This is a genomic window from Amycolatopsis sp. lyj-23, from assembly GCF_046549135.1.
Lineage (GTDB): Bacteria > Actinomycetota > Actinomycetes > Mycobacteriales > Pseudonocardiaceae > Amycolatopsis.
Map to the genome: position 1 here is coordinate 279,752 of NZ_JAJPWN010000011.1, position 109,805 is coordinate 389,556.

Here is a 109,805-nt window from a genome sequence, read left to right on the forward strand (position 1 = left end):
CTGCACCGACTCCGCGGACAAGCCCACCGGCCAGGTCATGGTGGGCATCAGCTTCTGGGTGAACGGCATCGTCGCGGCCCGCAACGAGAGCTACTTCGACGCGCTCAAAGCCTGGTGGTCCGCCCACGGCTGGGCCGCCGGCACCGACAGCCGCCCCGGCGACCTGTTCATCAACGCCAGCCGCGACGGCTACCTCATGAGCCTCCAGGCCGGCCTCGAAAACCGCCTCACCCTCGGCAACACGACCCCGTGCGCCTGGCGCACCGGCCCCTCGTCCTGACGGCGGCGGTCACCACGCGACCGGCAGCTCCCGGACGCCTGCACCAGGCGGCCGGCCGATTACCCGACGTCTTCCGCCGGCCCGGCCGGGTGCAGCTGCCGGAGCCGCCGGACCAGCGTCCCGCGAGCCGGTCCCGCGCGGCGGCGACGTCGGCCGCCGCGGCGCGGGAGGAACGCGGGTCGGCGAGGATGATTTCGTTTGCTCGCACCGAGTCACCAGCGGCGCCGGGGTTCAGCGGATCAGCGCACCCGGGCCGTGCCGCGGGTCACTGTTCGGTGGACCCGCCTTCGGGGTAACCGAAGGACGTGAACGAGAACTCCACCGCCACCATGGTCGCCAACCCGAACCGCACCCGGATCCGGACCGAAGCGGACCTCCGCCGCAGCGCGCCGCCCGCCAACCCGGAACCCGCGCAGGCGACCGAAGAACACTAGGCCTCGACCACCGGTACGTCACTCAGGCGCCGGACGGCGTCCGCGATCTGCTCCGGCGTCGCGTCGACGGTCTGCGTGAGCACCAGGAACGGGCTGCCGTAGGGCTTCGTGCGCAACCGCGTCATGCGGCTCGAAGACTTCTTGCTGTTCCAGAACGGATCGAAGACGACGGTCGCGGGCACGGCGCCCGGTTCGCGTGGTACGAACGCGATCACCCGGAGCCGCGTCGGCTGCAGGACGAACAACCACCGCGGCCGCGGCCGGGAGATCCGCACCTCCGCCAGCGCGGACCACGGCACCGGCGCGAACCCGCGCGCTTCGACGCCGTCCACCCCGAGCCGCACGTGCCACGGCTCGCCGCGGGACCGCAGCACCGAGACGACCGCCATGCCCAGCGCCACGACGAACACGGCGGGGCAGGCGATCGCCAGCCAGGTCGGAAACAGCCCCGCGCGGCGACGACCACCTCGAGCACCAGGAACCCGGCCAGCAGCAGCAGGTTCGGCAGCTGCGCGCGGACCGAAGGCTTGACCAGCAAGGCTTCCGAAGACGTCATCCCCATGGCCGGAGTCTTCCACGCGCAGCCGGGGCTCATCCGTCGGCCAGGCGCTGGATGGTCGCGGCCAGCCACGCCTCCAGCTCGGCCGGGTCGCCGAGCTCGGACCGCAGGACCCGGCGACGGGTCGAGACGCCGAGCACGAACGCGTCGATCGCCTCCGCCCGGCGGCGGGCCTCCGCGTCGGACAGCCCGCTGTCGCTCAGGTAGCGGTGCAACGGCTCCAGTGAGTTCGCGTCGAGGAAGGCGGCCAGCGCTTCGGCCGCCTCCGGGCGTTCGCCGCACGCGCGTTGCAGGACGAGCAGCGGATCCTCGCCCGCGCCGCCGGACCAGCGCCGGACGATGCCGGCCGCGAGCCGCGCACCCAGGGTCGCGCGGTCGCCGTCGAAGGAGTCCGAGACCGGGATTTCCACCTGCGTCGCCGCGAGGAACAGGCCGTCCTTGCCCCCGAAGTACCGCGTGATGAGGTTGGGTGACACGCCGGCCGCGTCGGCGACGCCCTTGACCGTGCACGCGGTGAACCCGTGCCGGGCGAACTGCCGCCGCGCCTCCGCCAAGATCCGGGACCGCGTGGCGGCGGCGTTGCGCGAAGTCATGTGTACCAGCATACACATCATGTGTACGGTGATACACATGACCAGCGACCTCAGCGAACGGCTCCACCACACCCGGCGCGTCCCGACTCCGTGGCGCGACGATCCGGCCCGCGGGATCGACGGCACCGCCCTCGACGCACTGCTCGGCCACTGGGCGAACGGCTACGACTGGGCGGTGCACGAACGCCGCATCGGCGAGCTGCCGTGGGAGACGGTGCCGGCGGGCGGCACGCAGCTGCGGGTGGTCCACCGGCGGGCCGCCGATCCCGGCGCCCCGGTCGTCGTGCTGCTGCACGGCTGGCCGGACTCGGTGCTGCGGTTCGAGCGCGTCCTGCCCCTGCTCGACGACGTGCACGTGGTGGTCCCGGCCCTGCCCGGCTTCCCGTTCGCACCCCCGCTGACCGCCCCCGGCATGTCGGCCGGACGGATGGCGGAGCTCCTCGCGGACGCCTTGGAGGCGCTCGGCCACACCCGCTACACGCTGTCCGGCGGGGACGTCGGCGGCGTCGTCGCCGAAATCCTCGCGGCCGCCCACCCGGAGCGCGTGGCCGCCCTGCACCTGACGAACGTGGCCCCGCAGCACGCCTTCACCGCAGACCCGGCGAAGCTGCCGCCCGACGCGGCGGCCTACCTCGCCCGGGCCGCGCAGTGGTTCCGCACCGACGGCGGGTACATCGCCGAGCAGTCGACGCGGCCGAACACCCTCGCCGTCGCCCTCGGCGACTCCCCCGCCGGGCTCGCCGCGTGGATCACCGAGAAACTCCTGTCGTGGTCCGGCGAGGACGCCTTCACGACGGACGAGCTGCTCACGTGGGTGAGCGCCTACTGGGTCACCGGCACGATCGGCACGTCCTTCGCCACCTACACCGAACCGGCCGCCGTGCCCCCGTGGATCGGGACGCCGACGGTGCTGTCGGTGTTCGCCCAGGACACGAAACCCGAACCCCGCAGCTACGCCGAGGCGTTCCTGAACGTCGTCGACTACGTCGAGCACCCGGTGGGTGGCCACTTCGCGGCCTGGGAGCAGCCCGAGGCCTACGCCCGCGACCTGCGGCGGGCGATCGAGCTGGGCGAGCGGCTCAGCCGACCGGGAACTTCACCGCGGTGAGCTCCTCCGAGACCGCCCAGAGCCGCTGCTGGACCGCCACGTCGTAGGACTGCGGGCTGGAGGCCACCACCTGCGGGCGGCCGCGGTACCCGCCCGGGCCCGCCGGGCCGTAGTACTGGCCGCCGAGCGCGGCGGGATCGGTGGCCGCACGCAGGACCGGCAGCGCGCCGCGTTCGGAGCTCTGGGTGAACAGCGGGGCCACCACCGGGAAGAGCGCGCGCAGCACGGCCGGCGAGTTGCGCATCAGTTCCGTGCGGGCCACGCCGGGGTGCGCCGCGAGCGACGTCGTCGTGCCGTGCGGGGCGAGGCGGCGCTGCAGCTCGTAGGCGAACATCAGGTTGGCCAGCTTCGCCTGCCCGTAGGCGGCGACGCGGTCGTAGGAGTTCTCCCACTGCAGGTCGTCGAAGTGGATCCCCGCGCGGATGCGGTGGGCGATGCTGGCGACCGTCACCACGCGCGAGCCCTCGACCGGCAGCAGCAGGTCGAGCAGCAACCCGGTCAGGGCGAAGTGCCCGAGGTGGTTCGTGCCGAACTGCAGCTCGAACCCGTCCCGGGTGGTCTGCCGGGGCGGGTACATGACGCCGGCGTTGTTGATCAGCAGGTCGATCTTCGGCAGCGTGGTGTGCAGGTCGGCCGCGGCGGCGCGGACGGATTCCAGCGACGCCAGGTCGAGTTCCTGCACCGTGACGTCGGCCTGCGCGCCGAGCCGCGCGGCCGCCTGCTTGCCCTTCCCGACGTCGCGGACGGCCAGCACCACGGTCGCGCCGCGCGCGGCGAGCACCTTCGCCGTGTCGAAGCCGAGGCCGGTGTTGGCGCCGGTGATCACGGCCACCCGGCCGCGCTGGCTCGGCACGGCCCGCTCGGTCCAGTTCTCGCTCATGGCAGTCCTCCTCGGTCGCGGCCCTTGCGGACCGACGGTCTGTTATGACTCCGACGCTAAGGAACCGCCGGTCTGCTGTCAAGAGACCGTCGGTCTCCAATTCTCCGGCGGGGGCGTTAGGCTGGTCGCATGACGTTCCAGCGGGCGCGCAGCGCGGAGCAGCGGGAGGAGCGGCGCCGCACGATCCTCGACACGGCGCTGACGATGCTCGACGAGATGCCGGTGGCCGAGATCAGCCTCAACGAGCTCAGCCGCCGGGTCGGCCTGGCGAAGTCGAACGTCCTGCGCTACTTCGAATCCCGCGAAGCCGTGCTGCTCGAACTGCTCGACCGCGCGCTGCGGGACTGGCTGGCCGAGGTGGCCGACGAGGTGGCGGCGGGCGTCGACCCGGACCGCCCGCCGCGCGAGCGGGCCGAGGCGTTCGCGGCGGTGGTCGCGCACTCGCTGGCCCGCCGCACGGTGTTGTGCGACCTCATCGGCGCGCAGGCGGGCGTCCTGGAGCACAACGTCTCGACCGACGTCGTGGTGCGGTTCAAGCGCTCCGCGCTCGGCGGGCTGGAGACGATGGCCGGGCTGCTCGAGCGGTCGGTGCCCGAGGTCGGCGGCGAAGCGGGCTCGGTGTGCCTGCTGGCGATGATCCTGGCCGGCGGGCTGTGGACCCACTGCCGCCCGTCCCCCAGCGCCCTCGCCGCGTACGAGGCGGACCCGGCGCTGGCCGCGCTCCGCCTGGACCTGGCACCGGCACTGGAGAACGGGCTGGCGCTGCTGATCGCGGGCGCCATGGCGCGCAACGGCTGAGCCACGGCGCCCTCGCGGGATTCGGTCAGAATCCGGGGAACACCCGGCGCAGCTCTTCGAGCGTCACGCCACCCTCGACGCGCACACCGTGGTCGTACGGCGCCTTGAGCCGGCCGCTGAGCAGCCGGACGAACGCTTCCGCCGGTCCGGTGAAGGTCGCCGACGGCGCCTCGAGGTCCTCGACCAGGGTGACCGCGTCGTCGATCACCAGGGCACCACCGGGCACCGCGACCGACACCGGCTTCGCGAGCTCGGCCGGCTTCGCCAGGAAGCTCAGCATGAACCCGACCGGCCCGGCCAGGAGGTCGACGAGCACGGCGGCCGACTCCGCGTCCACCCCGGCAGCGGAGTCGAAGGCGACGCGCACGTCCCACGAGTGGTTGGCGACTTCGCTGAGCCGCATGCCCAGCGCGGTCACCAGCGGCACCGGCTCCGGCAGGAAGCCGAGGTCGACGGTGAGCGACGAACGCTGCTCGGGCGTGAACGCCTCGACGGTTTCGAGCCAGCGGGCGTTGTGCTCCAGGAAGCCCTCGGCCTGCGCGCGCGGCGCGGACGCGTCCCAACGGGCCCAAATGGTCTGGTTGTCTTCGGCAGGCACGGTCTCGCCGGCGGCGCGCGCGATGGGCGCGCGGCCGATCTCGGCACCGCTGCCGAGGTGGGACAGGACCTGGGCGACGGTCCATTCCGCGGCACCGCTGGATGCGGCCAGCTGGTCGTCGGTGAGGGTCCGGACGAGGCCGGCGAGCGTGTCGTGCTCGGAGCGGAGGGCGGCGAGCGTGCGATCCACGAGTTGACTCATGCCACGCACAACTCGCGCGCGAGCGCGGGTGTTCCGGCGCGGTGGACCCCGCGGCACGCGCCGTGGTAAAAGTAGAACACGTTTCAGTTATGGCCGCCGGTGCCGGGAGGTGCGGATGGGTGTCCCGACGGTCACCGAGCTGTTGCTGGCGCGGGCCGGCGACGAGCGCCCGGGCCTGCGGTTCGAGGACGGGACGTGGTCGTGGGCCGAGCACGTCCGGGCCTCGGCGCGCTGCGCGGCCGGGCTGCGGGCGGCGTTGCGCCCCGGCGAACCGCCGCACGTCGGCATCCTGGCCGACAACGTCCCGGCGTTTTCGATCCTCCTGGGCGGCTGCGCGTTCGCCGGCGCCGTCCTGGTCGGGCTGAACCCCACCCGGCGCGGGGCCGCGCTGGCGCGGGACGTCCGGCTCGCCGACTGCCAGTTCGTGCTCGCCGAGCGGAAGTACCGGCCGCTGCTGGCCGGACTGGACCTCGGCGGGACCGGCGTGCGGGACCTGGCGTCGCAGCTACCGGCGGGCGAGCCGATCGACCCGGTGCCCGCGGCGCCGGACGACCTGCTCATGCTGATCTTCACCTCCGGCACCAGCGGCGACCCGAAGGCCGTGCGCTGCACCCACGGCAAGATCGCCTTCCCGGGCGCGATGCTCGCCGAGCGCTTCGGACTGTCCTCATCGGACACCGTGTACGTGACGATGCCGATGTTCCACTCCAACGCCGTGATGGCCGGCTGGGCGGTCGGGCTCGCGGCCGGCGCGGGCATCGCCCTGCGCCGCCGGTTCTCCGCGTCCGGTTTCCTGCCCGACGTCCGCAGGTTCGGCGCGACCTACGCCAGCTACGTGGGCAAGCCGCTGTCCTACGTCCTCGCCACTCCCCCGCGCCCGGACGACGCGGACAACCCGCTGCGAGTGGTCTACGGGAACGAAGGAGCGAGCGCCGACCTGGAGGCGTTCGGAAAGCGCTTCGGCTGCCGGGTGGTCGACGCGTTCGGCTCGACCGAGGGCGGCGTGGGGTTCGCCCGCACCGACGGCACCCCGCCGGGTTCGCTGGGCCGCCCGGCCGGGGACGTGGCGATCCTGCACCCGGACACCGGCCGGCCGTGCCCGCCGGCCGAGTTCGGTCCCGACGGCCGGCTCCGCAACGCCGGGGAGGCCGTCGGGGAACTGGTCAACACGGCCGGCGCCGGCTGGTTCGCCGGGTACTACCGCGATCCCGAAGCCGACGCGGAACGGCTGCGGGACGGCCGGTTCCACACCGGCGACCTCGCCTACGCCGACGCCGACGGGTTCTGCTACTTCGCCGGGCGGCTCGGCGACTGGCTCCGCATCGACGGCGAGAACCTCGGCACGGCCCCGATCGAGCGCATCCTGCTGCGGCACCCGGCGATCACCGACACCGCCGTCTACGCGGTACCCGACCCGGTGACCGGGGACCAGGTGATGGCCGCCGTCGTCACCGGCGGCAGCCCGCTGGACCCCGCCGAGTTCGGCCGCTTCCTCGCCGCCCAGCCGGACCTGGGTCCCAAACAGGTGCCCAGGTACGTGCGCACGGTCCGGGAACTGCCGCGGACCTCGACGTTCAAGGTCCTCAAACGCCGGCTCGCCGCCGAGGGCCTGACCGGCCCGGACGTGCTCTGGGAGCGCGCCGGGCCGGCCATCGCCTACACCGTGGCCGAACGTCAGACCAGCGACGCGGTCAAGCCGCCGTCGAGGACGTAGTGGCTGCCGGTGACCCAGCTCGCCCGGTCGGACGCCAGGAACGCCGTCACCTCCGCGATGTCCTGCGGGGTGCCGAGCCGGCCCTGCTTGGCCGCGACCAGGTCGCCGAAAGGCACCTGGGTCGCCGCTTCGAAGTCCGGCACCAGGCGCTCGACCATGGCCGTGTCGGCGAAGCCCGGGCAGACCGCGTTGACCCGGACACCCGTCGGCCGCATCTCCACCGCCGCCACCCGGGTCAGCTGGATCACCGCGGCCTTCGTCGCGCAGTAGGAGCCGAGCAGCGGGCTGCCGCCGATGCCCGCGATCGAGGCGATGTTGACGATGTTGCCCTTGGACTCCACCAGGTGCGGGATCGCCGCCTTCATCGTCACGAACGTGCCGCGCACGTTGACCGCGAAGATCTTGTCGAAGCTCTCCGTCGGCTGCTGCAGCAGCGGCGACGACACCTCGATGCCGGCGTTGTTGACCAGGACGTCGAGGCCACCGAGGAGGTCGACCGCCTGCTGGATCGCCGACTGGACCTGGATTTCGTCGGTGACGTCGCAGTTGGCGACACCGGCCGCGCCGATCTCGTCGGCGGCCTGCTTGGCCGAAAGGGAGTCGAGGTCGCTCACGACGACCCGGGCGCCGCGTTCGGTGAACAGCGCCGCGATCGCCTTGCCGATGCCGGCACCGGAGCCGGTGACGAAGACGCGCTTTCCTTCGAGTTCGGACATGCTGGTCCCTTTCACATCGCGTCGATCTTGGGGAGGATCTCTTCCTTGAGCCGCTTCATGTCGTCGAGCGTCTTCGCCACCGGGACGTCCTGGAAGGGCGGCCACAGGAACGGCATCGTCAGCCCGGCTTCCCGGTAGCGCTTGAGCTGGTCGGTGATCTGCGCCTGCGAACCGGCGAGCAGGTTGGTGCCCTTGCCCAGCGGGCTCTGGTCGGTGTCCTCGTCGGTGATGACGAACCAGATCATGCTGGCGATCTCGAGGTCGTCGACCGACCGCGGGGTGTCGAGCGCCTCGAGCTCGCGCTGGATCTCGGTGCGCCAGCGCCGGATGTCCTCGGGCGAGTCCTGGATGCCGATCCAGCCGGACAGGCCGTACTTCGCGATGCGCGCGGCCGAGCGCTTGGCGTCCTTGAGACCGCTGAAGAAGATCGGCGGGTGCGGTTTCTGCACCGGCTTGGCGCCGAACCCGCTGCGCCCGAAGTCGGCGAATTCGCCGTGGTATTCGAACAGGTCGTTGGTCCAGATGCCCTGCATGATCTCCAGGGTCTCCCGGACGTGCTTGTGCCGCTTGGGAAACAGGTGCGACGCGCTCGCGGCGGCGAACTCCTCGGGCATCCAGCCGGAGCCGACGGCGACGTTGAGCCGGCCGCCCGAAAGGTGGTCGATGGTCGCCAGTTCGGCGGCCAGGACGCCGGGTGCGCGGTAGGGCGTGTCGATGATGCTCATCCCGATCCGCACCTTCGACGTCTTCGCCGCCAGCCAGGGGATGAGCGGCATGCCCTGCAGGAACTCGCCGCGCGAGCTGACCGGCAGGCCCTTGGGGAAGCCCTCGATCATGCCGAAGGCGTACTCCATCTCCTGGGTGTCCGACGTCTCCGGGACGATGATCCGGTCGAGCGTCCAGACCGAGTCGAAGTCGAGGTCCTCGGCCAGCGCGGTGAGGTCTTCGAGCTCCCGCACGGTCACCTCGTCGCGAAAGTTGGGCAGGTAGAGCGCCAGTTTCATGGTGGTTCCCTTCAGCGGGCGGTGAGGGTCGTGCGGATGTCGGCCTTGAGGACCTTGCCGACGGTCGAGCGGGGCAGGTCGGGCCAGACCTCGATCTGCTTGGGTGCTTTGACGCTGCCGATGCGGTCCTTGACGAACGCGATCAGCTCGCCGGTGTCCAGTTCGGCGCCGGGCCGCAGCTGCACGACGGCGGTGACGCGCTCACCCCACTTGTCGTCGGGCAGGCCGATCACCGCGCAGTCGCGGACGGCGTCGTGGGCCAGCACCGCCTGTTCGACTTCGGCGGAATAGACGTTGAACCCGCCGGTGATGACCATGTCCTTGGCGCGGTCGACGATGTGGAGGAAGCCTTCGCCGTCGAGGAAACCGATGTCGCCGGTGTGGTGCCAGCCGTGGGCCGACGCCTCCGCGGTGGCCTCGGGGTTGCGGTAGTAGCCGGCCATCACCAGCGACCCGCGGACGCAGATCTCGCCGCGTTCTCCCCGCGGGACGGCGTTTCCAGCGTCGTCGAGGATCGCCACGGTGACCAGCGGAGACGGCCGCCCCGCCGACGCCAGCCGTCCGGTGTGGACGGTGCCGTCGGGCCGCCGGTGCTCGGCGGGCGACATCGTCGAGATCATCATCGGGGCTTCGGACTGGCCGAACAGCTGCGCCATCGGGCCGATCCGGTCGAGGGCTTCGGTCAGCCGGGCCGTCGACATCGGCGCGGCGCCGTACCAGAAGCACTGCAGCGACGACAGGTCCGTGCCGTCCAGGGCCTCGTGGCCGAGCACGAGGTAGATGAGCGTCGGCGGCAGGAACGTGTGGGTGACGCGGTGGCGTTCGATCAGCTCCAGGAACCGGCCGACGTCGGGCTGAGGCATGATCACGACCTCGCCGCCGCGGGCCAGGACGGGGAAGCAGAGGACGCCGGCGGCGTGGGTCAGCGGGGCCAGCGCGAGGTAGACCGGGCGCCCCTCGAAGGGGTAGCTCATCAGCGTGATCGCCGACATGACCTCGAGGTTGCGGCCGGTGAGCATGACCCCCTTGGGCCGGCCGGTGGTCCCGCCGGTGCCGACGAGGGCGACGACGTCGTCCGGCGGCGCGGCCGCGGCGGCGGGGTCATCGCGGGCGGCGTCGAGCCAGGCGTCGAAGCCGGGCGCGAAGCCGTCATCGTCGTTTTCGCCGTCGCTTGCGCCGCCGCTCTCGCCGAGGCGGACGAGCGTGGTGAGCTTCGGCAGGTCCGGGGCGATCTTGCGGACCAGGTCCTCGAAGGCGGGCTGGAAGAGCAGGGTGGTGCAGTCGAAGAGGTCCAGGAGCTCGGCGTTCTCGCTCGCGGCGTTGCGCGGGTTGATCGGGCACCAGACGGCGCCGGCCCGGGAGATGCCGAAGACGCAGGTGAAGGCGGTCGGGTCGTTCGCCGAAAGGATGCCGACCTTGTCCCCGGGGGCGACGCCGGAGCGCCGCAGCGCGCGGGCGACGGCCTCGGCGAGCTCCACGACCTCGCCGTAGGACCGGGAGGTCCCGTCGAGGGTCAAGCAGGGCGCCCCGGGGTCCAGGGAGGCGCCTTTCTCCAGGTAGAAGAACAGAGACATCGTCGTCCCTCCCGAACTTCGCCGGTGGCTGGTGAAGACCATGACCGCCGTTTGGACGAATGTCAAGATTTTCTTGGACGATTGGTCAGACAACCGCGCGGTGGTATCTTCGGCCGGTGAGCGCACCCGCCGTGAGGCGCCGGACCCCGGCCGACAAGTTCGAGGACCGCCGCCGCGAGCTGGCCGACGCGGCGCTCGTGGCGCTGGCCGACCTCGGCTACGCCCGCACGAGCCTGCGCACGATCGCGGAGCACACGAAGTTCTCCCACGGTCTGCTGCACTACTACTTCGCCGACAAGGTCGAGCTGATCACCTACTGCGTCCGCCGCTACAAGGCGGCTTGCGTGCAGCGCTACGAAGGCGGCGTCGGCTCGGCGGAAACCGCACAGGAGCTGGCGGCGGCGTGCGCGGACGGCCTGGCGGCCGCACTCGGCGAGGCCCCCCTGATGCACCGGATGTGGTACGACCTGCGCACGCAGTCCCTGTTCGAGCCGGCGTTCCGCGACGACGTCGCCGAGATCGACGCCAGCCTGCAGGACATGATCTGGCGGAACGTCAGCGCCTACGCCGGTCTCGCAGGCACCGAGCCGACGTGCTCCGCAGCGGACGCGTACGCGCTGTTCGACGGGCTGTTCCAGCAGGCCCTGCTGCGCCACCTGGCGGGCGAAGACACGGCGCTGGCCGATCTGCGGCGGGGTGTGCGGGAGCTGTTCCCCCGTCTGGTCGCCTGACCGCGGGCGAGGAGTGACCGACGGATTCGTGCGGCTGTACCGGCGGGGCTGGTCACCGCAGCAGGTGCGGCGGCGGGTGGACTCGCTGGCGGCGGCCGGGATGGTCCTCGAGCACCCCCGCACCGGCCGGATCACCGCGCTCAGCGGGGTCTGGGAGACGATGGGCGAGCAGGTCGAGCTGGATCGCGACGAGCTGCTCGCCGCCATGGCCGGGCTGACGGACGCGCAGTTCACCTTCCAGTACTGGATGCGCGACGACGAGGACGCCGACGTCGTCTGCACCCTGAGCCGGGTGGGCCCCGACGTGGTCGTCGAGGACTACGACCTCGACGGCTTCGGCGGCCCCATCGCGCGCACCGGGCAGAACACGGTGATCCGCCCGCTGCTGGCCGAGTTCCGGGCCACCGGGCTGTCCGCCGTCGGGCTGGTCGTCGACCGGTGGGGACCCTCGCGCGAAACCGACCTCGACGACATCGTGACCGGCGGCCCCAGCCGGGTGACGGTGACGCCGGAGCTGCTGGTGCTGCGGCCCGACGTCGCCCAGCGGCACCCCGAGCTGCCACCGCCGGTGCCGTTCGCCGGCTTCCGCGCCTTCGACACCGACGGGATCCTCGTCCTGGCACCGCGAAGACCGCACCGTGCCCCGCAGTGACGACACCGCCGTCCCCGCTGGGCCGCCCGGGCGGATTCCGCCCCGACCGGGACTCGCCCACCACGGACCGTGACCAAAACCGGCGGATTTCCCCGCCGGAGCGTCCGGCCGTGCCGATGCACGCCCATTCGCAGACGCCGCCGAAACCGCCACAATCGTTGAGGCACAACGGAGTTCGTTCATCCGTCAGGTGACGGATGTCTGCGGTGGGCCCGTCCGAGAAACATTGCTCTACGGAGTTTGCCGCTCCGGCCTCGCCGACGAGGAGGAGCGATGTCGCGTGCCACCACCACCGTCTCGACCCTGGTGATCTTCGTTCTCGCCTTGAACCTGCGTCCGGCCGTCACGAGCCTGGGGGCGGCCCTGCCGGACATCTCCGTCGCCGGTGGTCTCGTCGCCGCGGTGCTCGTCGCCCTGCCCCTGTGGGCGATCGGGCTCGGCGGCTGGGCGACGCCGTGGCTGTGCAGCCGGATAGGGACGCACCGGACCGTCACCGTGGCCCTCGTCGGGCTGGTGCTGTCGCTGGCCGGGCGCGTTCTCGGGGGTTCGGTGCTGCTGCTGGTCGGGACGGCGCTCGCGTGCCTGTCCATCGCCGTCCTCGGCACCATGCTGCCGCTGCTGGCCCAGGGGTCCGCCGCCTTCACCTTCGGGCTCGGGGTCGGCAGCACGGCGGGCGCGCTGGTCACGCCGACGGCGGTCATGTCCTCGTCGTGGCGGGTCGCCCTCGGCGTGTGGGCGACCACGGCGCTGGTGGCGCAGCAGGTGTGGCAGCGGACGCCGGGCGAGTTCTTGTCGCCGCGGGCCGCGCCCGGGACCGTCCGGGCGTCCGCGCTGACCATCCACTTCGGACTGATTTCGACGGTGACGTTCCTGGTCATGGGCTGGCTGCCCGGCATCCTGCGCAGCGCCGGGGTCCCCTCGACGACGGCGGGGATCTGCCTGGCGTTGTCGATGGCCATGGGGCTGCCGATGATGTGGCTGGTGCCGGGCTGGACCCGCCGCTGGCGCAACCAGACCCTGCTCGTCGTCCTGCTCGCCACCCCCAACGTCATCGGCGTCACCGGGCTGCTCTTCGCGCCCGCGGCGGCGCCCTGGCTGTGGGCGGCGGCCACCGGCATGGGCATGGGCGCGCTCGCGTTCGCCCTGACGACGATCTCCCTGCGCAGCAAGGACAGTTCGGTGTCGCTGTCCGCGGTGGTCCAGGGCGTGGGGTACGTCATCGCCGGCTTCGGGGTGCTGGTCTGCGGCTGGCTGCACACGGGCACCGGGACCTGGCGGGTGCCGCTGCTGCTCGTGCTCGTGGTGCTGCTCGGGCAGATCGGCAGCGGGCACATCGTGGTGGCGCGCCCGGCCAAGGCACCGCGAGCGCCGGTGACCGTGCGGCCCCACGGCGAAGTGCCGGAGCTGGGGGTGTGACGCGCGGCGGGCGCGAACCGCCCGGGACGGCGTCAGCCCGAAGCCGACTGGTGGCGCGCCGCTTCCCGGGCGATGTCGATGCGCGAGTGCACGCCCAGCTTGGTCAGGATGTGCGAGACGTGCGTGCCCACCGTGCGTGGCGACAGGTAGAGGCGCCCCGCGATCTGCGGGTTCGACAGGCCTTCCACCACGAGACCGGCGATCTTGGTCTCCGTCGGCGTCAGGCTCTCCCAGCCGTGGGTGGCCTGGCGGTGCTTCACCGTCGGACCGCGCCGGATGCCGAACGTCCGGAACAGGGCGCGCAGCCTCGCCACGTCCCACTGCGCGTCCAGCGCCGCGTAGAGGTCGATCGCGTGGGTGAACGCGGCCCGCGCCGAGCCGCGGTCATCCGGCTGCGCCTCGGCGAAGGCGACCGCGGCCGCTTCCAGGGCCTTGGCCCGGGACAGGGGCCGGCCCGCGTCGCGGTAGCCGTCGGCGGCACGCAGCAGCACCTCCGCGTCCCGCTCGAGCAGGCCCCGGCAGTACAGGGCCAGCGCGCGGCGGTGCGGCACGGCGGATTCGGCGGCGATCCCGCGCGCCCGCGCCTCGATTTCGGCCGCGGTCGACACGGCTCCGATCGCCATCGCGAGCCGGACGGCGTCGCCCAGCAGCTCCTCCCCCGCGTCTTCGCCGGCCGGCACGGCCGTCAGCACGGCGAGCGCCTGGTCCGGTGCCCCGGCGTGCTCGAACGCGAGACTCCGCGCGCGGACCAGCGATTCCACGACCTCGTCGCCGGCGCGTTCGGAATGCCGGGCGGCGACGTCGAGGTGGCGGTGGGCGGCGGCCGTCTCGTCGCGGTGGAAGTGGATGATCGCCGCGACGCCGTGGTCGCAGCACACCACGCTCGGGTCCTTGCGGTCGTCCGCGACGACGTCGACTTCGGCGAGCGCGTCGTCCCACCGCCCGGCGCCCAGCATCAGCTGCCCGATCGCGCTCTGGACCTGGGTCAGGCGGGCCACGCTGCCGGTGCGCTCGGCCAGTTCGCGCGCCTGCCCGGCGGCGGTCAGCGCGTCGGCGTAGCGGTCGAGCGCGCCGTAGGTGACCGACTGGTTGATGCGCAGCAGCAGGGTGAGGTCGATCAGCGTCGGGTCGCCCCGCACGACGGCCATCGCGCGCTCGAACAGCGGCAGCGCGGCGGCCCACTCGCCACGGGCCATCGCGCCCTGGCTCAGCACGTGCAACGCCCAGCCGGTCGCCCAGCGGTCTTCATTCGAGCCCAGCTCGGCCAGCGCCGCGGAAGCGGCCCGGCCCGCGGAGTCGACTTCGCCGAGGAAACGCCGGATCCGCGCGATCAGCACCAGCAACCTCGCCCGGTGCCGGGCGTGCAGGCCCGGCTGGTTCAGCGCTTCGTTGAGCGCCGGCAAGGACTCCGCGGCGCGGCCGGTCGCCCCGCGGCTCTGGACGATCGTGGTGTGCAGGTCGACGCGCACGTCGGGGTCGCGGACGCGGTCGAGGGCGCGGCAGGCGATCCGCTCGGCCTGGCCCACGTTGCCCACCCGGTAGTACGCGTCGGCCAGCCGGCAGGCCAGCGCCCCGGTCACCGCGTCGTCGAGCGGCGCGTCCCGCACCGCCCGTCTCAGCAGCGCGACGGCGACCACCGGTGCCTGGCCGATCAACGGCATGGCCACGTCGAGCAGCCACCGCACGGCCCAGGGCGGCACCGGCACGCGACTGTCCGTTGTGGACACCATGGGCAGCAGCTGCCGCGCCACCCGCTCGACCGGGGCGTTCGCCTCGGCCAGCGCCAGCGCGGCGGACTGGTGCCAGGCGATCCGGACCGCCGTCGGCATTTCGTCGTACAACGCCGTGCGGATCAACGGGTGCCGGAACTCGAGGTCGTCGCCCGCCGCCACCAGCACGCCGGCGGCGCGGGCCTCGTCGAGGGCGGGCAGCAGCTCGGCGAACGAAGAGTTCGTCACGGTCACCAGGTCCGCGACCGAGAAGCCGACACCGAGCAGCGCCGCCGTGCGCAGCACACCCCGCGCCGGTTCGGTGAGGAAACCCAGCCGGTCCGCGATCGCCTCCGGCAGGGAATCCGGCGTGGCCGCACCGGTCAGCTCCGCGATGCCCGCGGGATCGACCTCCAGGCAGGAACTGCGGGTCAGCGCGTCGACCAGCTCCGTGAGGTACAGCGGGTTCCCGGCCGCGCCGGCGGCCAGCTCCTCCAGCCGCGCCCCGGGTTTGCCGCCGGCCAGCGCGGCCACCAGCTCCAGCACCGCCGGTTCGGCGAGCCGGCCCAGCCGCAGCCGTTCGGCCGGGCGGACGATCCGGAAGAGCGAGCGCAGGTCGTCGCGGCGCGGCACCGGCCGCAGCACGCCGATCAGCAGCAACGGCAGCTGCCGGACCGAACGCGCGAGCCTGCTCCACACCGCCACCGTCGTGCTGTCGGCCCATTGCAGCTCGTCGACGACCAGCACGACCGGGCCGTCCAGGCAGAGCTGGTCCACCAGGGCGATCAGCTGTTCGGCGGCCGCGGCGGCGAGGTCGGCGCCCTTGCCCGCGACGGCACCGCCGCCCAGCAGCTGCGAAACGGCGTCACGGCGCGGGTCTTCGGTGACCGGCGTGATCTCCAGTGCGTCCAGGAGCGGCAGCAGCGGCAGCGCCTGCCCGAGTTCGTCGCCCGCTCCCCAGAACACCTGGCAGCCGGCGTCGGTGGCGGCCGCGCAGGCCGACCGGACCAGTGCGGACTTGCCGATCCCCGGCTCGCCGTCCACCAGCACGGCGCGGCCCCGGCCCGCGGCGACGTCACGGATCCACGCGACCAGCCGGGACAGCTCGCCGTCCCGGCCGACCAGCAGCTCAGTACCGTCCGTAAGCGGTCGCACACGACGATTTTAAGAGTAAAACCTGTTGCCCAACAAGAGGTGCACTTCGACAGAGCGGAACGCGCGGCCGCGACCAGCAGTTCGCTTCGTTGAAACCTCCCCTTCCGCAAAAGCGCCGATTTGTGATCCGAACGTGATTTCCCCGGCCGGCTCCGGTGGATCAACGGCCGCCTTTGCGCCGGTCAGCAGAGGTCCGGACAACCCGGGCCCGGCCGGGCCGCGGCCCGGCGAATGCCTTGCCACACAGGCCATCGGCCCCGCATCCCCGGCTGCAGCGCCGCTCCGACGGCGATTACGCTGCGTAGCCCCACTGGGGGCATCGACGATTTCGACGCGCCGCGGGCAATACCTGCGGTCGCAGACAATATGCGCGTCACCTGCGGCGGAGGCGAATTCACGACCGCGAACACGCCGGTTAGCCGCCACCGCATTTTTCCGCCGATCCACGGTTTTCCGCCTCGCCGGGTGCCCGGGCGCCACGTTTTTCGCACCACGTCCGCACCGCCGGGGAGCATCACGCCGAGTGGCGTGGCCACCGGCCACGGGCAAGAGCGTAGATCAAGTATTCGTGCGGCCATTCTGGTGAAATCCCGGATCGGACGCCATCACGCATTGTCAATGCCCCGGCGCGGTCCCTACAGTGGCCCGCCTGACGCCGGGAAGTGAATCACCCACCTTCCGCGGAGCCGGTACATCAACTGTCATCTCCTTCGAGGAGCAGACCTTGTTCGGAATAGTCAGAGGCAGTGCCCGTGTTCGCGCCGCGCTCGCGCTCGCGGTCGTCACGGTCGTAACCGGTTGCGGCGCACTCGGCGCCACCGGCACCCACGCCGCACCGGGCGGCGGACTGGAGAAGACCACGCTCAAAGTTTCGATCCTGCCCACCACGGACCTGGCGCCGTTCTGGCTGGCCCAGGACGAAGGCTACTTCCAGGCCGAGGGCCTGACCGTCGAGTCCGTCATCGCCGCCAGCGGCCAGGCCTCGCTGGCGAAGTCGATCTCGGGCGACGCCGACATCGCGTTCTCGACCTACCCGCCGTTCTTCACCGCGCGGAGCACCGGCGCCGCCGATATGCAGCTGGTCGCCGACGCGACCTCGGTCAACGCGAAGTCCAATGCGATCGTCACGGTCCCGAATTCGCCGGTGAAAACAATCTACGACCTGGCCACCGCGAAGATCGCCATCACGGCCAAGAACACCGCTTCGGATCTTCTCACCCGTTCGGTCATGCAGGACCACAACGTCGATTTCGGCAAGGTGAAATGGGTGCTGATCCCGCTGCCCGACATCGCCGCGGCGCTGCAGCAGGGCCAAGCCGACGCCGCCTACCTGCCGGAACCGTACATCACGCAGGCCGCGAAGACGGCCGGCGCGATCCCGGTGATCGACATCAACACCGGCGCGACCCAGGACTTCCCGCTGACCGGCTACGGCGCGACGCGCAAGTGGGTGCAGGAGAACCCGAAGACCCTGGCCGCGTTCCAGCGCGCGATGCAGAAGGCCACCCACGACGCCACGTTCGACCGCGCCAAGGTCGAGCCGCTGCTGGTGCGCTTCGCGAAGATCGACGAGGACACCGCCAAGCTGCTCACCCTGCCGGGCTACGGCTCGATCCTGGATTCCCGCCGCCTGCAACGGGTTCCGGACCTGCTGCTGCAGCTCGGCGCTATCCCGAAGCCGATCGACGTGAACTCGATGATCGGGCCGCAGGCGGGCCGGTGACCGCGGGCGCTCCTAGCCGAGGCTTTCGTAGGGGTCGGCCGGCGGCGCCACGGGCCGGGCCCGGGCGACTTCCAAGAACGGGATCGTGCCGCCGTTGACCGGATCCGTGGCCCGCTCGGTGCGGTAGCCGCCGGTGACCTCGAGCCACGAATCCGGCGGCAGCACCGCCGGGACGCGGCCGGTCAGGCCGACCTTCACCGGCTGGGCGTCGGCCGCGCAGCAGTTCAGGAGCATGCGGACCAGGTAGGGCGCGCCGGCGTGGTCGAACGCCACGAAGCCGGTGAGCGTGACGGTCCGGCCGGCCAGCGACCGGCCGTGGTCGTACACCGCGCGGTCGGCGTAGTCGATGACCGTCAGCCGGACGGGGTTTCCGTCCGGGAGCGGGGTGAGGATCCGCGGCGCCGTCACGGCCGTGCCGGCCCGCATCGCGCTGTAGGAACCCAAGGCCGGTGGTGCGGCGAGGACCAGCGCGAACACCGGCAGCACCAGCAGCCACGACACCCGCGGGGCGGGGTGCCCGTCCGGCGGGCGCCGCGCGTACCGGACCGTCGCGACGGCCGCGAGCACCAGCACCACGCCGGCCGCCAGCACCAGCGGACGCAGGCCCGCCTTGACGTACCGCAGGTACAGGCCGGTCACGCCGGCGTGGAGGAGGACACCGCCGACGAGGAACAGCAGGATTGCCTGCGCGGTCCGGTTCACCGCAGCACCGCCCCGGTCACCACCGCGGCCGCCACGGCCACGGCGAACGTCACCGGCGCGAACCGCAGCGCGAACCCGCGGCCGAACGTGGCGGCCTGCATGCCGAACAGCTTCAGGTCGATCATCGGGCCGACGACCAGGAACGCCAGCCGGGCCGTCGCCGAGAACTGCGTCAGCGACGAGGCGACGAACGCGTCGGCCTCCGAGCAGATCGACAACAGCACCGCGAGGACCGACAGCGCCAGGACGGCCGGCACCGGGTGCCCGGCCGCGGCCTGCAGCCAGGACGCGGGCACCAGGGCCTTGAGGGTCGCGGCCGCCATCGCGCCGCCGACGAGGAACCCGCCCGCGTGCAGGACGTCGTGGCGCACCGAACCCCAGAACGCCGCTCCCCCGGTGCCGCCGTCGCCGTGCCCGTGTGCCCGCGGCCGCAGCCAACCGGGACGGCCGAGCCGCTGCCACAGCCAGCCCATCGCGCACGCCGCCGCCAGGCTCGCGGTGAACCGGGCGACGACCATCCCCGGCTGCCCCGGGAACGCCACCGCCGTCGCCGTCAGCACCACCGGGTTGATCGCCGGCGCCGACAGCAGGAACGCCACCGCGGCCGAGGGGGCCACGCCGCCGCGCACCAGGGCGCCGGCCACGGGCACCGACGCGCATTCGCAGCCGGGCAGGACCGCCCCGGCCAGCCCGGCGACCGGCACCGCCAGCGACGGCCGGTCCGGCAGCACCCTGGCGAAGAACGCCGGCGGCACGAAGACCGCGAGCGCGGCCGAGAGCAGGACGCCGATGACCAGGAACGGCAGGGCCTGCACGACCACCGCCACGAACACCGTCATCCAGCTCTGCATGACCGGAGCGGACAACAGCCGCCGAACCGGGCCTTGGACCAGGAACCCGGCCAACAGGACCAAGGTCAGCACGAGGACGGGATCGACGTTCCAGCCCGCTCGTCCGTCCCGATCGCGGCGGCTTTCCTCGACAGCAGTCATTCGGATGACCTCCCGTGCTTCCGCTCCGCACCCGTCGGTCCACACGGGTCGCGGGCCCGTCCGGTTCACCGCCGCCGGGGGCGGGCGCGGCCGGCCCGACGAAAGTCGCGGCCGGTTCCCGACGAAAGTCGGACGGCCCGGCGCGCCGATTCGTCCCGATCGGGGGTGAACGGGACGCCCTGGCCGGTTGGTCCGCGGGCCATTCGGCGCAACCGACCGACGCGTGCCCGGCACCAATTGCTTTGCCCGTCCCGAAAACGGGCCGACGGCCGAAGACGGATTGTATAAACAGGACACCCATGGGACCCGCCACTTCGCAGCAGCTTCTCCCCAGGAGTGATCCATGCGCCGAAGAGTTCTCGCCGTAGCCGGTTTCGCGGCCTTGGCCTTGACCGCCCCCGCCCTGCCCGCCGCCGCCCTCCCCGCCGGCCCGGCCGCGCTCCACCCGACCGCGCGCGTCTGCGCCCCGACCGCAAAGCCCGGCATGGCCACGTGTTTCGCCGAGCGCCAGACCGACACCATGCGCGCCGCGCTCGCCCCGAACGCCCTGCCGAGCGGGTTCGGGCCCTCCGGGCTGCGCTCCGCGTACAACCTCACCGGCAGCGGCAGCGCGTCGGCGACCGTGGCCATTGTGGACTCCAACGACGACCCGAACGCCGAGGCCGACCTCGCCACCTACCGGTCGACCTACGGGCTGCCCGCGTGCACCACGGCGAACGGCTGCTTCAAGAAGGTGAACGAGAACGGGCAGGCCAGCCCGCTCCCGGCCGCGGACAGCGGGTGGGCCGGCGAAATCTCCCTCGACGTGGACATGGTCTCGGCGATCTGCCCCAACTGCCGCATCCTGCTCGTCGAGGCGAACCAGGCGAGCATGGCCGACCTCGGGACCGCGGTGAACACCGCCGTTTCGCTGGGCGCCAAGTACGTCTCCAACAGCTACGGCGGCAGCGAAGACGGGAGCGAGGTCAGCTCCGACTCGGCGTACTTCCACCACCCCGGCGTCGCGATCACGGCGAGCACCGGCGACAACGGCTACGGCATCAGCTACCCGGCGTCTTCGCAGTACGTCACCGCGGTCGGCGGCACCTCGCTGACCCAGGGCGGCGGCACCCGCGGCTGGACCGAAACGGCGTGGAGCGGGGCCGGCAGCGGCTGCTCGGCCGGCGTGGCCAAGCCGGCGTTCCAGAACGTGACGACCGGGTGCGCCAAGCGCGCCAACGCCGATGTCTCCGCGGTCGCCGACCCGCAGACCGGCGTGGCCGTCTACCAGACCTACGGCGGCAGCGGCTGGGCCGTCTACGGCGGCACCAGTGCGTCGTCGCCGATCATCGCCTCGGTCTACGCGCTCGCCGGCACCCCCGGCGCTTCCGATACACCCGCCGCCTACCCGTACGCCCACGCCGCGAACCTCAACGACGTCACCTCCGGCAGCAACGGCAGCTGCTCGACGTCGGTGCAGTGCCGGGCGGGCGCCGGCTGGGACGGCCCGACCGGGCTCGGCACCCCGAACGGCACCGCCGCGTTCACCGCGGGCACGACGTCCGGCGGGGTCACCGCGGCCAACCCGGGCAGCCAGAGCGGCGTCACGGGCACGGCGGTGAGCCTGCAGCTGTCCGCGTCCGGCGGCAGCGGCGGGTACACCTGGACCGCCACCGGCCTGCCCGCCGGCCTCGCGATCAGCGCGTCCGGCCTGATCTCGGGCACGCCGTCCACGGCGGGGACGTACTCGGTGACCGCCACCGCGAAGGATTCGTCCGGCGCCACCGGCAGCACGACGTTCTCGTGGACCATCACCTCCCCCGGTGGCGGTTGCGCGGGCCAGAAGCTGGCCAACCCCGGCTTCGAGAGCGGCTCGGCGGCCTGGACGGCGACCAGCGGCGTGCTCACCACGGCGACCGGCGGCGAGACCCCGCACTCCGGCAGCTACCTCGCCTACCTCGACGGCTACGGGTCCACGCACACCGACACGCTGTCGCAGGCGGTGACGATCCCGGCCGGGTGCCACGCGACGCTCAGCTACTACCTGCACGTCGACACGGCCGAGACCACGACCACGACGCAGTACGACAAGCTGACGGTCAAGGCCGGCTCGACGACGCTGGCGACGTACTCCAACCTCGACCACGTCACCGGCTACCAGCAGCGCACAGTCGACGTATCGGCGTTCGCCGGCCAGACGGTGACGCTGACCTTCACCGGCACCGAGGACTCGTCGCTGCAGACGTCCTTCTGCCTGGACGACACCGCGCTGACGGTGAGCTGACCGCTGGGTGGGGGAAGGCCGTCCGCGAGGCGGCCTTCCCCCACCCGGAGCGGACCCGACGAAGGTCGGGACGTTCCGGACGGCGGGGCGGAAACCGTTGCCCGCCAACGGTTCAGCCGTGGCCCCGCCATCTCGTGGCTTCTTCACCGTCACCGTGCGGCCGCCTTGCGCGCGCAAGGTGGTGGCCGCATTCCGGTCCCCCCACGTGAAGGAAATCCGATGCGCCGTCCCGTTTTCCGTGCCTGTGCCACGGTGGCCGTCTTGACCGCTTCCCTCGGCCTGCTCGACACCCCCGCCCACGCCGCGACGACCACCGCCGTGACGACCACCGCGGTGTGCTCGCAGGCCGACCTGCCGCTGCCCGACCCCGCCTGCACGCCGGGCGCGAAGAACCCGGACGTCACCCAGGCGACCATCGGCTCGACGATCTGCGTCTCGGGCTGGACCGCGACGATCCGCCCGTCCACCAGCTACACCAACGGCCTGAAGAAGCAGGGCATCGTCGACTACGGCTACGCGGACACGAGCCTGTCCGACTACGAGGAGGACCACTTCCTCCCGCTCGAGCTCGGTGGCGCCCCGAAGGACCCGCGCAACCTCTGGCCGGAGCCGCACGCCGGTGCCGAGAACTCCGCCAGCAAGGACTCCGTCGAGAACGCGGTCAAGCGGGCCGTCTGCGCCGGGCAAGTCACCCTGGCCGCCGCACAGGGCGCCATGCTCGAGGACTGGACCACCGCCGAGTCCGTGCTCGGGATCGGCTGAGCCCGCAGCCCGCCTCGGGCGGGGCCGGTCCCCGCCCGAGGCGTGACCCACGCGAGCCGGTGCGCCGTCAAGTCGTTCCGCGAACCGGGCGGATTTCTCTTCGCGGCCGCCGGGCGCCCAGAATCACGGCCATGACGTTCCTGCCGAACCGATACCCGACCGCCGAGGTGCACCTCCGGATCGACCTGACCGGTCGCCACGGTGACGCCGCGCTCGTCGCCGCCCGGCTGACCGCCGCGCTGGACGGGCTGGCGGCGGTCGAGGTCGTGCCCCCGCCCGCCCGGCTCCCCGCCGCCGAACCGGGACCGCACCTGAGGCTCGTCTCGGATCCGCTCGTGCGCATCGAGACGCAGTCGCGGCGCGTGCTGCTGCTGGGCCGCCCGCTCACGCTGACCCGGCTGGAGTTCGACCTGCTGCACTTCCTCCGGCGCCACCCCGACCGGGTCTTCACCCGCGCTCACCTTAAGCGGGCACTCTGGCCGCGGCCCGACGGGACCGACCGCACGGTCGACGTCCACGTCCGGAAGCTGCGGGCCAAGCTCGAGCCGCACCTGGACCCGATCACCACCGTCCGCGGCGTCGGGTACCGCTTCGAGAGCTCCGCCCCGGTCGTCCTCGCCTGAGCCCCGTCCGTCCACATCGGACATCCGGAAGGACCGCCATGCCCGAAGTCCCGCTCTCGGTGCTCGACCTCGTTCCGGTCGGCTCGGGCTCCGGCGTGGCCGAAGCCGTGCGCAACACCGTCGACCTCGCCCGGCACGCCGAACGGTTCGGCTACCACCGCTACTGGTTCGCCGAGCACCACCTCAACCCCGGCGTCGCGGGCGCGTCCCCGCCGGTGCTCATCGCCCTCGTGGCCGGCGCCACCGAACGCATCCGGCTCGGCTCCGCGGGTGTCCAGCTCGCCCACCGCACCCCGCTGGCCACCGTCGAAGAGTTCGGCCTCATCGACGCCCTCCACCCCGGGCGGCTCGACCTGGGGCTCGGTCGCAGCGGCAAACAGCTCGTCCGCGAGTACGCCGCCGCGGCTCCGCGGGCCGCGGCCGCCCAAGCCACCAACGGGCTGCTCATCCCGCCGAAACCGGACTTCAGCAGCCTCGCGCGCTCGCCCCGCCTCGGCCTGACCTTCGGCCTGCTGCAGCAACCCGGTGCCGAGCCGCCCGGCTACGCCGAGCAGGTCGACGACATCCTCGCCCTCCTGCGCGGCACCTACCGCTCCGCCGACGGGCTCGACGCCCACGCCGTGCCCGGCGAGGGGGCCCGGCCGCAGGTGTGGATCCTGGGCAGCAGCGGCGGGCAGAGCGCGTCGGTCGCCGGACGCAACTCACTGCGCTTCGCCGCCAACTACCACGTCAGCCCGGCCACCGTCCTCGAAGCCGTCGACGCCTACCGGGCGGCTTTCCACCCCTCGGACGAGCTACCCCGGCCGTACGTCGCGGTGTCGGCCGACGTGGTCGTCGCCGAAGACGACGCCACCGCGCGGCGGCTGGCGGCGGGCTACGCCCTGTGGGTCCGCAGCATCCGCCGCGCCGAGGGCGCGATCCCGTTCCCCACCCCGGAAGAGGCCGCCGCCCACCGGTGGAGCGACGAGGACCGCGCTCTGGTCGCCGACCGCGTCGACACGCAGTTCACCGGCTCTCCCGCCACGGTGGCCGCCCGGCTGCGGCAGCTGCGGGAAGCGACCGGCGCGGACGAGCTGGTCGTCACGACCATCACCCACGACCACGCCGACCGCGTGCGGTCCTACGAGCTCCTCGCCGGGCACTGGTTCCGCTGAGCCGCGCCAGGATCAAGCCGACGCACCCGGCCGCGCTCACCACGGCGGTGTCGATGACCAGGTGGTCGCGATCCCACGGCTCGTACACCCGCTCGACGACCTCCCGCCACGTCGGCAGCACCAGGCCGGGGATGTCGGCCGCCCGGCCCTCGACGCGGGCCCGGTGGGCTTCCGGATCCGAGCAGACGAGCTCGACCTCGAGGACCCGGGGGCCGGTCGCGCGCCAGGCGTCCCGGGTGAGCTTCAGCGGGTTGACGCACTCGGCGACGACGTCGACGCCGTTGGCGAGCTGGTCGCGGGCCAGCGCGTAGCCGGCAACGTACCCGGCGGCTCGCGGCGGCGCGGAGAGCTCGCCCGAGCCGGCGAGGGCCTGCTCGATCGTGTCGATCCGCAGCCAGGCCGCCCCGAGCGCGCGGGCGAGCGGGCGGCCCACGGTGGTCTTGCCGGTGCCCGGCAGGCCGCCGAGCACGACCAGGGCGCCGGAGTGGGGTTTCACCCCAGTATCGAGCGGCCGAGGCCGGTGAGCACGGCGTCGTCCTGCGGGGTGTGCACCCGGCTGCACAGGACGTCCCGGTAGTGCCGCTGCAGCGGGTTGGCCCGGGTCAGTCCCGGGTTGCCGGCGAGCGCGACGGCCTGCTCGACCGCCTCGATGAGCAGCCGCGTCGCGAGCACCTTCGCCACCCCCGCGCGCGCCGCCGCGGCCGGGTCGCCCTCGTCGGCCCGGCGGGCGATCCCGAACAGGATCTCCTCCGCTCCGGTGATCCGCGCGGCGATCTCGCCGACCCCGGTCCGGAACCGCGGCAGGGTGGCCAGTGGCTTGCCGAGCCCGCTCGGGACGCGGTCGCGGAGGAACCCGGTGAGCCAGTCGAGCGCGTTGCGCGCGACGCCGAGGTAGATCGCGGGCAGCGCCAACGGGAAGGTCAGGACCGGCGCCCGCTGGGTGTCCGGTGTGGACAGTCCGGTGGTCGCTTCCGCCGGCACGTCGGTGAACACGACGTCGTGGCTGGCACTGGCCCGCAGGCCGAGGTGGTCCCAGGTCGGCTCGATCGCGATGCCGGGCGCGTCGGCGCGGACGAGGAAGCCGCCCACGCGCGGCCCGGGTTCGTCGGTGCGGGCCCAGACGATCATCCAGCGCAACCCCACCGACCCGGTCGAGTAGAGCTTGCGGCCGGACAGGCGCCAGCCCTCGGCGCTGCGGCGGGCGACGGTGGCGGGCAGGCCGCCCCGGGTCGGCGAGCCGAGCTCCGGCTCGACGCGCAGGGCGTTGATCAGCACCGGCCGCTCGGCGGACTCCGCGAGCACCGCCCGGTAGAGCTCGTCCGGCCAGGACGGCTCGGCGCCCTGGGCGGCGTGGACGAACAGCGTCATCGCGGTGACCAGCGCGACCGACGGATCGCCGCGCCCCAGCTCGGAAAGCAGGCGCGCGGTGTCGAGCACCCCGGCGCCCGGGCCGCCGTAACGCGGGTGCACGGTCGTGGTCAGCAGCCCGGCGCCGTGCAGGAGTTCGACGCCCTCGTGCGGGAACGTCGCTTCGCGGTCGTGCTCTTCGGCCCGCGCGGCCAGCCCGGCGACGATCGACGGCAACGCGGTCAGGTCCGGCTGCGGCACGGTGGCGACGCTCGCGGTCACGAATTCCTCCGGAGGGGGTCGGTTGCGGCGAGACCATAAGCCGCCCGGATCGCCGGGAGCCAGCCGCGTCCACCAAATGGACACCCGCGGCTGCCCAATTGACAGGCCCGCCCCGGGTGCCGTTCCCTGGCGAGGCGATCTTCTTGCGGCGAAAGGAAAGCAGATGCCCGTCGAGTTCGTCGGCATGATCGGCACCCGGGACGCGAGCGAAACCCGGCCCGCCCGGGGACCGGTCGTCGACCCCGCCTACGTCCGCCGGTTCGCCCGGGCGCACGAAGACGGCGGCTTCGACCGCGTGCTCATCGGCTACGGCGCCGGGTGGCCGGAGGGCCAGCAGGTCGCCGCCTACGCGGCCGCCCACACCGAGCGCCTCGGCCTGCTCGTCGCCCACCGCCCCGGGTTCGTCGCCCCGACGCTGGCGGCCCGGGCGTTCGCCACCCTCGACCACTTCAGCGGCGGGCGCGTCGCGGTGCACACCATCACCGGCGGCAGCGACGTCGAGCAGGCCCGCGACGGCGACTACCTGCCCAAGGACGAACGCTACGAGCGCACCGACGAGTACCTGGACATCCTCAAGCGCGCCTGGACGTCCGGGTCCGCGTTTTCCCACCACGGCAAGCACTACCGGCTCGACGACTACACGCCGCAGGTGCGGCCGCTGCAGAACCCGCGGATCCCGCTGTACTTCGGCGGTTCTTCGGAAGCGGCCTACCGGGTCGGCGGCAAGCACGCCGACGTGTTCGCGCTCTGGGGCGAACCGCTGAAGGAGACCGCGGAGCAGATCGCGTCCGTCCGGGCGGCGGCCCGCGCGGCCGGACGGCTCACCCCGCCCCGCATCAGCGTGTCCTTCCGGCCGATCCTGGGCGCCACCGAGGAACTGGCCTGGGAACGGGCCGGGCGGATCCTCGACACGATCACCGCGTCCGGCGCCGCGAAGGCGGCACGCGAATGGCGTGACGGCGGGCCGCCCACCAACGCAGGCAGCGTCCGGCTGCTGGCCGCGGCGGCGAAGGCCGACCGCCACGACCGTGCACTGTGGACACCGCTGGCCACGGCGACCGGTGCCGCGGGCAACTCCACCGCGCTGGTCGGCACCCCCGAAACGGTGGCCGAGGCGCTGCTGGACTACGTCGACATCGGCGTCACCACGCTGCTGATCCGCGGCTACGACCCGCTCGACGACGCGATCGACTACGGCAGGCACCTGCTGCCGCTGGTCCGGTCCGAGCTGGCCCGCCGCGAGCGGCAGCCGGCCACGGCGGCCGCCGTATGACCCGCGCCCGCTGGGCCCCGGCCGGCGGCGTGCCCGTGCGGGGCACGGTCGTGCTGCTGCCGGGCCGGGGTGAGCACCCCGCGCTCTACGCGCGGCTCGGCACCCGGCTGGCCTTCGACGGCTACCGGGTCGTCGCCGTGGCCTCGGCGGACGAGGTCGCCGGTGAACTGCGGGGCGGCCACGTCCCCGTGGTGCTGGCCGGCAGCGACACCGGTGCCGTCAGCGCGCTCACCCTCGCCGCGGAACTGCCGGTGCACGCCGTCGTCGCGGCCGGCCTGCCCCTGTCGGCCGACCACTCCGCCGACCGCTCCTGGGCCGGGGAACTCGACGCGCGGACGGCGTGCCCGGTGCACCGCGAGCTGCTCGAGGGCGACCCCCGGCTGCGGCGCGGCGCCCTGCTCGCCGAGCCCGCCGACATCCCGGCGGTGCTGCCGGCCGCGCCAGTGCTCGTGCTGCACGGCAGCGCCGACCCGATCGCCGACCCGAAAGCCGCGCGCGCCTTCGCCGAAATGCTCCCGGCGGGTGAGTTCGTGCTGGTCGACGGCGGCCGGCACGACGTGCTCAACGACGTCACCCACCGCAGCGTCGCCGCCGAGGTCGTCCAGTTCCTGGAGTGGCTGCGGGCCGGGACGCGCGGGCCGCTCCTGGTCCGGGGATGATGGCGGGCATGCGCATCTCGGCCAGGGCGGACTACGCGATCAGGGTGCTGCTGGAGCTCGCCGCGGACACCTCGCGGCCGATCACCTGCGAAGCCGTCGCCTCCACCCAGGACATCCCGGCCCGGTTCATCAAGGCGGTCATCCGGGACCTGCGCCAGGCCGGGCTGGTCCGCAGCCAGCGCGGCTGCGAAGGCGGCTACTGGCTGGCCAGAGCGGCGGGCGAGGTGACCGTGCGGGACGCGGTGGCCGCGGTCGACGGCGAGTTCCTCTCCGTCCGCGGCGAGCCCCGCCCGGCGCTGTCCTACCACGGCACGGCCGCCGGGATGGCCCCCTTCTGGTCCGGCGTCGAAGCCGGGCTGGACGCGCTGCTGCGCGCCACGACCATCGCCGACCTGCTCGCCGGCGCGGCGCCCGCCCGCGTCGCCACCTGAAAGGACTCCCCGTGAGCGACCTCTGGCACCAGCCCCTGCGGCACATCCGCGGCGCCGACCTCACCGGCGACACCAACCAGACGACCGGGATGACGCGGCTGGAGGCGATCTCCGGCAAGACCGTCGGGTCGTCGAAGGTCTGGATGGGCGAGACGCACGTCGCACCGGTGACCAACTCGGGCGACCACCACCACGGGGAGGCCGAGACGGCGATCTACGTCAAGTCCGGCCACCCGGTGTTCGTCTTCGCCGACGGCGAGGAAGAAGTCCGGATCGAAACCGGGCCGGGCGACTACATCTTCGTGCCGCCGTACGTGCCGCACCGCGAAGAGAACCCGACCGACGAAGAAGCGGTCGTGATCATCGCCCGCAGCAGCCAGGAAGGCATCGTCGTCAACCTGCCGAGTCTCTGGTCCCCGGTCGACGTGCCCGAGGACTGAGGCGTGCCGCTCGAAGTCGTCGAGTACACCGATCCCGCCTGCCCGTGGGCGTGGGGGTCGGAGCCGAAGTTCCGCCGGCTGCGTGCGGAACTTCCCGACGCCCGGTGGCGCCGGGTGTTCGGCATCCTCTTCGACGACGACGAGGACCCGGCGCCGGACCCCGCCGCCGAAGCGGCCTGGTACGCGAAGTTCATCGACGGCGTCACCGAGCACACCGGCGCCCCGAAACCGCCGCACCTGGCCTGGGTGGCGAAGTCGAGCTGGCCGGCGTCGCTGGCGGCGAAAGCCGCCGAGGCCCAAGGGGAAGCCGTAGCCGACCTCGTCCTGACGCGCCTGCGGGAGACGACGTTCGTGCACGGCACCCCGGCCGACGACACCGAGCGCGTGCTCGCCGCCGTCGAGGACGTGCCGGGCCTCGACGTCGCCGCCTTGCGGACGGCGATGGCGAGCGACGAGGTCCGCCGAGCCGTCCGCGACGACTGGCGCGAGACGCGCAACCCGTGTCCGGAAGTCCTCGACATCACCGCGCCCGGACCGCACAGCGGCCGCGCGAAACACCTCGAACACCACGTCCGCTACGCCCTGCCGACGGTGACCTTCACCGGTCCCGGCGGCCGGTTCGTCGTGCCCGGCTGGCGGCCGCTGCGCGAATACCTCGACGCCGCGCGGGCCGCGACGGTCCACTGTGGAGCCGTTCCCGGCTCGTGGGAACCCGGCCGCGAGCGTTGACTCTCCCGGGTCACCGGGGAAAATAGACACATGCCGGTGACTGATTGGCCCGGCCCCGCAACCCGAATCTCCGCGGCCCGACACCGCATTGGGGAGTTCCGCATGCCCTCGAAACCCCGGCTCGCCCTGCTCGTGGCCGCCCTGCTCGGCCTCACCACGCTCACCGCGTGCGGAACGTCCACATCGGACGCTTCCGGCGAAGTGGTGCTGCGCGTGGGTGACCAGACCGGTGCCACGCAGTCCCGGCTCAAGGCCGCCGGGCTGCTGGACAACCTGCCGTACCGGATCGAGTGGTCGCAGTTCGCCGCGGCGGTCAACCTGCACGAGGCCCTGCGCGCGGACGCGGTCGACATCGGCGGCGCCAACGACTCCCCGACCGTCACCGCGATCGCCGGCGGTTCCAAGATCAAGGTCGCCGCGGCCTGGACCAACGGCGGCAAGGGCACCTACCTCCTCGTGCCGAAGGACAGTCCCGCCCGGACGGTCGCCGACCTCAAGGGCAAGCGCATCTCCCCCACCACGCGCGGCAGCGTCGCGCACTTCCTGGTGATCGGCGCGCTCAAGCAGGCCGGGCTGACCGACAAGGACGTCACGCTGAACTTCCTCGCCCCCGCCGAAGCGAACGGTGCCTTCTCGACCGGCAACATCGACGCCTGGGCCACCTGGAGCGTCTACGCCGCCCGCGCCCGCGGCGAACTGGGTGCACGGGTGCTGTCCGACGGTGCGGGCATCAACTCCGGCCTCAACGTCCTCTCGGCCACCGACAAGGCACTGGGCGACCCGCGCAAGCGGACGGCGATCCAGGACTTCGCGAGCCGCGTCGACAAGAGCTACGCCTGGTCGAAGGCCAACCCCGACGCCTTCGACAAGTGGTACGCGGGGTTCGCCCACCAGTCACTCGCCATCGCCGCGCAGGTCCGCCCGGACGAGACGAACTACCAGCGCATCCCGGTCGACGCCGCGCTGGCCGCCCAGCTGCAGAAGACCTACGACACGTGGGTGCAGCAGGGCCTGTTCCCCGGCGGGAAGAAGCTGACCGAATACATCGACTCCGGGCTCGATCCCCGATGACGCGCGTCCTCGACCGGCCCGCCGCCACCGCGGTCCGGTTCCCCCACCGGGCCGTGTCCTGGCTGACGCCGCTCGCCGTGCTGGCGCTGTGGGAACTGCTCGCGCGGACCGGGCTCCTGCCGAAACAGGTGCTGCCGGCCCCGAGCAGCGTGCTGGCCAAGGCCGGCGACCTGATCGCCGACGGCGAGCTGCCCGCGAACCTGGTGGCCAGCGTCCAGCGCTCGGCCACCGGGTTCGCCATCGGCGCGAGCCTCGGCCTCGCGCTCGGCCTGCTCGTCGGACTGTCCAAAGTGGCCGAAGCGCTGCTGGACCGCAGCATCCAGATGGTCCGCGCGGTGCCGTTCCTGGCCATCCTGCCGCTGGTCATCGTCTGGTTCGGGATCGGCGAGGCCGGGAAGATCTTCCTGATCGCGCTCGGCACCGCCGTCCCGCTCTACCTGACCACCGTGCTCGGCATCCGCCAGATCGACCCGAAGCTGCTGGAGATGACCGACGTCGCCGGCCTCGGCCGGGCCGCGCAGATCCGCTGGGTCGTGCTGCCGGGTGCGCTGCCCTCGATCCTCGGCGGCCTGCGGCTGTCCCTGACGGCGGCCTGGCTCGCCCTGGTCATCGCCGAGACCCTCGGCGCCGACGCGGGACTCGGGTTCATGGCCACCAACGCCCGCGAATTCCTGCAGACCGACGTGATCGTGCTCGTCGTGCTCATCTACGCCGTGATCGGGATCCTCTGCGACCTCGTCACCCGCCTGCTCGAACGCCGCCTGCTGCGCTGGCACCCCACCTACGCCCGCCTGACCGCCTGACCCCCGAGGACCCGCCATGACGCTCTCCCGCCGCACGTTCCTGACCGCAGCCGGGCTCACCGCCCTCGCCGCCCCGCTCGCCGCGTGCGCGACCGGTTCGGCCGGCGGTGCCACGCAGGGCAAGGTCCGGCTGACCTACAGCACCATCTCCGTCCCGAAGGCCCGCGGTGTGCTCGAAAGAACGCTGAAGGACCAGGGCATCACCGTCGAGTGGGTGGGCCCGTTCCCGAACCACGCACCGACGCTGCAGGCCGTCGTCGGCGGCACCGCCGACTTCAGCTTCGGCGGCAGCACCACCCCGGCCGACCAGGCCATCCTGTCGGGCGCCGACCTCGTCTACGTCGCCTGGGCGGCGTCGACCCCGCGCACCACCGCGATCGTCGCCGGCGCGCACACCGGCATCGAGAAGGTCACCGACCTCGTGGGCAAGACGGTCGCGGTCAACAAGGCCGGGCTCGGCGAGTTCCTGCTGGTCGCCGCGCTGGAGAAGTACCACGTCCCCCGGGAATCGGTGAAGGTCACCTACCTCAACCCGCCCGAGGCGTCCGCCGCGTTCGGCGCCGGGAAGATCGACGCCTGGGCCATCTGGCAGGGCTTCCGGGAGATCGCCGAGGTCCAGTACGGCGCCAAGCCGATCTTCGTCGACGGCGACGAGCTGGACTTCCAGATCGACTTCACCAGCTACCTCGTCCGCCGCGACTACGCCCGGCAGAACGCCGACACGATCCGCAAGGTGATCGCCGCGTTCCGGGCCGACTACGACTGGCAGAACCAGCACTACAAGGAGTCCCTGGACATCGGCAACGCCGTCTCGCACTACCCGCAGGCGGTCCTGGACAAGATGGCCGCCAAGAACGTCCAGACGAAGCTGGCGCTGATCGACGACAACGGGATCGCGCAACTGCAGCGCGGGGCCGACTGGCTCACGAAGCGGAAGGTGCTCAGCGGCCCGATCACCGTCGCCGACCACGCGGTGAAGCTGTGAGCACCGCCGTGCGCGTGCGCGCGCTGAGCAAGAGCTTCGGGCCGCGGACCGTCCTCGACGGACTCGACCTCGACATCGCGCCCGGCGAGTTCGTCGCGCTGATCGGCGAAAGCGGCTGCGGCAAGACGACGTTGCTGCGGCTGCTGGCCGGGCTCGACGCGTCCGACGGCGGCGAGCTGGCCGCGCCGGCCGAGCGGATGGTCGTGTTCCAGGAGCACCGGTTGCTGCCGTGGCGGCGGGTGTGGCAGAACGTCGCCCTCGGCCTGCCCCGCGAGGCCGCCGCCCGCGCGCTGACCGAGGTCGGCCTGGCCGGGCACCTCGACGCCTGGCCGGTCACGCTCTCGGGCGGCGAGGCCCAGCGCGTGGCGCTGGCCAGGGCGCTGGTGCGCGAGCCGCGGCTGCTGCTGCTCGACGAGCCGTTCGCCGCCCTCGACGCGCTCACCCGGATCAAGATGCACGCCCTGGTCCGGGACCTGGTGGCCGCGCACCGCCCGGCGGTCCTGCTCGTCACCCACGACGTCGACGAGGCCATCCTCCTCGCCGACCGCGTGGTGGCGATGCGGTCCGGGCGGCTGGCGGCCGAGCACCGCGTCACCTTCGACGGCGAGCGCAGCCGCCGCAACCCCGAGTTCGAACAGCTGCGGCACCGGCTGCTCGCCGAGCTGGGAGTCGCCGAACTGGCGGAATCCCGGTGAAGGCCGACGTGCTGGTCGTCGGCGGCGGCCTCGCCGCGACGTGGACCGCCTTGGCCGCGGCCCAGGCGGGCGGGGACGTCGTGCTCGTGGACAAGGGCTACTGCGGCACCAGCGGCGTCACCGCGACCGCCGGGGTCACGCACTGGTTCGTCGAGCCCGAGCACCACGAGCGCGCGGTCGCCGAGCGGCACGCGCACGCCGGCGGGATAGCCGACGCCGAGCAGGCGCTGCGGGTCCTGCGCACGACGTGGGAGCGGTTGCCCACCCTGGACCGCTACTACCCCTTCCCGGTGCGGGACGGGAAACCCGACCGGACGAACAACGTGCGCGGGCCGGAGTACCTGCGCGCGATGCGCGGGCTCGTGCACCGCGCCGGCGTCCGGATCCTCGACCACCACCCGGCGCTGGAACTGCTCGTGCGCCCGGACGGTTCCGTGGGCGGCGCGGCCGGGATCCGGCGGCAGGCGGGCGGGCACTGGCAGGTGCACGCGGGCGCGGTCGTGCTGGCCACCGGCGGCACCGCGTTCCGCTCGCACCTGCTCGGCTCGCGCGGCAACACCGGCGACGGCCACCTCATGGCCGTCGAGGCCGGAGCGCGGCTGTCGGGCATGGAGTTCTCGAACTACTACACCCTCGCCCCGGCGTTCTCGACGATGGCGCGGTCGATGACGTACCTGTTCGGGACGTACACCGACGCCGACGGGCGGGTCATCGAGTTGCCGTCCGGGCCCGACCGCAACCGCGTCCTCGGCGCGGCCATGCTGCGCGGCCCGGTGTTCACCACGCTCGACCGCACGCCGGAGTGGGTGCGGCGGAAGATGCCCGTGGTGCAGCCCAACTTCCTGCTGCCGTTCACCCGCCGCGGCATCGACCCCTACACCCAGCCGTTCGAGGTCACCCTGCTCGGCGAGGGCACCATCCGCGGCGTCGGCGGCCTGGCCGTCGCGGCCCCGGACTGCGCCACCGGCGTGCCGGGCCTGTTCGCCGCGGGCGACGTCGCCAGCCGGGTCCCGGTCGTGGGCGCGATCTCCGGCGGCGGGTCGCCCAACTCGGCGTGGGCGGTTTCGTCGGGCACGTGGGCCGGACGCGCGGCGGTCCGGTACGCCCGCAGCACCACGCCTTCGCCGGTGCGGCCGATCGGACGCGCCGGGATCCGGCCGAGCGGCCCTCCGTCCGAAGTGGACACGGCCGCGGTGATCGACGTCGTCCGGGCGGAACTGAACGCCTACGACAAGAACATGTTCCGCGACGAGCCCGGCCTCCGGCGCTCACTGTCCACTCTGGATTGCCTGTGGACGGAGGTCGAGTCGGCGTTGACCGGCGAAGGCCGTGACGCGGTGACCGCGCGCGAAACCGCGTCGCTGGTCGCCGTGGGCCGCTGGGTCAAGGAAGCCGCGCTGCGGCGGCGCGAAACCCTCGGCACGCACTGGCGCACGGACCGGCAGGAGGCCGCCGCGTGATCGAACTCGTCCTCGCCGACCGCTGCATCGCCTGCGACAAGTGCGTCCGGGTGTGCCCCAGCGACGTCTTCGACGCCGTTCCGGAGGCCCCGCCCGTCATCGCGCGGCAGAGCGACTGCCAGACCTGCTTCCTGTGCGAGCTGTACTGCCCGGTCGACGCGCTGTTCGTCGACCCCGACTGCCACACGCCGGTGGCTGTCGACGAAGCCGCCGTCCGGGCCTCGGACTGGCCCGAGCAGTACCGGCGCGACTCCGGCTGGGGCCGGGCGCGCCGCACCCACGCCAACGAAAGCTGGCGGATGAGCGACATCTTCGCCGCCGCCCGCGCCCTGGGACAGGAGACCCCGTGACACTCGAATTCATCGGTTACGCCGCCGGCCGCCAGGCCAGCGAGATCATCGCGCCCGAAGGGCCCATCATCCAGCCCGGCTACCTGCGCGAAGTCGCCCGCACGCACGAGGCGGCCGGGTTCGACCGGGTGCTGATCGCCCAGTCGGCGAGCAGCCCGGACGGGTTCGTCCTCGCCGACCAGGTCCTCACGGCCACCGAGCGGCTCGGCGTGCTGCTCGCCCACCGCCCCGGGTTCGTGGCGCCGACCCAGCTCGCCCGCAAGTTCGCCACCCTGGACGCGTTCCACCCCGGCCGCATCGCGCTGCACGTCATCACCGGCGGCGACGACGCCGACCAGGCCCGCGACGGCGACTTCACCGACAAGCCCACCCGCTACCGCCGCACGGACGACTTCCTGACCGTGGTCCGCCGGACGTGGGACTCGGCCGAGCCGTTCGACCACGAAGGCGAGTTCTACCGGGTCCGCGGCGCACTCTCCGACGTCCGCCCGGCCGGCGGGATCCCGGTGTACTTCGGCGGCGCGTCCGCCGACGCGATCCGGGTCGGCGCGCAGCACGCCGACGTCTACGCCTTCTGGGGCGAGCCCCTGGCCGGGATCGCCGAGCGCATCGAGCAGGTCCGGGCCGCGGCCGGCGGCCGGGACATCGCGTTCAGCGTCAGCCTGCGGCCGATCCCCGCGGCCACCGAAGCCGAAGCCTGGGACCGGGCGCGAGAGATCCTGCGGCTGACCCAGGACCGCGTCGGCGAGTTCAAGGGCCGCCGGGATTCGAGCGAGGCCGTCGGCTCGCAGCGGCTCCTGGAGGCCGCGGCGACCGGTGACGTCGTCGACGAGCGGCTGTGGACGGCCGTGGCGAAGACGACCGGCGCCGCCGGGAACTCGACCGCGCTGGTCGGCAGCTACGAGCAGGTCGCGGAGTCGCTGCTGGACTACGTCCGGCTCGGCGTCGGCACGCTCCTGATCCGCGGGTTCTCGCCGCTGGCGGACGCCCGCGACTACGGCACCCTCGTCAAGCTGGTCCGGGAGCGCGCGGACGCCGTTACCGTCGGCGCATGAAACCGAGCACTTCGCACTGGGGCGCCTTCTCCGCCGAGGTCGACGCGGACGGCCGGCTGCGGGTCGAGCCGCACCCGGCCGACCCGGCGCCGTCGCCGCTGCTGGGCAACCTGGCCGCCGCGCTGGACCACCCGAGCCGGGTGGCCCGGCCGGCGGTCCGCCGCGGCTGGCTCGAGAACGGACCGGGCCCCGACGAGCGCCGCGGCCGCGACGAGTTCGTCGAGGTGCCCTGGGACGACGTCCTCGACCGGCTGGCCGCGGAACTGGACCGCGTCCGGACCGAGCACGGCAACCAGGCGATCTTCGGCGGCTCCTACGGCTGGGCGAGCGCCGGGCGGTTCCACCACGCGCAGAGCCAGCTGCACCGGTTCCTGAACACGATCGGCGGCTTCACGGCGTCGCGCAACACCTACAGCAACGGGACGTCGTCGGTGCTGCTGCCGCACGTCGTCGGCGACACGCACGCGGTGCTGCGCCAGGCGTCGACCTGGCCGACGATCGCCGAGCACACCGAGCTGATCGTCGCCTTCGGCGGTGTGCCGGAGAAGAACGTCTTCGTCACCCCGGGCGGGGTCACGGTCCACGGGACGCCCGGGCACCTCGCGCGGCTGCGGGCGCGGATCGCGCTCGTCAGCCCGCTGCGCGACGACCTCCCGTCCACTGTGGACGCCCGCTGGTACCCGATCCGGCCCGCCACCGACACCGCGCTGATGCTCGCGCTGGCGCACACGCTCGTCGAGGAAGGCTTGCACGACCGGGAGTTCCTCGACCGCTACTGCGTCGGCTACCCGGAGTTCGAGCGGTACCTGCGCGACAAGAGCCCGGAGTGGGCGGCCGGGATCACCGGCATCCCGGCCGCCGACATCGTCGCGCTGGCCCGGGAGATGGCCGCGCACCGGACGCTGGTCACGGTCACGTGGTCGCTGCAGCGCACCGAACACGGCGAGCAGCCGGTCTGGGCGGGCATCGCGCTGGCCGCGGTGCTGGGCCAGATCGGGCTGCCGGGCGGCGGGTTCGGCCACGGCTACGGCTCGATGGGCGACGTCGGCGACACCGGGCCCGAGCTGCGGGTCCCGTACCTGCCGCCGGGCGTGAACCCGGTGCGCGAGTTCATCCCGGTCGCGCGGATCGCCGACCTGCTGCTGCACCCGGGCGAGACGTACGACTACGACGGCGAAGCCCGCCGCTACCCCGACACGCGGCTCGTCTACTGGGCCGGCGGGAACCCGTTCCACCACCACCAGGACCTCAACCGCCTGCGCCGCGCGTTCACCCGGCCGGACACGATCGTCGTCCACGAACCGCACTGGACGGCGACGGCCCGGCACGCCGACATCGTCCTGCCCGCGACGACCGCGCTGGAGCGCGAGGACCTCGGCTCCGGCCGCCGGGACACGCACCTGATCGCGATGCACCGGATCGCGCCGCCCGCCGGAGAAGCCCGCGACGACTACGCGATCTTCGCGGAGCTGGCGGTCCGGCTCGGCGTCGCCGAGGCGTTCACCGAAGGCCGATCCGCCCGGGAGTGGCTGGAGCACCTCTACACCGGCTGGCGCGACACCCCGTCGTTCGAGCGGTTCTGGGCCGACGGCGAGCTGCGGCTGCCGCCCGGGCGCGAGCACCACACGCTGTTCGCCGACTTCCGCGCGGACCCGGTGGCGCACCCCCTGAAGACGCCCAGCGGCCGCATCGAGATCACGTCGGCGACGATCGCTGGCTTCGGCTACCCGGACTGCCCGGGCCACCCGGTCTGGCTGCCGCCGACCGAGTCCGGGCCGCTGTGGCTGATCGCCAACCAGCCGCACACCCGCCTGCACAGCCAGCTCGACGCCGGCGACGTCAGCAGCGCGGGCAAGGTGGCCGGCCGCGAGCGGATCCGCCTGAACCCGGCCGACGCGGCGGCCCGCGGCATCACGACCGGCGACGTCGTCCGGGTGTTCAACAGCCGGGGCGCCTGCCTGGCGGGCGCGGTGCTCGACGACGCCCTCCGCCCCGGCGTCGTCCAGCTCCCGACGGGCGCGTGGTTCGACCCGGTCGAGGACCACCCCACGGGCCCGCTGTGCGCCCACGGCAACCCGAACGTCCTGACCGCCGACATCCCGTCTTCGCGGCTGTCGCAGGGCTGCGCCGGCCAGCACGCGGCCGTCGACGTCGAACGCTTCACCGGCCCGGCCCCGCGCGTGCGGGCCCTGCACCCCCCGCTTCGGAAAGGACGCTGATGATCGCCCTCCAGTCCGTGACGTCCGAGAGCCACCTGCGCGAAGCCTTCGGCTGCTTCCCCTCCGGCGTCACCGCGGTGTGCGCGCTCGTCGACGGCGTGCCCCGCGGGATGGCCGCCAGCTCGTTCACGTCGGTTTCGCTCTCGCCCCCGCTGGTGTCGATCTGCATCCAGCGGACGTCGTCGACCTGGCCGCTGCTGCGGGACCGCCCGCGGCTCGGCCTCAGCGTCCTCGCCGAGGGCCAGGACGACGCCTGCCTCCGCCTGTCGGCCCGCGGCGACCGCTTCCGAGACGTCGACTGGGAACCCGGCCCCGACGACAGCGTGTTCATCAGCGGGTCCAGCGCGTGGCTGGAGTGCGCCCCGCACGCGGAACTCCCGGCCGGCGACCACGTGATCGCCCTGCTGGAGATTTACCGCCTGCACACGGCGGGGACCCCGCCGCTGGTGTTCCACGGAAGCCGGTTCCGCCGGCTCGCCGCCGGTTGAAGGCTCACCGGTCAGCGGGCAGCGGCGCCGAGTTCGATCATCAGGACGCCCGCCGCGATCAGCCCGACGCCGGCCGCCATCCGCTTGGTCAGGGCGTCCTTGAAGAACACCCGCGCACCGATCGCCGTCAACGCGACCCCGCACGCCGCCCAGACGCCGTAGGCGATCCCGACCGGCAGGCCGTGGGCGAGCGCGACCGCCAGCAACCCGAAGGCACCGAGGTAGCCGGCCGCGACGGGCACGAGCCAGCGCTTCCGCTTCAAGCCCTCCGACGCGCGCAGGGACAGCGTGGCCGCCACTTCCGACAGGATGGCGCCGGCCAGCAACAGCCACGTCACGAGCGCTCCTCGCGTTCGTGGCCGGTCTCCACCAGCACCACCCCCGCGATGACGGCGGCGATCCCGATGCCGATCAGCGGCGTGAACGGCTCGGCGAACAGCACCGTGCCGAGGACCGCGGTCAGCGCGACCCCCGCCGCGGCCCAGATGCCGTAGACGACACCGACCGGGACGCCCAGGCGCAGCAGCACGGACAGCGCCACGAAGGCACCGGCGTACCCCGCGACGGTCAGCGCCGCCCACCAGGGGTGGTCGATCGACGCCCGCAGCGCCAGCGTCGCCGCGACCTCCAGCACGATCGCGGCGGCCAGGACCGCCCATTTCCGCATCGTGGCTCCTCGCCTTCCCAGGGCCACGCCGTCGGGGCCGCATCGTTCACTTCGCCGGTGAGCCTACGCAACGCCGAGAGGTGCCCGCAAAACCTGAACGTGACTTTGTTTCATGTCTATCCTACGCTGAGCCGATGACCCGGGACACCGTGCCGCTGGAGGACGAGCGCCAGGCCGTCGTCGAGGCGTGCCACGAACTGGCCGGCGCCGGACTGCTGATCGGCACCTCCGGGAACGTCAGCGTGCGCGCGGGCGACCTCGTCGCGGTGACCGCGACCGGTGTCGTGCTCGGGCGGGCGACGCCGGCGCAGGTGACCGTCGTCGACCTGGCCGGGACCGTCGTCTCCGGCGACCTCGCGCCGACCTCGGAACTGGAGCTGCACCTCGGGATCTACCGCCGCGGTGGTGCCGGGGCGGTCGTGCACACGCACTCGCCGCAGGCGACCGCGGTCTCCCTGGTCCTCGACGAACTCCCCTGCGTGCACTACCAGCAGCTCCTGCTCGGCGGGGCCGTCCGCGTCGCGCCGTTCGCCGTCTTCGGCAGCGACGAGCTGGCCGAGCACGTGTGGACCGCGCTGGCGGGCAAATCGGCCGCGCTGATGGCCAACCACGGCGCCGTCGTGCACGGCACGGGGCTGCGGACGGCGGTGGACAACGCGCTGCTGCTCGAGTGGGTCTGCGAGCTCTACCGGCGGGCCGCCTCGCTCGGCACGCCCCGGGTCCTGGCCGCCGCCCAGCAATCGGCGGTGGTGGAAGCCGCGCTGCGGCGGGGGTACGGCCGGACCCGGCGGATCGAGGAGGATCGGTGACGCAGACGGTGATCACGCTCGGCGCGCACGTGTTCGACGTGCAGGTCCGGCCGGTGGCCGCGATCCCGCCCGGGCAGGGCGCGGCCCTGGTGGAGCAGATCCGGTTCGGCCCGGCGGGCACCGCGGCCGGGACCGCGCTGACGCTGGCCAAGCTCGGCGCGGCGGTCCGCACCGCCGGCGCGATCGGCACCGACCCGATCGGCGACCTGCTGCTGGCCATGCTGGCCCGGTACGGCATCGACACGTCGCTGGTGGTCCGCCGCGCGGACGTGCAGACCTCGGCGTCGGTGCTGCCGATCCGCCCGGACGGCAGCCGGCCCGCCTTCCACGTCCCCGGCGCCAACCTCACCTACGGGCCGGACGACATCGCGGCCGCCGAACTCGCACGGGCGACGCACCTGCACCTCGGTGCACCCGAGCTGATGGGCGGGGAGAACGCGGCGAAGATCCTCGCCCCGGCCCGGGAAGCCGGGGTGGTCACCTCGGCCGACCTGCTCGCCCCGGGCGATCCCGGGGTGCTGGCCTGGATCGCGCCCGTCCTGCCCCACCTCGACTACCTGCTGCCGAACGAACAGCAGGTACTGGGCCTCACCGGCGCCGAGACGCTCGAAGACGGCGCCCGGGCGCTGATCGAGCGGGGCGCCGGCTGTGTCGCCGTCACCCGCGGCGCCCGGGGTGCCCTGGTCGTCACGGCGGAGGAGGTGCTCGCCGTGCCGGCGTTCGCGGTCGACGTCGTCGACACCACCGGCTGCGGTGACGCGTTCTCCGCCGGTTTCCTCCGCGGCATCGGCCTCGGCCGTTCGCCGCGCGCGGCCGCCGTGCTCGGTTCGGCCGCCGCGGCCCTGGTCGCCCAGGGGCTGGGCAGCGACCACGGCGAGTTCGACCTCGCCGCCGCCGACGCGTTCGCCGCGGCCACGCCCACACTGGGGACCGCCGAGGCGCCGCGCTGAAGATCGGCTACCGGCCCGGCACGTCCCACTTCGGCATCCGCCCTGATCGTGCGGCGCTTCCCGTGCTGCCGAACCGATCGCTCGCATCACTTGCCGCGGATCGGCGGCGAAACCGACGGTTCCGCCGCCGCCGAGATCATTTCCGTTCCTCCAGCGAAGCGAGGTCGATACCGAAGAGGGCGCAGGCGTTTCCTGCGGTGAACTTGTCGCGGGCTTCGCCGGCCGGGAATTCGGCGAGGAACTTTTCGATGTCCGCCTTGACCGGCTTCTGGAAGGGGTAGTCGGTCGAGAACAGCAGCCGGTCGGGCGTCGTGACCTCCAGGACGTGGCGGAGCAGGGCGGGGTTGAACATCCCGGAACTGGTGATGTGGACGTGGGCGCGGACGTAGTCCGACACCTTCCGGTCCAGGCCCGCGACGCCCGAGAGGCTGTCGGCGCGGTCGGTCCAGAACAGCAGCAGCTCGCCCCAGTGGCCGAGCACGAGCTGCAGGCCGGGGTGGCGGTCGAAGGTGCCGCGGACGATCAGGCGCAGGGCGGCGAGCGCCGCCTCCAGGTGCCAGCCCCAGCCGAACGTCGCCAAGGCCAGGTCGGTCATCGGATCGAAGCCGCTGTAAGCGGCTTCGCGGACCGCGCGGGCCGGGATCTGCGGGTGGATGAAGATCGGCTGCCGCAGCGCCGCGGCCGTGGCGAACAGCTCGTCGTAGCGCGGGTCGTCGAGCGGCGTCCCGCCCGTCCGCCCGTAGACCATCGCTCCGGCGAACCCGAGACCGGCCGCGCGTTCCAGCTCCGCGGCGGCGGCCGCCGGGTCCGCCATCGGCAGGGTGGCGAAGGCCCGAAACCGCGTGGGGTGCCTGCGGACCGCCTCGGCGGCGACGTCGTTGGCCCGCCGGCTCAGCGTCCGCGCGGCCGCCGGCTCCAGCGGGTGGGTCCCGGGCGGCGCCAGCGAGAGGATCTGCAGGTCGACACCCTGGGCGTCCATCGCCGCGATGCGGGCGTCGCCGATGTCGTCGAGGCGTTCGAGGTTGTCGCCCAGCTCGTCGAGCACGACGCTCGCGTCACCCCGGTCGTCCGGGAGTGCCTTCACCGCCGCGGTGAGCTCGGGCAGGTTCCAGTGTTCTTCGATCGCGATCAGGGCCACGCCAGGCCTCCCGGTCCGGGCGATCCGCTCAACCGCCGTTGAGTGAGACGGTACACGAATCGCTCAACGGCTGTAGAGTGAAGCCATGACCGAGACGTCCCGCGACGCCAAACGCGCCCGTACCGCCCGGCGGATCCTCGAAGCCGCCCGGCAGGAGTTCGCGGCCCGGGGCTTCGAGGGCGCCACGATCCGGGGCATCGCCGCCGTGGCGGGTGTGGACGCCTCCCTGGTGATGCAGCACTACGGCTCGAAGGCGGCCCTGTTCACCGCCGCGGTCCAGCTGCCCGGCGACGACGCCGAGAGCGCCGCCGAGCACCTGCTGGAGGTCCTCGCCAACCGGCTGCGCGAACTGCCCCCGGAGACGAGCGCGCTCGTCCGGTCCATGCTCACCGTGCCGGAAGCCGCCGACTCGATGCGGTCCTACCTCGACGAACGCGTCGAGAACCTCGCCAGGTCACTGACCGGCGACGACGCCCACCTGCGCGCCCTGATCACCGTGAGCGGCATCCTCGGCCTGACGATCACGCAGCACTTCCTGAAGTTGCGCGCCTTCGAGGGTGCTTCCCACGAAGAGCTGCTGCGGGCCGCGCGCGGCTGGACCGAATACTTGTCGCGCGACTCGTGAGCCGGCCGGTCCGGTGCAACCCGGCGGCCCGGTCGTCGCGTCCGGGGAGTACCGAACGAGGGAGGCACGTCCATGCGCAGGCTGTCCGCCGTCGCCGTCGCCGCCGCGGTCCTGGTCGTCCTGGGGGCCACGGCGTGCGGTGGCACCACCCGGGTCGCGTCGACCGACCCACTGTGCGCCGCCGTCTACGAGCCGCGCGAACTCGTCGACAGCGGGCCGCTGTACCCGCCGTTGCCCGCCGTGGCGGACGGGACTCGCGGCGAAACCCGCAGCACCGATGCCGCCGCGATCAAGAAGGTCGCCGCCGCCGCGTGCGACCTGCCCGAACCGCCGCCGGACCCGGTCTGCACCGCCGAACTCGGGCCGAGCTACCGGCTCCGGTTCACCGACACCGCGAACCGGACGACGACCCTCACCGCCGCCGCGTACGGCTGCCAGTTCGTCGAAGGGCTGGCGACCGAGCGGGCCGGCGCGCGGCCGTTGTGGGAGGCGCTGGCCGCGGCCGGGCTCCCCGGACCGGGCGCGCGCTGAGCCGTCCACAAAGGACAGAGACTGGACCACCGCGAAAACTGGTCCGGCTACGAAAGGGCAGCGTCGGGGGCCGTCAGTACCCGACCCGGCCCGCCGGATATTGACCCCGCGGAAACGCTTACCTACCGTCCGGTCACCGTTCCCGGTGGACGCGGGGCCGTCCGGCCGCGCGGAAACCGCCCATCCCGAGGAGGTGCCATGCTGTCGAGGCGTACCTTCGTCACCGCCGGCCTGGTCGCCGCCGCGGCGAGCACGCCGCTGTGGTCCGCCGTCACCACGCCGAAAGCCCGCGCCGCCGCGGCCTTGCCGTTGACCCTGAAGAACAATTCGGGCAGCGGCACCGTCTACGCCTACATCAGCGGCGCGGACACCGCGGGCCGCCCCGGCTTCGTCACCGCCGACGGCCGGTTCCACCCGCTGGCCAACCCCTCCTCGCCGGTGACGCCGATCCCGGACTACGCCATCGCGCTCGGCGGATCGGGTTCCCAGCTCACGGTGACGCTGACCGACTACCTCATCGGCGGCCGGGTGTGGTTCTCGGTGGACAAGAAGATCCAGTTCTTCGTCAACCCCGGACCCGGACTGGTGCAGCCCGGTTTCACCAGCTCGGACCCGAACTGGCAGACGAACTGGACGTTCTGCGAGTTCACCTACAACAGCGCGAACCTCTACGCGAACATCAGCTACGTCGACATGGTGGCGCTGCCGGTGTCGATGGCCACCACGGGCGCGGCGGGCGCCCAGTCGGTCAGCCCGCTGCCCAGCGGCGCGCTCGGGAGCATCGCCGACGGGCTGCGCGCGCAGCACAACGCCGACGGCGCGCCGTGGGACCGGCTGGTCGTCACCGACTCCGCCGGCAAGGTCGTGCGGGTGCTCGCGCCCGGCCACTCCCCCGTCGACTTCGGCGGGTACTGGACGAACTACCTCAACGCCGTCTGGGACCACTACCGCTCGACGCCGCTGACGATCAACGGGCAGGGCGGCATCGGCTCCTACACCGGCACGGTCAGCGGCGACGCGATCGTGTTCGCCGGCCTCAACACCAACGGCGTGCCGTTCACCAAGCCGAGCGCGGCCGACATCTTCGGCTGCGCGAGCGGGCCGCTGTACAACTCCGGCAGCGATGCCCGCGGCGCGGTCGCCGCCCGGCTGGCCGCCGCGCTGAACCGCAGCAGCCTGCTGGTGGCCGGCGGCAACAACCAGCCCGACGGCGTTCCGCCGTCGCAGTACTACCGCGACGCCACCACGAACCACTACGCGCGCCTGGTGCACCAGTACGCGTCGATCGGCTACGCCTTCCCGTACGACGACGTCGGCCCGACCGGCGCCCAGCCCGTCGACGGCCACCTGCAGGACCCGGCGCCGACGTCGTGGACGGTCTCGCTGGGCCCGGGCGCGGGCGGCGGCACGACCCCGCCGGGCTCCGGCGGCACGAGCGCGTACTCGACGATCCAGGCGGAGGCGTACAACGCCCAGAGCGGCACCCAGAACGAGACGTGCTCGGACTCCGGCGGCGGCGTGGACGTCGGCTGGATCGCCGACGGCGACTGGCTGAAGTACGCCCGCGTCGACTTCGGCTCGAGCTCGCCGAACCAGTTCGTCGCCCGCCTGGCGTCGGGCGCGGCGGCCGGCGTCAGCGGCGCCATCCGCGCCCGCCTGGACAGCGTCACGGGCCCGGTGATCGCCGAAATCGACTTCGCGAACAACGGCGGCTGGCAGCAGTGGCAGACGGTGCCGGCCAACGTCGTCGCTTCCGCAACCGGGGTGCACGACCTGTACCTCACGTTCTCGGGGAGCGCGTCGGACTTCGTCAACGTCAACTGGTTCACCTTCACCCGCTAGCGGCGTCCGTCCCGCAGCGCGAAACCGCGCCCGCCCCCCGGTGGCGGGCGCGGTTTCGCGACTTTCGGGGGTATGGCCCGTTTGTGCCGGGCCGACACACTGTGCGTGCCGGTACGGTGACCACGGGTTCCGACCGGACCTCCATCCGTGCGGCGTGAGGAGATCACCCGATGGCGTCAAGGTCCCTGTCCCGGCTCGCCCTCGCGGCGTCCGGCGTGCTGCTGACGAGCCTGGTCGGCGGCACCGCCGCCGCGCAGACGGCGGACACGCCGGTGTTCTGGCGCGTCCCGGCCACCGCCGTCCAGGCGCACGCGCTCGCCGCAGCCGGTTTCGACGTCGAAGAAGGCGACGCCGGGAGCGTGCACGTCGTCGGCGGCCAGGCCGTCGCCGCGAAGCTGCAGGCACTCGGCTACCGGCCCTCGTTCTTCGACACCGTCTACAAGGAACTGCCGGCCCGGACCGAGAGCCTGGCGGCGGACACCTTCTACGGCGGCTACCGGACCGTCACCGCGCACGAGAACCACCTCGCGGCGGTCGCCTCGGCGCACCCCGACCTCGCCACGAAGTACACGATCGGGCAGTCGTGGAAGAAGGCGAAGGGCCAGGGCGGCCACGACGTCCAGGCGATCTGCCTGACGAAGAAGCAGACCGGTGACTGCACGCTGTCGACGACGTCGAAGAAGCCGAAGTTCTTCCTGATGGCGCAGATCCACGCGCGCGAGCTGTCGACGGGCGAGCTCGCCTGGCGCTGGATCGACTACCTCGCCGACGGCTACGCCTCCGACGCCACCGCGAAGTCCATTCTGGACAGCACCGAGGTGTGGGTGGTGCCGATCGCCAACCCCGACGGCGTCGACATCGTCGCCTCCGGCGGCAACTCGCCCAAGCTGCAGCGCAAGAACGCCGACAACTCCCGCGGCGGCTGCACGGGCACCGGCATCGGCGTCGACCTCAACCGCAACTCGACGTTCAAGTGGGGCGGCGACTCCAACTCCGCCTGCGCCGAGACCTACCAGGGCGTGAGCGCGGGTTCGGAGCCCGAGGTGCAGGCGCTGGAGAAGCTCGCCCGCGCGATCTTCCCGGACCAGCGCGGCACCGGGAACGACGACCCGGCGCCCGCGACCGCCCAGGGCACGATGATCACGCTGCACAGCTACGGCAACGACATCATCATCCCGTGGGGCTTCACCCAGGCGACCTCGCCGAACGACGCCCAGTACCGCAAGCTCGGTGCGAAGTACGCCGCGTCCAACGGCTACCTCGTCGGCACCAACGAGGAGACGGTCGGCTACGACACGACCGGCACCACCGACGACTTCACCTACGGCGAACTCGGCGTCGCCAGCGTGACGTTCGAGGTCGGCGGCTCGAGCGGCACGTGCGGTGGCTTCCTGCCGCGCTACACCTGCGTCGACAGCACGTTCTGGCCGAAGAACAAGGGCGCGCTGATCACCGCGGCGAAGGCCGCCGCGGCCCCGTACCAGCAGTGAGTCACGGGCGGCAGGCGTAGATGCAGTTCTGCGGGCGCGGGGAGCCGAGCACTTCGACGTGCCGGAACCCCGCGTCCGCGAGCATTTCCGCCGCCTTTTCGGTGCCCCACACGGCCCCCAGCGCGGCGCCGCCTTCGGCCAGCGACGTCGTGGTGCAGTACATCAGGCTGATCGAGTAGGTCAGGGCGGCCAGCGGGTGGCCGACGTTCTTTTCCAGGTGGCTCGAGAAATTGGTGTCCACCATGAAGAACAGCCCGTCGGGCGCGAGCGCGCGGCGGACCCGCCGCAGCACGACGTCCGGCCGGTCCTGGTCGTGGACGGCGTCGAACGCGGTGATCAGGTCGTAGGGCGGATCGGCGGTGAGCTCGGCGGCGTCCCCGACGACGAAATCGGCGTTGGGGAGGCGCTGTTCGTTCGCTTGCTCGACGACGGCCGGGTTGATGTCGAGGCCGGTGAAGTGCGAGGCGGGGAAGGCCCGGGCGGCGACGGCGACGGCGTGGCCGGTCCCGCAACCGAGGTCGAGCACGCGCGCGCCGGCGGTCAGCCGCTCGGTGAGGCCGGGGACCGCGCCGAAGAAGCCGTCGACCAGGTGTTCGCGGTAGATGTGCTGCCAGCTGTCGCCGGTTTTCGCGCCGAGGGTTTCGAGGTGGGGCCCGTAGGCCGACCTCGGGACGCCACCGCCTTCGGCGAACGCGCGTTCCAGCTCGGGCAGGACGCCGGTGAACGCCGAAAGGGTCAGCAGTGCCGGCATCAGGTTCGCAGCGGTCTCGCCGAGCAGGAATTTCGCGTGCTCGGGCGGGAAAGTGTACTCGCGGCCGTCGTAGGTGAAGACACTGCCGGTGACCATGGCCCCGAGCCACTCGCGGACGTAGCGTTCCTGCAGCCCGGCGCGCGCGGCGAGCCCGGCGCTGGTGGCGGGCCCCCGCGCGGCCGCGGCGAGAAGGCCGGTGCGGTGCCCGATGCCGATCAGCATGGTGAGGGCGCTGCCGGTCATGGTGGCCGTGAGGTGCGCGGCGAAGTCCTTCTCCTCCATGGGTGAAGCCTACCCGCCGCCGGCTCGGTCCGATGTGGACGATCACGGCGCGCGGGAGCCGTGCGCCGGACCGGCCCGGGCGGCTGCGACCGTGCCGCAGCCGCCCGTCGCCGTCAGGCGTCCTCGTCCTCCAGGCCCGCGTCGGCCAGGACCGCGTACACCCGGCGGCGGGCGTCCGCGAGGATCTTCTTCACCTCCGCCACCTGGGCCTCCGTGCCGCTGTAGCCCACCTGCGCCGCCGCTCCGGACAGCTCGCCCAGTGCGTGCCACAGGGCCGCGAACCGGTCGGCGCCCGGGTCCTCCTCCGGTTCCTGCCACAGCGCCGCGAACTCCTCCTCGCGGCCCGCCACGTGCTCACGGCCCGCGTCGGTCAGCTCGGCCACCCGGCGGCCCGCCGTCTCGACCGTGTGGACCAGGCCTTCGTCCTCCAGCTGCTGCAGGATCGGGTACACCGATCCCGGGCTGGGCCGCCACCGGTCGTGCGTGCGGCGGCGGATCTCCTGCATCAGCTGGTAACCGTGCATCGGCGCCTCGGCCAGCAGCGCCAGCACCGCCGGCCGCACCGGCCGGGCCGGCGGGCGGCCGCCGCCGCCACCGCGGAACTCGCGGACCCGCTGGAACGGGCCCGCCCCGCCGAACCAGCCGCCCGGGCCGCCGAACGAGCCGGGGCCGCCCGGAAACCCGGGGAAGCCGGGCCCACCCGGCGGCTGCGGCGGGTGGGGCGGGTGCGGTGGCGGCGGCGGGAACCCGCGCGCGAGCTCCGGACCGCCGTCCCAGTCCTCGTCCCCCGGCAGGTCGTGCTCCGGCCCGAAATCTCCGTGACCGCCGACCCCGTGGTGCCCGGGACCGCCGTGCCCGAATCCCGGATCGCCGCCGTGGCCAGGCCCGGCATGATCCGGGCGACCCAAGTGCCAACCCGGTCCCGGATGCCCGCCGTGGCCCGGCCCAGCATGATCCGGACGCCCGAAGTGCCGGCCAGACCCAGAATCCCCATCGTGCCCCGCCTCGGCATCGTCCGAATGCCCCGAGTGCCGGTCAAGCCCAGGATCGCCGCCGTGGCCCGGCCCGGCATCGCCCGGACGCCCGAAGTGCCAACCCGGTCCCGGATCTCCACCGTGCCCCGGCCCGGCATGATCCGGGCGACCCAAGTGCCAGTCAGGCCCCGGATGCCCGCCGTGCTCCGCGGCCGGGTGGCCGACGTGCCCCGGCATCGCGTGCTCCGGCCCGCCGTGGCCCAAGTGACCCGGGTGACCCAAGTGGCCCGGCCCGTGCCCGCCCGGATGGCCCCCGAACCCGGCGAACATCCGTCCCGCTCCCGCGCTCATCCCCATGCTGCCCTCCAAAGTCGTATCGGCGACATTCACACGATATATCGCCGCTCGATCGGACCGCAAGGCAGCCGCGGAATCACCCGAAGTAGTGCCCGGCCTCCAGGTCGTCGACCAGCCCCGGCTCCTCGGGCACCCACCCGAACCGCTTCTGCGTCAGGACGCTCGACGCCGGCGCGTCCGGCCCGGCGAAGTGCGCCAGCCAGCCGAAGTGGTTCGGCACGTCGGACACCGATCGCACCGGCAGGCCGAGGCGTTCCCCGATCACGCCGGCGAGCACCTTCAGCGGCACACCTTCCTCGCCGACCGCGTGCAGCCGCACCCCCGCGGGCGCCGCCTCGACGGCCAGCCGGTACAGCCGCGCCGCGTCGAGCCGGTGGACCGCGGCCCAGCGGCCCGCGCCGTCGCCCGGGTAGGCCGACACGCCCGTCTCGCGCGCGAGCCGGATCAACGCCGGGACGAACCCGTGCCCGTCGCCCTCGCCGTGCACCGAATGCGGCAGGCGCAGCACCGACGCGCGCACGCCCCGCTCGGCCAGCGCGAGCGCCGCCGTCTCCGATGCCGTCCGCGGGAACGCCGGGTCGGCCGCGTCCTCCTCGGTCACCAGCCGGCCCGGGCCCACCGGGCCGGTCGCCGCCGTGATGATCAGGGACTTCCCGGTTCCTTCGAGCGCTTCGCCGAACGCGCCGATCGCCGCGCGGTCGGTCGCCGCGGCGCCCGCGAGATCGGCGAAGTCGTCGTGGACGTAGGCGGTGTGGACGACCGCGTCCGCTTCGGCGGCGGCCGCCCGGAGGCCGTCGAGGTCGGCCAGGGTCCCGCGCCGGACCTCGGCGCCGGTGGCCGCGAGCGCCGCGGCCTTGTCTTCCGAGCGGGCGAGGCCGAGGACGTCGTGCCCCGCCTCCCGCAGTTCGCGGACGACGGCGCTGCCGACGAACCCCGTCGCGCCGGTGACGAACACCCGCATTTGCGTACTCCTCTTCGATGGGTGACAGTGGTCCCATCGTTGGGCCGTGGCGGCGCAGCCGTCCAAAGCCTGGTTCTCATCGGCCGATACGCTTCCGGCATCACCGCAGGTAGACTGCGGTCGTGGCGGATCTGGACCTGCGGCTCGTGCGGTACTTCACGGCGGTGGCCGAACACCGGCACTTCGGGCGCGCGGCCGCCGCGCTGCACACGACGCAGCCGTCGCTGAGCCGGCAGATCCGCCGGCTCGAAGGCCAGCTCGGCGCCCGCCTGCTGGACCGGACGCCGCAGGGCACGCGGCTGACCGAAGCGGGCGAAGTGTTCTTGCCCCGCGCCAAGGCGCTGCTGCAGTCGGCCGAGCAGGCGGCCGCGAGCACCCGCGCCGCCGCGGCGCCGAGGCGCATCACGATCGGCTACCGCACGAACCTGTTCGTCACGCCGGCGGTGCGCGAACTGCGCCGCCGCCACCCGGAGGCCGAGGTGCTGACCCGCCACCTCGGCTGGACCGAAACCCGCGCGGCGCTGCTGGAGCACCGGGTGGACATCGCGGTGACGCGGTTGCCGCTGCAGACCGAGGGGTTGCGGGTCACCGTGCTCTACGACGAAGAGCGCGTGCTGCTCGTGTCCGCCGACCACCGCCTGGCCGGCCGGGCGTCGGTCACCCTGGCCGACATCGCGGACGAGCCGCTGCCCCGCCTCGACGACCCGGAGTGGAACGCGTTCTGGCGCGTCGACCCGCGCCCCGACGGCCGCCGTGCCCCGGACGGCCCGCTGGTCGAGGAGTTCGAGGAGAAGTTCGAGCTGATCGCCGCGGGCCAGCTGGCGGCGATCGTCCCGGCCGGGGTCCGGTTCAGCCGCCTCCGGCGCGACGTGACGATCGTTCCCCTCGACGGCATCGAGCCGTGCCAGGTGGCCCTGGCCACCCGCGCGGACGACGGCACCGACCTGCTCGCGTCGGCGTGCCGGACCCTGCAGGCCCACCTGACCAGCCCGGAAGCCGCCGGCCTCACGGTTTCGGCGCCCTAGGAACCGGACTTCACCGCCCACGTCAGCAGGTCCGCCGCCGGGCCGGTCAGCCGCCGTCCCGCCGGCCAGACCGCACGCAGCACCCGGCCCAGTTCCACGCCTTCCACCGGCACCGGCACCAGCCGGCGGCCCGCGAGTTCGCGCACCACGTCGAGGTCGCTGATCACGGCCGGCCCGGCGCCCGCGATCACCGCGTTGCGCACCGCCGACGCCGATCCCAGCTCCAGCAGCGGCGTCACCGGACCCGCGCCCGCCCGCCGCAACGCCGCCTCGACCGTCTCGCGCGTGCCCGAGCCCGGTTCGCGCACCACCAGCGGCGTGCCGGCGAGCTCGCCGGCCGTCAACGGGCGCCGGCGCCGGGCCCACGCGTGCCCGGCCGGGACCACCACCACGAGCCGGTCCGCCGCGACGCGGCGCGTGGCCAGGCCCGGCCACGGCCCCGGCGACTCGACGAACCCCAGGTCCACCTTCCCCCGCGTGACGAGGTCGGCGACCTGCTCGGAGTTCCCCACCTCGAGCCCGACGTAGGTCTCCGGCCCGGTCCGCTTGATCTCGCCGATCCAGGCGGGCACGAAGTGCTCGGCCAGCGTCATGCTCGCCGCGACCCGCAGCCGCGCGCCGCGCTGGGTGCGCAGGGCCTCGGCGCCGGTGCGCAGTCCGTCCACTTCGGCCAGCACCCGGTGGGCCCAGCCCGCGATCACCCGGCCGTCCGGGGTCAGCGCCGAGCCGCGCCGGGTCCGGTCCACCAGGGACAGTCCCACCTGACGCTCCAGTGTGGACAGACGCTTGCTCGCCGACGGCTGGGCGATGCCGAGCGCCGCGGCCGCCTGGCCGATGCTGCCGAGGTCGTCGACGAGCACCAGCAGGCGCAGTGAGTCCAGATCCGGTCCGGTCATAGCCCGAGTCTATGACCTCAGACCCGACCACCGGCTACCGCGCCGGCGCCGGACCGGCGACGCTGGAGGCATGGCACTCACGACCGCGAAGACCTCCGGCCTGGCGATCACCGGGCTCGGCGTCGCCGCGGCGTACGCGTTCAGCTCGGTGTGGCCGGTGGCCGGCGCGCTCACCGTCGCCGTCGTCCTGGGCGTGGCCGCCGGGAGCACACCCCTTCTCACCGACGAGCAGCGCCGGGCCGTGGCCGGGCTCACCAAACGCCTGCTGCGCGCGGGTGTCGTGCTGCTCGGGCTCCAGCTCGCCGTCCCCACCGTGCTCGCGCTCGGCCCCGGCACGCTCGCCGCGGTCGTGCTCACGGTCGCGGTCACCTTCCTCGGCACGCTGGGCCTCGCGCGGCTCGTCCGGGTGCCGCGCGGGCTCGCCCTGCTGGTCGCCACCGGCTTCTCGATCTGCGGCGCGTCGGCGATCGCCGCGGTCGAAGGCGTGATCGAGCGCGACGACGAAGACGTGGCCACCGCCGTCGCGCTCGTCACCTGCTACGGCAGCGTCGCCTTGGCCGCCCTCCCCCTGCTCGCCCACGCGCTCGGCCTCGACGCGACCCGGACCGGCAGCTGGGCCGGGATCTCGGTGCACGAGGTCGCCCAGGTCGTGGCGGCGGCCGGCCCCGCCGGCGCGGCCGCCGTCGGGGTCGCCGTCGTGGTGAAGCTGAGCCGGGTCGTCCTGCTCGCGCCGGTGGTCGCGCTCGTCGGCGCCGCCGAACGCGGCCGCCGCGACTCCCACGCCCCGCTCGTTCCCTTGTTCGTCCTCGGGTTCCTCGCGATGGTCGCCGTCCGCAGCACCGGCCTGGTCCCGGCGTTCGCGCTCGACGTCGCCAAGACGGCGTCTACGCTCCTGCTCGCGGGCGCGCTGTTCGGCCTCGGCTGCGCCGTCCGGCTCGGCTCGCTGCTGCGCGGCGGCGGACGGGCCCTGCTGCTGGGCCTGCTCTCCACGCTCCTCGTCCTGGCGACCGGGTTCGGCACCCTGGCCGCGTTCACCTGAAATTCGCCTCGCGGACAGGTATAGTTCGTTATACGCACTGTTGTACGGCTCTTGTACGGATCGCGTCGACGCTGCTTTCGCAGAAGCAGAATCGAATCCGTAGGGAGCTCGAACCGTGAAGATCACCCGACTCGCCCAGGGGCTGCTGGCCGGGCTGCTGGGGTGCGCCGCCCTGGCCGTGCCCGCGGCGCTCGGTGCCGCCACCGCCCAGGCCGATGTGGCCAGCACGCTGGTGTTCGACAAGAACACCGAAGGACACGACTGCTACCGCATTCCCACCGTCGTCAAGGCGAACAACGGCGACCTGCTCGCCTTCGCCGAAGGCCGCAACGGCGGGGCCAGTTTCTGCAACGATCTCGGCAAGATCGACCTCGTCCTGAAGCGCTCGACCGACGGCGGCAGGACGTGGGGCGCGCTGACCACCGTCATCGAAGCCTTCGGTGACGTGAAGGGCAATCCGGCGCCGATCGTGCTCCCGGGCAGCAACCGGATCGTGCTGCTGTCGACCATGCAGTGCTTCACGAACCCGTCGTGCGGCCGGATCCCGCGCGTGTCCATCAGCGACGACAACGGGAAGACGTGGGGCGCGCCGAAGGTGCTGACCACCGAGCTCGGGTTCGCGAGCGCGCCGGGCTGGCTCGCGACCGGGCCGTCGCACGGCATCGCGCTGACCCGCGGCGCGCACGCCGGCCGGCTGGTCGCCGGCCTGAGCTACACGGTCGGCGGCAAGAACACCGGTTCGCTGGTCTACAGCGACGACAAGGGCGCCACCTGGCACCGCGGGGCGACCGACACGTCGGCTTCGGACCTGATGAACCCGCAGGAGATCAGCGTCACCGAGCTGCGCGACGGCCGGGTCTACGCCGCCGCGCGCAACGCCGCCAACAACGACGACAAGTGCCTGTCCGACGGCACCCACAACCGTGCTTTCGCGATCAGCTCCGACGGCGGCGCGACGTTCAGCTCGAAGTTCGCGTTCGCCACCGACCTCGTCGCGCCGACCGTCGAGGGCTCCACGGCGCGGATGAGCGCCACCGACACCGGCGGCAAGTACAACCGCATCGTGTTCGCGGCCCCGTCGGTCTGCGACCGCCGCAAGGAGCTGCGGATCCACTCGTCCTTCGACGAGGGCGCCAACTGGACTCCCACCGCGGGCAGCCTGCTCGTGTGGGGCCAGGACGCGGCGTACTCCGACATGGTCCAGCTGTCGCAGTCGGCGGTCGGCGTGCTGTTCGAGGCGGGCCCGGAGCTCCACGCGAACGACACGATCCGCTTCGCTTCAGTCAGCGAAGCCGCGCTCGGCGCCCCGGCCTGCGGTGGCGGCTACAGCGTCATCGACTCGGCGCCGCTCGGCACCGGCGGCGCGGCCGGCACGGTGTACCTGTCCTACAACGCGGCCAACGGCCAGAACTGCGTCAGCACCATGAAGAACGCCTCGGCCGGGACGGCCACCGCGACCTCGGCCTACCTGGAGGTCAAGGGCTCGGCGCGGCAGACCGACTCGGGCGCGTTCTCCTGGTTCGCCGGCCCGGTCAAGGCCGCGGCGGCGGACCAGTGCGTGAAGTGGGGCGGCGCGGCCGGCGGCCAGGCCTACGACAGCGCCTTCGAACACTGCGGTTGAGGGACGACCGGGTGGGACCCGCCCCCGGGCCGGGTCCCACCCGCTGCCGTGCCACCCGGCCCCCTCGCCCGGGTGGCACGGGCGGTTCAGAAGCCGGTGCAGTCGGCGACGGCCGCGGGCCCGGCCGCGGTCGCGGTCTTGGCCTCCTTCCCGTCCACGATCACCTTGCAGCTCACGGATCCGCCGTCCGGCCCGGCGGTCGCGGTGAACCGGGCCCCGGCGAGGAACCCGGTGGCTTCGGCGGTCTTGGTCCACGGCACCGCGGCCCCGGTTTCGGTGTTGATCAGGATCGTGTTCCGGTCGAAGGTGCTGTAGTCGATGTCGGCCGCCTTCGCGTCGCCGCCGACCTGGTAGACGATCGTGTGGTGCTGGGTGGCCTGCTCGTTGACGTCGCTGATCGCCTTGCCGATCACCACCGCCCACAGGATGCTCACGACCAGGCCGAGCAGCGAGACGACGACGCCGGCGACGGTGAGCCCCTTGTTGGTCGCCTTCCCGGACCGCACCCGGGCCACGCCGACGGCCGACAGGATCAGGCCGAGCACCGCCACCGGCCAGGCGGCGACCCCGGCGAGCGGGATCGGCGCGATCACCAGCCCGATCAGGCCGAGGACGAACCCGGCGGTGCCGAGGCCGTTGCGCGGCGGGGCGGCCGGCGGGGCGGCCGGCGGGGCCGCGGGCGGCCGGAGCGGGGTGTGGTCGGTCATCGGGGGTTCCTTTCGCCTCTGCTGGACGGCGAGAAGGAAACCAGCGGCGCGGGCGGTTCCGCGTCGTCCGGAGGCCTCGACGTCGTACGACGAAAGTCGTCACCGGCTCCCGGCTGCACGAGCGGAACGGCCGATGGGCCCGTCGGTACCGCCTCGTAGGCTCTCCTCATGGGACGGTCCGTGCTCCGGGTGGTGTGCACCGTGCTCGCGGTCGCGGCGGGCGTGCTGGCGAGCACGGTCAACTGCGTCATGGAGAGCTCGCTGCCCGACGACCCGGACGCGCTGCCCAGCGCGCTGGGGATGCTCGGCTGGGTCGTCGGCGTCGGCGCGGCGGTCATGCTGGTCTGGCGCCACCGCCGGCCGCTGCTCGTCACCGGGATCGCGCTGGTGCCGCCGCTGCTGCTGAACGGCGACTCGATGGCGGCGCTGATCGCGCTGGCCGCCCTCACGACCCGGCACGTGGGCTGGTGGCGGTGGAGCGCGGCGGCGCTGGTCTTCGCGGGGACCGGGCTCGCGGTCTGGCGCGACGCAGGCCGGGACGCGGAGTCGTCGCTCGCGGGGGCCTGGATGTCCACCGCCACGAGCGGCGCCAAGCTCACCGGGGTGGTGCTGACCGCGGTGGTCTACACCGCGGTGCCGCTCGTACTGGGGATCGTCCGGCACAGCCTCGCCGAGACGCGCCGCCGCGTCGCCGAGCAGGAGGCGTTGCGCGACCGGATGGCGCGGCGGGAGGAGCAGGCGCGGATCGCCCGCGAGATGCACGACGTCCTCGGGCACCGGCTGTCGCTGCTTTCCCTGCAGGCGGGCGCGTTGGAGGTCACGGCCGCGACGACACCGGACGCGGCGCAGGCGGCGAAGACCGTGCGGACCACGGCCCGGCAGTCGCTCGACGACCTGCGTCAGGTGATCGGCGTCCTGCGCGGCGCGGGCTTCGCCGACCGGGCGCCCGGCGGCCCCGCGGAACCGCCCCAGCCGACGCTGGCCGACATCCCCGACCTGGTCACCGGCGCCCGCCAGGCCGGCCTGGCCGCCAACGTGACGATCCTGCTCGACCAGGCGTCGACGGCTCCGGCCCCGCTCGGTACGGCGGCGTACCGGATTCTCCAGGAGGCACTGACCAACGTGCTGCGCCACGCCCCGGGCGCGCCGGCGGAGGTCCTGGTCCGCGGCGGCCCGGGCGCGGGGCTGTCGCTCGAGGTGCGCAACCCGCTGCCGCCGCACCCGGTGCCGTCCCCGGGCTCGGGCACCGGCCTGACCGGCGTCAACGAGCGGATCTCCCTGCTCGGCGGCCAGCTGTCGGCGGGCCCGGCCGACGAGCGGACGTTCGCGCTGCGGGCCTGGCTGCCGTGGGTGACACCGGCGCCCTAGCATGGGCGCGTGAGCGTGCGCGTACTGCTCGTCGACGACGACCCGCTGGTCCGCACCGGACTGTCCATGATCCTGGGCAGCGCCCCGGATCTCCAGGTGGTCGCCGAGGCCGGTGACGGCGACGAAGCGGTCCAGCAGGTCGCCCGCCACGCGCCGGACGTGGTGATCATGGACATCCGCATGCGCCGCATGAACGGCCTCGTGGCGACGGCGGCGGTGCTGGCCCAGCCGCGCCCGCCGAAGGTGCTGATCCTGACCACGTTCGACTTGGACGAGTACGTGTTCGAGGCCCTGGCGGCGGGCGCGAGCGGCTTCCTGCTGAAGGAAGGCTCGCCCCAGGAGATCATCGAGGGCGTCCGCGTGGTGGCGAACGGCGACGCGATGTTGTCCCCGCGGACGACGAAGCAGCTGATCGGCCAGTTCGTGGCGGCCCGCGTGAACCCCCGCCGCGGCCGGGCCCAGGCGAAGCTGGACCTGCTCACCGAACGCGAGCGCGAGATCGTGACGGCGGTGGCCCGGGGCAAGCCGAACGCGGAGATCGCGGCGGAGTTGTTCGTCAGCGAAGCGACGGTGAAGACGCACATCACGCGGACGTTCGCGAAGCTGGACGTGTCGAACCGGGTGCAGCTGACGATCTTCGCCTACGAAGCGGCGCTCGTGACGCCGTAGGCGGCTACGTCGAACCCGCCGGTGCCGTCGCCACCGCGGACTCGCCGAACCGGATTCCCTTCGCCTCCTTGCCGATCGCCGTCAGCACCGCGACCGCGACCAGCCCGGGCACCACCGTCCACAGCAGAGCCGACGTGTACCCGTGGGACTCCGCGATCGCCTGCTGGATCGGCAGGTTCAGCGCCGCCAGGAGGTTCCCCAGCTGGTACGTCACCCCCGGGTAGAAGCCGCGGATCGCGTCCGGGGACATCTCCGTCAGGTGCGCCGGGATCACGCCCCACGCTCCCTGCACCATGATCTGCATCAGGAACGACCCGAGCGCCAGCATTCCGGCGCCGTGGTCGAACGCGAAGATCGGGATCACCGGCAGCCCCAGGACCGCCGCCGTCACGATCGTGCGGCGGCGGCCCAGTTTCTCCGAAAGCGTGCCGAACGTGAGGCCGCCGATGATCGCCCCGATGTTGTACAGCACCGCGATCCACGTGCTCGTCGCCGCGCTCAGGCCCGCGCCGCCGTTGTCGTGGGCCTTCAGGAAGCTCGGGTAGACGTCCTGGGTGCCGTGGCTCATCCAGTTGAACGCCGTCATCAGCAGGATCAGGTAGCCGAAGCGGCGGATCACCTTCGCGTCGAGCAGGATGTCCTTCACCGACGTGCGCGTCACCCTCAGCTTCTCGCGGGCCGTCTCCCACACCTCCGACTCGCGGACGCGCGCGCGGATCAGCAGGCTGATCAGCGCCGGGAAGATGCTCAGCACGAAGATCCAGCGCCACGGCAGGCCGAGTGCGGAATGGAACAGCAGGTACGCCAGCGCCGCCAGCAGGTAGCCGATCGAATAGCCGACCTGCAGCAGGCCCGAGAAGAACCCCCGGCGCGCCGCCGGGATCTTCTCCATCGCCAGCGCCGCGCCCAGGCCCCACTCGCCGCCCATGCCGATGCCGTAGACGAACCGCAGCACGAGCAACACCGTGAAGTTGGGGGCGAACGCGCACAGCAGGCCCGCCACCGAGTACAGCACGACGTCGGCCATCAGCGGGATCCGGCGGCCCACCCGGTCGGCCCACAGGCCGAACAGGAGCGCGCCGACCGGGCGCATCACCAGCGTCGCCGTCGTGATGAACGCCAGTTGCGTCGCGGTGGCCCCGAAGGACTTGTCCTTCGCGATGTCCGCCAGGACGAAGACGACGAGGAAGTAGTCGAACGCGTCCATGCTCCAGCCGAGCAGCGCCGCGAGGAAGGCGTTGCGCTGGTCCGAGGTAAGCGCTTTCCGATCCGTCACGTTCGCCCCGTTCCGCCGGTTCCCCACGCCGAAGACCTCAGGCCGGTTTAGCACCCGCGACCCCGGGCGGGCAAGGGATCAGTGCGCGACGCGGATGCGGACCCGGCGGCCGACGTCCCGGGCCCACGCCTTGATCCGGTCCCAGTCGCGGAAGTCGCCCGCCCGCCGGCCCGAGGCCACCAGCTTCGGGATCAGGCCGCGCACGGTCGCCGGGTCCAGCCGGCCGCCGAAGGTGGCCGTGCGTTCGGCGTCGATGCGCGCGGCCAGCAGCGCCACGTTCGCCGGCAGGCTGACCTGGTGCGAGGCCGCGCCGGGGCCGCACGGCCCGCTGTGGAACAGCCACACCGGACGCTCGGCGAGCGCCCGGGCGTTGCGTTCCAGCAGCCGGACGGCCTCCGGCCGCCAGCGGTGGTAGTACAGGGCGCTGCCGACGACGACCGCGCCGTAGTGCTCGACGCCGGCGACGTCGGCGGCGTCGCGCACGTCGACGGTCAGGCCCGCTTCACCGAGCTCGGCGGCGATGACCTCGGCGATTTGCCGGGTTCCGCCGTGACGCCCGGCGTAGGCGACGAGAACTGCGGTCATGGGCTCCATTGTCGGCCTTCACCCACCGGGCTGCCCCACGGATGGCACACGATCCGCCGAACGGGCGCTCCCACGCTACTCTCCGCATTCCTCACGGCGGCGGCAGGAAAGCGGGTCGCGCGCCCGGGTCCGGTTCGTCGTAGTAGCGGTGGAAGACCGCGGTCTGCCCGCCGGACAACGGCGGCACGATCCAGCTCCAGTCCGCGGGGCACCGGCGCCCGGCCCGCTCCTCGCGCTCCACGTGGGCGAGGAACCGGCGGGATTCGGTGTGGTGGTCGGCCATCGTGACCCCGGCGGCGTCGAAGGAGTGCTGCACCGCCAGCGTCAGCTCGACCAGCGCGCGGTCCCGCCACAGCGTGCGCTCCGACGCGGTGTCCAGGCCCATCAGCTCGGCGATGACCGGCAGCAGGTCGTAGCGCTGCCCGTCGGCCAGGTTCCGGGCGCCGACCTCGGTGCCGAGGTACCAGCCGTTGAAGGGCGCGGCCGGGTAGGTGACGCCGCCGATCGCCAGCGGCATGGTGCTGATCGCCGGCACGGCGTGCCAGCGCAGGCCGAGCCCGGCGAACCACCGGTGGTCCGGGTGGGTCAGCGGCACCTCCAGGACGGCGTCCGGCGGCAGCGTGAACAGCCGCGGCTCGCCGGGCACGGCCTCGATCAGCAGGGGCAGGACGTCGAAGGAGCCTTTCCGCTCCGGAGGCCGCCAGCCGAGTTCCCGCACCCGCTCGGTGAACTCGGCGTACTTCGGGTCGCCGAGGACCGAGCCGTCCTCGAAGCGGTACCCCGCGTAGCGGATGAGCTGCTCGTTGTGGATGCGCGGGCCCGGCGCGGCCGGGCTGTCCGGCGCGAAGACGGTGATCGTCGGCCGGATCCGGCCGCCCCGGCCGGCCTGCCGCAGGTGGGCGACGCACTCGCCGGCGACGGCGGCGGCGCCGGTGACCCGCCGCCGGTCCCGGATCCGCAGGCTGCGCCAGTACAACCGGCCGATGCAGCGCGCCGAGTTGCGCCACGCGACGCGCGCACCGTACGCCAGTTCGGCCGCGGTGTGCCGGTAGGTGCCGGTTTCCCCGATTTCCGCGCGCACCGCCGCCAGCCGGGTCTCGAACCGTTCGCCCGCTTCCGCGGCGCCTTCGGCGTACACCCGCTCCAGGAATTCCTCCGCTTCCGCGAAATCGACGCTCGGCTCCGCCGAGACGCACTGAGAGTGGACCGGCCGCGCGGGCATCACCCGCTCAGGTGTAACTGTCACTGCTCTTTCCCACTCTCCGGAATTGCGATCTTCAGCCCGCCGAAAAGGTCCACCGTTCCTCCGAAAGTCGCCGACGAGCACGAGCCGGATGTCCCACCGCCCTGGGAACTCCGGCCAGGCAGGCGAGAATACCTCAAATTCCATTATCGAAAACATTTGCTACCAAGAGTCATCCGGACATGGCGCACCGCGTTTTTCGCCATCGATCACCCGAAACCGGAAATCGCACGTGATCGTTTCCCGGCGGCACGCCTGCGTATTTTCGCGGGTATTCGCCGAACGGTCTGCACCGGGGGCGGCAGGCCGGGTACGCGCGCCCGCGTTAGAGTCGCGGTGATCGGCAGAGGAGGAACGGTTCCCGTGACGGCAAGGCGCATCCCCGTGGTCCTCGTCGCCGGGTTCCTCGGCGCGGGCAAGACGACGCTGCTCAACCACCTGCTCGCCAACCGCGAGGGTGCCCGGGTCGGCGTGGTGGTCAACGACTTCGGCCGGGTGAACGTCGACGCGCTCGCCGTCGCCGGCCAGGTCGACACGATGGTCTCGCTCGGCAACGGCTGCCTCTGCTGCGCGGTCGACGCCGGCGGGCTGGACGCGATGCTCGCGAAGCTGTCCAGCGCCGAGGCGGGCATCGACGTCATCGTCGTCGAAGCCAGCGGCATCGCCGAACCCCGCGACCTCATCCGGCTGATGATCGCCAGCGAGAACCCCGACATCCGCTACGGCGGCCTGGCCGAGGTCGTCGACGCCGCGGAGTTCGAAACCGCCCGCGAACGCCACCCCGAACTCGCCGACCACCTGCGGCTGGCCGACCTCGTGGTGCTGAACAAGGCTGACCGGGTCCCCGCCGAGGCGCTCGCGAAGCTCACCGCGACCGTCGAGGAGCTGGCGCCGGGCCGCCCGCTGCTGGTCACCGCGCACGGCCGGGTCGACCCGCGGCTGTTCTTCGACCCGGAGCCGCGCGGCGAGCGCGTCGGCCAGCTGTCGTTCGACGACCTGCGCGAGGACGACCACGACCACGCCCAGCACCTGCACGCGGAGTACCAGACGGTCACGTTCACCGCCGCGACGCCGCTCGCGCCGCGCGCCTTCGTCGAGTTCCTCGAGCGGCGCCCGGCCGGGCTCTACCGGATGAAGGGCCAGGCCGACTTCGGCCCCACCGGCCCGCGGGCGCGCTTCCACCTGCACACCGTCGGCGGGTTCGTGCAGCTCGAGCGGTCGGCCTGGCCGCCGGGCGAGCCGCGGCGCACCGAGCTGGTGCTGATCGGCGCCGGCATCGACACCGGCGCCGTGCTCGCCGACCTGGGCCGCTGTCTGGCCGACGACCCGGAAACCGTGGACGAGCGCGGCCTCCTGCACATCCTGCGGTACCTGCCCGACCAGGCCTGACCACCCGCCACGCCGAAGATCGGCAAATGCGACGGTGGCCGGGCCACCGCGACGGAGACTGTCGGCCATGACGACCACCGCGGTGAGCGCACCACGCTGGTACCTGGTCGGCGTGCTGCCCGAAGACGTCCCCCTGGCCCATCTGATGACCCGCTCCGGCGACCTGCGCTACCGGCGTTCGGCCTGCGGAGCGCGGGAATCCCGCAGCTGGAAGCCGGTGGACCTGACCACGTCCGAGCTGACGCCGTGCCCGGCGTGCGTCGCGACGCTCTCCGGCGTCGGCGAAGACCGGGGCCAGCTCGCCCTCGACCTCGGGGTCTAGGCGGTCAACGTCCGCGCGAGCCGCTTCGCCGTCTCGAACGGCCGGGGGCTCTGCGCGACCACCGACGTGACCGCGGCGCCCTCCAGCAAGAGCATCAGCTCGTCGGCGAGGACGTCGGCGCGCCCGGGGTCGGCCCGCCGGAGCTGGGCGCGCAGGTAGGCGTCCAGCGCGGTCTTGTGGTGGCGGACCACCTCGCGGACCGGATCGGCGGGGTCGGGGAACTCCGAGGTCGCGTTGAGGAACGCGCAGCCGCGGTAGCCGTCGCGCGACAGCCAGGCCTCGTAGGCGTCGAAGACCGCCAGCACCCGCTCGAGCGGACCGGGGTGCGCGGCGGTGATCCGGTCGATCTCCTCCTGCCACCGCCGGTCGCGTTCCCGCAGGTACGCGACGACGAGCCGGCTCTTCGAGCCGAAGTTGCCGTAGAGGGCCGCCTTGGTGACCCCGGCCTCGGCCGCCACCGTGTCGACGCCCACGGCGTGGATGCCGTCGCGGTAGAACAGCGTCGACGCGGCCTTGAGCACCTTCGCGCCCGCGTCACCGGGACGAGTCCGGGCCACAGCGTCTCCTCCGAACAGATCGGTATGTGATTTCACCTGCGGTGATTCTAGCACCACTTGACACCAGACAGACCTGTCTGTTTGGTGGATGAAGTGGTGACGCAGACGAGGACAGAGCGCTGGTGGTCCACGGCCGCGGTCGGCGCGGTCGTCATCGCCCTTTGCTACGGGTTCGCCCGCTACGCGTACGGACCGTTCGTCCCGCGGTTCAGCGAGACGTTCGGGCTCACGACGGTGGGCGTCGGCGTGCTCGGCGGCCTCTCCACCGCGGGGTACGGTCTCGGCCTGCTGCTCGCCCCGAAGACGTCCGCGCGGTCGGCCCGCGGCACCGTGCTGCTCGCGGCGGCGGCCGCGACGCTCGGCCTGGGGCTGATGGCGCTCGCGCCGCAGGTCACGGTGTTCGGCGCGGGGATCGTGGTCGCCGGGGCCGGCGCCGGGCTCGTCTCGCCCGGCGTCGCGCAGCTGATCGGCGAGACGGTCGCGACGCGGACCCGCGACCGGGCGCAGACCTGGGCCAACACCGGCACCGGCCTGGGGCTGGCCGCCTCGGCGTTCACTCCCCTGCTCGCGTTCGGCTGGCCGGTGATCTGGGCCGCGTTCGCCGCCCTCGGCGTGGCGGTGACGCTGCTCGCGTGGCGGACGCTGCCGTCCGGCGGCTCCGCCGTTCCGGCGTCCGGCCGGGTGCGCGGCCTGGTTCCGCTGGTGCTCAACTCGGTGCTCATCGGGGTGACGAGCGCGCCGTACTGGACGTTCTCCAGTTCCCGGCTCGCCGAAGCCGGCCTGAGCCCGCTCGCCGTCACCTGCTGCTGGGCGACGATCGGCGTGGCCGGCCTGCTCGGCGGCCTGGCGGGACCGGCGGCCGGACGGCTGGGCCTCCGGATGGTCAACCTCGCGACGTGGACCCTCGCCGCGGCGGGCATCGGCCTCCTCGCGCTGCCGGATCCGGGGGTGCCGCTGGCTGTGCTTTCCGGCGCGCTCTTCGGCGTCACCTACATGGCGCTGACCGGGCTCTGCATCCTGTGGGCGGCGCGCCTTTCCCCTGGTACACCCGCCCGCGGCATCACGTGGTCGTTCGCGGGGCTCGGCGCCGGCCAGACCGTCGCGTCACCCCTGGCGGGCGCACTGGCGGCGAGCTGGGGCTCCGCGGCGGTGTTCGGCCTGACCGCGCTGGTGGCGCTCACGGCGTGGAGCCAGCTCCACCGCCGCCTCGGCCCGCCCTGATCCCGTCGGGCCTCACCCGCGGGCACCTTCGCGGCCCGGCACGACCGCAGCCATGGCGGCACCCCTCGCCTCAATCCGCTCCAGCCGCCGCCCGCCGCGACCCCGTCCCGCCCAGCTCGCCCGGCTCCACGTCGCCCGCGCCCCGCCTCGCGTCAGCCCAGCCGCATCACCCTCCCGGTCAAGCCTTCTTGGCGCGGCTCGGCGCCACCCGCGGGGGCTCGTTGGGCATCTTCGGATACACCGGGGGCCACGGGGCGTCCATCAGCCCGGCCGCCAGGTCGCGTTCGGACATGGCCAGCAGGGGCTCGATCGACTGGGGCCGCTCGCCCGCGCCGGCCCACGGGTCGCCGTGCTCGGCCACGCGGGCGGGGACCGTGCTCAGCGTCAGCTTGTCGGGCTCGACCGTGGCCAGCTCGTCCCAGCCGATCGGCGTCGACGCCTGGCCGCCCACCCGGGGCCGGACGCACCACGTGCCGAACACCGTCTTGTGCGGAGCGTTCTGGTTGAAGTCGACGAACACGCGCGTGCCGCGTTCTTCCTTCCACCACTGCGCGGTGATCTTCTCCGGGTGACGGCGTTCGAGCGCCCGCGCCAGCGCGACCGCGGCCGCGCGCACCTGGAAGCTGTCCCAGCGGGGCTCGAGCAGCACGTACAGGTGCAGCCCGCGCGAACCCGATGTCTTCAGGTGCGCCTCGATGCCGTGCTCGGCCAGGAACTCACGGGTGAGCACCGCGGCTTCGCGCAGCTCGTCGAAGCCGATGCCGGGCGACGGGTCGAGGTCGACGCGCAGCTCGTCGGTGACCTCGGGGGTGTCGGCGAGGTACGGCCAGACGTGGAAGCCGAGGCAGCCCAGGTTCACCGCCCAGAGGATGTGGGCCAGGTCCTTGGCCACCAGCGCGTCGCTCGTCGTGCCGTTCGGCGTCGAGACGACGGTGGTGGTCAGCCACGGCGGCGCGCCTTTCGGGACGCGCTTCTGGAACCAGTTCTTGCCGCCGGCGCCGTCCGGGTAGCGCTCCAGCAGCAGCGGGCGCCCGCCGAGGCGGGCCAGCAGCGGCCCCGAGATCGCCCGGTAGTACTCGACGAGGTCCAGCTTCGTCTCGCCGCGTTCCGGGAAGTAGACCTTGTCCGGGCTGCTGATCTTGACCTCGACGCCGTCGACGTCGAGCAGGACGGCGCCGCTCATCTCGCCTCCCCGAACAGCTTCGCGAGCTCGGCGGGCGGGGCCTCGTCGAGCTGGGCGTACGTGCACGACTCCGGCGTGCGGTCGGGCCGGAACCGGACCAGCCGCCCGCCGTGCCGGAACCGGCCACCCTGCAGGTGTTCGTAGCGGACCTCCGCCACCCACTCCGGGCGCAGCGGCTCCCACGACAGGTCCTTCTGCGGCGCCCACCGGCTGTTCGCCCCCGGTTGACGGCCCGGCTCGGGCTCGTGCTCGGCCCAGGAGCGCCACGGGTGGTTCTCGAGCGCGTTCTCGCGCAGCGGCGCCAGCTCCTCCACCAGCTCGGCCCGCCGCGCTTTGGTGAAGCTGCTGGCCACGCCGACGTGGTGCAGGACGCCCTCGTCGTCGAACAGCCCGAGCAGCAGGGAGCCGACGCCGGCGCCGTCCTTGTGCCAGCGGAACCCGGTGACGACGCAGTCGGCCGTGCGCTCGTGCTTGATCTTCAGCATGACCCGCTTGTCCTGCTCGTACGGCAGGTCCGCCGGCTTGGCCATGACGCCGTCGAAGCCCGCGCCCTCGAACCTCGTGAACCAGTCTTCGGCCTGCGCCGGGTCCTCGCTCAGCGGGGTCAGGTGGACGCGCTGCAGCCCTTCGGCGCCGGTGCCGAGGACGCCTTCGAGCTGCTTGCGCCGCTCGCGGAAGGGCTGCCCGGTGAGGTCGGTGTCGCCCAGGGCCAGCAGGTCGAACGCGACGAAGCTGGCCGGTGTCTCCTCGGCGAGCTTGCGCACGCGCGAGGCCGCCGGGTGCAGCCGCAGCTGCAGCACCTCGAAGTCGAGCCCCTGGGGCGTGACCAGCACGATCTCGCCGTCCACGACGCAGCGCGGCGGCAGCGCGGCCGCCAGCAGCTCGACCAGCTCCGGGAAGTACCGGGTCAGCGGGCGGTCGTTGCGGGAGCCGAGCTCGATCTCGTCGCCGTCGCGGAACACGATGCAGCGGAAGCCGTCCCACTTGGGCTCGAAGAGCAGCCCCGGGTCACGGGGCACCTCGTGCACGGCTTTCGCGAGCATCGGCCGCACCGGCGGCATCACGGGCAAGTCCACCGCGCGAGCTTAAAACACGGGTACGACACTTCCCCGGCGGAAGACACCGTCGGAGTGATACACACTCCCGCGTGACCACCGAACGCCCCGCACCGCCCCTGACCGGCGGCGAGCGCGAAATGCTGCGCACCTTCCTCGACTTCCACCGCGCCACCCTCGCGATGAAGTGCGACGGGCTGTCCGACGAGGACCTCCGCCGGGCCTCGAGCCCGCCGTCGACGCTGACGCTGCTCGGCCTGGTCCGGCACATGGCCGAGGTCGAGCGCACGTGGTTCCGGCGGGTGATCGACGCCGAGGACGTCCCGCTCGTGTGGTCGGCCGACGGCGACTACCAGGCCGCCTACGACGCGAGCTCGTCCACGCGCTCGGAGGCCTTCGCGGTGTGGGAGGCCGAGGTCGAGCAGTCGCGCAAGATCGAAGAAGCGGCCGAGTCCCTCGACGTCACCGGCCACCAGCCGCGCTGGGGCGAAGACGTCTCGCTGCGGCTGGTGATGCTGCACATGATCCACGAGTACGCCCGCCACAACGGCCACGCCGACTTCCTGCGGGAGGCCATCGACGGCGTCACGGGGGCGTGACACCGAGGCACCGTTAAAGCTCCGCCAGCACCAGCCCGCTGCGCGGTTTCGGCGTGAAGTACGTGGCCTTCCGCGGCATCCGCCGTCCGGCCGCGTGCACCGCCAGGACGTCCGCGTGGCTCACGGGGGCGAGCAGCACCACCGCGTCCGCGTCCGGGGGCAGCGGGCGACCGGCCGGGAGCGGGTGGACGCACGGCCCGTCGGGGTCGATGCCGAGCGCGTCGGCGAACAGGACCCGCTCGACGACCTCGTGGTCGATCACCGGGCGCGGACCGTCCGAAGCCGGCAGCGGGACCCGCAGCACCGCCGGGCCGGCGCGCACCACGACCTCGCCGGGGACCGGCAAGGCGTGCTCGTCGTACCGCACGTCCAGGCCGGCCGCCGACCAGCGGGACACCAGGTCCTCCGGGCCGAGGCCGGTGCCGGTCAGGACGCGGTGGATCGCGCCGATCCGCAGGGCCGGGCCCGCGGTGACCAGGGCGAGCAGCGCGCCGTGCCCGGCCGCCGCCGCGGCGGCCACGCGGTGGTTGCCGTCCGCGACCAGCAGGTCCGTGCCCGCGACCGCGGCCAGCAGGCGGCTCTGCAGCGGCCCGGCGGGCACCACCCACAGGTCGTGCCGCCGCCCGGCCGCGTCCGAAGTGGACAGATCGGGCAGGCCGAGGCCCGCGCAGGCCTGTTCGACCTGCTCGGTCAGCTCCGGACCACCGGTCGCCGGGACGAGCAGGGCCGCGCTGGTCGCGCAGCCGAGCCCGGCCAGCACCGCCGCCCGCTCGGCGACGACGTCGGGGTAGACGTCTTCGGTGTGGCGGACGCGCGCGGCGCCGTCGTCGGTCACCGCCGCCGGGTCGACCAGGCAGAGCAGGCCGAGCGCCACCCCGTCCGGCCCCTCGATCCGGTAGGGCGCGACGACGTCGCGCACCGGCCGGTAGAACCGCTTGCGGAGGCGTTCCAGCACGGCCCGGGCGACCGGCACGGCCGCGGCCAGGTCGAGCCCGCGCGCCAGCGCCGCCGGCGTGCGGGCCGGGTGCTGCACGGCCAGCAGGGTGTCCCCGGCACCGGGCGCGGCCAGTGCCGCCACCACGCGCTCGGGCTCGGCGAACTCGTCGACGTCGGGGCCGGGGACCGCGTCGCGCACCACCCACCCCGACCCGATCGGCCGGATCCAGTCGCTCATCCCGTCCATCTTGCCGAAGCCGGGAATTCGCTGGGGCCGCTGCGCCCGGGATGGAATGCTTAGGACTGCAAAGTAGTTGACTCCGGTCATGACGGTCCCGAGGAGCACCCCGCCGATGACGACACCCGCCGCCACGACGAGGGGGGTCGGCTTCCGGTCCGAACGCGGCCCGGTCCTGATCGCCGTCATGCTGAGCACGGCGCTGGTCGCGCTGGACAGCACGATCATCGCCACCGCCGTGCCGTCGGTGGTGCGCGACCTCGGCGGCTTCGCGCAGTTCCCGTGGCTGTTCTCGATCTACCTGCTCACCCAGGCCGTGACGGTGCCGCTGTACGGCAAGTTCGCCGACGTGCTCGGCCGCCGTCCGGTGATGTTCTTCGGGATCGCGGCGTTCCTGGTCGGCTCGGTGCTCTGCGGTGCGGCGTGGAGCATGCCGGTGCTGATCGCCGCCCGCGCGGTGCAGGGCATCGGGGCCGGGGCGATCCAGCCGATGTCGATGACGGTGATCGGCGACCTCTACACGGTGGAGGAACGCGCTCGGGTGCAGGGCTACGTGGCCAGCGTCTGGGGCGTGGCTTCGGTGGTCGGCCCCACGCTCGGCGGCGTGTTCGCCGAGTACCTGGACTGGCGCTGGATCTTCTTCATCAACCTGCCGCTGGGCGCGATCGCGGCGCTGATGCTGCACCGCAACTTCGCCGAGCGGGTGGAGCGCAAGCCGCACAAGGTCGACTACCTGGGCGCGGGGCTGCTCACCGTCGGCTGCTCGCTGGTCATCCTCGGCCTGCTCGAGGGCGGGGTCGCGTGGGCGTGGGGCTCGCTGCCGAGCGTGGGGATCTTCGTCGCGGGCGCGGCGCTGCTGGTGGCGTTCGTGCTGGTGGAGAAGCGCGCGGCCGAGCCGGTGCTGCCGCTGTGGGTGTTCACCCGCCGGGTGCTGGTGGGCGGCAACCTGGTGGCGGTCGTGGTCGGCGCGGTCCTGATGGGACTGACGTCGTACCTGCCGACGTACGCGCAGGGGGTGCTCGGCGCGGGCGCGCTGGTGGCCGGGTTCGCGGTGGCGGCGCTGACGGTCGGCTGGCCGCTCTCGGCGTCCCTGGCGGGCAAGATCTACCTGCGCATCGGCTTCCGCGACACGGCGCTGATCGGCAGCGTGTTCATCATCGCCGGCGGCGTCCTGGTGGCCCTCTTGGACGCGCGTTCGTCGCTGTGGGCGGCGGCGTTCGCGGCGTTCGTCCTGGGGCTGGGCCTGGGCCTGGCGGCGAGCCCGACGCTGGTGGCGATCCAGTCGGTGGTCGGCTGGGACCGCCGCGGCGTCGTGACGGCGACGAACCTGTTCAGCCGCTCCCTGGGCAGCGCGGTCGGCGCGGCGGTGTTCGGCGCGATCGCGAACGCGACGCTGGCGTCCCGGTTCGCCCACCCCCCGGCCGGCGTGGGCCCGCTGCCGCCGTCGGTGGACGCGACGAGCCTGGTGCTGGGCGGCCACGCGGAGAACTCACCGGCGACGGCGTTCGTGCGCGGCGCACTGGCGGACGCGACGCACTACGTGTTCCTGGGCCTGCTGGCGGTGGCCGTCCTGTCGGTGGGGGCGCTGCTGCTCATGCCGCGCAAGACCGAACAGCTGGAGTTCTGACCGGACACGCACTAGTTCTGCAACGGCACCAGTTCCGCCTGGAACTTCTCCAGGAAGCCGTCGAAGTCGGTGTGGGCCGGGCGGATCACGAACTTCGACAACCCCGCCTCGATGTGCTGCTCCACCAACCGCCGGGCCTCCGGCCAGCTCGTCGCGACCAGGTCCGAAACCGGCACTCCCGGGCTGCGGCGGGCCGCGGCCGCCGTCAACTCGGGCGGGACTCCCCTGTCCGCCACCGCCAGGCTGAGGCCGAAGTGGTCCTCCTCGATCTCGCGGCCCGCTTCCGCCGCGGCGCGCTGGATCGCGATGCGGGCGTCGCGGGCCTGCGACGGTGTCTGGAAGCTGCCCAGCCAGCCGTCCGCGAGGCGGCCCGTGCGGCGCAGGGCCGCCGGGGCCGCGCCGCCCAGCCAGACGTCCAGGCGCTTCCGCGGCCGCGGGCCGAGGCGGACGCCGTCGACGGTGAAGAACTCGCCGTGGAACGACACTTCGTCCTCCTCCAGGAGGCGGCGCAGCAGCGTGAGCGACTCGTCGAACACCGCCGCGCGGCGGCCCGGCGGCACCGGGAACAGGTCCGCTTCGGCCGGGCGGGCCGGGCGGAGGCCGAACACCGGCAGGACGCGCTTGGGCGCGAGCCCGGCCAGGGTGAGCAGCTGCTTGGCCACCAGGACCGGGTGGCGGCCCGGCAGGATCGCCACACCCGTGCCGACCTTGAGCCGGGACGTCGTCGCCAGTGCGTGCGTCATGCCGATCATCGGGTCGACCTCGGGCGAGTAGACCAGCTCGGACAGCCACAGCGAGTCGACGCCGGCTTCCTCGAGCCGGGCCGCCAGCCCGGCGAACTCCGCCGGTCCGGTGCCGGACGGCGGCGCGACCCCGATCCTGATCTTCAGCACGGTTCCTCCCGAAGTCCTTTCTCCGGAGCAACGCGCCGCGCGGCCGGGAATTCCTCAGGCGGTCGCGTCGATCACCCGCGTCAGCACACCGTGCAGGGCTTCCAGCTCGGACACGTCCATGCCAAGCGTCTCGACCACCTTGTACGGGATCTTCTCCGCCTCCGCCCGCAGCGCGCGGCCGGCCTCCGTCAGCTCGACGGTCAGGCGGCGTTCGTCCGCGCGGCTGCGGCTGCGCGTCACGTACCCGAGCGCCTCCAGCCGCTTGAGCAGCGGCGAGAGCGTCGCGGGTTCGTGGCGCAGGGCCGCGCCGAGGTCCTTCACCGAGCGCGGCGAGCGCTCCCACAGCGCGAGCATCACCAGGTACTGCGGATGGGTCAGGCCGTACGGCTCCAGCAGCGGCCGGTAGATCGCGATCACGCTGCGGGAAGCCACCGACAGCGCGAAGCACACCTGCCGGTCCAGCTTCAGGGGATCCTCCCCCAGGTCGATCATGTCGCGATCCTACTGTGTCGTCGGTCGCGCTAATAATTAGCGTACTAAGCATTAGTGTACTATCAAAGCCATGGAACGACCGAGTGCGCTTCGCTGGTTCGGTTACGCCGTCGGCGTGCGGCTTCCCGAGCGCTACAACGACTGGGCGTTGCACGACGCGACGTCGAAGCACTGGCGGGCGCGGTTCGTGCTGCAGCGGTCGATCGGCATCGTCCCGCTGTGCGCCGTCTGGTTGCTGCTCCCCGGCTCGATCTGGCTGCGGCTCTCGCTCGTCCTGATGGCCGCCCTCGTCGCGTACTTCTACTCGTGCGCGTACATGGAGGAGAGCGTCGAACACCGGCTCGGCCGGCAGGGGTTCCCGCACCACACCGGCCGCCGCATCCGCGCCGAGGCCGCCGAAGCGAAGAACGCCGAGGCGACCGCCCGCTACCTCGCGCGCTACCGGACGCCGTCGGAGGGTTAGCTACAGTCGGGGCACGATGAGACGCAAGCTCCGCCCGCCGATCCCGCCCCGCCACGGGCTCGACCCCGCCCGGCTCAGGCTGCCCGACGGCGACTGGCCCACGCTGCTGGCGCACCTCGTCGACCGGCTGCCGCGCGTCGCCCCGGACCGCATCGAGGAAATGCTGCGCGAGGAACGCATCCACGGTGTCGACGGCCCGCTCGGCATCGACGCACCCTACGCGCCCGGCTCGTTCATCTGGTTCCACCGCGACCTGCCGGACGAGGTGCCGGTGCCGTTCGCGGTCGACGTCGTCCACCGCGACGAGCACCTGCTCGTCGTCGACAAACCGCACTTCCTGGCGACCATCCCGCGCGGGCAGCACATCCTGGAGACGGCGCTCGTGCGGCTGCGCCGCGAGCTGGACCTGCCGCACCTGTCCCCCGCGCACCGGCTGGACCGCGTCACCGCCGGGCTGGTGATGTTCGTGATCACGCCCGAGCTGCGCGGGAAGTACCAGACGCTGTTCCGCGACCGGCGGGTCCATAAGGAGTACGAGGCGATCGCGCCGTACGACCCCGCGTTGCCGCTCCCCCGGACCGTCCGGAGCCGGATCGTCAAGGACCGCGGCGTGCTGGCCGCCCAGGAGGTGCCGGGCGAACCGAACGCCGAAACCTACGTCGAGCTCATCGAGCACCGCGACGGCCGGGGCCGGTACCGGCTGGTCCCCTCGACCGGCCGGACCCACCAGCTGCGGGTGCACCTGAGCGGCCTCGGCGTTCCGATCCTCGGCGACGACTTCTACCCGGTGCTGCGAGAGAAGCCCTTGGGCGACTTCACGAAACCCCTGCAGCTGCTGGCGAAGGTCCTCGACTTCGACGACCCGCTGACCGGCGCGCACCGCCGCTTCACGAGCCGGCGGCGGCTCACGGCCTGGGACGACCCGGACACCTGGGCGGCGCCCCCGGCGTGACCCGGGAGCGCAGGAAGTTTCTCCGGACGCGGTGTCGAATTCCGCTTCGCCCGTTCGACGCGCCGGCAGGCACAAGTTCGATCACCGAGGAGCACCGCATGCGCACCCTGATCTCCACCTCGTTCGTTTCGCTCGACGGCGTCGTCGAGGCACCCGGCGGCGAGCCGGGCTACCGCAACGCGGGCTGGACGTTCAAGGACATCGAGTTCGACCCGTCGGCCTACGCGATCAAGGGCAGCGAGCAGGAAGAAGCCACCGCGCTGCTGCTGGGCCGGGTCAGCTACCAGGCGTTCGCGCCGGTCTGGCCGGGCATGACGGTCGAGTTCGCCGGGTACAACGCGATGCCGAAGTACGTCGTGTCGACCACCCTCACCGAGGCCGACCTGGTGGACAACTGGGGTGAAACGACGATCCTGCGCTCGCTGGACGAGGTCTCGGCGCTGAAGGAGACCGAGGGCGGCCCGATCATCGTCAACGGCAGCGCCACCCTGAACCGCGCCCTGGCCGACGCGGGCCTGATCGACCGCTACCACCTGCTCGTCTTCCCGGTTCTGCTCGGCGCGGGCAAGCGGCTGTTCAGCGAGACCGACAAGGACAAGCAGCGCCTCGAGCTGCTCGAAAGCGAGGCGTACGGCAACGGCGTCCAGAAGCTGGTCTACGCCGTCACGCGCTGACCGTCACCGGGGCCGGCCGATGTTTCACGTAGAACATCTGTTCGAACATCGTGTACGGTCGGACCCATGACGACCCCGGCCCTGCAGGCATCGCTGTTCGGCGAGACCGGCCCCGTCGCGCTGCACGCCCTCGCGCCCCGCCGGACCGAGCTCGGCTCTGGGGCGTGGGTCGACGTGCAGCCGAGCTGGCTCGCCGGCGCCGACGAGGTGTTCGCCGGCCTCGCCACCGGCGTCCCGTGGCAGGCGGAGCGGCGGAAGATGTACGACCGCGTGGTCGACGTCCCGCGGCTGCTCTGCTTCTACCGCGAAACGGAACCGCTCCCCCACCCCGTGCTCGCGGAGGCGCGCACCGCGCTGAGCGAGCACTACGCGGGCGAACTCGGCGAGCCGTTCCGCACGGCGGGGCTGTGCTACTACCGCGACGGCCGCGACAGCGTCGCCTGGCACGGCGACACCATCGGCCGCGGCAGCGCCGAGGACACGATGGTCGCCATCCTCTCGGTGGGCACGGCACGCCACCTGGCCCTGCGTCCCAGAGGTGGCGGCGAAACGCACCGCTACGCCCTCGGCCACGGCGACCTGATCGTCATGGGCGGCTCGTGCCAGCGCACCTGGGAGCACGCGGTGCCGAAGACGAACCGGGCGGCCGGGCCGCGGATCAGCATCCAGTTCCGGCCCCGCGAGGTCCGCTGAAACTCCCCTACGATGGCGGCGTGTTCTCGCTCGCGGAGCCCCCGCTGTTCACCCGGCTGCGGCCGGCCCGCCGGGTCCTGATCGCCGGCGCGGGCGGCGGGTTCGACGTCTACGCCGGCCTGCCGCTCGCCTTCGCCCTGCGCGCCCAGGGCAAGGAGGTCTGCTTCGCGAACCTGGCGTTCAGCGACCTGAACCGGCTCGAGCTGGACGACTGGATCGCACCCGACGTCGCGCGGGTGCGGCCCGGCAGCGCGGGCGACGACGGCTACTTCCCCGAACGCACCCTCGCCCGCTGGCTCGGCACGCAGGGGTGGCCGCCGGTCGTCCACGCCTTCCCCCGCGTCGGGGCGTGGCCGCTGCGGGAGGCCTACGAAGCCCTCGTCGCGCAGCTCGCCGTCGACGCGGTGGTGCTCGTCGACGGCGGCACGGACATCCTGCTGCGCGGGGACGAGGCCGGGCTCGGCACCCCCGAAGAGGACATGGCCAGCCTCGCCGCGGTGGCCGCGCTCGAAGGCGTCGACCGCGTCGTCGTCAGCCTCGGCTTCGGCATCGACGCCTTCCACGGCGTCTGCCACGCGCACGTGCTGGAGAACCTCGCCGCCCTCGACCGGGCCGGCGGGTACCTGGGCGCGCTGTCGATCCCGTCGGCGTCCCCGGAAGCGGCGGCCTACCTGGACGCCGTCGCGGACGCCAACCGCGCGACGCCGGGCCGGCCGAGCATCGTCCAGGGGCAGATCGCCGCCGCGCTGCGGGGTGAGTTCGGGGACGTGCACGGCAGCACCCGCACCGCCGGCAGCGAGCTGTTCGTGAACCCGCTGATGGCGGTCTACTTCGCCGCGGACCTGGTGACGCTGGCCGACGGCGTCGGCTACCTGGCGGAGCTCGCGACGACGAACACCGCGACCGAGGTCGCGCTGGTCATCGAAGCGCACCGGGACCGCGTCGGGCGACGGCCGCGGCGGCCCATCCCGCACTGAACCCCTCAGTCCACCAGCACCGGCAGCTCGTCCAGACCGTACACAATGGACACCTTGCGGAACGACAGCTCGCCTTCGGGTACCGCGAGCCGCAGGTTCGGGAAGCGGCGGATCAGGGCCGGGTAGGCCGTGCGCAGCTCCATCCGGGCCAGTTCCGCGCCGATGCAGCGGTGGATGCCGTAGCTGAACGCCAGGTGCGACGTCGGCTCGCGGGTCGCGTCGAAGGTCTCCACGTCCGGCCCGAGCTTCGGGTCGCGGTCCGCCGCCGACAGCGACACCAGCACGATGTCGCCCTCGGCGATGCGCACGCCGCCGATCTCCATGTCTTCCTTGGCGAACCGCGGGAACGCCATCTGCACCACGGTCAGGTAGCGCAGCAGCTCCTCGACGAAGCGGTGCACGGACTCGTCGTCGCCGCGGACGGCGGCCATCGCCTTCTCGTCGCGCAGCAGCACCAGCGCGCCGAGCGCCAGCATGCTCGCCGTGGTTTCCAGGCCGCCGGTGAGCACGCCGTCGGCCAGGCCGGCCAGCTCGCGGTCGTCGATCTCGTCGCCGTGTTCCTTGATCAGCATGCCGAGCAGGCCGTCGCCGGGCTGTTCGCGCTGCTTCTTCACGATGTCGAGCAGGTAGGTCAGCGACTCCGACATCGCGCCGAGCGAGGCGCCGGCGCCACCGAAGAGGTCGAACCGGGCGGTGCTCAGCCGCTGGAAGTCCTCGCGGTCCTCATAGGACACACCCAGCAGCTCGCAGATGGTCAGCGACGGGATCGGCAGCGCGAACGCCTGCCAGAGGTCGACCGGGCCGTCGGCGGCGGCCATCGCGTCGAGCTGCGCGGCGACGATCTCCTCGATGCGCGGCGCCAGCCGGCTCAGCCGGCGCATGGTGAACTCCGGCGTCAGCAGCTTCCGCAGCCGCGTGTGCACCGGCGGGTCCGCGAAGCCGAGGCCGCCGGGGTTCTGGTCGGCGGTGACACCGGCGTTGCCGACGAGGTTGCCGAAGTCGCTGGAGAACCCGGTGGCCTTCCCGAGGACGGCCTTCGCCTCGTCATAGCCGGTGACGAGCCAGGCGTTCATCCCGAACGGCAGGTCCAGCTTCCCGATCGGCGCCTCAGCGCGCTTGGCGGCCATCGCGGGAACGGGGTCGAGGCCGTCCCGCTTCAGCGGCAGCAGCGCCGAATCGGGCAGGATGGCCGACATCTTTTCGAGGTCGAAGCCCTTTTTCGACTGCCGGGCGAGGTAGCGCCGGCCGACCCAGCCCAGAACCCGTGAGCGGAGACTCCCCATGGCACCGACAGTACCGCACTAGCCCGATCGGGTGACGGGAAGCGAGACGGGGTTCACCCCCGCGGCGGCCACTCCCGGTTCTCCGTGATCAGCCCGTGCTCACTGGCGACGTAGTGGAAGTACGGCCGCCCGAGGTCGTCGGTGCCCGTGAACAGCGTCTTCGAACGGCCGTCCGCCTCCGTGTTCACGCCGTTCGTGCGGGCCAGCACGCCCGATGAGGCCAGCCACTCCCGCGATCCGCGCACCGGGCGCCAGCTCCGGCCGTCGCCGGTCAGGTCGGCCAGGGTCTTCGTCATGTCCACCGCACCGGAGATCCGGAGGTTCTGGTCGTCGGTGATGTTCGCGGTCGCGTCGGTGGTCAGCGGGTACGACCAGGTGTGCCGGGCCGCCGAGAGCACCCGGCCGTCCCGGGTGGACACCGACGTCTGCTGGCCCGAGTCCGCCTGGACGACGTGCTGGGTGAAGCCGCCGCCGGTGACGTCGTCGGTGTTGCGGTAGTCGCGGGTGCGCTCCACGCGGGTGTGCACCCGGCCCGCGGACGTGTCGACGTAGCCCGCCGTGACGTCGTCGCGCTTCGCCGTCACCGTCACCTTCACGCCGCCGGTGGTGTCCTCGACCGTCGTCCGCCGGGCCGGGGCCGGCGCGACGCCGGCCTGGGTCAGCGCACCGGACGTGCGGGCCGCGTGGTGGTCGGTGTAGAGCAGGAGCGTCGGGACGACGGTGAACTCGCCACCGATGTCCGGGAACGAGAAGGACAGGTCGTGCCGGCCGCCGTCGACGAGCCGGCCGGCGAACGGCGTGACGTCGTAGGCTTCCGAATGCAGGCTGAACGTGTCGATCGCGACGACCGGCCGCCACAGCTGCGGCACGATCCCGCCGGAGTAGATGTGCGGGAAGGTGAACGCGCTCCCGGCGGCGGTCCCGTCGATCGCGAAGTCCGCCTCGCGGTACGGGCCCTTGCCGCAGAGGCCGGCCGCGGGGTACTTCGCGGCCACGGCGTCGGGGACGTCGTCGAACCACTGCTCGTCGCAGGCGTGCCCTTCGAGCGTGACCTCCAGGACGGCGCGGGTGATGTTGCGCGGCAGGCCCTCGGCGGTGAAGTGCACGGTCGGCGCGGCGGGGGTCGCGTCGGCGTGCCCCAAGCCGGCGACGTGGTCGGGCGTTTCGGGTGCGGGGTGCCGCTGGTCCGCCTGGTAGTAGGTGAGCGTCACGGTCTGGGCGTAGACGCCGGTGTAGACGGCCGAGGTGTAGTTCTCGACGCCGCCGTGGAAGGGCTGCGGGGTCCGCAGCAGCGCGGCGTACGGCGTCAGGTCCTTGTCGAAGTGGTAGGTGATCGCGCGGCGGCCCTCGCCGCTGGGTTCCTCGGTGGTCCCCCACCAGACCTCGGTGCCGCCGATCCGCAGGTCGCCGATCCGGTCGTACTGCCGCCCGCGCACGGTGACGGTCTGGTCCATGACGACCTTCGCCCACGGCCCGGGGCAGGCCTTCGGCGGGGCCAGGGTGCCTTCGTAGTACTGCGGGCTGCCGTCGGCGGCGTTGGAGCGGAAACCGTCGGCGAGGGTGACGCTGCAGTGCGGCGTGTCCGGCCTGCCCACTCCGGGCGCCGCGGTCACCGGGTTGTCGGTGTCGCCCTCCACGATCGGCGCGGCCGAGGCGACCGCCCCGGAGAGCACCAGGTCAGCACCAGTGACAGGACGATCGTGAAGATCCGCACCCGGACTCCTCCCAGCGGCAGGCCCACCCGGCTGGGAGCCTAGCGGCGTGATCGTGCGACCAACGTCGGTAATCGCCTGATGAAACGTTTCAGATCGTGTTAGGCTCACGGCTCTCAGCGAGGGGGTCCGGTGGTCGGCATCAAGGACGTCGCCAAGCGGGCGGGCGTTTCGATCGGCACGGTGTCCAATGTGGTCAACCGACCGCACGTCGTCGCGGCCGCGACGCGCAGCCGCGTGCTCTCGGTGATCGAGGAGCTCGGGTACGTCCGGGACGAGTCCGCCCGGCAGCTGCGGGCCGGGCGCAGCCGGGTGCTGGGCCTGCTCGTGCTCGACCTCGGGAACCCGTTCTTCGTCGACGTCGTCCGCGGGGCCGAGGAGGCCGCGCACGCCGAGGGCCTCAACGTCATCACCTGCAACAGCGGGCAGCGGTCCGAACTGGAAGCGTCCTACCTGGCGATGTTCGCCGAGCAGCGGGTCCGCGGGGTGCTGCTGAGCCCGGTCGCGACCTCCGGCGAAGCCCTGCGGACGTTCCGGCGCACCGGCACGCCGCACGTCTTCGTCGACCGCAAGGCCCCGGCGTCGGAGGCCAGTTCGGTGTCGGTCGACGACGTGGCCGGCGGGGCGCTCGGGGGACGCCACCTGCTCGAGACCGGGCACCGGCGGATCGCGTTCGTCAACGGTCCCGCCATCCTCGCCCAGTGCCGCGACCGCGAGCAGGGGCTGCGCACCGCGCTGGCCGGCTCGGGCGCGGAACTCACCGTCCTGGAAGCGATCGGGCTCGACGTCCCCTCCGGCCGCGACGCCGGCGCGCGCCTGCTCGGCACCAGCCCGCGGCCGACCGCGGTGTTCTGCGCGAACGACCTCCTGGCCCTCGGGGTGCTGCAGGCGATGGTCGGCGCGGGCGTCCGCGTCCCGGACGAGATGGCCATCGTCGGCTACGACGACATCGAGTTCGCCGGCGCGGCGGCCGTCCCGCTGACGTCGGTCCGCCAGCCGGCCCGCCGCCTCGGCCGCACGGCCGCGGAACTGCTGCTGGCCGAGACGTCGGAGGCGAAACCGGAACGGCAGGCCGTGGTCTTCACCCCGGAGCTGGTCGTGCGCGAATCGACCCGGGTGCGCCGCTGACTCAGGTCGCGGCGAACAGCCGGTAGTTCAGCACGAGGTAGCCGCTGTGGTCGCCGGAGGAATGCAGGTCGTTGCCGCTGATCCAGCCGACGGTGCCGGCGGAGGTCCGCACGCAGTACTCCGTCCCGGGGCCCAGCGCGAAGTTCGCACCGGGGACCGGCTTGTCCTCGGCCACCGCCTTCGGGCACCCGGTGCTCGCCTGCCTCTCCCCGCCGCTGTAGGAGTAGATCGCCGACCGGGTGATCATCACCCCCGGGTCGACGAAGTAGACGTCGATGTCCCCGTCGGGGCCACCGGCCTTCTCCGCGTGCGGGACGGCCGTGTCGAGGTCGGCGCCGGTGCCGGCGTCCAGCCGCACCTGGGCGGAGACGTCGCCCGGCGGCGCCGCGCCGGTCGGCGCGTCCGGCGGTTTCGCGGCCGTGACGGTCACCGTCCGGGTCGGCGCGGCGGCCGCACCCTGGTCGTTGCCGACCTTGTAGGCGGCGAAGAGCCCGCCGATCAGGGCGGCGATGACCGTGGCCAGCGCGGTGACCAGCGTTCCGCGGCGGCTGATGCGCGCCGCCTGGACCGTCGGGTCGACCGGCTTGCGTTCGCTTCGCAAACTTCTCCCCTTCGAAGTAGGGCCGCACCGGGCCGGCCACGAGTGGTGAGTCTCGGATCCGCGCCGCACCGTTACGGCGGAGGGGCCGGCCGGGCAATTCGGTTGGCATCCCCCGGCCCGTTGGGCAAGCTTGCGGATCATGGCGTCCAGGTGGGTGCGGCTGCAGGCCGTCGCGGTGTCCGGGTCCTCCGCCGAAGGCCTGGTACTGGCCGCGATTCCCCTGCTCGCGGTGTCCGTCACCACCGATCCGCGCGAAGTGTCGCTGATCAACGTCGTCGGCGAGGCGCCGTGGCTGCTGCTGTCCCTGTTCGCCGGGGTGCTGATCGACCGGGTGCGCCGGACCACCGTGCTGGCCTGGTCCTACGCCGTGCTGGCCGCGGCCGCCGTCGTGCTCGCCGCCGTGGCCTCGGCCGGGCTGCTCAGCCTGCCCGTGCTGCTGGTCGTCGCCTTCGTGACGACCTCGGCGCGGGTGCTCGGGGACGGCGCCAGCGGCGCGCTCGTCCCGGAGGTCGTCGGCCCCGGCCGGCTCGCCCACGCCAACGCGCGGCTCACCGTGATCGACCAGGGTGTCGTGCGGTTCGTTGTGCCGCCGCTGACCGGGTTCCTGATCGCGGTGAGCGGCGGGGCGCCCGCCTGGCTGGCGGTGGCCTGCGCGCTGGGCGCGCTGGCGCTGGCCCACCGGATCCCGTCGCAGTCGGTCGTGGCGGCGTCGACGCACCCGCTGCGCGACCTCTCCGGCGGGCTGCGGCACCTGGTGCGGACCCCGCTGCTGCGGTCGATCACGCTCAACGTCGCCCTCGGCTCGTTCGCCGCCAGCGCCGGCAACTCGATGTTCGTGCTGTACGCGACCCAGGTGCTGCACGTCGGCCCGGTCGGCTACGGCCTGCTGCTCGCCTGCCTCGCCGTCGGCTGGGTCGCGTCCTCGTTCGTGGTGCAGCAGGTGGTGGACCGGCTCGGCTACTCGTGGTCGATGCGGTTCTCACAGGGCTTCGGGGCCGTGGTGACGCTGCTGATCGCCGTCGTCCCGCCGTGGCCGCCGCTGGTCGGTCTCGTGCTGGTGTCCCTGACGGCGACCGTGCTGATCTGGAACGTCTGCTCGCAGTCGAGCCGGCAGCGCTTCACGCCGGCGCCGCTGCTGGGCCGGGTGCTCACCAGCCACCGGGCGCTGGCCTGGGGCCTGACGCCGCTGGGCGCGCTGACCGGCGGCCTGGTCGCGGCGCACTGGAGCATCCGCGCGGTCTGGGTGGTGGCCGCGGGCATCCAGGCCGTCAGCGCGGTGCTCGTGTGGTTCCAGCTGTCCCCCGCCGCCTTCCGGCAGGCCGAAGCGGTCGCCGCGGCCCGGGCGTGAAACCCGGGTGGTGCGCCGGGTCGGGGCACCGGCACACCACCCGGAGGTCCTAACCGCCCAGCGCCAGCGCCACCGCGCCCAGCAGCGCCGCGTCCTGGTCGAACCGGGCGGGAACGAGCTGGGGCGGGAACGGCACCGCGTGCGCGAGCCGGTCGGCCAGCGCCGGCAGCAGCACGTCCGCCGAGCGCACGAGCCCGCCGCCGACGGCGATGCGCTCGGGGTCCAGGGCGATCGCCAGGTTCGCCACGTGCATCGACAGCTCGTCGAGCGCGGCCGTCACCAGTTCCTTGGCCTCGACGTTCTCCTTGGCCAGCGCGAACAGTTCCCCGGCGGTGACCGGGCGGCCGAGCAGTTCGCTCGCCCGGCCGCCCAGCCCACGCCCACCGACGGCTTCCTCGAGCGGCGCCGCTCCGCTCGCGAAACCCTCGGTGTCCTGCGGCGAGAGCAGGTTGTACCCGATCTCGCCGGCAGCTCCGTTGGCGCCGGTCAGCAACCGGCCACCGACCAGCACCGCGGCCGCGATGCCGGTGCCCAGTGAGAGGAACACCGCCGGGTCGGCCCCGGCGAGCGCGCCCCAGCGCCACTCCGCCAGCGCCGCCGCCTTCGCGTCCGTGCCCACCGAGATGGCCAGGCCCGGGAACTCCGCGGCCACCAGCTCCGCCAGGTGCAGTTCCTCCCACCCGGGCACGTTCGGCGCGAGCAGGATGCGGTCCGGCAGCACGATTCCCGGGCTGACGACGCCGATGCAGGCGGGCACCGCGCCCTCGTCGGCCAGGAGGGCCCTGGCCGCGGCGAGCGCGCGCACCACCACCTGCTCGGCCCCCGCGTGCGCGTCGGTGTCCAGCCGGCGGGTCGCCAGCAGTGTCCCGTCGCGGTCGGCGAGCCCCAGCGCCACTTTCGTGCCGCCGAAGTCGATCCCGAGAATCCGTTCCCCGCTCACGCGTGCGCCCCTCCTGTCCCCCGGACCACGATCCGGCCCGTGTTGAACCCGTCGACGCTGATCACCGGCACCGCGCCGCACAGGTCGCCCGCCTGGTAGCGGACGGTCAGCGTCTGCGACTGGCCCGGCCACAGCGTGATGTCGTTGTCGTCCCAGGTCGCGTTCGCGAGCTGGTTGTCCCCCGGCGCCTCGCGCCCGTCCGGCGTCCCGCGGCGGACGTCGGCCCGCAGGAAGAACGCCGCGCCCGGGGTCTTCGCGGTGTTGGTGACCGTCACCGTGGTGACCAGGCCCGTCCCCTCCGGGTGCGTCGACGCCACCGCGCTCACCTGCGACTTCGGCAGGTTCTGCAGCGCCTGCAGGTTGCTGTACTGCGACAGCGTCGCCTGCGGGTTGCCCAGCGTCTTGGCCCAGTCGACGACGTCCTTCTGCGTCGAGAGCCAGTAGACGTTCCGGTCGACGACCTTCCCGCCCCGGGTGACCTGCAGCTCGACGAAGTAGACCTGCGCGGGCGCCGGAGCCTTCGTCTCCGCGGGCACCTTGGGCTTCAGGACCCCGGTGCGCACGCCCTGCGACCCCAGTGAGAGCCCGGACGCGGTCTGGTCGTCGAGGACCTTGCCCGCGGTGTCGATGACGCGGGCCCGCACCGAAAGCCCGGACTGCGTGGCCGCACCGAGGTTGTCCAAGGTGACCGACCCGTTGTCGTAGCCGTAGAGCGCGTGCAGCGGCTTGTTGGCCTTCTGGGCGCCGAAGTACGCGCCCGCCTGGTCGCCGTCGTCGTTGTAGAGCGACCACAGCAGCGTCGGCCAGCCCTTGTTGAGCTGCCAGTAGACCACGCCGGTGGCCGGGTTGGCCTTGTCCGCCGAGTGGTGCAGGAACGCCTCGAACTGCGAGCGGGTGTTCTCGTAGTTCGCGATGTTCGCCAGGTCCACATAGGACTCCAGCGAGCTCCACTTCCCGTACCGCTGCCGGATGGACTGGTCCAGCGTGTACAGCGTGCCGAACGCGTAACCGCCGTGGCCCGGCTCGAAGTTCGCGTGGTACTGGTTGTACGCCGGGTCCTGCCACAGCTTCGCCTGCTCGGCGGGCGAGAGGAACCGCTTGATCGAGTCCAGCGTCGGCACGGTGTGCCCGGCGCTCTGCTCGCTCGCGAAGCCCCAGGCGCCACCCGCGTTCGTGCGGCTGTCGTCGGACGCGTCGAAGTGCGAGCTGTCGTACCAGTACGACGGCGGGACCCAGTCGTACGGGCCTTCCTTCTCGCCGGAGTTGCCCAGCGTCGGCGTGCTCTTGTACTCCGCCGAAGCGATCACCGGGACCTGGAAGTCCTCCTGCTCGAACGCGGTGAGGACGGCGTGCTCCTGGTTCGGGAACGGCTCGTTGTCGCTCCAGCCGTAGTTGAACACGCTGGGGTGGTTGCGTTCCCGCTGCGCGATGCTCACCGAGGAGTCGTGGATGATCCGCAGGTCGCGCTCGCCGAGCTGCTCGGCGGTGTCGGGCTGCCAGGCGTCACAGCAGAGGAACCCGCCGATGACCAGCAGGCCGGCGCGGTCGGCCTGGTCGTAGAAGTCCTGCGGCATGTCGTGGCCTTCGAGCCGGACGCCGGACAGGCCCAGGTTCTTGATCAGCGCGATCTGGTGGGCGGTGTCGGCCTTGTCGTAGCGCAGGAACAGGTCCGGCGCGAAGCCGCCGCCGCGGAAGACGAAGTCCTTGCCGTTGATGGTGAACTGCCGCGCGCCTTCCGGGAGCGCCGCCGACTTCCCGACCAGCCGAGAGGTCACCGTGCGGATGCCGAAGGTGCTCTTCGACGACGTCGACAGCACGCCGTCCTGCGAGACGGCGGTGGTCAGCGTGTACAGCGGCTGGCCGCCCATCGAGTACGGCCACCAGACCTGCGGGTGGGCGATCTTGACCGGCGCGAAGGCCACGGTCTGCTTGGAGTTCGCCGGAATCGTGACGCGCTGCTTGACGACGATCGGCGCGCCCGCGGGCGGGGTGATCGTCGCGGCGACGTCGCCGGTCTGCGGCGCGGCCGCGTTGTTGGTGACGTCCAGCTTCACGGTCAGCTTCGAGCTGGCCAGGTCGGGCGCGTTGTCCTGCACGACGTGGGCGTTGTCCCCGGTCAGCGCGTCGGACACCTGCAGGGTCGGCGGGAACTGGAGGCCGGTGTCGTTGTCCGGCGGGATCTGGCTCCAGTCGACCTGGTCGAGGGTGTACATCTTCAGCGGGTCGTTCGGGTAGACCTTGATCGCCAGGGTGTTGCGGCCCGGCTTCACCAGCTTGGTGACGTCGAAGGTGTGGCCGGCGAACGCGCCGCTCACTATGTCCTTCGTGGCGACGAGCGAGCCGTTCACCCAGACGTCGCCCTCGCCGACGATGCCCGGGATGGTCAGCTTCGCGTGCTGGCCCGGCCGGATGTCCGGGGTGAAGTCGGTGCGGTACCACCACGGGTCGGAGAACGGCTTCGTGACAACCGGGCCGAGCTTGTCGACGTACCCGAAGCACTTGCGCAGGTTGTCGGAGTAGAAGACGTCCGGGCACTTCCCGTTCTGCACCAAGGCGTTGATCTCGGTGCCGGGCGCGCCGGCGTCGTCCGGCTTCACCGGCAGCCAGCCGCGGGTGGCGTACCCCGGTGTGGAGACCTTCTCACCGCCGTCCTTGACGCTCGCCGTGGTCAGGACCTGCCAGCCCTGCAGGCCGATCGTGCTGAGCCCGTGCGGTTTCGCGACGGCCTGCGTGTCCTGGGCGGCCGCGGGTCCGGCCACGGTGAGCACGCCGGGGACGAGCAGCAGCGCGGCGAAGACCGCGAGCTTCCGGCTCATGCCTGAGCCCCTTCCGGTTCGGTGGCGAAAGCTTCCTTGATCTCCTTGGGGCCGAACGGCCAGGTGCGCTCGGTCTTGGCGTAGGCGAGGTACGCGAGCGCGCCGACGGCGATCCAGCCGAGCGAGAGCCAGATGGAGAGCCAGTCGGCCGAGACGTAGATGTAGACCCAGCCGATGAGGGCGATCACCGTCGGCACGGGGTACAGCCACTGCCGGTACGGGCGCCTCAGCTCCGGCTGGCGGCGGCGCAGCACGATGATCGCGGCCACCTGGGCCAGCGACTGGATGATGACCAGGGTCGCGACCGCCGCGTTGATCACCGTGGTCAGGTCGAACAGCGAGCCGATGATCGTGATGGCGCCCATGGTGAGCACGCCCGCGGTGGGCAGGTGCAGCTTCGGGTGCAGCTTGCCGAAGACGGGCAGGAACACCTTGTCGCGCGCGGCTTCGAACGGCACGCGGGAGCCGCCGAGCAGCCCGGCGAAGACGGACCCGATCGCGGCGATCACGATCAGCACGGTGATGGCCTTCGCCGTACCGGTGCCCCACACCTGCTCCAGCACCGACGACGCGACCGACTTCGCATCCTTCAGCTGCTCCAGCGGGATCGAGCCGAGCACGCCGACCTGCAGCAGGAAGTACAGGCCCATGATGCCGAGGATCGAGAAGATGATCGAACGCGGCAGGGTGCGGCCCGGGGTGCGCACTTCGCCGCCGAGGTAGGCGGAGGTGTTGTAGCCGAGGTAGTCGTAGATGGCGATGATCAGGCCGGCGCCGAGGCCGCCCCAGAACGTGCCGTCGCCGGCGGAGCTGAACGCGCCCGGGGTGAAGGCGAACGCCTGCGCCGCGCTGAAGTGCGAAAACGCGGCGACGATCGTCGTCAGGACCGCGGCGAGCATGATGACGAACAGGACCGTGGTGAGCTTGGAGATCTGGCCGATCTTCCGGAACAGCGCCACGATGATCAGCAGCGTGATGCCGACGCCGATGATCTTGCCCAGCGCCGTCGTGCCGTCCGCGTCGGTGACACCCGGGATCAGGTAGCCGAGGTACTGGACGAGCCCGATGATGCCGGTCGACATGATCAGCGGGATGAACAGCACCGCGCTCCAGACGAACAGGAACGGCATCAGCCGCCCGGTCCGGTACTGGAACGCCTCGCGCAGGTAGAGGTACGTGCCGCCGGCACCGGGCATCGCGGCCCCGAGTTCGGCCCAGATGAGCCCGTCGGCCAGCGCGACGATCGCCCCGATGACCCAGCCGAACATCGCCTGCGGGCCGCCCATGGTGGCAACCATGGCGGGGATCGTGACGAACGGGCCGATGCCGCACATCTGGGTCATGTTGATCGCGGTGGCCTGCAGCGGGCCGATCCTGCGCTCAAGGGCGGGCGGTTCCCCGGATCGAGTGGGTGAACTCACGACGTGCCTCCGACTAGTAGTTAGTAAAGTTTCTTAACATAGAACGCGCGGGGTCGAAAGGGTTCCGCCGGTAAAGTTGCGGCAACTCAGGAGGACGTGTGGGGCAAAACGGGCCGCAGGCCGGAACCCCGGCACACATGCGGGCGCTGAACCAGCGGCTCGTCCTGGAGCGGCTGCGCGGCCACGGCGAAGCGACCCGGCCCCAGATCGCCGCCGACACCGGCCTGTCGAAACCCACGGTCGGCCAGGCGCTGCTCGACCTGGAGCAGCACGGACTGGTCCGCACCACCGGGCGGAGCCTGGCGGGCCCGGGCCGCGCGGCCGTGGTCTACCGGGCCGCCCCGGACGCCGGGCACGTCGTCGGCGTCGACATCGGGCGGCGCGTGCTCCGGATCGCCGTGGCCGACCTCGAAGGCAGCATCGTCGCGCGGCTCGACGAGCCCAACCGGTGCCGCTCGGCGAGCGCCCTCGTGCGCACGGTCGGCGGATCCGTCGCCCGCGCGGTGGCTTCGGCCGGGCTGGCACCGCACGAAGTCGTCTCGACGGTGGTCGGCACGCCGGGCGTCCCCGACCCGGCGGCCGGCACGGTGCACCGCGCGCCCAACCTGCCGGGCTGGGAGCGGCGCGGGGTGCTGCACGAACTGGTCTCGGCGCTGGCCGGCGCGGGGTCGGACGTGGTGGTGGAGAACGACGCGAACCTGTGCGCGGTCGGCGAGCACGCCCTCGGCGCGGCGCTCGGCGTCGACGTGCTGGTGTGCCTGACGGTCGGCACCGGCATCGGCATGGGCCTGCTGGTGGACGGAAAGCTCTTCCGCGGCGCCCACGGCGCGGCCGGCGAGATCGCGGACCTGCCGTACGGCCCGCTGCCGTCGGGAGCGGGCGCCCGCCGCCCGGGCCCGATCGAGTCGGCGGCGGCGGGCCACGCTGTGCTGGCCGCGGCGCGCTCGCTGGGGCTGGCGAAGGCGAGGTCGGCGAAGGACGTCTTCCGCCTGGCGCGCGCGGGCGACGAGCTCGCCGTGCGAGTGGTCGAAGAGGAAGCGGAGAAGCTGGCGTACGTGGTCTCGGCGGTGACGGCGGTCCTCGACCCGCGCCTGATCGTGCTGGGCGGCGGCATCGGCGGCAACGCGGACCTGCTGGCCGAGCCGATGCGCCGGGCACTGGCGGCGACGATCCCGGCGGTGCCGGACATCGTGGCCGGCCAGCTGGGCGAGGACGCGGTACTGGCGGGCGCGATCGCGACGGCACTGGGCACGGCCCGCGAGCTGGTGTTCGACCGCCGTGGCCTGCCCCCGGCCGCGGGCAGCGCCTGAGCGGGCCGCCCTTCGGCGGCGGATCTAGTCCGACGGTCCCCGCAGGGGCAGCACCACCCACAGCAGGTACTCCACCGCCGTGGCCTGCCCCCAGCCGCGGGGGCACCTGAGCGGGCCGCCCTTCGGCGGCGACGGACCTAGTCCGACGGTCCCCGCAAGGTGAGCACCACCCGCAGCACGTACTCGACCGCCGTGCGGAACGCCGGGCCGCGCAGCTCGCCGCGGTCGGCCAGGTTCCGGGACGCGAACTCCAGCTCCCGCTCCGGGCCACCGCGGCGGACCACCAGCGCCGCGATCTCTTCGAAGTCGAGATCCGGGTGGTCCAGGCGCGTCAAGGCGAATTCGATGATCAGTTCCTCCGCCGTCACACGCACCCCTTCCGCTTCCTCCAGCCTACCCGTGACCCGTCTCACCAGTGTTACTGTACCGTCCAGACGGTATAGTAAGCGGCATGACCGCCACCCTGACCACGTCCGCCCCGCCGTTGAGCCCCCGGCGCCGCTGGGCCGCGCTGGGCGTCCTCGTCGGCGCCGTGCTGCTGCTCGCGGTCGACGGCACCGTGCTCTACCTGGCGGTGCCGTCGCTGACCCGCGAACTCGCGCCGACCGCGACCGAGATCCTCTGGATCGGTGACGTCTACTCCCTGGCGCTGGCCGGGCTGCTCGTCACGGCCGGGAACCTCGCCGACCGCTTCGGCCGCAAGAAGGTGCTGCTCATCGGCACCACCGCGTTCGGGCTCGCCTCCGCGCTGGCCGCCTTCTCCCCCACCGCCGGCGTGCTCGTCGTCGCGCGGCTGCTGCTCGGCGTGGCCGGCGCGACGATCATGCCGTCCACGCTGTCGCTCATCCGGACGCTGTTCACCGACCCGCGCGAGCGCACCCGCGCCATCGCGATCTGGTCGGCCGGGTCGGGTGGCGGCATCGCGCTGGGCCCGCTCGTCGGCGGCATGCTGCTCGAGCACTACTGGTGGGGCTCGGTGTTCCTGATCAACGTGCTGATCGTCGTCGTCTTCCTCATCGCCGGCGCGTGGCTGCTGCCCGAATCGCGTGACCCGAACCCGGGGCGGTTCGACCTGCTGTCGGCCGGGCTGTCGCTGGCCGCGATCGTCCCGCTGGTCTACGCGGTCAAGCACGCCGTCAGCTCGGGTCTCGACGTCCGGGTGGGCGCCGCCGCTCTGATCGGGCTGCTCGCAGGGGTCCTGTTCGTCCGCCGCCAGCGCCGGGCGGCCGATCCGCTGATCGACGTCACGCTCTTCCGCAACGGCGCCTTCAGCGGCGCGGTGCTCGCGAACTTCATCGCGGTCTTCGCGTTGATGGGCCTGCTGTTCTTCTTCTCGCAGTACCTGCAGCTCGTGCGCGGGTTTTCGCCGCTGCAGGCCGGGTTCGCGGAGATGCCGGCGACGCTGGCCTCGATCGTCGTCGTGGCCGCGGTGGGCGTGATCACCGGACGGCTGGGCCGCGGCCGGGCGGTGGCGGCGGGCCTCGCCGTCGCCGCGCTGGGCCTCGCGCTGGTCTCGCTCGCCGAACGGGCGCCGCAGTACTGGTGGCTGGGCCTGACGCTGGTGCCGGTCGGGCTCGGCGTCGGGCTGGCGTTGACGCTCACCGTCGATTCGGTGCTGTCCGCCGTCCCGCGGGACAAGGCGGGCTCGGCGTCGGCGATCTCCGAAACCGCCTACGAACTCGGGGCGGCGCTGGGCATCGCGATCCTCGGCTCGCTGGTGACCGTGGCCTACCGCGCGTTCCTGCCGTCCGGCCCGGTGCCGGGCGAGGTCCGCGACTCCCTCGCCGGAGCCGCGAGCGTGCTGGACCCGGCGTCGGAACTCGCCCACGCGGCCCGGGAAGCGTTCACCGGCGCCATGCAGGTGACGTCACTGGCGGCGGCCGCCGTCACCGCCGTCGCCGCGGTGATCGCCTGGCGTACGATTCCGTCCGGAAAGGACTGACCATGCCCCGCAAGGCCGGCCGCAGCCCGGAGGAGACGCGCCGCACCCTGCTCGACGCCGCCGCGGCGGTCATCCGCAGCCGCGGCGTGTCGGCCTCCCTCGACGACATCGCGCGCGCGGCCGGCGTGTCGAAAGGCGGGCTGCTGTACCACTTCCCGGCCAAGGACGCGCTGGTGCGCACGCTGGCCCAGGACCTCCTGGACGCGTTCCGCACCGAAGTGCAAGCAGCGCTCGACCCGGCCGACACCGCCCCCGGCCGGCTGACGCGCGCGTACGTCCGGGCGTCGCTGGACACCTCCTACGACGAGGTCGCGGTCCGCGAGAACATCGCCCTGATCGCCCTGCTGATCTCGATCCCGGAGGTCGCGGAGCTCGCCCGCGAGGACGCCCGGCGGTGGGAGCGCGAACTCCACGACGACGGCCTCCCACCCGAGGTGGTGACCCTGGTGGTCGCGGCGGCCGACGGCGCGAGCACGGCGCCGCTGTGGGGCGTCGGGCTCGACGTCGCCGCCGCGCGGGAGCTGGAGCAGCGGTTGCTCGCCCTGACCCTCGAGTGATCGGCCCGCGCCGGTGTCAACCCGACTTTGGTGTTGGGAAATCACCACTTCCCACGCCCTACGTTAGTCGGCTCCGGCGAAGGTGACTTGGCGGTAAATTCTCGACAGCGCGCGCAATTCCGGCAAATCCCCGTCCCCCACGAGGAGTCTTTCCGATGTCGAGGAAGTTCGCCCTGGCCGGCGCCGTTGCGCTCGCCCTGACCGTCACCCCGCTCGCCGCGGGGACCGCGTCGGCCGCCACCGAGCAGCAGGCCGCCGTCACCACGGTCTACTACAGCACCTCCAGCGCACCGTCGTTCCGCTCGGTGATCAACGCCGGAGCCGCCAACTGGAACAGCAGCGTCACCAACGTCCGGCTGGTCGAGCGCAACTCCGGTGGCGCGAGCCTGCGCTACACCGAGGGCAACGACCCCCGCGGCTCCTACGCCTCCACCAACGGGCACGGCAGCGGCACCATCTTCATCGACTACACCCAGGCCCGCCAGTACAACCCGACCCGCATCGCGGCGCACGAGACCGGGCACGCCCTCGGGCTGCCCGACCACTACTCGGGCCCGTGCTCGGAACTGATGTCGGGTGGCGGCCCCGGCCCGTCGTGCACCAACGCCTACCCGAACGCGACCGAGCGCTCCCGGGTGAACTCGCTGTGGGCCAACGGCCTCGTGGCGACGAACCAGCAGCGTGCGGTCGAAACGATCTACGGCTTCTGATCGGTCGGCGTGCCGGTGGCCTCCGGGTCACCGGCACGCTCCGGCGGCTCTTCGGCCACTTCGGCGAGCCGCCAGCCGCCACGCCGGCGCAGCACGACGCCGTAGTACGCCGCCGCCAGCACCACGATGCCCGCCGTCACGAGCAGGCTCGGCCGGCCCACCGCCGGGTCCAGCAGGTTCTGGTAGACCACGAAGACCAGCACCGCGAGCGCCAGCAGCGGCGCCACCGGGAACCACGGCATCCGGTACTTCGCGTGCGCCGTCGCGCCCGTGCGGCGGCCGTTGATCGCGCCGAGGCACAGCGCCGCGTACACCACCACGATCGACGTGCTCGTGACCACGAGCAGCAGCTTCGGGTCGACGTAGCAGAGCAGGGCCGCCACGGCACCCGTGCCGGCCGTCGCCACCCACGGTGTGCCGAAGCGCGGGTGCACCGCCGCCAGCGCCCGGTTGAGCGCGCCCGGCCACGCCCGGTCGCGGCCGCTGCTGAACACGAGCCGCGAACTGATCAGCACGATCGCCAGCACGGCGTTCATGATCGCCAGCGCCACCGCGAGGCTCAGCACCGTGTCCAGCGTGCCGCCGCCGCGGGCGGAGATGAACGCCGAGAGCATGTTTTCCGCGCCGAAGAGCTGTCCGAGGTCGGGCGCGCCGAGCAGCACGGCCGTCACCGGGACGAGCTCGGCGACCACCGTGACGGCCAGCGCGAGCAGGATCGCGCGCGCGATGCCGCGCGGGGCGTCCTGGGTCTCTTCGCCGAAGTAGACCGCCGAGCCGTAGCCGTTGTAGGCGAACATCGCCACGGCCATCGCGATCGCGATGGCGCCGACGGTGGCCGGGCCGCCGTCCGCGGCCACCGGGTGGACGACCAGGTCGGTGACCGGCCGCGCCGGGTGCAGCAGCCCGAGCGCGCTCACCACCACCAGTGCGAGGAGCTCGATGGCCAGGAAGATCCCGGTCACCCAGGCGTTCACCTTGATGTCGAAGACGCCGACCACGGCGGCCAGCACGCACGTCACCGCGGCGACCGTCGGCCCGGGCAGGGCCGGCCACAGCACGCCCAGGTAGGTGCCGACGCCCAGGGCGATCACCGCGACGATCAGCACCTGCGTGATGATCATCAGGCCCAGCACCGCGAACTCGGGCAGCCGGCCCAGGGTGCGCGCGACGATGGCGTACTCGCCGCCGGCCACCGGGAACGCCGAGGCGAGTTCGGCGTAGACGAACGCCATGAAGACGCCGACGACCGCGGCCGCGGCGAAGCTCAGGAACGCCCCGGTGCCGGCGCCGGTGAGCACGCCCGGCGCGATGATGAACACCGACGACGCGGGGCTGATCGCCGAGAGCGTGATGAGCAGGGTGCCGAGGGTCCGCAGTCCGCGGCGCAGCGCCGGTGTGGTCACGATCGGGCCTCCAGTTCTTTGAAGCTCCTTCGATAAACCAAGGTGACCACGGATCAAAGGCTTCTCCAACCCGTAAGTCAAGTACTTGCTTTTCTCGAAGATCCTTCGAAGAATGACCGGCATGGCACGACCGAGCAGGGCCGCGGAACGGCGGGCCGAGCTGATCGCCGTGGCGCGGAACGCCGTCGTCGAGCGCGGGGTCCTCAACCTGAAGCTGCGGGACATCGCCGACGGCGCCGGGCTGTCGTCGGGCTCGGTGCTCTACTACTTCCCCACCCTCGCCGACCTGCTGCAGGAGGTGCAGCGCGAAGCCGTCGAACGCTTCTGCACCCAGCGGGAAGAGGCCGCCCGGAGCGGCACGCCGGGTGAGCGGCTCGCCGCCACGATCCGCAGCGGCCTGCCGTCCGGCCCGGACGACGAACTGTGCGTGCTGCTCTACGAGCTCGGCACGATCGCCCGCCGCGATCCCGCCCACGCCGCCCGGCACATCGCCCTCTACGAGCGGCAGGTCCGGATCTACACCGGGATCCTCGAGGCCGGCGCCGCGACCGGCGAGTTCACCCTGACCGCCGACGCGGTCGCGATCGCCCGGAACCTCGTCGCCCTCGAAGACGGCTACGGCCTGCACCTCACCCAGGCCGTGCCGACGCTGGAGCGGGCCACCGCCGAAGCGATGCTGCTGTCCTACGCCCGGACCGCCTGTGCACTGGAGGACCTGTCATGACCCGTGCCCGCGACCTGGGTATCGCGCTGCCCGGCCGGCCCGGCACGCACAACGCGCTCACCGACGTCCCCGGTGTCGAAGTCGGCTACACCACGCTGGTCGAGGGCGCATCGGTGCGCACCGGCGTCACCGCGATCCTGCCCCGCGGCCGGGCGGGCTTCGCGGTGCCGTGCGCGGCCGGGACGTCCTCGCTCAACGGCAACGGCGAAATGACCGGCACCGCGTGGCTCGCCGAGACCGGGTCGCTGACCCTGCCGGTGCTGATCACCAACACCCACGCCGTCGGGCCGGCCCACCGCGGCGTGATCGACTGGGTGGTGCGCGAGCGTCCCGACGTCGCGGCCGAGTGGCTGCTGCCGGTGGTCGCCGAGACGTGGGACGGCTACCTCAACGACATCAACGCCCCGACACTCCGCAGTGGACACACGGTCGCGGCGATCGACGCGGCCCGTCCGGGCCCGGTCGCCGAGGGTTCGGTCGGCGGCGGCACCGGGATGACGTGCTACGGCTTCAAGGGCGGCACCGGCACCGCGTCCCGGGTCGTCGCCCACGGCGCGGACGAGTACACCGTCGGCGTGCTGGTGCAGGCCAACTTCGGCAGCCGGCGCGAGCTCACCGTCGCGGGCGCGCCGGTGGGGCTGTCCCTGACCGGGGACAACCCGATGGAGGACTGGGCGCCCGCCCCCGCCGGCGCGGGCTCGGTGATCGTCGTCGTGGGCACGGACGCGCCCCTGCTGCCGGGCCAGTGCACGGCGCTCGCCCGCCGCGTCCCGCTCGGCCTGGCCCGCACGGGCACGACCGGCTCCCACTTCTCGGGCGACCTCTTCCTCGCCTTCAGCACGGCGAACCCGGGCGCGCTGACCAGCACGTTCCCGCGCACGGCCGCGGCCGAGTACGAAAGCCTGCGGTTCGTGCCGTGGGGCCGGATCGACCCGTTCTTCGAGGCCGTCGTGCAGGCAGTGGAGGAGGCGGTGCTCAACGCACTGGTGGCCGGCCGCGAGACGACCGGCCACCGCGGCCGCCGGGTGCCCGGGCTGCCGTTGTCGCACTGGCTCGGCTGAGGCGGCCGTCGCGATCGGCGGAGTTGTACGCCTAGCTTGCTAGCATGCTAGCCTTCGGTCGTGGGCGATGACGACGTCAAGCAGTTCAACGTGTACCTGCCGGTCGGCCTGATCCGGCAGGTCAAGCACCGGGCCATCGAGACCGAACGGTCGCTCTCGGCGCTCGTCGCCGACGCGCTGCGCGCCTACCTCGCGACCGGACCCGAAGAGGAGCACTGACATGACGACCGAGGGCATCGAGGCGATGTACCTGGAGACGCACAACTGGGGCAAGGCGGCGAAGTTCTTCCAGGCCCTGGGGTACGAGCTCGAATTCGCGACCGACCACAACTCCGGCCGGCTGCGCCACGGCGACGGCCCCTGGGTGTTCATCGCCGAGGTACCCGAAAGCCGGGAGCCGCGCACGCAGGTCGTGTTCAAGGTTCCGGACGCGGACGCGTTCGCGGCCGACGGCATCGTCGAAGTGGTCACCCCATTCGAAGAAACCCATTACGGCACCAGGGAAATGACCGTTCGGGACCCGGACGGGCGGACGTGGACGCTGTCGGCGCCGGGGAAGGCGTAACGGTGGCCGCGCCGGACAGCACGGCGGTGCGGACCGCGCTGTGGCGGGCGCTGCACGTCGCGGTCGATCCGCCGCCGCACGTGTTCACCGACGAACTCGGGCTGCGGCTGGCGGACCCGGGCGACGGCTGGCGGCACCGCGACGACATGGACCCGGCCACCGCCGGCCGTTACCGGGCCGGCATGGTGGCCCGCGCGCGGTTCGTCGAGGACCTGGTCACCGCCGAGGCCGCGCGGGGTGTCGGCCAGTACGTGATCCTCGGGGCCGGTCTCGACACCTTCGCCCAGCGCCGCCCGGAAACCGCGGCGCGCCTGCGGGTGTACGAAGTGGACCAGCCGGGGCCGCAGGCCTGGAAGCGGGCGCGGCTGGAGGAGCTCGGTTTCGGCGTGCCGGACGGGCTGCACTTCGTGCCGGTCGACTTCGAGACGGCGTCGTGGTGGGAGCGGCTGGCGGCCGCGGGATTCGCGGCGGACGAACCGGCGGTCGTGGCGTCCACCGGCGTCAGCATGTACCTGACGAAGGAGGCGAACGCGGCCACGCTGCGGCGGATCGCCGGCTTCGCCCCGGGTTCCACGCTGGCGATGACGTTCATGCTGCCGGCGGAGCTCCTCGACGACGGCGAGCGCGCCCGTCACCAGGCCACCGCGAGCAAAGCGAAGGCGGCGGGGACGCCGTTCGTCAGTTCGTTCGCCCCGGACGAGGTGCTGGCGATGGCCCGCGAGGCCGGGTTCTCGCACGTCAGGCACATTTCGGGAGCGGAACTGAACGCGCGTTACTTCGCCGGCCGCACCGACGGGCTGCGGATCGCGCGGGGTGAGGAGTTCCTCGTCGCCACCACGGGAGCTACGGCCGGGGCTGCTGCCCGAGGTAGGCCCGCAGCATCGTCTTGACCGGCTCGAGCAGTTCGGGGGCGCCGTCGCCGCGGAAGACCTCCTGGATCACCGCGTCGGCGGCGAGGAACGCCGTGCGGCACGCCACCGCCGCCTCGTAGTCGTCGCGCAGGAGGTGCTGCGCGACGAGGATGCGGTGCACGCCGGTGGCCATCACGCGCTTGTGCGCGAGGTCGGCTTCGCGGGTTCCGTCGGTGAGGCCGCGGCCGAACCACAGCGCGCGGAAGCCGGGTTCGGCGCGGTAGAGACCGGCGAAGGCGTCGACGAGCAGGCCGACGGGATCGGCCCAGGTCTCGCGCGCCGCCTGCTCGGCGACGGAGTCCATGAGGTCTTCGAGGCGGGCGAGGTAGAGCTCGCCCAGGGCCTCGGTGATGGCGTCGCGGTCCGGCAGGTACTGGTAGAGGGCACCGACCGAAACCCCGGCTTCGGCGGCGACCCGGGTCGTCGTCAGCGCTTCCACGCCTTCCTCGCCGAGCAGCCGGTCGGCGGCCGCGAGCACCTTGGCCACCTTCTCCCGCGAGCGCGCCTGGCGCGGCACCCGGCGCAACCGGCTATCCGTCATCCCGTCCCCAACCTGAACGCGACTTTGATTCGGATATTTTAGCCTCGGCCCACGCAGTCGGCAGCACGGTCACCCGGCTCAAGGCGGCCTTGGTTGCGTTGAATCAGCACTGCGGAGGAGAGCGCCTCCGCCGCCCACCCCGCCTCGCAGCTCAACCGCGGCGGAGCAACCTCTCCCGCACTCCCCGGCGCCGCACCGGCAGGCGCCCGGCCACCGCGTCCTCCAGCAACGCCCCCACCGTCTCCCTCGCGCACGCCTTGTTCGCGCCGATCCCGCCCGACGGTCCGCGCTTGATCCACCCCGCCACGTACACCCCCGGCCGCCCGGTGACCCGGCCCGCCGAGTTCGGCACCGTCCCCGTCTCCTCGTCGAACGGCAGGCCCGGTACCGGAACTCCCCGGAAGCCCGCCGCCCGGATCGCGCGGCCCGCCGCGATCTCGACGGCACCCTCCGGGCCCGAGGCCACCACCGCGCGGACTTCCGTGTCGCCGCCGAAGGCCACCGGGGCCGAGTGGAACCGCAGCACGATGCGGCGGCCCTCCGGCGGGGGCACCGACCAGTCCACCCGCTCTCGCGGCACCCCCTGCAGCCACGCCGCCTTCTCCCCCGGCTCGGCGCCGTCGACGGCCGCGGCGATCCGGGGGTCGTGCGCGTCCACCACCAAGCCGCCGCGGGCCGCCAGCGCCAGGAGTTCCGGTTGCGTGTACGCCGCCGTCTCCGGGCCGCGGCGGGCCAGGAGCACCACCTCGCGGACCTTCGACGATCGCAGGCGCGCCAGGGCTTCCGGCGCGATCGACGTCGCCGAGAGGGTCTCCGGGTCCGCCGTCAGGATGCGGGCGATGTCCAGGGCGACGTTGCCGATGCCCACCACGACCACGCGTTCGGCCGAGAGGTCGACGGCGGCGGGCTCGACGTCCGGGTGGCCGTTGTACCAGCCGACCACCGTCGCGGCCGGGAGGCTGCCGGGCAGGTCCTCGCCCGGGATGCCGAGGCGCCGGGCCTCGGTGGCCCCCACCGCGTAGACCACCGCGTCGTGCCGGTCGGCCAGGTCGGGGCCGGCCGGCACGCCCAGCCGCAGGCGGAGGCGGGGGTGGTCGTGGAACCGGGCGAACGTCTCGCCGATCTTCTTCGTCGACGGGTGATCCGGTGCGACGCCGTAGCGGATGAGGCCGCCCGCCACCGGCAGGCGGTCGACGAGCGTCACGCGGGCGTTCGTGTGCAGCAGCAGGTCTTCCACCGCGTACATGCCCGCCGGGCCGGTGCCGACGACGGCGACGTCCAGCGGCGCGAAGTCGCTCGGCAGCACCCGCGCGAACGACGGCGGGGCCCACCGGTGGAAGTTCGGGGCCACCGAGGTCTCGGCCAGCACGTCCCGGCCCGCGTAGTACTCGGCGTTGAGCTGCTCGTAGGCCCGCAGCGGCCCGGTCAGGTCACCGGCCGGGAAGATCGCGTCGACCGGGCAGGCGTCGGCGCAGGCGCCGCAGTCGATGCAGGTGGCCGGGTCGATGTAGAGCAGGTCCGTCGTCCCGAAGTCCGGCTCGTCCGGCGTCGGGTGGATGCAGTTGACCGGGCAGACCGACACGCACGTCGCGTCGGTGCAGCAGGTCTGGGTGATCGCGAACGCCATGTCAGATCAGGTTCGCGCGCTTGTAGAACCACAGCGACGGCTTGGTCAGCAGCCCGGCCGAGTGCAGGAACTCCATCAGCCCGGAGCAGCTCGACCGCAGCATCGACTTGTGGTGCTCGTTCGCCTTCGCTTCGCGCCGCGCCCGCTTGCCGTCGAGGCCCGCGTTCTCGTAGACCTTGGCGTTCACCATGCTCGTGACGATGAAGTACGACGCGATCGCGACGACCAGGCCGTTGACCTGCCGCCGCAGCCAACCCGCGCCGCGCAGCCGCTCGCGGGTCTCCTCGCGGGCGAACTTCATGTGCCGCGACTCCTCCACGACGTGGATGTTGTTGATCGTGCGCACGAACGGGACCACCCGCTCGTCGCGCATCCAGTCACGCTGCATGACGTCGAGAACCTCTTCGGCCACCAGGATGGCCGCGTACGCCGCCTCGCCGGTCGCGGTGGCCTTGAAGACCCGGCCGAGCTCGACGACGAACCGGCGCGGCCGGTAGGCGGGCGCCCGCAGCTTCGCCGCGCCGCGGGCGAACATGATCGAGTGCCGGCACTCGTCGGCGATCTCGGTCAGCGCCCACTGGAACGCCGGGTCCGTCGGGTCCTTGGCGTAGAAGTCGCGCAGGACCATCTGCTGCAGGATCATTTCGAACCAGATCCCGGTGCTGGCCACCGACGCCGCCTCCTGGCGGGTCAGCTCGCGCTGCTGCTCCGGGGTCATGTCGTCCCAGTAGGAGGTGCCGTAGAGCGTGCTCCACTCCGGGCTCGCGCCGTGGTAGTCCGTGTCCAGCGGCGTCTCCCAGTCAACCTCCTTGACGGGGTCGTAGGACAGCTGCTCCGACGAGTCGAGCAGCCGCCGCGCCACGGTCTCCCGGTCCGACACGCCCGCTTCGCTGATGCTCGTCACGACCGACCTCCTCGTCAGGTGTTACCGAAGTTCACTGTTACCAACCGTAACACATACTCGAGCACCCGTCTGCCGGAAGTTCAGTGAACAACCGTACACTCGAATGGTGACCCCAGGACGCTCCCCGGCGGAGCCGTTCGGCTCCGGCCTGCTCGGGCCGCTGGACCAGAACGCCACCGCGCTGCGCCGGCGCGTCCAAGGCCTGCTCACCGCCGCTTTGATCGCCACCAACGTGATCGGCGCGCTGGTCGTGGTCGGGCTCGCGGCGCTGCTCATGCCGGCCCCGGGCATGTCCGGCGAACTCGTCCGCGTCACCGCGGTCGCAGTACCCGTGTACGTCGTTTCGGCGGTGGTCGCCGGCACGCTGTGGGGCACCCGCGGCGCCCTGCGGACGCTGCGCTGGGCGGCCGACGGGCGGGAGCCGACCGACGGCGAACGCGCCGCGAGCCTGCGCGTCCCGTTGCGCCTGACGTTCGTGCAGGCCGTGCTCTGGGGCATCGCGACCCTGCTCTTCGGCGGGCTCGCGGCGGCGGTGCAGCCGGAAGTCGTGCTCACCGAGCTGCTCGTGGTCGCCTTCGCCGCGGTCGTCGTCTGCGCGATCGCCTACCTGTTCGGCGAGTTCGCCATGCGGCCGTACGCGGCGCTCGCGCTGGCGGGCACCACGCCGCCGCGGCCGGTCGGCGGTGGGGTGAACCGGCGGATGCTGCTGTTCTGGTGCCTCGGCACCGGGGTGCCGGTGGCCGGGCTGGTGGTCACCGCGGTGCTGGCCTGGGTGCGCGGCGACGTCTCCCCGACCAAGCTCGCCGTGTCGGTGATCGCGCTCGGGCTGGTCGTGCTGTGCTTCGGGCTGCTGGTCACCGTGTTCACCGCCCGCTCGGTGGTCAACCCGATCTCCTCGGTCCGCCACGCGCTCGCGCGCGTCCGCGCCGGGGACTTCACCGTCGGGATCCCGGTCTACGACGCCACCGAGCTGGGCCTGCTGCAGGCCGGGTTCAACGACATGACCGCCGGGCTCGCCGAACGCGAACGGCTGCGCGACCTCTTCGGCAGGCACGTGGGCCACGAGGTCGCGGTGGCGGCCATGCGCACGTCGGCCGAGCTGGGCGGCACGGTCCGCACGGTCTCGGTGCTGTTCGTCGACCTCGTCGGGTCGACGGCGCTGGCCGCGAGCCGCCCGCCGGAGGAGGTCGTCGGCCTGCTCAACCGGTTCTTCGCGGTGGTGGTCGACGAGGTCGACCGCCACCACGGCCTGGTCAACAAGTTCGTCGGCGACGCCGCGCTGGCCGTCTTCGGCGCGCCCGCGCCGCTGCCCGGCCACGCCACCTGCGCGCTCGCCGCCGGCCGCGCGATCGCCCGCCGGCTGGCCGCCGAGGTGCCGGACGGCCCGGCCGGCATCGGCGTGGCGACCGGGGACGCGGTCGCGGGCAACGTCGGCGACCCGCGCCGCTTCGAATACACGGTGATCGGCGACCCGGTCAACGAAGCCGCGCGGCTGACCGAACTGGCCAAGCACGCGCCGGGCCGCCTGCTGGCCTCCTGGACGGCGGTGGAAGCCGCGGCCGCCGACGAAGCCGCCCGCTGGACGGCGACCGAGGACGTCACCCTGCGCGGCCGGACACGACCGACGACGCTCGCTTCGCCGCTTCCGGGCGAAGCCGGCTGAAGAATCCCGCACAGCGGCGGTTTCGCGAGCTGCGGCAACGACTCCGCCGGCCGCGGCCTCCCGTCCGGTCCGGAGTGGACAACGGCGAGCGGGGAGACGAACGGTCCGCCCCGACGAGGTCACCACGGCGCTGCTGGAGTTTTTCGCGCAGCCGACCGCTCAGCGGCGCGGGTCGATGTGGACCTTCGGGCCCGCGCCTCCGGTCCGCTCGCCCGCGAGCACGGCCCCGACGTCACCGAGGCCCACGGTCGCCGCGACGAGCGGGCGCGGGTCGACCGCCCCGCTCGCGTACGCGGTGATCGTCTCGGCCAGCCCGGGTGACGCCGACAGGACCCCGACCGCCGTGACGTCCTTCAGCACCAGCGCCCGGGTGTCGAGCCGGCTGGGCGATCCGGACAGTCCGATGTAGACGACCCGGCCCGCGGGCTCCACCAGCTCCACGGCCAGCGCGGGCGAGCCGGCGGCGCCGGTCGCGTCGACGACCGCGTCGAAGGCCAGTGCGGGCAGGGTTTCCCGGGTCCAGGTGTTCGCGAAACCGAGGCTGCGGGCGAATTCGAGGGAGCCGACGCCCATCAGGTGCACTTCGGCGCCCGCTGCGCGCAAGAACATCGCCGTGAGCAACCCGATCGTCCCCGGTCCGAGCACCAGCGCCCGGTCGCCCGGCCCGGCCCCGGCCGCGCGGGCCGCGCGCAGGGCGTTGCCACCCGGTTCGACCAGGGCACCGAGCACCGCGTCCACCGGGTCGGGCAGGGCGTGCAGCGACCACGCGGGCACGGCGAGCCGTTCGGCCAGCGCCCCGGCCCGGCCGCCGCGGATGCCGACCTCCTGCCGCCGCTCGCAGGTGTGCTGGTGCCCCCGGCGGCAGCGGCGGCAGGTCCGGTCCCCGAGCATGGTGTCGCCCATGACCCGGCGGCCGAGCCAGGCCGGGTCGACGCCGTCGCCGGCTTCGGTGACCGTGCCCGCCCACTCGTGGCCGAGCCGCATCGGGTACGCCGAGTGCCCCTGGTGCAGGTAGGCCATTTCGCCGGTGAAGAACTCGACGTCGGTGCCGCAGACTCCGGCGCGCTCGACGTCGACGACCACCTCGCCCGGCACGGCCTCCGGCGCGGGCACTTCCTGCACCGAGCCCTGCCGCGGACCGGTGAGCACGAAGGCCCGCATCGTCGAAGACATGGCCGCATCCTCGCACGCCGGCGGGTGCGCCGGCGGCGGGCCGCGTACCGGCGGGGCCGGGGCGGTCGTCGACGCGTGGGTCGTCGCCGGGCCGGCCCCGCTCGCCCCGGCGGAGTTCGCCGGACGGCTTCGCTAAGGCGTCCGTCCACTGAGGATTTCGAAGGCGAGGCGGCGGTGCTCGGCGAAGAGCGCCAGCGCCGTCTCGCGGTCGCGCGCCCGCAGGGCCGTCGCGAGCTCCCGGTGTTCGGCGGGGATGCCCGCGAGGTAGCCCTCGGTGGCGACGCCGATGCGGGTCAGCAGGAACAGGTGCACCTGCGAGCGGATCGCGAGCCAGGCTTCGTGCAGCCGCCGGTGGCCGGCGGCCGCGTAGACCGCGTCGTGGAATTCGAGGTCGCACCGGACCATTTCGTGCGCGTCGGCCGCGCGTTCCATGCGCTGCACCACGGCGTCGATCGCGGCGAGGTCCGCGTCCGTCGCGTGCTCGACCACCCGCTCGACGGCCAGCCGTTCGAGGGCCGCCCGCAGGCTGTCCAGCTCGGCGACGTCGGCGCCGGACAGGGCGGTCACCGTCGTGCCGCGGTGCCACTCACCGCGGACCAGACCTTCGCGCTCCAGCTTGAGCAGCGCCTCCCGCACCGGCCCGCGGCTGACGCCGAGCGCTTCCGCCAGTTCGACTTCGCGCAGCGAGCTGCCGGGTGCGTAGCCGCCGTCGAAGATCGCCTCGCGGATCCGGTCGGCGACCTCGTCGGCCAGCCCGCGGCGCCGGGCCGGAAGCAGCGGACCAGTCATGTCGTGATGTTAACATTCAGCCAAGAGTTTCAGCGAAGGGAGTCCCATGACGCTGCCCATCCCCCGCTTCCACCTCGCGATGCCGGTGGACGACCTGGCCGCCGCCCGGCGCTTCTACGGCAAGGTCCTCGGCCTCGAGCAGGGCCGCAGCGCGGACACGTGGGTCGACTGGAACCTGCACGGCCACCAGTTCGTCACGCACCTGGCCCCGGCCGGCCCCCGGCGGGTGCACAACCCGGTCGACGGCCACGACGTGCCGGTGCCGCACTTCGGGCTGATCCTCGGCGTCCCGCAGTTCCAGGCGCTCGCCGAGCGGCTGCGGGCGGCGGGCACGGAGTTCGTGATCGAGCCGTACGTCCGCTTCGCCGGCCAGCCCGGCGAGCAGTGGACGATGTTCCTGCTCGACCCGGCGGGCAACGCCCTGGAGTTCAAGGCCTTCGCCGACGACGCCCAGGTCTTCGCCGTCTGAGGCGGGCCGTCTCCGCGGATAACCACGGCGCAGCGGAAACCACCCGATCAGGCCGACCGCGGTTACGGACGTCACAGGCCCGCTCACTTTGGGTACCCAGAGTTGCGGAGCGTGCCTGACCCCGGGGAGACCGCCATGGAACCAGCCGACGACGAGCCGGACTCCGTGCTGCTCGCCGCCCTGCGGGGCGGGGACCTCGACGCCGCCGGGCGGCTGTTCCGGCGGCACGCCGAACCGCTCCGGCGGACCGCCGCGGCCTGGGCGCGGCAGCCCGCGGAGCGCGACGACCTGGTGGCCGAGACGTTCGCCAGGGTGCTCGCGGTCGTGCGCGCCGGCGGCGGCCCGCGCGAGGACCTGCGGCCCTACCTCGTGGTGACGTTGCGCAACCTGGTGTCCCGGTGGAGCAAGCAGCGCAACCGGGTCGAGCTGTGGGCCACGGTCCCGGAGCCGGCCGCCGGCGGGGCCGACGAGCTCGCCCTCCGCCGCTCGAACGCCCGGCTCGTGTGGTCGGCCTACTGCACGCTCCCCGGCCGGTGGCGGACAGTGCTGTGGCGCACCGAAGCCGAGGGCGGCAGCCCGCGCGAGGTGGCGCCGTCCCTGGGGTTGTCGCCGAACAGCGTGGCGGCGCTGGCGATGCGCGCGCGGGAGGGGCTGCGCCAGGCCTACCTGCAGGTGCAGGTGCCCGAGCCGGACGAGCCGACCTGCCGCGAACCCCGCCGCCGGATGGGCGCCTGGGTCCGCGGCGCCCTGCCCCCGAGCCGGGCGAACGCGGTCGCGGAGCACGTCGCCGGCTGCGGGGCCTGCCGCCTGGTCGCCCGCGGCCTCGACGAAGCGAACCGGGAGCTCCCCGGCTCGGCGGCGCGGCTCACCGGCTGAGCCAGCGGCCCGAGAAAACCCACGGCCTCGCAGCCTCGGGGCCCCCGCAGCCTCGCGGTCCCGCCGCCCCGCAGTCCTCGCGGCCCCGCAACCTCGCAGCCTCGCAGCCTCGCAGCCTCGCAGCCTCGCAGCCTCGCAGCCTCGCGTGAGCGAACCGCGAGCTCCCCGGCTCAGCGGCGCGGCTCACCGGCTGAGCCAGAAGCCCCCGGCACCCCACTGCCCCGCGGCCCGCAGCCCCGCGGCCTCGCGGCCTCGCGACCTCGTGACCTCGTGACCTCGTGAGCGAAGCGCAAGCTCCCCGGCTCAGCAGCGCGACTCACCGGCTGAGCCAGAAGCCCGAGGAACCCCCACGGCCTCGCGACCTCGCGACCTCGCGAGCGAAGCGCGAACTGCGCGGCTCGGCGGCCGGTCTCACCGGCTAAGCCCCGCCGCAGCCCCGCAGCCCGCAGCCCGCAGCCCGCAGCCCGCAGCCCGCAGCCCGACGAAGCGAACCGCGAACTGCCCGACCCCACCACCCGGCTCACCGGCTCAGCCACGAAGCCGGGTCGCCAAAAAGCAGGGCGGTTCCGTGCGCGCGCTTGAAATACAGGTGGGCGTCGTGCTCCCAGGTGATCGCGATGCCGCCGTGGAGCTGGATCATCTCCGCGGCCGCGTGGGCGAACGCCTCGCCGCACACCACCTTCGCCGTCGCGACCGCCTCGGGATCGCCGTCCACCAACGCCGCGTACAGCGCCGAACGGGCCGCTTCGACGTGGACGTGCACGTCGGCCATCCGGTGCTTCAGCGCCTGGAACGACCCGATCGGGCGGCCGAACTGACGGCGTTGCTTCGTGTACTCGACCGTCAGCTCCAACGCCCGCGCGGCCGCCCCCACCTGCTCGGCCGCGACGGCGATCGCCGCCGTGGCGCGCAGCTGCCGCAGCGGTCCGGTGAACCCGCCCGTGTCGAGGCGGCGGGCCGGCGTCGAAGCGCACTCGACGACCGCCAGGCGCCGGCCCGGGTCCAGGCTCGTGACCCGCTGCCGGCGGACCGCGGCGAGGTCGACTTCGAACAGGCCGGCACCGTCGTCCGTGCGGGCCACGGCGAGCAGGACGTCGGCGAGGTCGCCGTCCAGGACGTAGTGGGCGCGGCCGGTCAGCCCGGCGCCGGCAGCGCTCAGCGCCGGTGTCCACTGTCCGTCCACATCGGACCAGGCCAACGCGGCCAGTGTGGTTCCGGCGGCGATGCCCGGCAGCAGCCGCTCGCACGCTTCGTCGTTTCCGGTGCGGAGCAGCGCTTCGCCGCACAACACCGCCGATCCCAGCATCGGGGCCGGCGTGAGGCTCCGGCCGAGTTCCCCCAGCACGACGCACGCCTCGGCGAGCCCGGCGCCCACGCCGCCGTAGTGCTCCGGGATGGCCAGCCCGGCGACGCCGATCTGCTCGCAGAGCGTCGACCACAGCTTGTCGTCGTAGCCCAGCGGCGACGCCATCGCGGCCCGCACCGCCGCCGGCCCCGACCGGCGGGTCAGCAACGCACGAACGGCGTCCCGCAGCGCCCGGGCTTCGCCGGTCTCCATCGGGTCCGTCATCGCAGGACCCGTGCCCGGTGGAACGACCCGGTCCCCCACGCCCCCGCCAGCGCCCGCACCTTCGTCAGCCGGAGGCCGAGGTCGTGCTCGGCCGTGTAGCCGATGGCGCCGTGCACCTGCAGGGCGGTCCGCGCGGCCAGCAGAGCGGCGTCGGCGGCCATCGCCTTCGCCGCCGAGACGTCCCGGGCGAAGGTGTCCCCGGAGACGGCGGCGCCGTACAGCAGCGGCCGGGCCAGTTCCAGGCGGGTGACGACGTCGGCGAGGAGGTGCTTGATCGCCTGGTACTCGCCGATGGCCCGGCCGTACTGCTTGCGCTGCTTCGCGTACGCCACCGACGTGTCGAGCAGCCACTGGCCCAGCCCCACGAGCTGGGCGGCCACGGCCAGCACACCGCGGTCGAACGCGACCCCGCTCTCAGCCGGTGCGGCGGGGATCCGGAACAGCCGCCGCGCCGGGTCGATCGAGCGCACCGGCTCGGTGCCGGCGTCGGTGAGCTCGGCGCCGGTGAGGTCCAGGACCACGCCGGCGACGTCGGCGTCCAGCGCCAGGGGAACTTCCGGCGGGGCGACGACGGTGGCGATCAAGTCACCCTCGGCCAGAGCGGTCAGCCGGTCGCCGGTCAGCAGCGCCGGGGCGACCGCCGCGGATTCCACGACCGGGCCCGGCACAGCGTGGTAGCCGAGCGCTTCGCAGGCCACCACCAGGTCGACCGGCCCGGCGCCGAGGCCCCCGTGGTCTTCGTCGGCCAGCAGCGCGAAGACCCCGACGTCGGCGAGCGCGCGCCAGAGCTTGAGGCCGCGGTCGTGCTCGCCCGCCGCCCAGGCCCGGGCGGCGGCCGCGGTGTCCGCGCCGCCCAGCAGCTCGTGCAGGGTCGCGGCGAACTGCCGCTGCTCCGGGGAGAGCCGGAACCTCATCGGCGGGCCTCCCTCGGGAGCTTCAGCAGCCGTTCGGCGATCGTGTTGCGCTGGATTTGGTCGGTGCCGCCGTAGATCGGCCCGGCGAGGGAGAACAGGTAACCGTCGACCCAGGCCGGGTCGGTTTCGGCGGCCGGGCCGAGCACATCGAGTGCGGTTTCGTGGAGGTCGACGTCCAGGTGTGACCAGAACAGCTTGTTGACGCTCGACTCCGGACCCAGCTCGCCGCCGTCGGCGAGCCTGCTGACCGTGCCGAACGTGTAGAGCCGGTAGGCGCGGGCGCCGATCCAGGCGTCGGCCACTCTGTCCCTTGTGGACTCCGGTGCGCCGTGCGAACGCCAGAGGTCCACCAGGCGGTCGGCCGCGGCGAGGAACCGGCCCGGACTGCGCAGCGACAGCCCGCGCTCGTTGTTCGCCGTCGTCATCGCCACCCGCCAGCCTTGGCCCGCCTCGCCGATCACGTCCTCGTCCGGGACGAACACGTCGTCGAAGAAGATCTCCGCGAACCCGGGTTCGCCGTCCAGCTGCGGGATCGGCCGCACGGTGACCCCCTCGGCGCGCAGATCGGCCATGAAGTACGTGAGGCCGTGGTGCCGCTGCGCGTCCGGGTCGGTCCGGAAGAGACCGAACGCGCGGTCGGCGAAGCTCGCCCGCGAGCTCCACGTCTTCTGCCCGGACAGCAGCCAGCCGCCGTCGGTGCGGACCGCCGTGCTCCGCACCGCGGCGATGTCGCTGCCCGCCTCGGGCTCCGACCAGGCCTGCGCCCACACCTGCGCGCCGGTCGCCATCGGCGGGAGGATCCGGTCGCGCTGCTCGGGTGTGCCGTGGGCGAACAGCGTCGGCCCGAGCATGAAGATCCCGTTCTGCGACACCCGGCCCGGCGCCCCGGCGGCGTAGTACTCCTCCTCGAACAGCAGCCACTGCAGCACCGAGGCGTCGCGGCCGTGGTACTCGCGCGGCCAGGACACGACCGACCAGCGCGCCTCGGCGAGTTCGGCCTCCCACTCCCGGTGCGCCTCGAACCCCTCCGCGGTGTCCATCGACGGCAGCGTCCGGACGTGCGTGGCCAGCCATTCCCGGGCCTCGTCGCGGAAAGCCGCCGAGGCCGCGTCGATGTCGAGGTCCATCAGGCCTCCTTGTTCGCGTCGCGCATCGACCGCGCCGACTGCCCGCCCAGGGCGTCCGCCGAGGTCTCCGCGTTGTGCGCGTGCGCGAGGTGGTGCAGCCCGAAGACGGAGTCCATGCCGGACCGCAGGCCCATCAGGTCTTCGGCCTGGTTGACCGCTTTCTTCGCCAGGGCCAGCCCGAACTGCGGCATTCCGGCGATCTTCTCCGCGAGTTCCTGGGTGCGCTCCTCCAGTTCGGCGCGCGGGACGATCCGGGTGACCATCCCCCACTCCTTGGCCTGCTGGACCGTGAACCGCTCGCCGGTGAACAGGACCTCCTTGGCCGCCCGCGGCCCGAGCACCCACGGGTGCGCGAAGTACTCGACGCCCGGGATTCCCATCCGCACCACCGGATCGGCGAAGAACGCGTCGTCGGCCGCCACGATCAGATCGCACACCCAGGCCAGCATCAGCCCGCCCGCGATGCACGCGCCCTGCACGCTGGCGATCATCGGCTTCGGGATCTCCCGCCACCGGCGGCACATCCCGAGGTACACCTCGGACTCGCGGGCGAACCGCTGATCGCCGCCGGCGCGGTCGGTGTGGTCCCACCACAGGACCGCCCGCCGGTCGAAGGGCTGATCGGCGTCCCGGCCCGGGCTGCCGATGTCGTGCCCGGCCGAGAAGTGCTTCCCCTCCCCCGCCAGGACGATCACCTTGACCTCGGGATCGTCGACGGCGGCGGTGAAGGCGTCGTCGAGGGCGTAGGTCATGGCCGAGTTCTGGGCGTTGCGGTACTCCGGCCGGTTCATGGTCACCACCGCGACCGGTCCCCGCCGCTGCGACCGGACCACCGTTGCACTCATGCGTTCTCCTCGGTCAGCAGCCGCTTCAGCACCTTGCCGGAAGCGTTGCGCGGCAGGGCGTCCACGAACTCGACGAACTTCGGGGTCTTGTAGTTGGCGAGCCGCTCGCGGCAGAAGGCGATGACCGTCTCGGCCGCCAGCCCGGTGCCGACGACGAACGCCTTGCCGACTTCGCCGAGGCGCTCGTCCGGGACGCCGACCACGGCGGCGTCCCGGACCCCGGCCAGCTCGGTCAGTGCGTGCTCGACCTCGGCCGGGTAGACGTTGAACCCGCCGCAGATGTACATGTCCTTGAGCCGGCCGGTGATGGTGAGGTTCCCGGCGGCGTCGAGCTCGCCGACGTCGCCGGTGTGCAGCCAGCCCCGCTCGTCGATGGCCTTCGCCGTTGCCTCCGGGTCGTCGAGGTAGCCGAGCATCACGTTCGGCCCGCGCAGGACGATTTCGCCCGGTGTCCCCCGGATCGCCACTTCGAACCCCGCGGTCGCCCGGCCCGACGTGCTCGCGACGAGCTCCGCGGGGTCGCCGGGGCGGCACATCGTCACCACCACGGCTTCGGTCAGGCCGTAGGCGGTGAGGACGGTTTCGAACCCGAGCTCGGACCGCATCCGCCGGACGAGCGAGGCGGGCACGGTCGCCGCCCCGGTGACCGCGAGCCGCAGCGACGACAGATCGCCCTTGCCGGGCTCGTGCAGCAGCGACTGGAAGACCGTCGGCGCGCCCGGCAGCACCGAGATCCGCTCCCGTTCGATCACCTTCAGCGTTTCGCGGACGTCGAAGACCGCCTGCGGGACGATCGTCGCGCCGGTCAGCAGGCCCACGACGATGCCGGCCTTGTAACCGAAGCTGTGGAAGAACGGGTTGATCACCAGGTACCGGTCGTCGGCGGTGACCTGGCCGCACCCCGCCCACGCCGCGGCGACGTCGACGGTCTGGCGGTGGGCCGAGAGCACACCCTTGGCGCGGCCGCTGGTGCCGGAGGTGAAGAGGATGTCGCTGACGTCGTCCGGGGTGACGGCGTCCGCCCTGGCCTCGGCGTCGGCCTCGGGCACCCGCTCGGCCAGCGCCAGGAACTCGGCCCAGCCCAGCGTGCCCTCGACCGGCCGGTGCGGCTCCTGCAGCGGCACCCGGACGACGGTGGCGAGGTCCGGCAGGTCGGCGCCGGTGTCGCGGATGGCGGCGTGGCGGTCGGTGCCGAGGAAGTCGGCGGCCACGACGAGCGCCTTGGCCCGGCCGCGGACGAGCAGGTCCACCGTCTCGGTGCCGGTGAAGCGGGTGTTGACCGGGATCAGGACCGCGCCCGCGTAGAGCGCGCCCAGCGCCGCCGCGACCCAGTGGTGGGTGTTGGGCAGCGCGACCGCGACCCGGTCGCCCGCCTGGACACCGCACGCGGCGAAGGCGCGCGCGACGGTGCGAACACGTTCCAGAAGCTGGTCGTAACCGAGCCGCACCGGGCCGTCGACCAGCGCTTCCGCCGAGCCGAACTTCGCGGCGGCATCGCGGACGACGGCCGGGATCGTGGTCTGTCCCACCACAGCCTCCTCTGGACCGGCAAAGTAGAACGTGTTCTCATTACCCTAGGTGCCGGACCGGCCCGGCAGCAAGGAGGCGAGCGTGGCCCTCACGCGATTCCGCACCGAAGTCGCGGACTGGCTCGCCGGCAACCTGACCGGCGAGTTCGCCCGCCTGCGCGGCCTGGGTGGCCCGGGGCGGGAGCACGAGGAGTTCGACCTGCGCCTCGCCTGGGAACGCCACCTCGCCGCGGCGGGCTGGACGTGCGTCGGCTGGCCCGTCGAACACGGCGGCCGGGGCCTGTCCCTGGCCGAACAGGTCGCCTTCCACGAGGAGTACGCCGCTTCCGGCGCGCCCGCCCGGGTGAACCACATCGGCGAGCAGTTGCTCGGCCCGACCCTGATCGCCTTCGGCACGCCCGAGCAGCAGCACCGGTTCCTGCCCGGGATCCGCGCCGTGCGGGAGCTGTGGTGCCAGGGCTATTCCGAGCCCGGCGCCGGCTCCGACCTCGCCGCCGTCTCGACGTCGGCGGTGCTGCGGGACGGCGAGTGGGTGCTCAACGGCCAGAAGATCTGGACTTCGCTGGCCCACGTGGCCGACTGGTGCTTCGTGGTGGCCCGGAGCGAACCCGGCTCGCAGCGCCACCACGGCCTCTCCTACC

Annotated in this window: 110 protein-coding genes and 1 pseudogene (2 of these 111 running past the window's edge); 64 read left to right on the plus strand and 47 right to left on the minus strand. The window is 73.0% G+C overall.

Annotated elements, in window-relative coordinates; translation table 11 throughout:
* Together ACLJPY_RS28090 and ACLJPY_RS28095 are read left to right on the plus strand one after the other, a co-directional pair.
* On the plus strand, positions 1–280 hold the 3' portion of the coding sequence (locus ACLJPY_RS28090) for a hypothetical protein (protein WP_410592883.1). It extends 122 nt beyond the left edge of the window; 280 of the gene's 402 nt are visible here — the last part of the coding sequence; the start codon falls outside the window, past its left edge; it ends in the stop codon at positions 278–280.
* Between the two features lie 305 nt (positions 281–585).
* A complete protein-coding gene (locus ACLJPY_RS28095) occupies positions 586–714 on the plus strand; it encodes a hypothetical protein (protein ID WP_410592885.1) in 129 nt (42 codons plus the stop codon).
* Here ACLJPY_RS28095 and ACLJPY_RS28100 read toward each other — a convergent pair.
* Positions 711–1,124 carry a hypothetical protein gene (locus tag ACLJPY_RS28100; RefSeq protein WP_410592886.1) on the minus strand — a complete coding sequence of 138 codons (414 nt, stop codon included), beginning with the start codon at positions 1,122–1,124 and terminating at the stop codon, positions 711–713. The two genes, ACLJPY_RS28095 and ACLJPY_RS28100, sit on opposite strands and share 4 nt — an antisense overlap.
* A gap of 181 nt (positions 1,125–1,305) precedes the next feature.
* Entirely contained in the window at positions 1,306–1,866 is a 561-nt protein-coding gene (locus ACLJPY_RS28105; protein ID WP_410592887.1) for a TetR family transcriptional regulator, read from the minus strand.
* A 37-nt stretch (positions 1,867–1,903) separates the two neighbouring features.
* On the opposite strand from ACLJPY_RS28105, the gene ACLJPY_RS28110 reads away from it, so the two are divergent.
* Positions 1,904–2,974, plus strand: coding sequence for an epoxide hydrolase family protein (locus tag ACLJPY_RS28110; RefSeq protein WP_410592888.1), 1,071 nt, complete (start codon positions 1,904–1,906; stop codon positions 2,972–2,974).
* Here ACLJPY_RS28110 and ACLJPY_RS28115 read toward each other — a convergent pair.
* Complete coding sequence (locus ACLJPY_RS28115) at positions 2,946–3,854, minus strand: SDR family NAD(P)-dependent oxidoreductase (protein ID WP_410592890.1); 909 nt, start codon at positions 3,852–3,854, stop codon at positions 2,946–2,948. The genes ACLJPY_RS28110 and ACLJPY_RS28115 overlap by 29 nt on opposite strands.
* Before the next feature lie 129 nt (positions 3,855–3,983).
* Between ACLJPY_RS28115 and ACLJPY_RS28120 the strand changes: the two genes are divergently transcribed.
* On the plus strand, positions 3,984–4,652 hold the full coding sequence (locus ACLJPY_RS28120; RefSeq protein ID WP_410592891.1) for a TetR/AcrR family transcriptional regulator: 669 nt from the start codon (positions 3,984–3,986) through the stop codon (positions 4,650–4,652).
* A gap of 25 nt (positions 4,653–4,677) precedes the next feature.
* Here ACLJPY_RS28120 and ACLJPY_RS28125 read toward each other — a convergent pair whose 3' ends face one another.
* A complete protein-coding gene (locus ACLJPY_RS28125) occupies positions 4,678–5,451 on the minus strand; it encodes a maleylpyruvate isomerase family mycothiol-dependent enzyme (protein ID WP_410592893.1) in 774 nt (257 codons plus the stop codon).
* Between the two features lie 115 nt (positions 5,452–5,566).
* Here ACLJPY_RS28125 and ACLJPY_RS28130 point away from each other — a divergent pair, with 115 nt between their 5' ends.
* On the plus strand, positions 5,567–7,165 hold the full coding sequence (locus ACLJPY_RS28130; protein ID WP_410592895.1) for a long-chain-fatty-acid--CoA ligase: 1,599 nt from the start codon (positions 5,567–5,569) through the stop codon (positions 7,163–7,165).
* Here the strand turns inward: ACLJPY_RS28130 and ACLJPY_RS28135 are convergent.
* From ACLJPY_RS28135 to ACLJPY_RS28145, 3 genes are read right to left on the minus strand one after another with little or no spacing between them, the layout of a single operon-like run.
* The gene (locus ACLJPY_RS28135; protein ID WP_410592896.1) at positions 7,126–7,881 is read right to left on the minus strand and encodes an SDR family NAD(P)-dependent oxidoreductase; all 756 of its coding nucleotides are present in this window, start codon (positions 7,879–7,881) and stop codon (positions 7,126–7,128) included. The two genes, ACLJPY_RS28130 and ACLJPY_RS28135, sit on opposite strands and share 40 nt — an antisense overlap.
* A gap of 11 nt (positions 7,882–7,892) precedes the next feature.
* On the minus strand, positions 7,893–8,885 hold the full coding sequence (locus tag ACLJPY_RS28140) for an LLM class flavin-dependent oxidoreductase (protein ID WP_410592898.1): 993 nt from the start codon (positions 8,883–8,885) through the stop codon (positions 7,893–7,895).
* Between the two features lie 11 nt (positions 8,886–8,896).
* Positions 8,897–10,459: an acyl-CoA synthetase gene (locus tag ACLJPY_RS28145; protein WP_410592899.1), complete on the minus strand. Its 1,563-nt coding sequence runs from the start codon at positions 10,457–10,459 to the stop codon at positions 8,897–8,899.
* Positions 10,460–10,575: 116 nt separating this feature from the next.
* On the opposite strand from ACLJPY_RS28145, the gene ACLJPY_RS28150 reads away from it, so the two are divergent.
* From ACLJPY_RS28150 to ACLJPY_RS28160, 3 genes are all read left to right on the plus strand, one after another.
* Entirely contained in the window at positions 10,576–11,190 is a 615-nt protein-coding gene (locus ACLJPY_RS28150) for a TetR/AcrR family transcriptional regulator (protein ID WP_410592900.1), read from the plus strand.
* Positions 11,191–11,203: 13 nt separating this feature from the next.
* Entirely contained in the window at positions 11,204–11,842 is a 639-nt protein-coding gene (locus ACLJPY_RS28155; protein ID WP_410592901.1) for a hypothetical protein, read from the plus strand.
* A gap of 273 nt (positions 11,843–12,115) precedes the next feature.
* Complete coding sequence (locus tag ACLJPY_RS28160) at positions 12,116–13,258, plus strand: MFS transporter (protein WP_410592902.1); 1,143 nt, start codon at positions 12,116–12,118, stop codon at positions 13,256–13,258.
* Between the two features lie 32 nt (positions 13,259–13,290).
* On the opposite strand, the gene ACLJPY_RS28165 is transcribed toward ACLJPY_RS28160, so the two are convergent.
* Complete coding sequence (locus ACLJPY_RS28165) at positions 13,291–16,122, minus strand: helix-turn-helix transcriptional regulator (RefSeq protein ID WP_410592903.1); 2,832 nt, start codon at positions 16,120–16,122, stop codon at positions 13,291–13,293.
* Positions 16,123–16,846: 724 nt separating this feature from the next.
* On the opposite strand from ACLJPY_RS28165, the gene ACLJPY_RS28170 reads away from it, so the two are divergent.
* Positions 16,847–17,845 carry an ABC transporter substrate-binding protein gene (locus ACLJPY_RS28170; protein ID WP_410592904.1) on the plus strand — a complete coding sequence of 333 codons (999 nt, stop codon included), beginning with the start codon at positions 16,847–16,849 and terminating at the stop codon, positions 17,843–17,845.
* Between the two features lie 12 nt (positions 17,846–17,857).
* Here the strand turns inward: ACLJPY_RS28170 and ACLJPY_RS28175 are convergent, their stop codons facing one another.
* Together ACLJPY_RS28175 and ACLJPY_RS28180 are read right to left on the minus strand one after the other, a co-directional pair.
* A complete protein-coding gene (locus ACLJPY_RS28175; protein WP_410592905.1) occupies positions 17,858–18,547 on the minus strand; it encodes a TIGR03943 family putative permease subunit in 690 nt (229 codons plus the stop codon).
* Positions 18,544–19,539 (minus strand): permease, encoded by a 996-nt coding sequence (locus ACLJPY_RS28180; RefSeq protein WP_410592906.1) that lies wholly within the window; start codon positions 19,537–19,539, stop codon positions 18,544–18,546. The genes ACLJPY_RS28175 and ACLJPY_RS28180 overlap by 4 nt, the downstream gene beginning before the upstream one ends.
* A 343-nt stretch (positions 19,540–19,882) precedes the next feature.
* On the opposite strand from ACLJPY_RS28180, the gene ACLJPY_RS28185 reads away from it, so the two are divergent.
* The 4 genes from ACLJPY_RS28185 to ACLJPY_RS28200 all read left to right on the plus strand — a co-directional run bounded on the left by ACLJPY_RS28185 (position 19,883) and on the right by ACLJPY_RS28200 (position 24,341).
* Positions 19,883–21,802 (plus strand): putative Ig domain-containing protein, encoded by a 1,920-nt coding sequence (locus ACLJPY_RS28185; protein ID WP_410592907.1) that lies wholly within the window; start codon positions 19,883–19,885, stop codon positions 21,800–21,802.
* 252 nt (positions 21,803–22,054) lie between these two features.
* Complete coding sequence (locus ACLJPY_RS28190; protein ID WP_410593074.1) at positions 22,055–22,564, plus strand: hypothetical protein; 510 nt, start codon at positions 22,055–22,057, stop codon at positions 22,562–22,564.
* Positions 22,565–22,695: 131 nt separating this feature from the next.
* Positions 22,696–23,187: a winged helix-turn-helix domain-containing protein gene (locus ACLJPY_RS28195; RefSeq protein WP_410592908.1), complete on the plus strand. Its 492-nt coding sequence runs from the start codon at positions 22,696–22,698 to the stop codon at positions 23,185–23,187.
* Positions 23,188–23,225: 38 nt separating this feature from the next.
* Positions 23,226–24,341: an LLM class flavin-dependent oxidoreductase gene (locus tag ACLJPY_RS28200; RefSeq protein WP_410592909.1), complete on the plus strand. Its 1,116-nt coding sequence runs from the start codon at positions 23,226–23,228 to the stop codon at positions 24,339–24,341.
* Here the strand turns inward: ACLJPY_RS28200 and ACLJPY_RS28205 are convergent.
* Together ACLJPY_RS28205 and ACLJPY_RS28210 are read right to left on the minus strand one after the other, a co-directional pair.
* Positions 24,277–24,837 carry an AAA family ATPase gene (locus ACLJPY_RS28205; RefSeq protein ID WP_410592910.1) on the minus strand — a complete coding sequence of 187 codons (561 nt, stop codon included), beginning with the start codon at positions 24,835–24,837 and terminating at the stop codon, positions 24,277–24,279. The two genes, ACLJPY_RS28200 and ACLJPY_RS28205, sit on opposite strands and share 65 nt — an antisense overlap.
* Entirely contained in the window at positions 24,834–25,970 is a 1,137-nt protein-coding gene (locus ACLJPY_RS28210) for an acyl-CoA dehydrogenase family protein (protein ID WP_410592911.1), read from the minus strand. The genes ACLJPY_RS28205 and ACLJPY_RS28210 overlap by 4 nt, the downstream gene beginning before the upstream one ends.
* 163 nt (positions 25,971–26,133) lie before the next feature.
* Here ACLJPY_RS28210 and ACLJPY_RS28215 point away from each other — a divergent pair, with 163 nt between their 5' ends.
* The 14 genes from ACLJPY_RS28215 to ACLJPY_RS28280 all read left to right on the plus strand — a co-directional run bounded on the left by ACLJPY_RS28215 (position 26,134) and on the right by ACLJPY_RS28280 (position 38,628).
* The gene (locus ACLJPY_RS28215) at positions 26,134–27,243 is read left to right on the plus strand and encodes an LLM class flavin-dependent oxidoreductase (RefSeq protein WP_410592912.1); all 1,110 of its coding nucleotides are present in this window, start codon (positions 26,134–26,136) and stop codon (positions 27,241–27,243) included.
* A complete protein-coding gene (locus ACLJPY_RS28220) occupies positions 27,240–27,902 on the plus strand; it encodes an alpha/beta hydrolase (RefSeq protein WP_410592913.1) in 663 nt (220 codons plus the stop codon). The genes ACLJPY_RS28215 and ACLJPY_RS28220 overlap by 4 nt, the downstream gene beginning before the upstream one ends.
* A gap of 8 nt (positions 27,903–27,910) precedes the next feature.
* The gene (locus tag ACLJPY_RS28225; protein ID WP_410592914.1) at positions 27,911–28,333 is read left to right on the plus strand and encodes an RrF2 family transcriptional regulator; all 423 of its coding nucleotides are present in this window, start codon (positions 27,911–27,913) and stop codon (positions 28,331–28,333) included.
* Positions 28,334–28,344: 11 nt separating this feature from the next.
* Positions 28,345–28,773 (plus strand): cupin domain-containing protein, encoded by a 429-nt coding sequence (locus tag ACLJPY_RS28230; protein ID WP_410592915.1) that lies wholly within the window; start codon positions 28,345–28,347, stop codon positions 28,771–28,773.
* A 3-nt stretch (positions 28,774–28,776) separates the two neighbouring features.
* Positions 28,777–29,502, plus strand: a complete 726-nt coding sequence (locus tag ACLJPY_RS28235) for a DsbA family protein (RefSeq protein ID WP_410592916.1) — start codon at positions 28,777–28,779, stop codon at positions 29,500–29,502.
* 102 nt (positions 29,503–29,604) lie between these two features.
* Positions 29,605–30,573 (plus strand): ABC transporter substrate-binding protein, encoded by a 969-nt coding sequence (locus tag ACLJPY_RS28240; protein ID WP_410592917.1) that lies wholly within the window; start codon positions 29,605–29,607, stop codon positions 30,571–30,573.
* The gene (locus tag ACLJPY_RS28245; protein WP_410592918.1) at positions 30,570–31,376 is read left to right on the plus strand and encodes an ABC transporter permease subunit; all 807 of its coding nucleotides are present in this window, start codon (positions 30,570–30,572) and stop codon (positions 31,374–31,376) included. Before ACLJPY_RS28240 ends, ACLJPY_RS28245 begins: the two co-directional genes overlap by 4 nt.
* 16 nt (positions 31,377–31,392) lie before the next feature.
* On the plus strand, positions 31,393–32,361 hold the full coding sequence (locus ACLJPY_RS28250) for an ABC transporter substrate-binding protein (RefSeq protein WP_410592919.1): 969 nt from the start codon (positions 31,393–31,395) through the stop codon (positions 32,359–32,361).
* Complete coding sequence (locus ACLJPY_RS28255) at positions 32,358–33,056, plus strand: ABC transporter ATP-binding protein (protein WP_410592920.1); 699 nt, start codon at positions 32,358–32,360, stop codon at positions 33,054–33,056. Before ACLJPY_RS28250 ends, ACLJPY_RS28255 begins: the two co-directional genes overlap by 4 nt.
* Entirely contained in the window at positions 33,053–34,516 is a 1,464-nt protein-coding gene (locus ACLJPY_RS28260; protein WP_410592922.1) for an FAD-dependent oxidoreductase, read from the plus strand. Before ACLJPY_RS28255 ends, ACLJPY_RS28260 begins: the two co-directional genes overlap by 4 nt.
* Positions 34,513–34,866, plus strand: a complete 354-nt coding sequence (locus ACLJPY_RS28265; protein ID WP_410592923.1) for a 4Fe-4S binding protein — start codon at positions 34,513–34,515, stop codon at positions 34,864–34,866. The genes ACLJPY_RS28260 and ACLJPY_RS28265 overlap by 4 nt, the downstream gene beginning before the upstream one ends.
* Positions 34,863–35,921 (plus strand): LLM class flavin-dependent oxidoreductase, encoded by a 1,059-nt coding sequence (locus tag ACLJPY_RS28270; protein ID WP_410592924.1) that lies wholly within the window; start codon positions 34,863–34,865, stop codon positions 35,919–35,921. The genes ACLJPY_RS28265 and ACLJPY_RS28270 overlap by 4 nt, the downstream gene beginning before the upstream one ends.
* Positions 35,918–38,140 carry a molybdopterin-dependent oxidoreductase gene (locus ACLJPY_RS28275; RefSeq protein ID WP_410592926.1) on the plus strand — a complete coding sequence of 741 codons (2,223 nt, stop codon included), beginning with the start codon at positions 35,918–35,920 and terminating at the stop codon, positions 38,138–38,140. The genes ACLJPY_RS28270 and ACLJPY_RS28275 overlap by 4 nt, the downstream gene beginning before the upstream one ends.
* Positions 38,140–38,628 carry a flavin reductase family protein gene (locus ACLJPY_RS28280; RefSeq protein ID WP_410592927.1) on the plus strand — a complete coding sequence of 163 codons (489 nt, stop codon included), beginning with the start codon at positions 38,140–38,142 and terminating at the stop codon, positions 38,626–38,628. Before ACLJPY_RS28275 ends, ACLJPY_RS28280 begins: the two co-directional genes overlap by 1 nt.
* Before the next feature lie 11 nt (positions 38,629–38,639).
* Here ACLJPY_RS28280 and ACLJPY_RS28285 read toward each other — a convergent pair whose 3' ends face one another.
* Positions 38,640–38,966: a DMT family transporter gene (locus ACLJPY_RS28285; protein ID WP_410592928.1), complete on the minus strand. Its 327-nt coding sequence runs from the start codon at positions 38,964–38,966 to the stop codon at positions 38,640–38,642.
* Complete coding sequence (locus ACLJPY_RS28290) at positions 38,963–39,295, minus strand: DMT family transporter (RefSeq protein WP_410592930.1); 333 nt, start codon at positions 39,293–39,295, stop codon at positions 38,963–38,965. The genes ACLJPY_RS28285 and ACLJPY_RS28290 overlap by 4 nt, the downstream gene beginning before the upstream one ends.
* A gap of 134 nt (positions 39,296–39,429) precedes the next feature.
* Between ACLJPY_RS28290 and ACLJPY_RS28295 the strand changes: the two genes are divergently transcribed.
* Both ACLJPY_RS28295 and ACLJPY_RS28300 read left to right on the plus strand, forming a co-directional pair.
* Positions 39,430–40,104, plus strand: coding sequence for a class II aldolase/adducin family protein (locus ACLJPY_RS28295; protein ID WP_410592931.1), 675 nt, complete (start codon positions 39,430–39,432; stop codon positions 40,102–40,104).
* On the plus strand, positions 40,101–41,054 hold the full coding sequence (locus ACLJPY_RS28300) for a carbohydrate kinase family protein (RefSeq protein WP_410592932.1): 954 nt from the start codon (positions 40,101–40,103) through the stop codon (positions 41,052–41,054). Before ACLJPY_RS28295 ends, ACLJPY_RS28300 begins: the two co-directional genes overlap by 4 nt.
* A gap of 136 nt (positions 41,055–41,190) precedes the next feature.
* On the opposite strand, the gene ACLJPY_RS28305 is transcribed toward ACLJPY_RS28300, so the two are convergent.
* Positions 41,191–42,192: an amidohydrolase family protein gene (locus ACLJPY_RS28305; protein ID WP_410592934.1), complete on the minus strand. Its 1,002-nt coding sequence runs from the start codon at positions 42,190–42,192 to the stop codon at positions 41,191–41,193.
* 85 nt (positions 42,193–42,277) lie between these two features.
* Between ACLJPY_RS28305 and ACLJPY_RS28310 the strand changes: the two genes are divergently transcribed.
* The 4 genes from ACLJPY_RS28310 (at position 42,278) to ACLJPY_RS28325 (ending at position 46,680) form a co-directional block, all read left to right on the plus strand.
* The gene (locus ACLJPY_RS28310) at positions 42,278–42,817 is read left to right on the plus strand and encodes a TetR family transcriptional regulator (protein ID WP_410592935.1); all 540 of its coding nucleotides are present in this window, start codon (positions 42,278–42,280) and stop codon (positions 42,815–42,817) included.
* Positions 42,818–42,889: 72 nt separating this feature from the next.
* Positions 42,890–43,348 (plus strand): hypothetical protein, encoded by a 459-nt coding sequence (locus ACLJPY_RS28315; protein WP_410592936.1) that lies wholly within the window; start codon positions 42,890–42,892, stop codon positions 43,346–43,348.
* A 198-nt stretch (positions 43,349–43,546) separates the two neighbouring features.
* Positions 43,547–45,190 (plus strand): beta-1,3-glucanase family protein, encoded by a 1,644-nt coding sequence (locus tag ACLJPY_RS28320; RefSeq protein ID WP_410592938.1) that lies wholly within the window; start codon positions 43,547–43,549, stop codon positions 45,188–45,190.
* Positions 45,191–45,360: 170 nt separating this feature from the next.
* The gene (locus ACLJPY_RS28325) at positions 45,361–46,680 is read left to right on the plus strand and encodes a M14 family zinc carboxypeptidase (RefSeq protein WP_410592940.1); all 1,320 of its coding nucleotides are present in this window, start codon (positions 45,361–45,363) and stop codon (positions 46,678–46,680) included.
* A 1-nt stretch (position 46,681) separates the two neighbouring features.
* On the opposite strand, the gene ACLJPY_RS28330 is transcribed toward ACLJPY_RS28325, so the two are convergent.
* The 3 genes from ACLJPY_RS28330 to ACLJPY_RS28340 all read right to left on the minus strand — a co-directional run bounded on the left by ACLJPY_RS28330 (position 46,682) and on the right by ACLJPY_RS28340 (position 50,005).
* Positions 46,682–47,713, minus strand: coding sequence for a class I SAM-dependent methyltransferase (locus ACLJPY_RS28330; protein ID WP_410592942.1), 1,032 nt, complete (start codon positions 47,711–47,713; stop codon positions 46,682–46,684).
* Between the two features lie 113 nt (positions 47,714–47,826).
* Positions 47,827–48,621, minus strand: coding sequence for a PadR family transcriptional regulator (locus tag ACLJPY_RS28335; protein WP_410592943.1), 795 nt, complete (start codon positions 48,619–48,621; stop codon positions 47,827–47,829).
* Between the two features lie 499 nt (positions 48,622–49,120).
* Positions 49,121–50,005, minus strand: coding sequence for an SDR family oxidoreductase (locus ACLJPY_RS28340; protein WP_410592944.1), 885 nt, complete (start codon positions 50,003–50,005; stop codon positions 49,121–49,123).
* A 122-nt stretch (positions 50,006–50,127) separates the two neighbouring features.
* Between ACLJPY_RS28340 and ACLJPY_RS28345 the strand changes: the two genes are divergently transcribed.
* Positions 50,128–51,030 carry a LysR substrate-binding domain-containing protein gene (locus ACLJPY_RS28345; RefSeq protein ID WP_410592945.1) on the plus strand — a complete coding sequence of 301 codons (903 nt, stop codon included), beginning with the start codon at positions 50,128–50,130 and terminating at the stop codon, positions 51,028–51,030.
* Here ACLJPY_RS28345 and ACLJPY_RS28350 read toward each other — a convergent pair.
* Complete coding sequence (locus ACLJPY_RS28350) at positions 51,027–51,926, minus strand: LysR family transcriptional regulator (protein WP_410592946.1); 900 nt, start codon at positions 51,924–51,926, stop codon at positions 51,027–51,029. The two genes, ACLJPY_RS28345 and ACLJPY_RS28350, sit on opposite strands and share 4 nt — an antisense overlap.
* A 70-nt stretch (positions 51,927–51,996) precedes the next feature.
* On the opposite strand from ACLJPY_RS28350, the gene ACLJPY_RS28355 reads away from it, so the two are divergent.
* Together ACLJPY_RS28355 and ACLJPY_RS28360 are read left to right on the plus strand one after the other, a co-directional pair.
* Positions 51,997–52,965, plus strand: coding sequence for a YeiH family protein (locus tag ACLJPY_RS28355; protein ID WP_410592947.1), 969 nt, complete (start codon positions 51,997–51,999; stop codon positions 52,963–52,965).
* 115 nt (positions 52,966–53,080) lie between these two features.
* Positions 53,081–54,586, plus strand: a complete 1,506-nt coding sequence (locus tag ACLJPY_RS28360) for a sialidase family protein (RefSeq protein ID WP_410592948.1) — start codon at positions 53,081–53,083, stop codon at positions 54,584–54,586.
* A gap of 86 nt (positions 54,587–54,672) precedes the next feature.
* On the opposite strand, the gene ACLJPY_RS28365 is transcribed toward ACLJPY_RS28360, so the two are convergent.
* A complete protein-coding gene (locus ACLJPY_RS28365) occupies positions 54,673–55,293 on the minus strand; it encodes an MmpS family transport accessory protein (RefSeq protein WP_410592960.1) in 621 nt (206 codons plus the stop codon).
* A 168-nt stretch (positions 55,294–55,461) separates the two neighbouring features.
* Between ACLJPY_RS28365 and ACLJPY_RS28370 the strand changes: the two genes are divergently transcribed.
* Positions 55,462–56,661, plus strand: a complete 1,200-nt coding sequence (locus ACLJPY_RS28370; RefSeq protein WP_410592961.1) for a sensor histidine kinase — start codon at positions 55,462–55,464, stop codon at positions 56,659–56,661.
* Between the two features lie 9 nt (positions 56,662–56,670).
* Entirely contained in the window at positions 56,671–57,330 is a 660-nt protein-coding gene (locus ACLJPY_RS28375) for a response regulator transcription factor (RefSeq protein ID WP_410592963.1), read from the plus strand.
* Between the two features lie 4 nt (positions 57,331–57,334).
* Here the strand turns inward: ACLJPY_RS28375 and ACLJPY_RS28380 are convergent, their stop codons facing one another.
* The 3 genes from ACLJPY_RS28380 to ACLJPY_RS28390 all read right to left on the minus strand — a co-directional run bounded on the left by ACLJPY_RS28380 (position 57,335) and on the right by ACLJPY_RS28390 (position 60,413).
* A complete protein-coding gene (locus ACLJPY_RS28380; RefSeq protein ID WP_410592964.1) occupies positions 57,335–58,606 on the minus strand; it encodes an MFS transporter in 1,272 nt (423 codons plus the stop codon).
* A 78-nt stretch (positions 58,607–58,684) separates the two neighbouring features.
* A complete protein-coding gene (locus ACLJPY_RS28385) occupies positions 58,685–59,191 on the minus strand; it encodes a flavodoxin domain-containing protein (protein WP_410592966.1) in 507 nt (168 codons plus the stop codon).
* Positions 59,192–59,282: 91 nt separating this feature from the next.
* Entirely contained in the window at positions 59,283–60,413 is a 1,131-nt protein-coding gene (locus ACLJPY_RS28390; protein ID WP_410593076.1) for a nitric oxide synthase oxygenase, read from the minus strand.
* Between the two features lie 384 nt (positions 60,414–60,797).
* Between ACLJPY_RS28390 and ACLJPY_RS28395 the strand changes: the two genes are divergently transcribed.
* A complete protein-coding gene (locus ACLJPY_RS28395; RefSeq protein WP_410592967.1) occupies positions 60,798–61,823 on the plus strand; it encodes a CobW family GTP-binding protein in 1,026 nt (341 codons plus the stop codon).
* Positions 61,824–61,890: 67 nt separating this feature from the next.
* On the plus strand, positions 61,891–62,145 hold the full coding sequence (locus tag ACLJPY_RS28400; protein ID WP_410573652.1) for a hypothetical protein: 255 nt from the start codon (positions 61,891–61,893) through the stop codon (positions 62,143–62,145).
* On the opposite strand, the gene ACLJPY_RS28405 is transcribed toward ACLJPY_RS28400, so the two are convergent.
* Positions 62,142–62,702 carry a TetR/AcrR family transcriptional regulator gene (locus ACLJPY_RS28405; protein ID WP_410592969.1) on the minus strand — a complete coding sequence of 187 codons (561 nt, stop codon included), beginning with the start codon at positions 62,700–62,702 and terminating at the stop codon, positions 62,142–62,144. The two genes, ACLJPY_RS28400 and ACLJPY_RS28405, sit on opposite strands and share 4 nt — an antisense overlap.
* Before the next feature lie 96 nt (positions 62,703–62,798).
* Here ACLJPY_RS28405 and ACLJPY_RS28410 point away from each other — a divergent pair, with 96 nt between their 5' ends.
* Positions 62,799–63,923 (plus strand): MFS transporter, encoded by a 1,125-nt coding sequence (locus ACLJPY_RS28410; protein ID WP_410592970.1) that lies wholly within the window; start codon positions 62,799–62,801, stop codon positions 63,921–63,923.
* A 178-nt stretch (positions 63,924–64,101) separates the two neighbouring features.
* Here ACLJPY_RS28410 and ligD read toward each other — a convergent pair whose 3' ends face one another.
* Entirely contained in the window at positions 64,102–65,106 is a 1,005-nt protein-coding gene (gene ligD, locus ACLJPY_RS28415; protein WP_410592971.1) for a non-homologous end-joining DNA ligase, read from the minus strand.
* Complete coding sequence (locus tag ACLJPY_RS28420; protein ID WP_410592972.1) at positions 65,103–66,182, minus strand: ATP-dependent DNA ligase; 1,080 nt, start codon at positions 66,180–66,182, stop codon at positions 65,103–65,105. Before ACLJPY_RS28420 ends, ligD begins: the two co-directional genes overlap by 4 nt.
* 71 nt (positions 66,183–66,253) lie before the next feature.
* On the opposite strand from ACLJPY_RS28420, the gene ACLJPY_RS28425 reads away from it, so the two are divergent.
* Positions 66,254–66,760 (plus strand): DinB family protein, encoded by a 507-nt coding sequence (locus ACLJPY_RS28425; protein WP_410592974.1) that lies wholly within the window; start codon positions 66,254–66,256, stop codon positions 66,758–66,760.
* Between the two features lie 13 nt (positions 66,761–66,773).
* Here the strand turns inward: ACLJPY_RS28425 and ACLJPY_RS28430 are convergent, their stop codons facing one another.
* On the minus strand, positions 66,774–67,934 hold the full coding sequence (locus tag ACLJPY_RS28430; protein ID WP_410592976.1) for a DUF1015 family protein: 1,161 nt from the start codon (positions 67,932–67,934) through the stop codon (positions 66,774–66,776).
* Positions 67,935–68,049: 115 nt separating this feature from the next.
* On the opposite strand from ACLJPY_RS28430, the gene ACLJPY_RS28435 reads away from it, so the two are divergent.
* Positions 68,050–69,561 carry an MDR family MFS transporter gene (locus ACLJPY_RS28435; protein WP_410593078.1) on the plus strand — a complete coding sequence of 504 codons (1,512 nt, stop codon included), beginning with the start codon at positions 68,050–68,052 and terminating at the stop codon, positions 69,559–69,561.
* Between the two features lie 11 nt (positions 69,562–69,572).
* Here the strand turns inward: ACLJPY_RS28435 and ACLJPY_RS28440 are convergent, their stop codons facing one another.
* Positions 69,573–70,454, minus strand: a complete 882-nt coding sequence (locus ACLJPY_RS28440) for a TIGR03854 family LLM class F420-dependent oxidoreductase (protein WP_410592977.1) — start codon at positions 70,452–70,454, stop codon at positions 69,573–69,575.
* A 54-nt stretch (positions 70,455–70,508) separates the two neighbouring features.
* Positions 70,509–70,946: a MarR family winged helix-turn-helix transcriptional regulator gene (locus tag ACLJPY_RS28445; RefSeq protein ID WP_410592979.1), complete on the minus strand. Its 438-nt coding sequence runs from the start codon at positions 70,944–70,946 to the stop codon at positions 70,509–70,511.
* Between the two features lie 70 nt (positions 70,947–71,016).
* Between ACLJPY_RS28445 and ACLJPY_RS28450 the strand changes: the two genes are divergently transcribed.
* The 5 genes from ACLJPY_RS28450 (at position 71,017) to ACLJPY_RS28470 (ending at position 74,705) form a co-directional block, all read left to right on the plus strand.
* A complete protein-coding gene (locus ACLJPY_RS28450; protein WP_410592980.1) occupies positions 71,017–71,409 on the plus strand; it encodes a DUF5313 domain-containing protein in 393 nt (130 codons plus the stop codon).
* Positions 71,410–71,425: 16 nt separating this feature from the next.
* On the plus strand, positions 71,426–72,361 hold the full coding sequence (locus ACLJPY_RS28455; RefSeq protein ID WP_410592982.1) for an RluA family pseudouridine synthase: 936 nt from the start codon (positions 71,426–71,428) through the stop codon (positions 72,359–72,361).
* A gap of 98 nt (positions 72,362–72,459) precedes the next feature.
* Positions 72,460–73,035, plus strand: a complete 576-nt coding sequence (locus ACLJPY_RS28460; RefSeq protein ID WP_410592983.1) for a dihydrofolate reductase family protein — start codon at positions 72,460–72,462, stop codon at positions 73,033–73,035.
* Between the two features lie 66 nt (positions 73,036–73,101).
* Complete coding sequence (locus tag ACLJPY_RS28465; RefSeq protein ID WP_410592984.1) at positions 73,102–73,728, plus strand: alpha-ketoglutarate-dependent dioxygenase AlkB; 627 nt, start codon at positions 73,102–73,104, stop codon at positions 73,726–73,728.
* 20 nt (positions 73,729–73,748) lie between these two features.
* The gene (locus tag ACLJPY_RS28470; protein ID WP_410592985.1) at positions 73,749–74,705 is read left to right on the plus strand and encodes a DUF1152 domain-containing protein; all 957 of its coding nucleotides are present in this window, start codon (positions 73,749–73,751) and stop codon (positions 74,703–74,705) included.
* 5 nt (positions 74,706–74,710) lie between these two features.
* Here the strand turns inward: ACLJPY_RS28470 and ACLJPY_RS28475 are convergent, their stop codons facing one another.
* Together ACLJPY_RS28475 and ACLJPY_RS28480 are read right to left on the minus strand one after the other, a co-directional pair.
* Positions 74,711–75,988, minus strand: a complete 1,278-nt coding sequence (locus ACLJPY_RS28475) for a cytochrome P450 (RefSeq protein ID WP_410592987.1) — start codon at positions 75,986–75,988, stop codon at positions 74,711–74,713.
* Between the two features lie 53 nt (positions 75,989–76,041).
* A pseudogene (locus ACLJPY_RS28480) lies at positions 76,042–77,702 on the minus strand (peptide-N4-asparagine amidase).
* A 130-nt stretch (positions 77,703–77,832) separates the two neighbouring features.
* On the opposite strand from ACLJPY_RS28480, the gene ACLJPY_RS28485 reads away from it, so the two are divergent.
* A complete protein-coding gene (locus ACLJPY_RS28485) occupies positions 77,833–78,828 on the plus strand; it encodes a LacI family DNA-binding transcriptional regulator (RefSeq protein WP_410592988.1) in 996 nt (331 codons plus the stop codon).
* 1 nt (position 78,829) lies between these two features.
* Here ACLJPY_RS28485 and ACLJPY_RS28490 read toward each other — a convergent pair whose 3' ends face one another.
* Positions 78,830–79,429 carry a hypothetical protein gene (locus tag ACLJPY_RS28490; RefSeq protein ID WP_410592990.1) on the minus strand — a complete coding sequence of 200 codons (600 nt, stop codon included), beginning with the start codon at positions 79,427–79,429 and terminating at the stop codon, positions 78,830–78,832.
* A gap of 130 nt (positions 79,430–79,559) precedes the next feature.
* Here ACLJPY_RS28490 and ACLJPY_RS28495 point away from each other — a divergent pair, with 130 nt between their 5' ends.
* Positions 79,560–80,777, plus strand: a complete 1,218-nt coding sequence (locus ACLJPY_RS28495; RefSeq protein WP_410592992.1) for an MFS transporter — start codon at positions 79,560–79,562, stop codon at positions 80,775–80,777.
* Positions 80,778–80,826: 49 nt separating this feature from the next.
* Here ACLJPY_RS28495 and ACLJPY_RS28500 read toward each other — a convergent pair whose 3' ends face one another.
* From ACLJPY_RS28500 to ACLJPY_RS28510, 3 genes are read right to left on the minus strand one after another with little or no spacing between them, the layout of a single operon-like run.
* Positions 80,827–81,717: an ROK family protein gene (locus tag ACLJPY_RS28500; protein ID WP_410592993.1), complete on the minus strand. Its 891-nt coding sequence runs from the start codon at positions 81,715–81,717 to the stop codon at positions 80,827–80,829.
* Entirely contained in the window at positions 81,714–84,533 is a 2,820-nt protein-coding gene (locus tag ACLJPY_RS28505; protein ID WP_410592995.1) for a glycosyl hydrolase 2 galactose-binding domain-containing protein, read from the minus strand. Before ACLJPY_RS28505 ends, ACLJPY_RS28500 begins: the two co-directional genes overlap by 4 nt.
* Entirely contained in the window at positions 84,530–85,954 is a 1,425-nt protein-coding gene (locus ACLJPY_RS28510; protein ID WP_410592997.1) for an APC family permease, read from the minus strand. Before ACLJPY_RS28510 ends, ACLJPY_RS28505 begins: the two co-directional genes overlap by 4 nt.
* 137 nt (positions 85,955–86,091) lie before the next feature.
* Between ACLJPY_RS28510 and ACLJPY_RS28515 the strand changes: the two genes are divergently transcribed.
* Positions 86,092–87,264, plus strand: a complete 1,173-nt coding sequence (locus ACLJPY_RS28515; RefSeq protein WP_410592999.1) for an ROK family protein — start codon at positions 86,092–86,094, stop codon at positions 87,262–87,264.
* A gap of 137 nt (positions 87,265–87,401) precedes the next feature.
* Here the strand turns inward: ACLJPY_RS28515 and ACLJPY_RS28520 are convergent, their stop codons facing one another.
* Positions 87,402–87,632, minus strand: a complete 231-nt coding sequence (locus ACLJPY_RS28520; RefSeq protein ID WP_410593001.1) for a hypothetical protein — start codon at positions 87,630–87,632, stop codon at positions 87,402–87,404.
* An 83-nt stretch (positions 87,633–87,715) separates the two neighbouring features.
* Between ACLJPY_RS28520 and ACLJPY_RS28525 the strand changes: the two genes are divergently transcribed.
* The 3 genes from ACLJPY_RS28525 to ACLJPY_RS28535 all read left to right on the plus strand — a co-directional run bounded on the left by ACLJPY_RS28525 (position 87,716) and on the right by ACLJPY_RS28535 (position 90,473).
* A complete protein-coding gene (locus tag ACLJPY_RS28525; RefSeq protein WP_410593003.1) occupies positions 87,716–89,206 on the plus strand; it encodes an MFS transporter in 1,491 nt (496 codons plus the stop codon).
* 2 nt (positions 89,207–89,208) lie between these two features.
* On the plus strand, positions 89,209–89,763 hold the full coding sequence (locus ACLJPY_RS28530) for a TetR/AcrR family transcriptional regulator (protein WP_410593005.1): 555 nt from the start codon (positions 89,209–89,211) through the stop codon (positions 89,761–89,763).
* Positions 89,764–89,918: 155 nt separating this feature from the next.
* Complete coding sequence (locus tag ACLJPY_RS28535; RefSeq protein ID WP_410593007.1) at positions 89,919–90,473, plus strand: snapalysin family zinc-dependent metalloprotease; 555 nt, start codon at positions 89,919–89,921, stop codon at positions 90,471–90,473.
* Here ACLJPY_RS28535 and ACLJPY_RS28540 read toward each other — a convergent pair.
* A complete protein-coding gene (locus tag ACLJPY_RS28540) occupies positions 90,461–91,876 on the minus strand; it encodes an APC family permease (protein ID WP_410593009.1) in 1,416 nt (471 codons plus the stop codon). The two genes, ACLJPY_RS28535 and ACLJPY_RS28540, sit on opposite strands and share 13 nt — an antisense overlap.
* A gap of 121 nt (positions 91,877–91,997) precedes the next feature.
* Here ACLJPY_RS28540 and ACLJPY_RS28545 point away from each other — a divergent pair, with 121 nt between their 5' ends.
* From ACLJPY_RS28545 to ACLJPY_RS28565, 5 genes are read left to right on the plus strand one after another with little or no spacing between them, the layout of a single operon-like run.
* Entirely contained in the window at positions 91,998–92,600 is a 603-nt protein-coding gene (locus ACLJPY_RS28545) for a TetR/AcrR family transcriptional regulator (RefSeq protein ID WP_410593011.1), read from the plus strand.
* Positions 92,597–93,661 carry a P1 family peptidase gene (locus tag ACLJPY_RS28550; RefSeq protein WP_410593013.1) on the plus strand — a complete coding sequence of 355 codons (1,065 nt, stop codon included), beginning with the start codon at positions 92,597–92,599 and terminating at the stop codon, positions 93,659–93,661. Before ACLJPY_RS28545 ends, ACLJPY_RS28550 begins: the two co-directional genes overlap by 4 nt.
* 60 nt (positions 93,662–93,721) lie before the next feature.
* Positions 93,722–93,880, plus strand: a complete 159-nt coding sequence (locus tag ACLJPY_RS28555) for a ribbon-helix-helix protein, CopG family (protein ID WP_410593015.1) — start codon at positions 93,722–93,724, stop codon at positions 93,878–93,880.
* 1 nt (position 93,881) lies between these two features.
* Positions 93,882–94,226 (plus strand): VOC family protein, encoded by a 345-nt coding sequence (locus ACLJPY_RS28560; RefSeq protein ID WP_410593017.1) that lies wholly within the window; start codon positions 93,882–93,884, stop codon positions 94,224–94,226.
* A gap of 2 nt (positions 94,227–94,228) precedes the next feature.
* Positions 94,229–95,116, plus strand: coding sequence for a class I SAM-dependent methyltransferase (locus tag ACLJPY_RS28565; RefSeq protein WP_410593080.1), 888 nt, complete (start codon positions 94,229–94,231; stop codon positions 95,114–95,116).
* Here the strand turns inward: ACLJPY_RS28565 and ACLJPY_RS28570 are convergent.
* The 3 genes from ACLJPY_RS28570 to ACLJPY_RS28580 form a co-directional block, all read right to left on the minus strand.
* Positions 95,070–95,678: a TetR/AcrR family transcriptional regulator gene (locus tag ACLJPY_RS28570; protein WP_410593019.1), complete on the minus strand. Its 609-nt coding sequence runs from the start codon at positions 95,676–95,678 to the stop codon at positions 95,070–95,072. The genes ACLJPY_RS28565 and ACLJPY_RS28570 overlap by 47 nt on opposite strands.
* A gap of 151 nt (positions 95,679–95,829) precedes the next feature.
* Positions 95,830–97,305, minus strand: a complete 1,476-nt coding sequence (locus ACLJPY_RS28575; protein ID WP_410593021.1) for an FAD-dependent oxidoreductase — start codon at positions 97,303–97,305, stop codon at positions 95,830–95,832.
* A 1-nt stretch (position 97,306) separates the two neighbouring features.
* Positions 97,307–98,209, minus strand: a complete 903-nt coding sequence (locus ACLJPY_RS28580; RefSeq protein ID WP_410593023.1) for an AurF N-oxygenase family protein — start codon at positions 98,207–98,209, stop codon at positions 97,307–97,309.
* A gap of 103 nt (positions 98,210–98,312) precedes the next feature.
* Here ACLJPY_RS28580 and ACLJPY_RS28585 point away from each other — a divergent pair, with 103 nt between their 5' ends.
* Entirely contained in the window at positions 98,313–99,872 is a 1,560-nt protein-coding gene (locus ACLJPY_RS28585) for an adenylate/guanylate cyclase domain-containing protein (protein WP_410593025.1), read from the plus strand.
* A gap of 159 nt (positions 99,873–100,031) precedes the next feature.
* On the opposite strand, the gene ACLJPY_RS28590 is transcribed toward ACLJPY_RS28585, so the two are convergent.
* On the minus strand, positions 100,032–101,045 hold the full coding sequence (locus tag ACLJPY_RS28590) for a zinc-dependent alcohol dehydrogenase (protein ID WP_410593027.1): 1,014 nt from the start codon (positions 101,043–101,045) through the stop codon (positions 100,032–100,034).
* On the opposite strand from ACLJPY_RS28590, the gene ACLJPY_RS28595 reads away from it, so the two are divergent.
* Entirely contained in the window at positions 101,044–101,181 is a 138-nt protein-coding gene (locus ACLJPY_RS28595; protein WP_410593029.1) for a hypothetical protein, read from the plus strand. The two genes, ACLJPY_RS28590 and ACLJPY_RS28595, sit on opposite strands and share 2 nt — an antisense overlap.
* Here the strand turns inward: ACLJPY_RS28595 and ACLJPY_RS28600 are convergent.
* On the minus strand, positions 101,178–101,834 hold the full coding sequence (locus tag ACLJPY_RS28600; RefSeq protein WP_410593031.1) for a GntR family transcriptional regulator: 657 nt from the start codon (positions 101,832–101,834) through the stop codon (positions 101,178–101,180). The two genes, ACLJPY_RS28595 and ACLJPY_RS28600, sit on opposite strands and share 4 nt — an antisense overlap.
* Before the next feature lie 46 nt (positions 101,835–101,880).
* Here ACLJPY_RS28600 and ACLJPY_RS28605 point away from each other — a divergent pair, with 46 nt between their 5' ends.
* The gene (locus tag ACLJPY_RS28605) at positions 101,881–102,303 is read left to right on the plus strand and encodes a VOC family protein (protein ID WP_410593033.1); all 423 of its coding nucleotides are present in this window, start codon (positions 101,881–101,883) and stop codon (positions 102,301–102,303) included.
* Between the two features lie 135 nt (positions 102,304–102,438).
* Positions 102,439–103,179, plus strand: coding sequence for a sigma-70 family RNA polymerase sigma factor (locus ACLJPY_RS28610; protein WP_410593035.1), 741 nt, complete (start codon positions 102,439–102,441; stop codon positions 103,177–103,179).
* A 520-nt stretch (positions 103,180–103,699) separates the two neighbouring features.
* Here the strand turns inward: ACLJPY_RS28610 and ACLJPY_RS28615 are convergent.
* The 5 genes from ACLJPY_RS28615 to ACLJPY_RS28635 are packed head-to-tail and all read right to left on the minus strand — an operon-like array spanning position 103,700 to position 109,164.
* Positions 103,700–104,749: an acyl-CoA dehydrogenase family protein gene (locus tag ACLJPY_RS28615; RefSeq protein WP_410593037.1), complete on the minus strand. Its 1,050-nt coding sequence runs from the start codon at positions 104,747–104,749 to the stop codon at positions 103,700–103,702.
* Complete coding sequence (locus ACLJPY_RS28620; protein WP_410593039.1) at positions 104,746–105,663, minus strand: acyl-CoA dehydrogenase family protein; 918 nt, start codon at positions 105,661–105,663, stop codon at positions 104,746–104,748. Before ACLJPY_RS28620 ends, ACLJPY_RS28615 begins: the two co-directional genes overlap by 4 nt.
* Entirely contained in the window at positions 105,660–106,790 is a 1,131-nt protein-coding gene (locus ACLJPY_RS28625; RefSeq protein ID WP_410593041.1) for an acyl-CoA dehydrogenase family protein, read from the minus strand. The genes ACLJPY_RS28620 and ACLJPY_RS28625 overlap by 4 nt, the downstream gene beginning before the upstream one ends.
* A complete protein-coding gene (locus tag ACLJPY_RS28630) occupies positions 106,790–107,635 on the minus strand; it encodes an enoyl-CoA hydratase (protein WP_410593043.1) in 846 nt (281 codons plus the stop codon). The genes ACLJPY_RS28625 and ACLJPY_RS28630 overlap by 1 nt, the downstream gene beginning before the upstream one ends.
* Positions 107,632–109,164, minus strand: coding sequence for a FadD3 family acyl-CoA ligase (locus ACLJPY_RS28635; RefSeq protein ID WP_410593045.1), 1,533 nt, complete (start codon positions 109,162–109,164; stop codon positions 107,632–107,634). Before ACLJPY_RS28635 ends, ACLJPY_RS28630 begins: the two co-directional genes overlap by 4 nt.
* Before the next feature lie 82 nt (positions 109,165–109,246).
* Between ACLJPY_RS28635 and ACLJPY_RS28640 the strand changes: the two genes are divergently transcribed.
* Positions 109,247–109,805: the beginning of an acyl-CoA dehydrogenase family protein gene (locus tag ACLJPY_RS28640; RefSeq protein ID WP_410593047.1), read on the plus strand. 587 nt of this gene lie beyond the right edge of the window; 559 of the gene's 1,146 nt are visible here — the first part of the coding sequence; the start codon lies at positions 109,247–109,249; its stop codon lies off the right edge, out of view.

Bases quoted from the DNA above. Each gene is read 5' to 3' on its own strand.
- ACLJPY_RS28105 (WP_410592887.1), bottom strand. From the start codon at position 1,866: ATGACTTCGCGCAACGCCGCCGCCACGCGGTCCCGGATCTTGGCGGAG.
- ACLJPY_RS28110 (WP_410592888.1), top strand. From the start codon at position 1,904: ATGACCAGCGACCTCAGCGAACGGCTCCACCACACCCGGCGCGTCCCG.
- ACLJPY_RS28115 (WP_410592890.1), bottom strand. From the start codon at position 3,854: ATGAGCGAGAACTGGACCGAGCGGGCCGTGCCGAGCCAGCGCGGCCGG.
- ACLJPY_RS28120 (WP_410592891.1), top strand. From the start codon at position 3,984: ATGACGTTCCAGCGGGCGCGCAGCGCGGAGCAGCGGGAGGAGCGGCGC.
- ACLJPY_RS28125 (WP_410592893.1), bottom strand. From the start codon at position 5,451: ATGAGTCAACTCGTGGATCGCACGCTCGCCGCCCTCCGCTCCGAGCAC.
- ACLJPY_RS28130 (WP_410592895.1), top strand. From the start codon at position 5,567: ATGGGTGTCCCGACGGTCACCGAGCTGTTGCTGGCGCGGGCCGGCGAC.
- ACLJPY_RS28135 (WP_410592896.1), bottom strand. From the start codon at position 7,881: ATGTCCGAACTCGAAGGAAAGCGCGTCTTCGTCACCGGCTCCGGTGCC.
- ACLJPY_RS28140 (WP_410592898.1), bottom strand. From the start codon at position 8,885: ATGAAACTGGCGCTCTACCTGCCCAACTTTCGCGACGAGGTGACCGTG.
- ACLJPY_RS28145 (WP_410592899.1), bottom strand. From the start codon at position 10,459: ATGTCTCTGTTCTTCTACCTGGAGAAAGGCGCCTCCCTGGACCCCGGG.
- ACLJPY_RS28160 (WP_410592902.1), top strand. From the start codon at position 12,116: ATGTCGCGTGCCACCACCACCGTCTCGACCCTGGTGATCTTCGTTCTC.
- ACLJPY_RS28180 (WP_410592906.1), bottom strand. From the start codon at position 19,539: ATGACTGCTGTCGAGGAAAGCCGCCGCGATCGGGACGGACGAGCGGGC.
- ACLJPY_RS28185 (WP_410592907.1), top strand. From the start codon at position 19,883: ATGCGCCGAAGAGTTCTCGCCGTAGCCGGTTTCGCGGCCTTGGCCTTG.
- ACLJPY_RS28195 (WP_410592908.1), top strand. From the start codon at position 22,696: ATGACGTTCCTGCCGAACCGATACCCGACCGCCGAGGTGCACCTCCGG.
- ACLJPY_RS28200 (WP_410592909.1), top strand. From the start codon at position 23,226: ATGCCCGAAGTCCCGCTCTCGGTGCTCGACCTCGTTCCGGTCGGCTCG.
- ACLJPY_RS28215 (WP_410592912.1), top strand. From the start codon at position 26,134: ATGCCCGTCGAGTTCGTCGGCATGATCGGCACCCGGGACGCGAGCGAA.
- ACLJPY_RS28220 (WP_410592913.1), top strand. From the start codon at position 27,240: ATGACCCGCGCCCGCTGGGCCCCGGCCGGCGGCGTGCCCGTGCGGGGC.
- ACLJPY_RS28225 (WP_410592914.1), top strand. From the start codon at position 27,911: ATGCGCATCTCGGCCAGGGCGGACTACGCGATCAGGGTGCTGCTGGAG.
- ACLJPY_RS28240 (WP_410592917.1), top strand. From the start codon at position 29,605: ATGCCCTCGAAACCCCGGCTCGCCCTGCTCGTGGCCGCCCTGCTCGGC.
- ACLJPY_RS28245 (WP_410592918.1), top strand. From the start codon at position 30,570: ATGACGCGCGTCCTCGACCGGCCCGCCGCCACCGCGGTCCGGTTCCCC.
- ACLJPY_RS28250 (WP_410592919.1), top strand. From the start codon at position 31,393: ATGACGCTCTCCCGCCGCACGTTCCTGACCGCAGCCGGGCTCACCGCC.
- ACLJPY_RS28275 (WP_410592926.1), top strand. From the start codon at position 35,918: ATGAAACCGAGCACTTCGCACTGGGGCGCCTTCTCCGCCGAGGTCGAC.
- ACLJPY_RS28280 (WP_410592927.1), top strand. From the start codon at position 38,140: ATGATCGCCCTCCAGTCCGTGACGTCCGAGAGCCACCTGCGCGAAGCC.
- ACLJPY_RS28290 (WP_410592930.1), bottom strand. From the start codon at position 39,295: ATGCGGAAATGGGCGGTCCTGGCCGCCGCGATCGTGCTGGAGGTCGCG.
- ACLJPY_RS28295 (WP_410592931.1), top strand. From the start codon at position 39,430: ATGACCCGGGACACCGTGCCGCTGGAGGACGAGCGCCAGGCCGTCGTC.
- ACLJPY_RS28310 (WP_410592935.1), top strand. From the start codon at position 42,278: ATGACCGAGACGTCCCGCGACGCCAAACGCGCCCGTACCGCCCGGCGG.
- ACLJPY_RS28315 (WP_410592936.1), top strand. From the start codon at position 42,890: ATGCGCAGGCTGTCCGCCGTCGCCGTCGCCGCCGCGGTCCTGGTCGTC.
- ACLJPY_RS28320 (WP_410592938.1), top strand. From the start codon at position 43,547: ATGCTGTCGAGGCGTACCTTCGTCACCGCCGGCCTGGTCGCCGCCGCG.
- ACLJPY_RS28325 (WP_410592940.1), top strand. From the start codon at position 45,361: ATGGCGTCAAGGTCCCTGTCCCGGCTCGCCCTCGCGGCGTCCGGCGTG.
- ACLJPY_RS28330 (WP_410592942.1), bottom strand. From the start codon at position 47,713: ATGGAGGAGAAGGACTTCGCCGCGCACCTCACGGCCACCATGACCGGC.
- ACLJPY_RS28340 (WP_410592944.1), bottom strand. From the start codon at position 50,005: ATGCGGGTGTTCGTCACCGGCGCGACGGGGTTCGTCGGCAGCGCCGTC.
- ACLJPY_RS28350 (WP_410592946.1), bottom strand. From the start codon at position 51,926: ATGACCGGACCGGATCTGGACTCACTGCGCCTGCTGGTGCTCGTCGAC.
- ACLJPY_RS28355 (WP_410592947.1), top strand. From the start codon at position 51,997: ATGGCACTCACGACCGCGAAGACCTCCGGCCTGGCGATCACCGGGCTC.
- ACLJPY_RS28365 (WP_410592960.1), bottom strand. From the start codon at position 55,293: ATGACCGACCACACCCCGCTCCGGCCGCCCGCGGCCCCGCCGGCCGCC.
- ACLJPY_RS28370 (WP_410592961.1), top strand. From the start codon at position 55,462: ATGGGACGGTCCGTGCTCCGGGTGGTGTGCACCGTGCTCGCGGTCGCG.
- ACLJPY_RS28385 (WP_410592966.1), bottom strand. From the start codon at position 59,191: ATGACCGCAGTTCTCGTCGCCTACGCCGGGCGTCACGGCGGAACCCGG.
- ACLJPY_RS28390 (WP_410593076.1), bottom strand. From the start codon at position 60,413: ATGCCCGCGCGGCCGGTCCACTCTCAGTGCGTCTCGGCGGAGCCGAGC.
- ACLJPY_RS28400 (WP_410573652.1), top strand. From the start codon at position 61,891: ATGACGACCACCGCGGTGAGCGCACCACGCTGGTACCTGGTCGGCGTG.
- ligD (WP_410592971.1), bottom strand. From the start codon at position 65,106: ATGAGCGGCGCCGTCCTGCTCGACGTCGACGGCGTCGAGGTCAAGATC.
- ACLJPY_RS28430 (WP_410592976.1), bottom strand. From the start codon at position 67,934: ATGAGCGACTGGATCCGGCCGATCGGGTCGGGGTGGGTGGTGCGCGAC.
- ACLJPY_RS28435 (WP_410593078.1), top strand. From the start codon at position 68,050: ATGACGACACCCGCCGCCACGACGAGGGGGGTCGGCTTCCGGTCCGAA.
- ACLJPY_RS28445 (WP_410592979.1), bottom strand. From the start codon at position 70,946: ATGATCGACCTGGGGGAGGATCCCCTGAAGCTGGACCGGCAGGTGTGC.
- ACLJPY_RS28450 (WP_410592980.1), top strand. From the start codon at position 71,017: ATGGAACGACCGAGTGCGCTTCGCTGGTTCGGTTACGCCGTCGGCGTG.
- ACLJPY_RS28455 (WP_410592982.1), top strand. From the start codon at position 71,426: ATGAGACGCAAGCTCCGCCCGCCGATCCCGCCCCGCCACGGGCTCGAC.
- ACLJPY_RS28460 (WP_410592983.1), top strand. From the start codon at position 72,460: ATGCGCACCCTGATCTCCACCTCGTTCGTTTCGCTCGACGGCGTCGTC.
- ACLJPY_RS28465 (WP_410592984.1), top strand. From the start codon at position 73,102: ATGACGACCCCGGCCCTGCAGGCATCGCTGTTCGGCGAGACCGGCCCC.
- ACLJPY_RS28475 (WP_410592987.1), bottom strand. From the start codon at position 75,988: ATGGGGAGTCTCCGCTCACGGGTTCTGGGCTGGGTCGGCCGGCGCTAC.
- ACLJPY_RS28505 (WP_410592995.1), bottom strand. From the start codon at position 84,533: ATGAGCCGGAAGCTCGCGGTCTTCGCCGCGCTGCTGCTCGTCCCCGGC.
- ACLJPY_RS28515 (WP_410592999.1), top strand. From the start codon at position 86,092: ATGCGGGCGCTGAACCAGCGGCTCGTCCTGGAGCGGCTGCGCGGCCAC.
- ACLJPY_RS28525 (WP_410593003.1), top strand. From the start codon at position 87,716: ATGACCGCCACCCTGACCACGTCCGCCCCGCCGTTGAGCCCCCGGCGC.
- ACLJPY_RS28530 (WP_410593005.1), top strand. From the start codon at position 89,209: ATGCCCCGCAAGGCCGGCCGCAGCCCGGAGGAGACGCGCCGCACCCTG.
- ACLJPY_RS28535 (WP_410593007.1), top strand. From the start codon at position 89,919: ATGTCGAGGAAGTTCGCCCTGGCCGGCGCCGTTGCGCTCGCCCTGACC.
- ACLJPY_RS28545 (WP_410593011.1), top strand. From the start codon at position 91,998: ATGGCACGACCGAGCAGGGCCGCGGAACGGCGGGCCGAGCTGATCGCC.
- ACLJPY_RS28550 (WP_410593013.1), top strand. From the start codon at position 92,597: ATGACCCGTGCCCGCGACCTGGGTATCGCGCTGCCCGGCCGGCCCGGC.
- ACLJPY_RS28560 (WP_410593017.1), top strand. From the start codon at position 93,882: ATGACGACCGAGGGCATCGAGGCGATGTACCTGGAGACGCACAACTGG.
- ACLJPY_RS28570 (WP_410593019.1), bottom strand. From the start codon at position 95,678: ATGACGGATAGCCGGTTGCGCCGGGTGCCGCGCCAGGCGCGCTCGCGG.
- ACLJPY_RS28575 (WP_410593021.1), bottom strand. From the start codon at position 97,305: ATGGCGTTCGCGATCACCCAGACCTGCTGCACCGACGCGACGTGCGTG.
- ACLJPY_RS28585 (WP_410593025.1), top strand. From the start codon at position 98,313: ATGGTGACCCCAGGACGCTCCCCGGCGGAGCCGTTCGGCTCCGGCCTG.
- ACLJPY_RS28595 (WP_410593029.1), top strand. From the start codon at position 101,044: ATGGCCGCATCCTCGCACGCCGGCGGGTGCGCCGGCGGCGGGCCGCGT.
- ACLJPY_RS28590 (WP_410593027.1), bottom strand. From the start codon at position 101,045: ATGTCTTCGACGATGCGGGCCTTCGTGCTCACCGGTCCGCGGCAGGGC.
- ACLJPY_RS28600 (WP_410593031.1), bottom strand. From the start codon at position 101,834: ATGACTGGTCCGCTGCTTCCGGCCCGGCGCCGCGGGCTGGCCGACGAG.
- ACLJPY_RS28605 (WP_410593033.1), top strand. From the start codon at position 101,881: ATGACGCTGCCCATCCCCCGCTTCCACCTCGCGATGCCGGTGGACGAC.
- ACLJPY_RS28610 (WP_410593035.1), top strand. From the start codon at position 102,439: ATGGAACCAGCCGACGACGAGCCGGACTCCGTGCTGCTCGCCGCCCTG.
- ACLJPY_RS28615 (WP_410593037.1), bottom strand. From the start codon at position 104,749: ATGACGGACCCGATGGAGACCGGCGAAGCCCGGGCGCTGCGGGACGCC.
- ACLJPY_RS28620 (WP_410593039.1), bottom strand. From the start codon at position 105,663: ATGAGGTTCCGGCTCTCCCCGGAGCAGCGGCAGTTCGCCGCGACCCTG.
- ACLJPY_RS28625 (WP_410593041.1), bottom strand. From the start codon at position 106,790: ATGGACCTCGACATCGACGCGGCCTCGGCGGCTTTCCGCGACGAGGCC.
- ACLJPY_RS28630 (WP_410593043.1), bottom strand. From the start codon at position 107,635: ATGAGTGCAACGGTGGTCCGGTCGCAGCGGCGGGGACCGGTCGCGGTG.